Annotated in this window: 60 protein-coding genes and 2 pseudogenes; 21 read left to right on the forward strand and 41 right to left on the reverse strand. The window is 48.6% G+C overall.

What is annotated here, in order from left to right:
- On the forward strand, positions 1-338 hold a 338-nt coding region (locus NG795_RS22445), incomplete at its 5' end, for a hypothetical protein (protein WP_367290864.1).
- 56 nt (positions 339-394) lie between these two features.
- On the opposite strand, the gene NG795_RS22450 is transcribed toward NG795_RS22445, so the two are convergent.
- Together NG795_RS22450 and NG795_RS22455 are read right to left on the reverse strand one after the other, a co-directional pair.
- Entirely contained in the window at positions 395-8,401 is an 8,007-nt protein-coding gene (locus NG795_RS22450) for a CHAT domain-containing protein (protein WP_367290865.1), read from the reverse strand.
- Positions 8,402-8,793: 392 nt separating this feature from the next.
- Positions 8,794-8,925, reverse strand: a complete 132-nt coding sequence (locus tag NG795_RS22455) for a hypothetical protein (protein WP_367290866.1) — start codon at positions 8,923-8,925, stop codon at positions 8,794-8,796.
- Positions 8,926-9,083: 158 nt separating this feature from the next.
- Here NG795_RS22455 and NG795_RS22460 point away from each other — a divergent pair, with 158 nt between their 5' ends.
- Positions 9,084-9,758: a lysozyme inhibitor LprI family protein gene (locus NG795_RS22460; RefSeq protein ID WP_367290867.1), complete on the forward strand. Its 675-nt coding sequence runs from the start codon at positions 9,084-9,086 to the stop codon at positions 9,756-9,758.
- Positions 9,759-10,028: 270 nt separating this feature from the next.
- On the opposite strand, the gene NG795_RS22465 is transcribed toward NG795_RS22460, so the two are convergent.
- The 8 genes from NG795_RS22465 to NG795_RS22500 all read right to left on the reverse strand — a co-directional run bounded on the left by NG795_RS22465 (position 10,029) and on the right by NG795_RS22500 (position 23,158).
- On the reverse strand, positions 10,029-13,169 hold the full coding sequence (locus NG795_RS22465; RefSeq protein WP_367290868.1) for a transglutaminase family protein: 3,141 nt from the start codon (positions 13,167-13,169) through the stop codon (positions 10,029-10,031).
- Between the two features lie 63 nt (positions 13,170-13,232).
- Positions 13,233-13,799 (reverse strand): zinc ribbon domain-containing protein, encoded by a 567-nt coding sequence (locus NG795_RS22470; RefSeq protein ID WP_367290869.1) that lies wholly within the window; start codon positions 13,797-13,799, stop codon positions 13,233-13,235.
- 495 nt (positions 13,800-14,294) lie between these two features.
- Complete coding sequence (locus NG795_RS22475) at positions 14,295-14,507, reverse strand: hypothetical protein (RefSeq protein ID WP_367290870.1); 213 nt, start codon at positions 14,505-14,507, stop codon at positions 14,295-14,297.
- A gap of 460 nt (positions 14,508-14,967) precedes the next feature.
- Positions 14,968-15,744: a DUF2267 domain-containing protein gene (locus NG795_RS22480; RefSeq protein WP_367290871.1), complete on the reverse strand. Its 777-nt coding sequence runs from the start codon at positions 15,742-15,744 to the stop codon at positions 14,968-14,970.
- Between the two features lie 517 nt (positions 15,745-16,261).
- On the reverse strand, positions 16,262-19,324 hold the full coding sequence (locus NG795_RS22485; protein ID WP_367290872.1) for a glycoside hydrolase family 10-like protein: 3,063 nt from the start codon (positions 19,322-19,324) through the stop codon (positions 16,262-16,264).
- 160 nt (positions 19,325-19,484) lie between these two features.
- A complete protein-coding gene (locus NG795_RS22490; RefSeq protein ID WP_367290873.1) occupies positions 19,485-19,892 on the reverse strand; it encodes a hypothetical protein in 408 nt (135 codons plus the stop codon).
- A 198-nt stretch (positions 19,893-20,090) separates the two neighbouring features.
- Complete coding sequence (locus tag NG795_RS22495) at positions 20,091-20,231, reverse strand: DUF2281 domain-containing protein (RefSeq protein WP_367290874.1); 141 nt, start codon at positions 20,229-20,231, stop codon at positions 20,091-20,093.
- A gap of 32 nt (positions 20,232-20,263) precedes the next feature.
- Positions 20,264-23,158, reverse strand: a complete 2,895-nt coding sequence (locus NG795_RS22500; protein ID WP_367290875.1) for a class I SAM-dependent DNA methyltransferase — start codon at positions 23,156-23,158, stop codon at positions 20,264-20,266.
- Positions 23,159-23,216: 58 nt separating this feature from the next.
- On the opposite strand from NG795_RS22500, the gene NG795_RS22505 reads away from it, so the two are divergent.
- The gene (locus tag NG795_RS22505; protein WP_367290876.1) at positions 23,217-23,459 is read left to right on the forward strand and encodes a hypothetical protein; all 243 of its coding nucleotides are present in this window, start codon (positions 23,217-23,219) and stop codon (positions 23,457-23,459) included.
- Here NG795_RS22505 and NG795_RS22510 read toward each other — a convergent pair.
- A complete protein-coding gene (locus NG795_RS22510) occupies positions 23,452-26,253 on the reverse strand; it encodes a class I SAM-dependent DNA methyltransferase (protein ID WP_367290877.1) in 2,802 nt (933 codons plus the stop codon). The two genes, NG795_RS22505 and NG795_RS22510, sit on opposite strands and share 8 nt — an antisense overlap.
- Positions 26,254-26,382: 129 nt before the next feature.
- Positions 26,383-27,273: an Rpn family recombination-promoting nuclease/putative transposase gene (locus NG795_RS22515; protein WP_367290878.1), complete on the reverse strand. Its 891-nt coding sequence runs from the start codon at positions 27,271-27,273 to the stop codon at positions 26,383-26,385.
- Between the two features lie 230 nt (positions 27,274-27,503).
- Here NG795_RS22515 and NG795_RS22520 point away from each other — a divergent pair, with 230 nt between their 5' ends.
- Both NG795_RS22520 and NG795_RS22525 read left to right on the forward strand, forming a co-directional pair.
- Complete coding sequence (locus NG795_RS22520; RefSeq protein WP_367290879.1) at positions 27,504-27,920, forward strand: XisH family protein; 417 nt, start codon at positions 27,504-27,506, stop codon at positions 27,918-27,920.
- On the forward strand, positions 27,908-28,255 hold the full coding sequence (locus NG795_RS22525) for a XisI protein (protein WP_367290880.1): 348 nt from the start codon (positions 27,908-27,910) through the stop codon (positions 28,253-28,255). The genes NG795_RS22520 and NG795_RS22525 overlap by 13 nt, the downstream gene beginning before the upstream one ends.
- 160 nt (positions 28,256-28,415) lie before the next feature.
- On the opposite strand, the gene NG795_RS22530 is transcribed toward NG795_RS22525, so the two are convergent.
- The 5 genes from NG795_RS22530 to NG795_RS22550 all read right to left on the reverse strand — a co-directional run bounded on the left by NG795_RS22530 (position 28,416) and on the right by NG795_RS22550 (position 34,368).
- Positions 28,416-28,871: a hypothetical protein gene (locus NG795_RS22530; RefSeq protein ID WP_367290881.1), complete on the reverse strand. Its 456-nt coding sequence runs from the start codon at positions 28,869-28,871 to the stop codon at positions 28,416-28,418.
- Positions 28,871-30,178 (reverse strand): AAA family ATPase, encoded by a 1,308-nt coding sequence (locus tag NG795_RS22535; RefSeq protein ID WP_367290882.1) that lies wholly within the window; start codon positions 30,176-30,178, stop codon positions 28,871-28,873. The genes NG795_RS22530 and NG795_RS22535 overlap by 1 nt, the downstream gene beginning before the upstream one ends.
- A 168-nt stretch (positions 30,179-30,346) precedes the next feature.
- A complete protein-coding gene (locus NG795_RS22540; RefSeq protein ID WP_367290883.1) occupies positions 30,347-31,579 on the reverse strand; it encodes a GIY-YIG nuclease family protein in 1,233 nt (410 codons plus the stop codon).
- Positions 31,572-32,291 carry a Uma2 family endonuclease gene (locus NG795_RS22545; RefSeq protein WP_367290884.1) on the reverse strand — a complete coding sequence of 240 codons (720 nt, stop codon included), beginning with the start codon at positions 32,289-32,291 and terminating at the stop codon, positions 31,572-31,574. The genes NG795_RS22540 and NG795_RS22545 overlap by 8 nt, the downstream gene beginning before the upstream one ends.
- Before the next feature lie 37 nt (positions 32,292-32,328).
- Positions 32,329-34,368 (reverse strand): DEAD/DEAH box helicase, encoded by a 2,040-nt coding sequence (locus NG795_RS22550; RefSeq protein WP_367290885.1) that lies wholly within the window; start codon positions 34,366-34,368, stop codon positions 32,329-32,331.
- Between the two features lie 254 nt (positions 34,369-34,622).
- Here NG795_RS22550 and NG795_RS22555 point away from each other — a divergent pair, with 254 nt between their 5' ends.
- On the forward strand, positions 34,623-36,032 hold the full coding sequence (locus tag NG795_RS22555; protein WP_367290886.1) for a tetratricopeptide repeat protein: 1,410 nt from the start codon (positions 34,623-34,625) through the stop codon (positions 36,030-36,032).
- Positions 36,033-36,296: 264 nt separating this feature from the next.
- Here the strand turns inward: NG795_RS22555 and NG795_RS22560 are convergent, their stop codons facing one another.
- A complete protein-coding gene (locus tag NG795_RS22560; RefSeq protein ID WP_367290887.1) occupies positions 36,297-36,659 on the reverse strand; it encodes a type II toxin-antitoxin system PemK/MazF family toxin in 363 nt (120 codons plus the stop codon).
- Positions 36,644-36,880: a hypothetical protein gene (locus NG795_RS22565; RefSeq protein WP_367290888.1), complete on the reverse strand. Its 237-nt coding sequence runs from the start codon at positions 36,878-36,880 to the stop codon at positions 36,644-36,646. The genes NG795_RS22560 and NG795_RS22565 overlap by 16 nt, the downstream gene beginning before the upstream one ends.
- 161 nt (positions 36,881-37,041) lie before the next feature.
- Here NG795_RS22565 and NG795_RS22570 point away from each other — a divergent pair, with 161 nt between their 5' ends.
- Positions 37,042-37,272 (forward strand): DUF433 domain-containing protein, encoded by a 231-nt coding sequence (locus NG795_RS22570; RefSeq protein WP_367290889.1) that lies wholly within the window; start codon positions 37,042-37,044, stop codon positions 37,270-37,272.
- Between the two features lie 222 nt (positions 37,273-37,494).
- Here the strand turns inward: NG795_RS22570 and NG795_RS22575 are convergent, their stop codons facing one another.
- The 3 genes from NG795_RS22575 to psb34 form a co-directional block, all read right to left on the reverse strand.
- The gene (locus NG795_RS22575) at positions 37,495-40,197 is read right to left on the reverse strand and encodes a DEAD/DEAH box helicase (RefSeq protein WP_367290890.1); all 2,703 of its coding nucleotides are present in this window, start codon (positions 40,195-40,197) and stop codon (positions 37,495-37,497) included.
- Positions 40,198-40,664: 467 nt separating this feature from the next.
- Positions 40,665-42,860: a tetratricopeptide repeat protein gene (locus NG795_RS22580; RefSeq protein WP_367290891.1), complete on the reverse strand. Its 2,196-nt coding sequence runs from the start codon at positions 42,858-42,860 to the stop codon at positions 40,665-40,667.
- A 262-nt stretch (positions 42,861-43,122) separates the two neighbouring features.
- On the reverse strand, positions 43,123-43,302 hold the full coding sequence (gene psb34 / locus NG795_RS22585) for a photosystem II assembly protein Psb34 (protein WP_367290892.1): 180 nt from the start codon (positions 43,300-43,302) through the stop codon (positions 43,123-43,125).
- A 1,223-nt stretch (positions 43,303-44,525) separates the two neighbouring features.
- Between psb34 and NG795_RS22590 the strand changes: the two genes are divergently transcribed.
- Entirely contained in the window at positions 44,526-45,173 is a 648-nt protein-coding gene (locus tag NG795_RS22590; RefSeq protein ID WP_367290893.1) for a PEP-CTERM sorting domain-containing protein, read from the forward strand.
- Positions 45,174-45,442: 269 nt separating this feature from the next.
- Here NG795_RS22590 and NG795_RS22595 read toward each other — a convergent pair whose 3' ends face one another.
- The 3 genes and pseudogenes from NG795_RS22595 to NG795_RS22605 all read right to left on the reverse strand — a co-directional run bounded on the left by NG795_RS22595 (position 45,443) and on the right by NG795_RS22605 (position 47,970).
- Positions 45,443-46,249 carry a thiazole synthase gene (locus NG795_RS22595; RefSeq protein WP_436836081.1) on the reverse strand — a complete coding sequence of 269 codons (807 nt, stop codon included), beginning with the start codon at positions 46,247-46,249 and terminating at the stop codon, positions 45,443-45,445.
- Positions 46,250-46,441: 192 nt separating this feature from the next.
- Positions 46,442-47,422: pseudogene (thiO, locus tag NG795_RS22600) on the reverse strand (glycine oxidase ThiO); the annotation flags it as partial.
- 209 nt (positions 47,423-47,631) lie between these two features.
- The gene (locus NG795_RS22605; protein ID WP_367290894.1) at positions 47,632-47,970 is read right to left on the reverse strand and encodes a 2Fe-2S iron-sulfur cluster-binding protein; all 339 of its coding nucleotides are present in this window, start codon (positions 47,968-47,970) and stop codon (positions 47,632-47,634) included.
- A 585-nt stretch (positions 47,971-48,555) separates the two neighbouring features.
- Between NG795_RS22605 and cimA the strand changes: the two genes are divergently transcribed.
- The 4 genes from cimA (at position 48,556) to NG795_RS22625 (ending at position 54,935) form a co-directional block, all read left to right on the forward strand.
- The gene (gene cimA / locus NG795_RS22610; protein WP_436836080.1) at positions 48,556-50,187 is read left to right on the forward strand and encodes a citramalate synthase; all 1,632 of its coding nucleotides are present in this window, start codon (positions 48,556-48,558) and stop codon (positions 50,185-50,187) included.
- A 329-nt stretch (positions 50,188-50,516) separates the two neighbouring features.
- Positions 50,517-51,602, forward strand: a complete 1,086-nt coding sequence (locus NG795_RS22615; RefSeq protein ID WP_367290895.1) for a DUF3419 family protein — start codon at positions 50,517-50,519, stop codon at positions 51,600-51,602.
- A 279-nt stretch (positions 51,603-51,881) separates the two neighbouring features.
- Entirely contained in the window at positions 51,882-53,495 is a 1,614-nt protein-coding gene (locus NG795_RS22620) for an NB-ARC domain-containing protein (protein ID WP_367290896.1), read from the forward strand.
- A gap of 1,218 nt (positions 53,496-54,713) precedes the next feature.
- The gene (locus tag NG795_RS22625; protein ID WP_015149823.1) at positions 54,714-54,935 is read left to right on the forward strand and encodes a DUF4327 family protein; all 222 of its coding nucleotides are present in this window, start codon (positions 54,714-54,716) and stop codon (positions 54,933-54,935) included.
- A gap of 117 nt (positions 54,936-55,052) precedes the next feature.
- Here NG795_RS22625 and NG795_RS22630 read toward each other — a convergent pair whose 3' ends face one another.
- The 7 genes from NG795_RS22630 to NG795_RS22660 form a co-directional block, all read right to left on the reverse strand.
- Positions 55,053-56,318, reverse strand: coding sequence for a protein kinase domain-containing protein (locus NG795_RS22630; RefSeq protein ID WP_367290897.1), 1,266 nt, complete (start codon positions 56,316-56,318; stop codon positions 55,053-55,055).
- Positions 56,319-56,400: 82 nt separating this feature from the next.
- Complete coding sequence (locus NG795_RS22635) at positions 56,401-58,680, reverse strand: serine/threonine phosphatase (RefSeq protein ID WP_367290898.1); 2,280 nt, start codon at positions 58,678-58,680, stop codon at positions 56,401-56,403.
- Between the two features lie 336 nt (positions 58,681-59,016).
- Positions 59,017-59,286, reverse strand: a complete 270-nt coding sequence (locus tag NG795_RS22640) for a YciI family protein (protein ID WP_367290899.1) — start codon at positions 59,284-59,286, stop codon at positions 59,017-59,019.
- 133 nt (positions 59,287-59,419) lie between these two features.
- Positions 59,420-61,870, reverse strand: a complete 2,451-nt coding sequence (pheT, locus tag NG795_RS22645; RefSeq protein ID WP_367290900.1) for a phenylalanine--tRNA ligase subunit beta — start codon at positions 61,868-61,870, stop codon at positions 59,420-59,422.
- A gap of 92 nt (positions 61,871-61,962) precedes the next feature.
- Positions 61,963-63,567, reverse strand: coding sequence for a serine/threonine-protein kinase (locus NG795_RS22650; RefSeq protein ID WP_367290901.1), 1,605 nt, complete (start codon positions 63,565-63,567; stop codon positions 61,963-61,965).
- Positions 63,568-64,559: 992 nt separating this feature from the next.
- The gene (locus tag NG795_RS22655) at positions 64,560-64,844 is read right to left on the reverse strand and encodes a DUF427 domain-containing protein (protein WP_367290902.1); all 285 of its coding nucleotides are present in this window, start codon (positions 64,842-64,844) and stop codon (positions 64,560-64,562) included.
- Positions 64,845-64,923: 79 nt separating this feature from the next.
- A complete protein-coding gene (locus NG795_RS22660; protein WP_367290903.1) occupies positions 64,924-65,241 on the reverse strand; it encodes a hypothetical protein in 318 nt (105 codons plus the stop codon).
- 221 nt (positions 65,242-65,462) lie between these two features.
- Between NG795_RS22660 and recQ the strand changes: the two are divergent.
- From recQ to NG795_RS22680, 4 genes and pseudogenes are all read left to right on the forward strand, one after another.
- Positions 65,463-67,580, forward strand: a pseudogene (gene recQ, locus NG795_RS22665) (DNA helicase RecQ); the annotation flags it as partial.
- Positions 67,581-67,625: 45 nt separating this feature from the next.
- Complete coding sequence (locus NG795_RS22670) at positions 67,626-68,255, forward strand: helix-turn-helix domain-containing protein (protein WP_367290920.1); 630 nt, start codon at positions 67,626-67,628, stop codon at positions 68,253-68,255.
- A 181-nt stretch (positions 68,256-68,436) separates the two neighbouring features.
- On the forward strand, positions 68,437-68,775 hold the full coding sequence (locus NG795_RS22675; RefSeq protein ID WP_367290904.1) for an antibiotic biosynthesis monooxygenase: 339 nt from the start codon (positions 68,437-68,439) through the stop codon (positions 68,773-68,775).
- Positions 68,776-69,606: 831 nt separating this feature from the next.
- A complete protein-coding gene (locus NG795_RS22680) occupies positions 69,607-70,680 on the forward strand; it encodes a DUF3616 domain-containing protein (protein WP_367290905.1) in 1,074 nt (357 codons plus the stop codon).
- A 96-nt stretch (positions 70,681-70,776) separates the two neighbouring features.
- Here the strand turns inward: NG795_RS22680 and NG795_RS22685 are convergent, their stop codons facing one another.
- Positions 70,777-71,130, reverse strand: coding sequence for a hypothetical protein (locus NG795_RS22685; RefSeq protein ID WP_367290906.1), 354 nt, complete (start codon positions 71,128-71,130; stop codon positions 70,777-70,779).
- A gap of 566 nt (positions 71,131-71,696) precedes the next feature.
- Between NG795_RS22685 and amt the strand changes: the two genes are divergently transcribed.
- Entirely contained in the window at positions 71,697-75,074 is a 3,378-nt protein-coding gene (gene amt, locus NG795_RS22690; RefSeq protein WP_367290907.1) for an ammonium transporter, read from the forward strand.
- Positions 75,075-75,121: 47 nt separating this feature from the next.
- On the opposite strand, the gene NG795_RS22695 is transcribed toward amt, so the two are convergent.
- From NG795_RS22695 to NG795_RS22715, 5 genes are all read right to left on the reverse strand, one after another.
- Positions 75,122-82,960, reverse strand: a complete 7,839-nt coding sequence (locus NG795_RS22695) for a CHAT domain-containing protein (RefSeq protein ID WP_367290908.1) — start codon at positions 82,958-82,960, stop codon at positions 75,122-75,124.
- Positions 82,961-83,409: 449 nt separating this feature from the next.
- The gene (locus tag NG795_RS22700; RefSeq protein ID WP_367290909.1) at positions 83,410-84,543 is read right to left on the reverse strand and encodes a site-2 protease family protein; all 1,134 of its coding nucleotides are present in this window, start codon (positions 84,541-84,543) and stop codon (positions 83,410-83,412) included.
- A 232-nt stretch (positions 84,544-84,775) separates the two neighbouring features.
- Positions 84,776-85,090: a Mo-dependent nitrogenase C-terminal domain-containing protein gene (locus NG795_RS22705; protein ID WP_367290910.1), complete on the reverse strand. Its 315-nt coding sequence runs from the start codon at positions 85,088-85,090 to the stop codon at positions 84,776-84,778.
- Between the two features lie 552 nt (positions 85,091-85,642).
- Positions 85,643-87,409, reverse strand: coding sequence for an SWIM zinc finger family protein (locus tag NG795_RS22710; RefSeq protein WP_367290911.1), 1,767 nt, complete (start codon positions 87,407-87,409; stop codon positions 85,643-85,645).
- 196 nt (positions 87,410-87,605) lie between these two features.
- Complete coding sequence (locus NG795_RS22715; RefSeq protein WP_367290912.1) at positions 87,606-89,390, reverse strand: hypothetical protein; 1,785 nt, start codon at positions 89,388-89,390, stop codon at positions 87,606-87,608.
- Between the two features lie 349 nt (positions 89,391-89,739).
- Between NG795_RS22715 and NG795_RS22720 the strand changes: the two genes are divergently transcribed.
- Positions 89,740-90,474: a Uma2 family endonuclease gene (locus NG795_RS22720; protein ID WP_367290921.1), complete on the forward strand. Its 735-nt coding sequence runs from the start codon at positions 89,740-89,742 to the stop codon at positions 90,472-90,474.
- A gap of 31 nt (positions 90,475-90,505) precedes the next feature.
- On the opposite strand, the gene NG795_RS22725 is transcribed toward NG795_RS22720, so the two are convergent.
- Positions 90,506-90,904: a hypothetical protein gene (locus NG795_RS22725; protein WP_367290913.1), complete on the reverse strand. Its 399-nt coding sequence runs from the start codon at positions 90,902-90,904 to the stop codon at positions 90,506-90,508.
- 171 nt (positions 90,905-91,075) lie between these two features.
- Here NG795_RS22725 and NG795_RS22730 point away from each other — a divergent pair, with 171 nt between their 5' ends.
- From NG795_RS22730 to NG795_RS22740, 3 genes are all read left to right on the forward strand, one after another.
- Positions 91,076-93,700, forward strand: a complete 2,625-nt coding sequence (locus tag NG795_RS22730; RefSeq protein ID WP_367290914.1) for a tetratricopeptide repeat protein — start codon at positions 91,076-91,078, stop codon at positions 93,698-93,700.
- Between the two features lie 493 nt (positions 93,701-94,193).
- A complete protein-coding gene (locus tag NG795_RS22735) occupies positions 94,194-94,439 on the forward strand; it encodes a type II toxin-antitoxin system RelN family antitoxin (protein ID WP_367290915.1) in 246 nt (81 codons plus the stop codon).
- Positions 94,429-94,791, forward strand: coding sequence for a type II toxin-antitoxin system RelE/ParE family toxin (locus NG795_RS22740; protein WP_367290916.1), 363 nt, complete (start codon positions 94,429-94,431; stop codon positions 94,789-94,791). The genes NG795_RS22735 and NG795_RS22740 overlap by 11 nt, the downstream gene beginning before the upstream one ends.
- A 171-nt stretch (positions 94,792-94,962) precedes the next feature.
- Here NG795_RS22740 and glmS read toward each other — a convergent pair whose 3' ends face one another.
- Both glmS and psaC read right to left on the reverse strand, forming a co-directional pair.
- Positions 94,963-96,870 carry a glutamine--fructose-6-phosphate transaminase (isomerizing) gene (gene glmS, locus NG795_RS22745; RefSeq protein ID WP_367290917.1) on the reverse strand — a complete coding sequence of 636 codons (1,908 nt, stop codon included), beginning with the start codon at positions 96,868-96,870 and terminating at the stop codon, positions 94,963-94,965.
- 335 nt (positions 96,871-97,205) lie between these two features.
- A complete protein-coding gene (gene psaC / locus NG795_RS22750) occupies positions 97,206-97,451 on the reverse strand; it encodes a photosystem I iron-sulfur center protein PsaC (protein WP_007355303.1) in 246 nt (81 codons plus the stop codon).
- Positions 97,452-98,005: the final 554 nt, after the last annotated feature.

Consider the following 98,005-nt stretch of genomic DNA (forward strand, 5'->3'; position numbering starts at 1 on the left):
TCTTTTGTTTTTTTGTCATCAAAATCCAATTTAATTGCCATCTTTTTTACTTTTTTAAAAATGAGCGAACCGTAAGTCATTATACCACTCAAACTGCTCTTTTAGGAGAAGTTGAGATTAGATTTGGGGAAATTCCCGGAGAGAGAAATACCCCCATTTCGGAACAATTAAGAACTCCCCAACCGGGATTATATAATTTCCCCGCCACCGGGCGATCGGGTCGTTCGCCTTACTATGCTGCGCGAGTGGAAGAACAGGGTTATTTGTGTGGCAGCAATACCAGTATTTCCCCTCTGGAATTCGAGCAAATTCTTCAGTCCTTGGTCTTATTAGAATAAGGGGTTAACTGGAAAAAAGGGCGATTCTCTGTAAAAAAAATCGCCATTTTTCCAGATTACCACGGACTACCAATTGTGATAAATCCGGACCAATAGTAAGGATGGGAAAGGTCCATTCCATTCAGGTGTTCTAATTCCTGGGGTAAGGCGATCGCCGCATCAGAACCCACCAATTGTCCCCCCTCAAATCGGACCTCCCCGCGCAAGAGTTGCAGTTGTGCGCGGCGTAACCCTTCCGCACGAATGGGGGCCGATCGCAACTGCTGATACAATTCGCTCATTAATCCTAATGTGGCCTCATCACTGACATACCACACCGAGGCGATCGCAGATTTCACCCCCGACTGCAATGCTAACCCGGCAAATCCTAACTCCGCCTGTTCATCTCCTACCGCAGTTCGACAAGAACTCAACACTAATAATTCAACTTGAGGGTCCGTCCATTGCAACTCCTTCATTTCCGGAAAATTAACCCGTTTATCCCACAATTGAATATAAGAATTTTCCGGTTCTCCCGGCTGAAAATCCGCATGAGTGGCCAGATGAATCATTTTGAAATCTCCCGATTTTCCCCGCTGAGTTAGGGTAGTGAATGTAAATGATTCATTTAAAAAGACTTCACCGGGCCAGCAGTTATTTCGGTGCGCCTGATTTCGGCAAATAATTGTATTTAATTCCACTGAAACCGCAGGTAATGGCGGTAAGTTATCAAATTGGGTAGAACCCATTGCCAGGACTCGCTCATTTTTTAAATTCGTATAGCGAGGTTGAGTTAAACTAAAACTCGGAACCAAGGCCATACTGTAGTCTTCAATCAGAAAATTTTCTCCATTATGGAGTGCCGCAAAGGGAATTGATCGCAATCCAGCATCAGGAATAAACACGAGATTTTGAATGCCGCGTTCTTTTAAGGCCAGTTCAATGGGTTCCATCACTAAATGATGTAATGCTTGAGCTGTTTCTAAATAATTATCCGTAAACTGTAGCTTAAAATCCGTGACTTGGGTTCGTAAGTCCCGGGCCAATTGTACCACTAATTCGCGATGCGCTTCGGGGATTTGAAAACGCAGAGGTTCTTCAACTCCTGTGACTACGAACAACTCGACGGGATCTTCGGGATGGGGGTCACAAGGCGATCCTAACTCTTTTTCCCAGGCGCGATCGCCACGGTCCTCTTCTAGGCGATCGCTGGTGGGACAAAGCAGTGCTGAATTTTCCTTAAAATCCTTTCGTCCAAACATGATATAAATCACCGCTGTTTTGACTTCGGTGATTTCCTCCGTTGCTAGAAGCACTTCCTGGATTTCATCGAGCGATAGGAGTTCAAGGGTCTCGTCAGGATAGCCAAAATAGGCCATATACTCCCGAGAAAACGCTTCTTCCAGGGTCATAATCTGGGTATCTAACTTGAGGGGGGCGATCGCCACTTCAGTCCGCTCATTAGAGCGTCCAGAGACTTGTCCCCGTGAGGGAGAAATTTCTATATTCTCTATATTTTCTATAGTATAAATCGGTAAACCTTCCCCGACTACAGCAGTCGGTTCCGGGTCAGGGGTAATTTCCGGAGGTAGAGTGGCACTGACTACTGGTTCTGGTTCAGTAGGAGGCGATAACATCGGCAGACTGAGTGGGGGAGAAACTGTGAGAATCGGTTCCGCTGTAATGCCTGGTGTCCGTGTAATTCTCGGGGGTTGGATGGGTTCCGGTTGTGGCAAATTGTCATTGACTGCCAGTTCCTGGGGAATTTCCCGCGTTCCTACAGGTTCCAGTGGGGAAATGGGTTCCTGGGGGACAATTTCCGGGGGTGTCGGTGCCGATACGGGTGGCGGTGTTGAGGCGGGTTCCTCTGGAAGTGTCTCTGGGAGGATGGGATTCTGAGATGTTGTCGGTGTCCCTGTGGTTGCCGGTTCCGGTGTCGGTTCCGGTGTCGGTTCCGGTGTAATATCATCAGTTGTAATCGTAATATTTCCCCGAGTAAAAGAATCTGGAAAGACTTCCCCCAGATTGAGGACCGATGTCCCTGTAATCACCACATCCTCAGTGCCGTTTAACGCGGGATTCCCTATTTCAAATCCTGCAATCGGATCGCCAGCTTTCCCTCCGGCGTGGTTCAGAGTGATACTCCCACCACCCGTCCCGCCAGCGGTGGAAATACTAGCAAACCCGGTGGGAGAATACTCACTGGCAAAGGACTCCATAGCGCGGAAAAATCCTCCGGTGGTTGAGATAGATACGTCACCGCCTGTACCATTTGTTCCCCCTTGTGCGTTAATCCAGGAAACTTGGATATCCCCAATCGGGTCTAGGAATACATTCCCGGCATCTCCGAGGGTGGCACTGGAGTCAATCTCTCCAGCAGTAATGGCAATTTCAGCAATTATAGTAATATCTCCCCCCTGGGTTACCCCGGATGCGGTGAGATTTCCGGTAGTAATTTCCCCTTTCTTACTGGTGAGTGTAATTGCTCCGCCAGTGGTGGCAGAAGATGTATCTAAATTCCCAGTAGTGACGCTTGCAGTTTGACTTTCCAGGTTTAGCGGTTGTCCGTTGGTTGTCATATCAGCAACAGTCAGCAGATTTTCAGACTGGATTTGGACTCCCAGTGCAGCGGTGGTGGTTAAGTTCCCTTGCAGCGTAATCGTTCCGCTACTCAAGGCGCGGAAACTTGCTGCTGATATTGTATCCAATGCCGTAATATTTCCGGCATTCAATATATCCAAATTACCCAAGGGTTGCAGACTGCCTACGACACCGTTAAAGATAATTGCCCCAGTTCCGGCACTCAGGGTCAAATTTTGCCCCTGGTTCGTCTCACTGTCCAGGGTTCCAGCAAAGGTGATATTTCCCCCACCTTCTCCGGTAGAGAGTTGTAGCGCTTCAGCGAGGGCGATCGCCCCATTAAAGGTGATATCCCCTCCATCAGTCATCACATTTCCTTGAACTATCCCCCTGTCACTCGTCACTGTTACACTCTGTAACGGCGTTATTTCACCCAGATTTCCCCTGAGATTAATCGCACCTGTTCCGGCATTTAACGTTAAATTGCGTAGCGGCATATTGCCGGAATCACTGTCAATATTTCCAACAACGGTAATATCACCCCCTTCGCTATTCGTGTCCAGAGTAATATCAGTTCCAAGAATTACATTTCCAGTTAAAGCAATATCATTATGCGCTGTGATAATATCAGCATTTAGCTTAATGGTAGTCGCATTCAAGGCAAGAGAGGCATTACCTGAACCCGTAATCGTCCCATTCACCACCAGTATCCCCGAACCTGCTTTTATCGCCACCGGGTCCAAAAATGTCAGAGGATTAACAATAGAAATCGTTCCCGATGAGTCAGGACGTCCCAAGGTAATGGCGGTAAATCCATCTTGGATATACTCCAACTCCGTGCGGGTTAGATGTAAGCTCTCTGGGTCCAAATTATTATCCCCCAGAGTCATATTCTGGGTCGTTGTTGCCGGTTGCAACGTCAGCGTATTGGTTCCAGTAACGGGTCCATTAAATTCAATTTGTCCGGCAGTTAAGGTGAGGGGATGATTAAGCGCATCCAGAGGGGAAGTAAAAACTAAACCCCCGGTTCCAGCATTTAAACTCGCCGCTCCGGTTAGGGTGACAGGTGCAGTAAACTCGATATTATGATGGTTGGTTGTAATTTCGCTGTTGAGGATGACGCTTCCCATGCCAGTTTGCTGGAAGACCCCCTCTAAATTCAAAGGTGCAGCAATTTCTAAACCTTCTGTATTGTCCAGGGTTACGCCACCGCCTCCCGTTGTCGTAATCGGAGCATTAAACCTCATCTGATTGGTGGTCAGATTAATCCCATTTGCGCCAGTTGTCACAATTTCGCCGTTAAAGATGGTGCTTCCTGTCCCCGCCAATTGAGTCAAACTTGTGGCGGTTATAGATTCAGTTGTGACATGGTTGGCATTCAAAATGGTGAGGTTACCTAACTCGGATTGACTGCCTACAGCCCCCTCTATAGCGATATTGCCGCTTCCCGAATTTAAAGTAAAATTAGAGTTTCCATCAATAGTCTGCGTAAAGGTAATATTCCCCGAATTAGTGGTAAAGGTAGCAGGATTGACAAGATTAACCCCACCATCTAGGGTCAGATTCCGGGTATTTGCAATCAGGTCTCCATTAACATAAATCCCTTGACCCGTTTTCAGAGTCAGGTCATAATTAGCATCACTAAGGTCAATGGTTTCATCTAAAGAACCGAGATAAATATTGCCGATTGTTTCCGAACCCAGGGTGAGAATGCCACGGGGAACCTCTAACATCAGCAATTCTTCGGTAGTGATATCGTACTCGGCGGTAGTATTATTGAGGGAAATATCACGACCGGGGGCGATCGGTTCTAAAGTGAGCATACCAGTGGTAAAAATGCGAGTTTCACCGATGAGGCGGATATCGTTACTGCGGAGAATGACATCGCCACTGCCGGTTCCCATCTGGTTGATAAAGCTATTCTCTAACCGAATCCCCTCCACACCATTTGCACCCATCCCTTCCAGGGTAATAGTGCCGGTTCCCGTTGATTCAATGTTAGTGACGGGAGAAACATTATCAGGTTCGGTGTTATTGAGAGTGGTTAACAGAAAAATACCTTGATTATTTTCTCCCGTACCCTTGCCGGTACCCCGGAGAGTAATATTTCCATTTCCGGACTGGATGGTTGTGTTAGTCTCTATGCCGTCTGTGTCAATGCCAACAAATATCCCGGTATTCCCATTTGTGCCAGTGCCGCCAGTGCCTGTAATCGCGATCGCCCCCCCTGTGGATTCCACCCTGCTGCCATTGAGAAGAACAACGCCTGGGTTAAATTCTTCTGCGCCGCCGCCAGTGCCGGTGAGGGTGATATTTCCGTTTCCTAATACGGTTGTGTTGGTATTAACAAATATCCCTTCGTTATCATTAGTGCCAGTACCGCCGATGCCGGTGATGGCGACTGCACCCCCTGTGGATTGCACCATGCTACCCCCTAGAAGACGAACACCTCGGTTATTTTGCCCGGTGCCGTCGCCACCAATGCCAGTGAGAATAATATTTCCGTTCCCGAATATGGTGGTTGTGTTATTAACCCCTATCCCAATGCTCTCATCGGTGCCACTGCCGCCTCTGCCTTCGATGGCGATCGCCCCACCTGTAGATACAATACTGTTACTAAGGCCAACCCCGGCGTTCTGTCCTGCCGTGCCGTCGCCACCGTTTCCAGTGAGGGTGATATCTCCCTTCCCGAATAAGGTTGTGCTATCAACAAATATCCCGAGGTTTCCAAGCGTGCCAGTGCCGCCTCTGCCTTCGATGGCGACTGCACCACCTGTGGATTCCACCCTGCTGCCACCTTGAAGCGTAACACCTTCGTTGTATCGTCCCGTGCCTTCGCCACCAGTGCCGGTGAGGGTGATATCTCCGTTCCCTAATACGGTTGTGCCGGTATCAACAATTATCCCCGTGTTGAGATTCGTGCCAGTGCCGCCAGTGCCGGTGATGGCGATCGCCCCTCCTGTGGATTGCACGCTGCTGCCATTTTGAAGAGTAACGCCTTGGTTGCTTTCTTCCATGCCGTTGCCACCAGTACCAGTGAGGGTGATATCTCCAGTTCCTGACTTAATAATAGTTCTGATAGTCTCTGGAGTGTTACTAACAAATATCCCCCTGTTCTCAGTGAGACCATTACCACCGATGCCTTCTATCGTAATCCCTCCACTGGTTGATTCTATGTTGCTCCCTTCCAAATCGATGCCACTATTGGAATTTCCAGTTCCATTCCCTCTACCAAAAAGCCTTATATTGCCTTCTTCAGATCGAACAGTAGATTGTTGAAGAAATATTCCATCATTTTCGTCCAGTCCATTACTATTAACTATGCCAATTAGCTCGATTATTCCCGTTCCCCCTGTTGAAACCGTACTATTTCTAATAATTACCCCATCGGTATATTCCCCTGTCCCGCTCTGTCCTACTATAGTGAGATTTCCAGTTTTAGAATTTATAGTGGATGTATTAAATAAAGTAATTCCAAAGTTGTTGCTCCCTGTACCTTGACTGCCCCTGCCTTCTATGAAGATTGCCCCGCCTGTGGATTCCACTCTGCTGAAATTTACAAGTGAAATACCTGCATTGAGGTTTCCTGTCCCATTACTACTGCCTAGAAAGGTTATATCTCCATTTTGCGATCGCACCGTGCTATTAGTAGTCAAAGATATCCCATTGTTGGAATCAGTGCCGTTACCACCAGTGCCTTCTAATCGGATTGTACCATTTCCGGCAGTTTCCACCCTACTGTTATTAAATAGACGAATTCCCGTATTATTGGCTAGTCCATTGAAACCGCGCCCTGTTAGGCTAATATCCCCGCCACTCGCCTCAATTGTACTATTATTGGTAATATCAATTCCACTATTGGAAGTAGCACTGCCCATACCTTCCCCAGTGAAATTCCCACCCCCAGTATTAATGATGGCATTGGTAATCGCTATTCCTCCCTCTGCACTTAAGTCAATATTTCCTTGATTCAGAGTAATATTAGCGTTGACTATAATATCGTTTCCGGCGGTAGCCCTTAGTCCTACTCCTGGAGTTTGATTATTAATAGCTGCATTAAATATAATGTCATTAGTAGCTTGTAAAATTATGTTAGCGGTGGCATTGTTAATCGCCGTTACATCCAGTCTTGTATCCCCATCTGCGCCTATATCAGGTTGATTAAAGGCAGTGACTTGATTCAAGTTCAATGTTTCCCCTGTCCCTGCGGCGACTATTTCTATATTGGTAGGGTCTAATAATAAAGTGCCGAGGTTTCCCTTGGGGGCAAAGGTATCAACTTGACCCTGGTATTCTAAAAACTCTAATCCCGAAACTTCTACAAATCCGCCATCCCCCAATTCTGGCCCTCCTTTGGCGCTAATATTGCCAAAAAATTGGGTGGTTTCATCGGCCCAAATAATGACTCGTCCCCCATTTCCGCTTTCTATGGCATCAGCATGAATGGTGGTGTTGGGACTAATAAAGGTTTGCACAGCATTGGGAATTGAGCCATTTCCTTGATAGTCACCGCCGATGAGGATAGTCCCTGCGCCATTGATTCCCGATGCGTTGATATCGGCATCAATAACAGCAATGCGATTTCCTAAGAGGGCAATTTGTCCTTGGGAGGTGGTGATAGTTCCTGCTGCAATATTATCTCCGGTTTGGGTTTGAATGGGAATTTCTGAACTGGATAATTGTACGCTGCCATCAGGGTTAACAGTGACTTGATTGGCATGAGTTACCCCCGAACCTGTTAGCAATTCGGGTAAAGATTGGGGGGTGGGAAGTTCTAGTCCTGATATGCTGGTTCTGATGTCTAAACTTAAGAGATGATTCTCTTGAGAAATCCGGACGACACTCTCTCCGGGAACTGCTGCAATGGTTATATTGCCACCCGGGGCAGATAAAGTGCCGCTGTTGAGGAGGGTTCCTCCTAATAGGGTTAAATTTTGACCCGGTTCTAGGGTTAAGTTCCCTTGGTTAATAATTGCACCGGGTTGGAGAGTCTCCAAGGCAAATTGAGCGGGGGTTCCGACTAGGTTAGACCAAGAATTATCGCCTACGGCATTAAACCAATTGCCTTCACTGAATCCGATTCCCGTGGCAGTTGTCGCGAAAAAGTCGGCGGGGACATTTAACTGAGCGTTGGGTCCAAATAATATCCCTGCCGGGTTCATGAGGTAGAGGTTAGAATTGCCGCCGGTGAGTTGAATTAATCCGTTAATAATGGAGGCATCTCCCCCAGTAATTCGTCCTAAAATGTGTTGAATTTCGGGGTTAGAGATAAAATTAGCAACCTGTCCGGTATCGAGTCCAAATTGTTCAAAACTATGGAATAAATTTGCGCCATCTTTAGAGAGTTGTCCGCCTTCAATATTAAATTGTGGTCCATCGGGATTGACAATTGTGCCGGTGCCATCGGCAGCGGGGGTGATGGGTTGGGCATGGGTGGATTTGGCGGTTCCGGTTAGATAGGAGAGGAGGAGTAGAGAGGCGATCGCCCTGAGTTGGTTGTTCATAATTTTGACTCAATTTAGCTCAATAAACAACAAAGTATTCTCTAAAATTGTGATTGAATTCAATTAATTTTTTAGAGGGTTTTGCTCCCAATAGGGTCACCCCTGCCAACGCTTCTCCAACGCGAAATCCCATGAGGGTCTGCCAAATCTCCCCTCGGTTTGGGACTTGAGTACACTGCTGTGTCTTGCCCTATCACCTATCTCCTGTTGAGGTACAACAAGACAGGGCCTCACAAGGTTTTATCTCTTGGGGTCCTGGGAGAGGGGGGAAAATAGGGTGGATTTAAAGTAGTTAAGATGCAATTATACCATACCACGCCCTCCCTGTACCTAGCCAAAAGTACAATTTTTTAAAGGATCCTCGATAAATGTTTAGGAAGGGTCAGGGAAAATCACACCGGAAGTCCTAGAGGTGGGGGCGATCGCTCTTGCCAAATCCTTGGGGGAGTGGTTGCGATTTTCAGAGGATAGAGTTCCGTTGAAAGTTGGGTGATGTTTTCTCGCTGCAACTGTAGGGAATTCAAGCAGAATTTGTGCTTGTCAATCTCAAAGAAAATGCTATAATATAGCTGTGAAATTCAAATTTAGGGTTGCTGTCGGCTGGATACCAGACGGGGGCGTGTTAAACTCTGGGACAACGCTCAGGGTGCAGTAATTGTCCGCAAAGGAGAGTTAAAGCACTATGAAAGAGATCAATCGAGATCAAGTTTGGCGCGGGTTGGGAGGATTGGGACTAGGGGGAATGACTGCGATCGCCCTCATGTGGAATCAACCGAATGTAGTTGCTCAACCCCGACTCAATTGCAACAATCCGCGCAGTCAATCTGAAATGAATGCTTGTGCGGGAGAACGGTGGCAGGCGAGCGATCGCGAACTTAATGAAATTTATCAAGCGGTGATCCCGGAACTGTCCAATACCAGACGGCAACAATTAGTCACGGCACAACGCGCTTGGATTACCTTTCGGGATTCTGAATGCACCTTTTACAGCAGTTTCGCCGAAGGGGGAACGATGCAACCGATGCTGCGATCGGGCTGTTTAGCGGATTTAACGGACATTAGAACCTTTGAGCTTTATCAGTATAGTTGGGGCGAAATTCCACCAGCGGAAGGACAAAGTTATCAAGTGGCTGATAACCGGCTCAATGAGGTCTATCAGCAGGTGATGCGACAACTTTCAGGGAAACGCAAAGAACAGTTAAGGACCGCACAATTGGATTGGATTAAATATCGCGATGCTCTCTGTGAGTTTGAGCGTAGCGGCGGCGGGAATGCCGGATTTAATATGTGTCAAATTCGGCTGACTGAGGTCCGGACGGCTCAGTTGGAAGAGCATTTAGGATACAGTGGATTGTAACCCTTAAGGGGTTTTAGTAACAGGTTTTTAAGGATTTTAGACTGGGGAAATTAGGCTATTCCCCAGTCTTTTTTATATACCTTATGAAGTGAGAGAGTTTGTTTGATAAAGGTATTAGGCGGCAGAGCCGCAACAGGGCCTTGTCACTGCGGAGCCATGAGACGAGAGGAGGTTTTTCCGGTCCCCTCTCCTCTTTCCGGTCCCCTCTCCTGATTCTTGGGGAGGGTTAGGGAGGGGTTCCCAGGCGGTTGCCTCCCCCCCCAATCCTCCCTATACCCTCCGTAAATCCAAGGTGAGAGGATATTCCCGACTGGGTAAAACCGATCGCACCTGAATCTCCCCTGGAGTATGTCCCAAGGGAACAAACCGCGTAATCAGTCGGCTATGAGCTTCCCGGGAGTTGAGGGGGAAGGTACTCCAGTCTACACCCCCTGGATGTTCGGCGTAGTAAGTGCAACCTCCGAGCGATCGCCTCTGCCAGGTATCCACGATATCAAAGACTAAAGGAACATGAGGGTCGATCGCCGGATGTAGTCCTGCTGCTACTGTGCGGGCACGATAGCGGACTCCTGCTACACATTCTCCTGCTGTATCCGTCCCTTGTAAGGGCACGGGATAGCCGTTACAGGTGACACTATGCCGTCCCGGGGTGGCATTCCTCAACAGGACCTGGATGCGCTCCATTGAGGAGTCTACATACCTTGCTGTCCCTGTGGTTGTGGCTTCTTCTCCTAACACATACCAGGGTTCGATCGCCCGTCGCAGTTCCAGTTCAACTCCCTCTCGCACGATCGCCCCATATCGAGGAAACCGGAACTCTAAAAATGGCTCAAACCACTCCCACTCAAAGGGATAACCGCTATCGGTTAACTCCCGCAGGATATCCCGAAAATCCAGGGCGATGTAATACGGCAATAAGAAGCGATCGTGTAAAATCGTCCCCCAGCGCACCAAATTTCCGCTGTAGGGTTGTTGCCAAAAGCGGGCAACCAGGGCGCGAATCAGTAATCCCAGGACCAGTGCCATGTGCGGATGAGGGGGCATTTCAAAGCCCCGTAATTCCAGCAATCCCAGTTGATTTTTCCAATTTTCCACCGGATACAGTTTATCGATGCAAAACTCACTGCGATGAGTGTTGCCGGTGACATCGATCAGGAGGTTCCGTAACAGGCGATCGATGACGTTGGGGGGAACCTCGGTTTTGGGGACTAAATGTGCCAGGGCGATTTCTAGTTCATATAAATTTTCAAACCGCCCTTCATCGACTCGCGGGGATTGGCTGGTGGCCCCGATAAATAAGCCGGAAAATAGGTAAGATAAGCTGGGATGGTGCTGCCAGTAAGTGATTAAACTCCGCAGTAAGTCGGGACGACGGAGTACAGGACTCTCCTCTAGGCTTGGGCCGCCTAGGGTGATGTGAGAACCGCCTCCAGTGCCGATGCGGATTCCATCTTTGGTGTATTTTTCCGCATCTAGGCGGCAGAGTCGGGCTTCTTCGTAGAGACAGGTTGTGGTTTCCACCAGTTCTTGCCAATTCGCGGCAGGATGCAGATTGACTTCGATTACGCCGGGATCTGGGGTGATTTGAAAGCCTTGCAGACGCCGATCGCGCGGTGGGGTAAATCCTTCAATGTGGATGGCATAGCCGGTTTCGCTGGCAGCATCTTCGATAGAGGCGATCGCATCGAGGTAGTTTTCTGCGGCACTAATCGGCGGCATGAAACAGTACAAGTTTCCCTCTCGCACTTCCACACATACCGCGACTTTAACGCTGTTAACGGTATCCACCCGGTGAGGTTTCTCACCTACTCGACTGCGGACTCGATTCAAGATATCCCCCAACGGGTGAAAACTGTCCTCGGGATTGACTTCTGCTTCGGTTTGGAGTTCTTCCTCCGCTGCCCAATTCATCGCACTCAGGGGTAAGCGAAACCCTGCGGGAGAATCTCCGGCAATTAAGGCGAGGCGATCGCCTGGGGGATGCCAAGGACCTGTTACCCAGCCCTCTGTCCCATCCCTTTTAGTCCAAATTAAGGGCAGAACATAAGCACAGAGGTCTTTGTCCGGATTTTTGTCATAAGCGGCGATGATACAGTTTGTATCCACCCCTAGCCGTTGGGCAACTGCGGTGATGAAAATTTGAGCATCTTTGGGGGTATAATTTGTATCCCCGGTTTCCGGAAGGGGACTGTGCCAAATCGGAACCCCATCCTTGCGCCAATAACAGCCTAATGCCCAGCGGGGTAAGGGTTCCCCGGGATACCACTTGCCTTGACCCTCATGCAAGAGTCCTCCGGGGGCGAAGCGTGTGCGTAATTGGCCGAGCAACCCCCAGGCTAACTGGCGTTTTTCTGTCCCTAGCGCCCCAGTGTGCCATTGAGCCGACTCGCGATCGTCCTGGGAAACAAAGGTCGGTTCTCCCCCCATTGTTAATCGCACATCTGCCGCTTGTAACTGCGCCTCGACTGTCTCACCTAACTGGGTGATGACTTGCCATTGTTCTTTTGTATAAAATTGAGTCACCCTCGGTTGTTCTTCCATCCGGGTTACAGTGACGGAATAGGTTAAATCGCTCTCACAAGGACCGATTGAGCCGGTGACAGGTTCGGCATTTTTGGGGTCAGCCGCCGCCGCGAGGGGAATATGTCCCTCAGCGGTGAGGATTCCCGAGGTGGGGTCGAGTCCAATCCATCCGGCCCCTGGGAGATATACTTCGGCCCAAGCGTGTAAATCTGCTTTATCTGCCTCCGGTCCCGGAGGACCTTCTAAGGGGGTTTCATCGGGTTTGAGCTGGATTAAATAGCCGGAGACAAATCGCGCCGCTAACCCACAATGCCGCAAAATTTGGACTAATAACCAAGCGGTATCGCGACAGGAACCGAGGCGTTTGGAGAGAGTTTCTTCACAGGTTTGAATTCCCGGTTCAAAGCGGACGGTATAGGCGATATCCTGTTGGAGTTTTTGGCTGAGGTTGCCAATAAATGTGGTGATGAAGGGGTTGGATTTTTCCAGTTGATTCACCCATTCAGTTAACCCGGGTCCGGATTCTTGAATTTGCAAACAGGGTTGCAGTTCAGCGGCGAGTTGTTCGTCGTAGGTAAAGGGGTAGGAACTGGCGTACTGTTCCACTAAGAAATCAAAGGGATTGATGGGATGAAGTTCGGCGATTAAATCTACCTGAATCTGGAGGTGACTACTCATTTCAGGGAAGTTCACTCGGGCCATAAAATCACCGAAAACTCCTTGTCGCCAATACAGGGAATGATTCTCCGGTGTAATGTTTAAGGCATAACTTTGAATCGGGGTGCGGCAGTGGGGAGAGGGACGCAAGCGGAGGACATGGGGACCCAAAACCGCAGGGCGATCAAAACGGTAGATTGTTTGATGGTTGAGGGCAACTTTAACAGACATTTAGGGTGACGCAGGGAGAGTGCAATGGAAAGAAGAGGTGGGGGGAATTAAGCGGGCGATCGCCTAGGATAAGCGCTGACCGCAATTCGCACAAAAACGGTCATTTTCTTTCACCGGCGCACCGCATTGGGGACAAAAATTTTGCCGGTAAGATTGGGTCGATTCTCCTATATTCATGGACATATTTCCCATCCGCATTTCCATCGGATTCATTCGCATTTCCATATCCCCCATTTTCATGGGTTTCATGGGTTCCATTGGTTTCATGGGTTCCATTGGTTTCATGGGTTCCATTGGTTTCATGGGTTCCATTGTCGCCGCTGGGGGGGGTTCTACGGTTTGCATGGGTAGCACTTCAGCCGTCTCCAAATTCGGGGTCGTGCCGATCGCACTCATGGAGGACCCTTGCAACTGCACATAATGCGGACCGCGATCGCTTTCTATTCGCAAAATGAAACCCCCGGCATGGCGATATAAAATCGGGAGGGCGGTCCATTTTCCCGTGTAAAATCCGCTACTTGATTGCTGCTGTTGCCCGGGAACAGTCCCACTGAGGGTCACAATCGTTTGATTGTCCTGATTGTCAACAAAAACCTGCTGGCCATTACCCAGGTTACACAAATATGCCATAACCGAACCTCAAACGTTATTAAACGAGGATCTTTTCTAGTTTAGGATAGTTTGGGACAGAAACAACCCTTGAATCGGAAACGAAACAAATTGAAATTAAACGCAGGATTATTTAATAAACCACCCCCCAAATTTTCAGATTCCGTTGGGTTCTCTAGCAGAACCTGCCCCTGCTATTGCCTCTGAACCCGGGGAAGAGTTGAGAGGGTCTGGGAAGGGTTTCTCGATATCAAGAAACGGTGACAAAATGCGGAATAGTTTCCGTGAAGAGGTGCCCAACATCAAGAATTGATGACAAACTGGGGGGCTTGATAGAGTTTGGGAATAAGTCTAATAAAAGTACAGTGAAACTGATCCGAGTCAAGAACCCGGTTATGGCAACGGGCTTGATGAGGGGTAAACAGGTAGTCTGGTAACTAACATCAACCGTCGGTTTAAATATAAAGGAAAAACCTCGTGAATTCTTGAATAACTATCAGTTTGGGGGCCGACTTTTCACTCCACCACTTTGATTAATCCCAGATGTAATCCCTGATAAATTTTATCAACTAAGTCTTGTTCTCGTTCTCCGAGATAACTGCCGCAGAGGAGGCGCATCAATTGGGATTGATCTTGACGGCTAATTCGACGAGAATTCAGAATTTTTTCCGTCAGTTCGCCTATGGTAGATTCTGATGACCGATGAGAGGCGGACATAAGTATAATCACGGTTAAATTATAGGTTCTTACTTTTCTAATTTATGTGTTTTTCCCCTTGACGGGTGTGATGTTTTTGGTGTAATGTCGCGATCGCGATCGGTAAGCGGGAGTGATAGCAGTCACTGAAAACCATTCCTATCAAGGGATTGCGCCATTATCTGTGGAGCATTCGCCTCCCCTTCTTTCCCAGGGTTTCCCCAGGTTTGTGAAGTTTCTTAAAACTTCGCCATCTGACTTCAATAAAATTGGGGCAAACCGGACTTGCCCCAGATTTAATATCAACCCTATAGATGTAGGGTTGAGGCGCAAGTCCGGGCACAGAGGTCCCTTCCCTCTCAAGTTACATGGAGAGGACAGCCAAGCTCAACTTACCTGCTGCCCATCAACGGTTTGAGGCGCAGTCTCCCTTGCCGGTTGAGGTGCGGAGACTGCGCCTCAAGAGGTTATCCTATCGTGATAACCCTCAGATTTAGGCTTGATTCCAGAGTTCCTTCACCTTACCGGGTAGCCATTGGGCAATTTCTGCAATTCGCTCACTGGAAAGTTGCTCTTTGGTGGCGGCAAATACGGCTTTAACCACTCGTTCTGCATCGGTGAATTCCGGCATCGAACCTTCCTGAGCAATCCGGAATAAAAAGCGATCGTCTTTAATAATTAAAGGCTGACGGATCCGGCTAATAAATCCCACAAAGGGATTCGTATCTTTCCATAAATCTGCCACTTCCATGTTCAGGGTTTTATCGGCAGTGGGTTGGGCTTCGGTATGGAGTTCTGCGCCAATGCGATCGGCAGCTTCAGTGGTCATCACATCTCGCATGACCCGATACACCACCACGGTCAAATCCCGGGCATCAAAGATATCATTTAGGTTCGCTTCCAGCATCACCTTTTCCAGAAATCCCACATTCTCAGTCGCAATGGGAACCCGGGGACGCCCAAACCCATCAGCGGGAGAATGAGACTCCATTTTTTTAAGAGTTTGGCGACCTTTCTCGGTTAACGTGGCTTGTTCCAAAATAATAGGAGAGGCGGAATTGCCCTCCTCTGAATTGCCACTAACCTGAGCCTTAATATAGGCTTTTTCATTCAAGTAGTCTAAATTGTCGAGCAATTCTTTCTGGGTGACTTCTTGCTCAGAAAAATCCATCAGGTTCAAGTTGACTTGAGCATCTGCCTGATTTTGGCTGCTTTCCTTAATTTTTTTCAAAACGATGTAAGCTACATCATCACGGAGTCCGATTGTCATAAAATTCTCCAAAGTTTTTTACCGGCAATCCCTAGGTGCGATCGCCCTGGTAATTCCCCTGATTTAAAAAGGTTAACTTTACTGCAAAATCCCCCCGGTCAGGTAAAATTCTGCCGCTCCCGCTAACCCCTCATTTTCAGAGAGAATCGGATTAAGTTTATTAAAAACTCATCCCCGGGCAATGAACCAAGGATTGCTGACATTTATTTAGTCTTTCCCTACCCTATCGTTGGGGCTAGAAAAAATCCTCTGCCTGTAGGATGACAACCCTTTCAGCCTACAGAAGGAAATTAGGGAACCTGGGATTTTTATTGGCCTCGGTTAAAATCCCTGGAATTTAAGAGGAAATCCCTTTTAAAATCATTAGAATTATTCAAAATCCCCCCGATTTAACCCGGTTACTCGGAATAACAGGGCATCCTATGACTTTTGCCATTTCATAGAGATACCCTATTCCCCCGTGAGTTCGGCGGAGGGTTTACGATGAATTCAAGGAGGTCCAACCCGGTGATCCCGATCATCGTTGCAACAGGAACTGCTCGCCGTAACTTAATAAATCCTCCAGGGTTTGGAGACGATTTTCCCAAGTTTCAATCTGATAGGGTTTTTGCAAAGAATAGAGATTCATCCAACCCCGAAACTGGCCGCGAAATTCCCTCAAAACCGAACGGGCTTGCTCAAGATTTGGCCTGGAAGGATCACTCGCCAACTGGTCCAAGGCTTGAGTTAATTGCAATCCCTTATCCTTAAACTGGCTCAAGTCAACCTCTCTCATGGACAACTCTTCAGTATCCCGCAGAAATTGCCATTCCCGTTGCAATCCGGTAAAGCGAGCAACAGCAGCAGCAAAGGGTTCGCGGTAGGGAATGGGAGTGCGATCGCCTAAAGCAGAAGGTCCTTGAGTCCGCTGAAAAATTCCATTCAACACCGGGTTAAGATTTTCTGCCGCAAACAGCGCATATCCTCCCACCGACTGATTCCTTAACGCCTGGATTTGGTCTACGGCAATAATCTCCGGTAAATCCAACAGCCGAATCGCCGGTAATATCAAAGCCGCACCTAGATCTTCCTGATTAATCCAAGGTTGCGCCAACTGTTCTAGGCGGTTTGTATCCATTGCATAAGTCATGGGTACAACTAAGTCAACCTCCCCGCGACGGGCCCATTCTTCCCAATTTTGTTGAATTTTGTTGCGGCGATCGTGAGGATTCAAGGGAAACACTGCCACGGACAAGATTAAGTCAGAACGCAGAGTCCGCAGCAGTTGAGAGGCATCAGCGACAAAACTATCAATTTGACGCACCCGAAAATCAGTCCATTGCTGCCACAAATCGCGATCGCTTGGACGAATCGTCATCGGGTCTACGCCGGTTAAATTCTGAAACTCCTGGCGCGCCACCTTCCCATATCCATAAGTGCGTTCCGCACTCGGGTCCTGAAAAGGATATCGAATATAATCTAACTGCACCCCATCCACTTCATACCGAGTCGCAATTTCCTCCAAGAGATTTAACAAATAACTGCGAACCTCGGGATTTGCCGGGTCCAAAAAAGGCTTCGTTTGTCCTGGGGGAATCATCTGTCCCTGGTTGGTATAACCCGCCCAATCGGGATTAGCTGCAATCACAGGACCGGGATAATTCGGGTCTAAATTGAGTAAAACATTGTGTCGCTGATTCCCGGCAGCAAAGGTCCAAACCCAGGCGTGTAACTCCATGCCGCGATCGTGAGCTAGTTTGACCGCTACAGCTAGGGGGTCCCAATTTGCAATTAAGGGATTCTGCTGCGGTGCCACCTGGGAGGGATAAATCGGATATCCGGCATTGATGGTTTCAAAAAAGACCGTATTAATCCCCGTAGCGGCGAGATTGTCAAAAATCCGGGCTAGACCCTGTTCTGAGCCCGCCCGCACAATGGAACCGCGATCTAACCAGATTGCGCGGATTTCCGGTTGAGCGAGTACGCCATTGGTGGGATAGTTTTCCCACAGGAGATCGCGAATTTCCACCCATTTAGCGCGAGCACCGGCATAGTCCTGTTGCTGAACTAATTGGGGGAATTCCAACAGCAGCGATCGCGCCGTGACGATCGCCTCATGAGTAGGAACAAACGCCTGTTCTATCTGGGCGATCGCCTCCCCAGTGTCCGTCTCTTTCTTCTCCCCCACCGAATCCAGGGATGTAGAAGCGACGGAAATTTTATCCGTCATCTCCTCATCAGTCTCAAAACGAGCTTGCTCAGGACCTTGAGCATGGACGGAAGCAGTAATCAAGGCAGTTTCCACCCGTCCTAAGAGATTTTCCAATTCTTGCCGCATCTCGATCGCCTGGAACGAGGGAATCGGCAATGGCCCTTGCTCCACCATCAGTCCCGGAGGTGCCGTTTCTTCCGCCGGATCCAACTCACCCAGTTCAATCTCTGCTACTTGTGCCGTTGTCCTCTGGGAGGGAACCGCACTCCCGGGAAAGGAGGGGAGAGTATCCCCAGGAGAGGGACGTGCCGGTGCTTGGGGGACGGGCGCGGGTGCTGGAACCGGACTACTGGCGGGGGCCGCTTCTGGCTGTTGCCTCCGTTGCATCTGCGCTTCCCGCAATTGTTCTGCCTCACTTTGGGCGGGAGATGATGGGGCCTGAGATTCAGGCGGGGGTGGGGGATTCTCCTGACCCGCTATCGTGCGATTGACTAGGGGTCCCCGTTGGAGTTCACTTCGCAGGAGGGCCGCCCGTAACCAGGCGCTATCATACTCTACATCTGCATGGTTGCCCCATTCCCAGCCGAAAAAGGTCGTGCGATCGCTAACTAGAACCGCTGGATTCCCCGGTGCAGGACCCCAGGTGGTCATCACTTCGGTGTTATAGCCACTCGGCGCTAAAATTCCCCCAGGAATGGCGATGCGGTTGACCTCTGGGGGAATCCAATTGGAGGGACAGAGCATTTCAGTCCGGCAATAGAGGGGTTCCATCGGCGTCGGTTGGGACAACGGACCTTGCCAAGTTCCCCCCAGGGTGGCAGTTAAAGCGTGACGAATCCCCGCTGCGGAATTCACTCCTAACGGTCCTGAGACGATCGCATGAACCCCTTGACTGAGTAAACTTTCCAGGGCCAGGGCCTGTTCCACGGTCCAGGTGGCAATATTGGGGATAAACAGGACGGTAATATTGGCCTCGCGGGCATCATCCAACAGGCGATCGAGTTCAATCGTCTCATAAACCAATCCTGCCGCCCGTAAGCGGGCATCGATCGCCTCCCATTGGGCTTGATTTTCCGAACTGCGGACCACTCCTAAGCGCAATGCGGAGTTTTCCGTCAGGGGTTGGGAGGGCACTCGACCCGGAGTCGTTTCGGGTGCCGTTTGACTTAGGGAGGTTTCAGGAATGTTCGTTCCCGGTGGAGTCGGCTGTGCGATCGCCCCGGGGACTGGGGCACTGAGGAGCCCTAAACTCGCCACCACAGTCCCCATAACCCATTGCCCTCGGTTGGGAATCGATGGCCCCTTGCCCCGGTGGGTGTAGATGATCGGGTCGAGCCAGAATTGCACCTTTTTCAAAGATTTTCTCAGATGATAACGGCGATCGCTCATCACACTGTTGTTCCTTATTCCTGCGTCAAGACAGTCAAGGAGCAATTCTAACAACTTTAGGAGCGAATCCGATAGAGCCCAAGATCCGTAGGGTGGGCACTGCCCACCTGCCTTGTCAGCCCTACTACGCGATGTGGGCAGTGCCCACCCTACAATGACTTCAGTTATTATCTACGGGATGCCCGGTGAAGCGAGAATACTGCACCTGTCCTGTACGATTAGGGTCTGATATGGCGGCCACTCCCTTCCGCTTTTTCTCAAAATAAATGACTCCCCCAATCTCATTCTCTACCGTAAAACTCCCATGAATAAACTCATATTCAGGAATCTTGATGAGCAACATATTCTGGGGGTCTTTTTTAAAAAGTTTTTGAGTAATTAGCGGGATGACTTCTTTCAAAAAAGGATGATCAACAGGTGCGCCAAAATCCAGAAATTCGGGATGATCAATAAATCGGTCCATATAAAAATTCCAGAACTTCCCTAAATCTTTGTCCCGATCTAATCGGATTTGAAGTTCTCTTAATTTATGAATATTAAATGAAGGGGGTGGGCTAGACTTTGACATAACTAATTTATCCTGATGATTAAGATGGACGCTTCCCCCATTCTATCAAGCCGATTGGCATTGTTAAGGGGCTGGCTATTATATTAACTTCACCTGATGCGCCCTTCCCCTCTGTCTTAGGGAGGGTTAGGGTCTTACAAGGGTAGGTTTTTCCGCTTAACTCCACCTCCGGTCCCCTCCCCTGTGTCTTGGTCCGGGTTAGGGTGGGGTCCTCTGCTGCTGGACTGTTTTATAGCGTAGGTATTCAATAAAACTGGCAAGCTCATTCAGCATTTCATCGGGCAGGGTATTGATTGAGGCAATCAAGTTTTCCCGTTGTCCTGTTGTTTTAGACCTCATTAAACTCTTAATGGATTGGGTGATTTTTTAAACTATTTAGCACCTTGGGTTTTGCCGGTTCCTAACTTTTTCCCGGAGTTTTGCTGGCGGGTCATTTTACTGTACATTTCAAACAGTTTTTCTAGCCGTTCGGTGTCATTTTTGAAGCGGCGACCGATGTAGATGCGTTCGATAATTTCATCATTGCGATCGTGCGCTTCCCGGACTCGGGGGAATTCCCTATCCAGCCGTTCTGGAGCGTACATATCGGCAATTGTAGCCGGGAAATAATGCTCTCGGGCTAATAGGATTTCTTCCGCGCAACGGGTCATATCAGTTTTGTTTTGTTCCGTTAAAGTGGGGACAGGGAAGGTATTCCAGCCGAGAGTGTTGGAGTAGCGAAAATCGGTTTTTAGCTTGCCGCAAACGGTGGCGATCCAGACTAAGTGCAGCCGTGAGGCGATTAGCGCCATGTTCCACAGGGGTGCATCGTAGAGAGCGAATAGAAGATCACTGGCGATCGCTCTACCCTCCAATAAATCAACCGGGATATAATGTCTTTTCTCCGATGATACTTTTGCAACTACCAGAGCGTGATTTCTGGCGGTGCCAGCGATTTGTACAAACCGATAAGGGCGCGAAGCAAAATCGCGTGTAGATCCTGCTTTGCTGGCTAAACGAAACTGCCTAACCTTTTCTTGTACTTTTTTTAAATAGGGATGTTCACTGGCAATGGCTGAATCAGAATTCTCAATCCAAATGCACCACCTGCGCTTACCCTGTATCATTTCTTCTGCTCCCAAATAGGGACGAATAAAGCGCTCAAGAGCAGAATAAGTTTTCAATATATTCGCTCGTTCCTCACCATCCAAAATCAAATTTCCGCCGTCTCTTGGCATATTGCCAAACAACATAGGCGATACTTCTGACAGTGGATTCCGGACTTGTTCAACCCGACAATTTGAACCGGCGACGAGATACGCATTGATGTATCCAACACTGCGCTCAAAAAGTGTTTCTTCGTCAGTGATGGAAAATAACCGTCGCATAGTGGCAGGCTCGCTTGCAATTCCAATAATAGAAACCGTCACCCCAGCATTATGACTCGCCAGATTCGCCCAGTTGAACGAGGTATGTGCGAAAGCAATCTCATGTCCGGTTTCAAAAATTAGCGGCCAAAGAATCGGCACTTGTTGCCCTTGACAAATCGAATTTGTCGATACAAATGCCGCCGCAGAATGGGTCTGAGTTCCATAATCTGCCGCCTTCATAAACCAACCCGACACATAATCCAGCGACTTCCAATGTTTTGTACGACTATCAAAAATTTGTTGTAAATCATCCTTCTGTTCCTGGGATTGCCACTTGGAACCCAAATAAGGCGGATTCCCACAAATATAAGTTTCTCCCCCCTCATTCTCAAACTCAATCTCTGCCTGCTCCCGCGTTTCCCCCCACCAATCCAAATCGTCACGCTGCACCTTCACCCCCGTTCCCGTGGGTGGACATAAACTCAACCAATCCAACCGCAACGCATTCCCACAGGTTATCCAATTATCATTTTGCAGGGGCAGAAACTCCCACAAAGCCAACTGCGGCACCCGATACAACACATCACACTGAAACTCGGAAATAATCAACGCCAACCGCGCCACCTCTGCCGCAAAATGGCGAATTTCTATCCCCCGAAAATTGGTTAAAGGAATCTCAGAACGGTGTTCCACATCTTCCCGACGACGGTTAATTTCTGCCTCAATTTTCCGCATTTCCTTATACGCAATCACCAGAAAATTCCCCGACCCACAAGCCGGGTCAAACACCCGAATTCGCGCTATCCGTTGCCGTAAATTCAACAATTTGCGGCGATTCTCCCCCGCCTCTTCCAACTGACTCCGTAAATCATCCAAAAACAACGGATTCAGCACTTTGAGAATATTCGGCACACTGGTATAGTGCATCCCCAAAGCGCCGCGTTCCTCCTCATCCGCCACCGCTTGAATCATCGACCCGAAAATATCGGGATTAATCTTTTTCCAGTCCAGATTTCCCACATGAAGCAAATAAGAACGGGCAATTTTGTTAAAACGCGGCACAAGACCCTCACCCCCGACCCCTCTCCCCGGGTGGGAGAGGGGAGATATACCTTCTTGTCCCCCTTCTCCCGTCTTGGGAGAAGGGGTTAGGGGATGAGGGCCAAACAGCCCTCCATTCACATAAGGAAACCGATCCGCCCAACTGCAAATCCCCGCTGCCTTTCGGTCCTTTAAAGGAGTATTCATCGCCCGAAACACTTCCGAGAGCACCTCATGGGTATTAGAAGCATCGGGGGCACTCATCTGGGTAATAGTCGCCGTAAACAACCCCTCACTATGGAAAATATGGGTATCCTCAGCAAAGAAACAGAAAATCAGCCGCGCCATGAAATGGTTAAACCTCTCCCGGTGTTCCGCTTTATCCCAGTCGGGATTCTGCTTGAGTAACTCCATATATAGCCGATTCAGACGACCCGTTGCCTTGATATCAACCGCATTTTCCCGGATTTGCCGCACTGTGGTAATCCCTGCCAAGGGCAAGAAAAAGCCGAAATGGTCGGAAAAATTGGGGTAGTTGCAAGCAACTGTCTCACCATCGACCAAATTTTCCGCCTCAAAACTTTTGCCATCCGTTGCCAGGATAAACTTAACCTTGTAGCGAGTTGTAGCGGAACTCTCACGCAAAGCGGTGAGGGTGGCGGTAACTTCCCCTTCTGGACAAACCTGCAAATGGATAGTATTGCGCTGAAGCACCCCACCGGGTAAATCCGATGGATTGAAGTTACTGCTTTTCAGCCGCTTGATAGTCGTCGCCTTGTTCCCAAAGGCTTCCAGGAAAGCAAAGGGGAACGCTTCCGGGTCAAAAGGGGCTTCGGCTAACTGGGAAACGGCTTCTTCGATTTCAACTGCGTTCATAATTCAGACTATCAAGCACTCAAGGGCCTTGGATCAGGGGCGGTTCTGTCGGGAATTGATGACCGTATCCTCATCTTTTTATCCTACAGTGGCGATCGCCCCACCTGGACAGATCCGTGATAGAACCGTTCACCGATACAAAGGACGATCTAAATCATCCTCACTCACCCAACATCTGCGATCGCCACTCACATCGCTATTTTATACAGTTAGGGGAGAATATAATGAAGAAAAAGTTACTGAAAGCCAAAGCCGGAGCATTATTGCCCTAAAACAAGGGAAATCTCTTCTCTTTATTTAGCCTTTTTCCCTTGAGCAGACTTTTTCCCAGGCTTTTGCTGAGTGGTCATTTTACTGTACATTTCAAACAGTTTTTCTAGACGTTCCGTGTCGTTTTTGAAGCGGCGACCGATGTAGATGCGTTCGAGGATTTCGTCATTGCGATCGTGTGCCTCCCGGACTAGGGGGAATTCGCTATCCATGCGATCGCGATCGTACATATCTGCAATAGTAGCGGGGAAATAATGCTCTCGCGCTAACAAAATCTCCTCCGCGCAACGGGTGAGGTCGATTTTGTTTTGTTCGGTGAGAGTGGGGACAGGAAAGGTATTCCAGCCGAGAGTATTGGAGTAGCGAAAATCGGTTTTGAGCTTGCCACAGACGGTGGCAATCCAGACGAGGTGAAGACGGGAGGCAATCAGCGCCATGTTCCAGAGGGGGGCATCAAATAATGCAAAAGCGAGATTGCTAACAATAGTTCCGGAAGGACAATATCCTACAGGTAAATATTCGCGGCTTTCGGATGAAACACTTGGTACAATCAGCACCGTTTCAGTTCCAATTTGACGAACTTCACCAAACCTGAATGGAATTGTGGCTAATTGCTTTGTAGTTGCTCGATTTGATTTAAAACGCTGTTGTTTAACAGATTTAAAACGTTCATTTAACCACTCATTTTGAGTTGCTTTTGATTGATCTGAATCTAGCACCCAAATACACCGCCGCTCAAGACCCCGAATAAACTCTTGAGAACCCAAAAAGGGCCGAATATATGACAAATCTACACCAAACTGATTCGTGGCTTGTTTAGCTTCCGATGCGCTGAGAATAAGGAACCCTCCATCATTTGCCATATTGCCAAAATACATTTCTCCTATGCTAGACAAAGGCTCATTTGCTTTCTTGACAACGATATTAGCTGCCGCTGCTAAATAAGCATTAATGTTGATGGCTTCCTTGATAGTCACACATCCGTAATCATCGGTAGAAAATAGTTTTCGTATTTTTACAGGAGTAGCTGTAATTCCAACAATTACTACGGTCACGCCAGCGTTGTGACTGGCCAGATTTGCCCATTTGAAGCTCGTGTGGGCAAATATAATCTCATGCTTTGTATCAAAAATAAGCGGCCAGAGAGTCTCCACCTGTCGTCCCTGGCAAATTGAATTGGTCGATACGAATGCTGCTGCGGAGTTTGTGTGAGTTCCGTAGTCCGCTGCCTTTATGAACCAACCTGAAACATAGTCGAGAGAACCCCAATTTTTAGTCCGTGCCTCGAAGATATGCTGCAAGTCTTCTTTTTGTTCCGTGGTTTGCCACTGGCTCCCTTTATAAGGCGGATTCCCACAAATATAAGTCTCCCCGCCCTCATTCTCAAACTCAATTTCCGCCTCATCTCGCATTTCCCCCCACAAATCCAAATCCTCACGCTGCACCGTGACCCCCTTACCCGTAGGCGGACAAAGACTCAACCAATCCAACCGCAAGGCATTCCCACAAGTAATCCAATTGTCAGCTTTTAGCGGCAAAAACTCCAACAAAGCCAACTGCGGCCCCCGATACAACACATCACATTGAAACTCCGCAATAATCAACGCCAACCGCGCAATCTCCGTGGCAAAATGACGAATCTCAATCCCCCGAAAATTGGTTAAAGGAATCTCAGAAGGGCGAGTTAGTTCACCCAGCAACTCATTAATTTTTGCCTCAATTTTCCGCATCTCCTTATAGGCAATCACCAAAAAATTCCCCGATCCACAAGCCGGATCAAACACCCGAATTCTGGCCATCCGTTCCCGCAAATTCTGCAACTTCCGAGGATGAGTTCCCGCTGCTTCTAATTGCTCCCGTAAATCATCCAAAAACAACGGATTCAGCACTTTGAGGATATTCGGCACACTGGTATAGTGCATCCCCAAAGCGCCGCGTTCCTCCTCATCCGCCACCGCCTGAATCATCGACCCAAAAATATCAGGATTAATCCGCTTCCAGTCCAAATTACCCACATGAAGCAGATACGATCGCGCAATCTTGCTAAAACGCGGCACCTCCAGACTCCCAGAAAACAGCCCCCCATTCACATAAGGAAACCGATCCGCCCAATTGCGAATCCCTGCCTCCTCTCGCTTCTTCAGGGGAGTGTTCATCGCCCGAAACACCTCCGAAATCACCTCATGGGTATTAGAAGCATCCGGCGCACTCATCTGGGTAATAGTCGCCGTAAACAACCCCTCACTATGGAAAATATTCGTATCCTCAGCAAAAAAACAGAAAATCAGCCGCGCCATGAAATGGTTAAACATCTCACGGTGTTCCGCCCGATCCCAGTCCGGATTCTGCTTGAGTAACTCCATATAAAGCCGATTCAGACGACCCGTTGCCTTGATATCAAAGGCATTTTCCCGGATTTGCCGCACCGTGGTAATCCCCGCCAAAGGCAAGAAAAACCCAAAATGGTCCGCAAACTCTGGGTAATCACAGGCAACGGTTTCCCCATCCGCCAAATTTTCCGCCTCAAAACTTTTGCCATCGGTTGCCAGGATAAACTTAACCTTGTAGCGAGTCGTAGCGGGACTCTCACGCAATGCTGTCAAGGTGGCAGTCACTTCCCCTTCTGGACAAACCTGCAAATGGATATTATTGCGCTGAAGCACCCCCCCGGGTAAATCCGATGGATTGAAATTACCGCTTTTCAGCCGCTTGATTGTCGTCGCCTTGTTCCCAAACGCTTCCAGGAAAGCAAACGGAAACCCTTCCGGGTCAAAAGGGGCTTCGGCTAACTGGGAAACGGCTTCTTCGATTTCAACTGCATTCATAATGACAAGTAAAAAAGACTGTGATTATATCTCAAATGGGTGAATAAACAAGAATGCTTTGATCCGGTGTCGATCGCCCCAAACCGCCTTAAAAACGCCAATCGGCTTTTGGGAATTTTGCACCCCTGTCTAATCATTCATTTCTTGGCGTAAGGCGGCAATTTCCTCGAAACTCAATCCAGTAGCTTGGGCGATCGCCTCATCATTCAGTTGACCCAATAAGTTGCGCGCCACGTCACGTTTTCCTTGTTCGAGTCCTTGTTCGAGTCCTTGTTCGAGTCCTTGCTGGAGTCCTTGTTCCAGTCCTTGTTCGAGTCCCAAAGCGATCGCACCCTGTTGGTCATAAATAAACATTTCCCGCCGTTCCACCTCTTCTAATTCTTCTAGGGTTAATCCCGCTTGATTGGCAATTTCAAAAGCTTGATTGAGTTCGGCGATATCATCCATATTGTCCGGAATCGAAGTGAGCGATCGGGCAAACTTCATAAAATAAATCCATTTGTCCGTCAGGGTTTCCAGCTCATCCAGTTCTTTGGTAAACTTCGGTAATTCAACAAAAACTAACTCCATCTCATTCTCAGGGTAATGCCAGCCTTCAGACTTCTCGCGATAGACAAAACGGGAAATCAATTGATTCTGTCCCGGAAACATCTCAAAATCCGTTAAAGTCAAAGCAATCACCGGCTTCAGGAATCGATACCCTTGTCCCCGTTGCAGTTGAAACGCATAGGTTTTAGCCGCATTAAACAACACCCGCTTCCCAAAAGATTGCACATTCAAAACCTGCATCTCAACAATCACAAATGTGCCATCATTAAGCTGGGCTTTAACATCCAAATAGGTATCTTTTAACCCTTCCAGTTGAGGAGGCAAATTAGGATTAATGATTTCCAAATCTTGAATAGTCGAATTGCCATCATAGACCAAAGCATTGAGAAAACTGATTAAGATGTTCTTGCTTTGTGCCGAACCAAAGATTTTTTTAAAAGCGTAGTCAGTTTTGGGGTTAATAAATCTCATAGACAGCCTACCCAAATTTTTTTAACTAATTTTAGCATGAGTTGGGTCTTCAGGAGTGCCACCTCGATCTAGTAGGGTGGGCATTGCCCACATAGCGGTTCGGTGGCTTCACCATCATACTATTCTATTCGGTTGTTAAAGGAGAAGGTGGGTAAGTGCCTACGGGGCGATCGCGATGATAGCTTTGTATGATAAGTTTGGATAGAATCGGGTTTAGGCGATCGTCTATTATGGCTAAGGATCGTTTTCATCAAGTGGTTAAGAAGGCTCTCGAATCAGATGGGTGGACTGTCACCCACGATCCCCTTGAGATTAAAGTCGGTGGGGTAGATATGGAGATTGACTTAGGGGCAGAACGACTACTAGCAGCAGAGCGCGGACATGATAAAATTGCGGTGGAAGTCAAAAGTTTTTTGGCGAGGGCATCGGCAATTTCAGAGTTTCATACCGCCTTGGGGCAGTTTATTAACTATCGGGCTGCTTTACGCCGTGAAGACCCCGATCGCATTCTCTATCTGGCTATCCCAAATCTAGTCTATCACACATTCTTTCAGAGGGAATTTCCAGCATCAATGCTGCAAGAAAATTCCGTAAAACTCATGGTTTACGATATTGAATTGGAGCGAATTTTGCTATGGAAGGAGTGACCGATAAATTAAAAACTTACCAACAAATTGTGCAACAATTGTTGATGAAGTATGCCAAAAGTAAGCCAGCTTATGGTGAGATTGAGGTTGAAACTATTTTTGATACCCAACGAAATCATTATCAAATAGTCCATTTCGGTTGGCACCATCAGCGCTGGATTCATCAGAGTGTCATCCATTTAGATATCCGCAATGAGAAATTTTGGATTTTTTGCAATTCAACCGAGCATGATGTTGCGGAAGATTTAGTCAATTTGGGTGTCCCCAAACAAGATATTGTGCTGGGATTTTATCCGCCTTTTATGCGAAAAATGAGCGATTATGCGGTAGACTAAAATAGAGCAACCAGGGAGGCATAATAATATTCCCAAAAACCGAAGGAGTAGGGTGGGCATTGCCCACATAGCGGTTCGGTGGCTTCACCATCATACAATTGCGGGCAAAAACTTTCGCGATCGCATTGTCGGTTCTATTGCTGCCTTCCTCTTAAACCGCTTAAGGATGGGAATCATATCCCTGAAGGTGAGTATCTAAAGACCAAATAAACACCCGACGATTGGGAAATAAGCGCCTCGATTTTTCCCATTCCTGGACAATGGATAGATCTGCCATTCCCTTCCCTTCGGTTGCTGAATCTGGAAAACCCGTCAACCAGAGTTTCACTTCATCCAATGTGGGAACCTGCATCACCGTCCAAGGGGTTTCCCCGGCGATCGCCTGTTCAACTTGCTCGACAAAAAACTGGGCACATTGTCGGCGCAAATTACCCTTACTGATATGAGCGATATGATTTCCAGTTTCATAAACCACAGCCATAGGTAACAGCAAATTAGTTCCTTTTTCCAAAAATTGCCTGAGTTCTTCTATGATTTTCTCTCGCTCATCATTCAATTTAGGAATATTCAGGACATTACAGAAAACCGACGTATCGACAATCGCAACATCCGCCATCACTGAACCTCTACCCTCGAATTCAGGGAAGTCAACCAGTCTAAAGCCTGCTGTTTTTTTATCTCAGCGCCTGGATGCTGCTTTACAAACCGTTCTAACAGCCCGCGAGTCATTAAATGACCCACTGAACCTTGAGCAATGAGTTCCGGGTAATCCGGAATATCTTGCAACCGAATTAACTGACTTGACCCATCATCCGGACTGCGATAACACAATTCAGTTTCAGGAATTGCTTCATCAGGAAGAGCATCTAATAAAGCTGGATTATGACTACTAATAAGAATACGGAGGTTACGTTGTCGCGCAAGTTCAGCCATCCGAGACATTAAAGCACTCGCCCGACTGGGGTGTACACCATTATCGATTTCTTCAATGACCACCAAACTTTCTTCCGGTGCAGAAAGTAATACCGCTGCAATGGATAAAACTCGCAGAGTTCCATCAGAAAGTCGTGCTGCATCATAAGGAGTCGCCACGCCTCCAAAGGTTTCAGTGAGTTCTAACATCACCTCATCCCGAGGTGTTTCCAGGAAACTAATATCCTCAATATTCTGTTCGGGGAGACTCCGAACAAAATCCAACACCACCTGCTTAGAAGTTGGAGATTGGCATAAATTATAAATAACTCCAGATAAATTTTGCCCTTTCTCTCGCAAAACCTGATCCGTTTTGTGCCCATATTCTCTCATCAAACTCGGTTCCGGCTCTAAAAACACAATTCCACTCAACCAACGGACATAAGTTTCGCAAACCTCGGGGATAATTTCTCGACTTTTGATATTTTCCGGTCGAAATCGAATCGCACTTAAAAGTTGGGTAAAAACCGCTAGATGACTACTACAAACCAGACTCGGTTTTTTACCGCCTCTCGCAAAATTATTATAAGTCACAAAAATATCACTACCTGCCCCTTGCGGTTCACTGGTAATTTCATACAAGGGAACCTTAGAATCTGAACTAATAATCCGTTCTTGAGTGACCTGCAAATGGGTGTCTGAACTAAGTCCAAGTTGAATCTCAAACCGTTCCCAATCGGGATGATTGGTCAAGCAAGCCAGTTGAAATGTATGTTTCCCTCGGTATCCCAAATGTTCGACATTGCCGCGAAAGAAAGTCTCTCCTTTTTGTTGAGGATTTCTGAGCAATCCCAGCCGTTCCCCCGTAGCAAGTCGAGATAAAAGCCGTAAGGCTTCAATGACATTACTTTTTCCCGAAGCATTGGCCCCAATCAAGACCGTGAGCCGCCCTAAGTGCAATGTCGCCGATTTATAACTTTTAAAATCTTTTAACTCTATTTCTGTAATCATTGAAGTTCACTCGGTGGGTGAGTTAAAATATTAAACTTGACCTGTTCACAAAACCCCTTGAGAAATGTCCGTGGGGGAACCTATGAGAGGCCACTTATTCGAGAGAAGAATACTCGTGAATTGTGCCATCTGGTCATTCTTATTGCTCCTTCTGGCTCAAGTTGATGATCAGACTCTCGTCAAACTGGCGGTTTCCCGATCATAGCGGAATTGCTCAATGGTACCGTCCTGGATTTTGTTAATCGCCTCCTCAATGGCTGCCAAAGGCACGATAAACCACTCCCTAGGCTTGACTGGCGTATCAAAGCGATCGCGCAATTCCAAATCCAATCGAGCGCTGGCGAAAAACTTCTGAAGGAGCGCCTCCAGTTTTTTCCGGTTAATATTTTCTAATTTAAAAGTAGCCACAATTTCTACATCAGCTAACAAATAGGTTGGGTCAGTCTTCGCGTTAGCAACTCGCTTTTTAACATCCCCTCCCGTCACGCCAATTTTATGAATCACAGAGCGATTCTGAGCAATGAAAGGATGATCCGCCTGACTCCGCAACACATAAATATAGCCCGTGGCTAATTCCTGTTCTGCCTCAACTTCGGGTTCAGATTGAAACGAAAATAACGGACCTAAATCCAGCTTAGTGATGCGACGGCTCGTTTTATCTTTATTTAAAGCGCGCTGGAAGGAGCGAAACAGAGGATTGCTCTCAGTGCCATTGTCATAAATCACCCGCATCCGGCAATTTTTAAGCCCATACTCACTGATAAACATCTCTCCCATCTCAGCCACTAAAACTTTTTGTCCATCCAAAATGAACAAATCCCCGGGATTAATCGTGGCATTATCCTGATATTTCACCGTTTGCCGTTCCCCAGTCTTTAACTGACGGGCAACTTCTGCAAACATGGCTTTAAATTCATCAAAATCCTCGCAAGGAAACCGCTGGGCAACTTCCTCTGCTGCTTTGATTTCTTGACGCGATCGCACATGAGTAAGCTGAGTAATCTCATTCCCAGACTCAGCATCAACCCCCAATTCAGCCAGCAGCGCCGCATCAATCTGGTCCGGTTCTAGATCAGGTTCTAGGGTAAAACCGGCATCATTTTCCGCCTTTAAAAGCCCTCGGGAGTCCAGAGTTTCCAAGAGGGCGCGACATTCTGCCGATTCCCGCAGGCGATCAAGTCGCACCGCATAGAGACGCTCAAAAATATCGCCATCTTCTCCATGTTGAGGCAATCGGCCTTTTTCCGCGACAAACCGCTCAATTTCCTCAAAACCTGCAATAATCCGCTCTTCTCTAGGAGAATGTTGGCTGGGTGCTTCCGGGGTGATATCCAACCCCAATTCAGCCAGCAGTGCTAAATCTTCATCAGTGGTAGATTTGTTCGGTGTAGACTTAGGCATTTCTGTTCTCCTCCTGTTCAGACTCACCCATCCCCTCCTGTGGTTGTGGCGGATTTTGTAACTGTTGGATTAACCAACTGGCGGCAGCGGTGTTGGTTTCGGTGGTGAGTCGTTCTAGGGTTTGTTCTAGGAGGGCGATCGCTAAACCCGTCAACACCTGAGACTGCTCAATCCTTTCATAATGCCCCAATTCCGTCAACCCAAAGGCAAAAATCCGCTGTCCTTTCACATCAACGACCCAATATTCAGGAATCCCTAAGCTGGCGTAGAGTTGCTTTTGTTCATCCAGATCCAGACTGAGAGTGGTATCCGCAATTTCCCCCACCAAATCGGGCAAACGGTGGCGACTCAACTCAATCCAAGGCGGTTCACCGGGTTGCCACTTCGGAATATTATCGCCCTTGTACAGCACTAAATCTGGCGCACAGGCGTGGGTATCGGGGCGTTCAATGACACAACGTCCATAAGATTGCAAGACAAACTCAGGGTGCAGGAATACCCAAACAAAGAAAATCATGGTCATCAAATCACTGAAAGAAGCGTGATTTGGTCCTTCTGTACCCCTATCTACCCACAACCATCCTTGATAAAATGAGATTTTTCGCCAGTCTATAGCCTCGTCATCCCGGATGGCTACATAGTCTTGCCAGGTGGCGTTATGGCGCTGGAGGATGGAGTTGGCTGGGGTGGATTTTTCTAGGGAGAGAGTCATCTGTCACCTCCTGATGATATTTGCGGACAACTGAATATTAGCCATTGTTTTCTTCTTTCGCTTTCCGTTGTAGGAAGGCAACCCCTTCCGCCATCCGTTTTTCCCAAACATCGACGGCAGTGAGGGACGGCAACCGGCCTTTTTCCTGTTTGAACCGCACCGCCCGTTTTGCTAACTCTCGTGCTTCTTCCAGGGTGAGATTGATTCGCTTGGCGGCGATCGCCTCTGCTACCAGTTTTAACCGTTCTTCACTCATGGATTTAGCCAGAATCGCATAAGCTTCCCCAAACGGATTAATCCGGTCAATCAAATCAATATCTAAATCGGTTACCGATAGGGCAAACTGGCGCACCCCATCAATCAGGGCGGTGTTTTTCGCCGCTATCCCGTCCCCTTCGTTGCTCGTTTTCTTAGCTTGTTGAACCAAATTGAGAGCGGCGATCGCGTGTTGCCGGACCGCTTCGCGATCGCCTTCATCCAGGTTGGGGAATTTCTCTTTAATAATTTTTCCCATCCGCACTTGAGTCAGTTCCTCGGGCACCAACTCCTCATCAAACAAACCCCGCTCAATCGTCTGTTTATCTTGCACAAAAGCCGTCACCAGTTCGGTTAAATCCTCCCGACAGATGCGATCGGCTTCCGGGCTTTTCGGCACAGTTAACCCCTTAATTTCGAGCTGAATTTCCCCGGTTTCAGGATTCACGCCCAGATTGCAGCGATTCGGATCGTAGCCATTATCCCCATAGTCAAAGCCGGGAGTGGGTTGATTCTCCGGGCGCTTGGGTTTGAACTCAAAGCGCGGCGCGAGGACCTGTTCCATCAGCAGACTAGCGGCGATCGCCTTAATCGTATCATTCACCGCCTCAGTCACCATCATTTCGCTGGCATCCGGTTCCGCAATCAGGTTCGTAAACCGGGCGCGGGTTTTACCCGGTGCATCCCGAGTCGCCCGCCCAATAATCTGCACAATTTCGGTCAAACTAGAGCGATACCCGATGGTTAAAGCGTGTTCGCACCAAATCCAATCAAAACCTTCTTTAGCCATCCCCAGGGCAATAATAATATCCACCCAATCGCGGTTATTTTTCTGAGTAGGGTCTTTGAGAGCAGCAGCGACTTTATCCCGCTTGCTGGGGTCATCATCCACCAAATCGGCAACCTTCAGAATCTTGCCCTCGGCGGTTTTTACCCGTTGAAATCCGGTTTTTGGATCAGTGCCCTGCCATTCCCCCAGGGCCTCAATGATATGTTCCACTTCGCGGATTTTGTCCTTGGTACTCTCCCGGGAATTAACATTTGGAATATGCAGGATAGTTTTCTCGTTGGGATTAAGTACCTCCATGATTTCATCAGTATAGTTCCCCGAGTAAAAATAGTAACCAATATCCAGTTGCTTCAGATATTGATAGCCGTTAAGTTGTTGATAATAGGTATAGGTAACGGTTTGAAACTTGGATTCATCTTCAGGATGTAGGACCGCTTCCGCATCGCCCCTAAAATAAGAACCCGTCATCGCGACAATATGAGTTTTATCGCGAGTCATAAGTTGGCGGATATGGTCCCCCAGCTTGTTGTCTGGGTTCGAGGAAACGTGGTGAAATTCATCTACAGCAATCAGGCGATCGTCCAACATTTCCACCCCAAATTTATCCACCGCAAATCGGAACGTAGCATGGGTGCAAACCAGCACTTTAGACTCACTTTCGAGAAAGGTTTTCACCGCCTCCACTTTACCGCCATCGGTCCCCGGTGCATTGCAGAGGTTCCACCGGGGTTCAACGTGCCAATCCGCCCAAAAGCCAAACTGCCTCAAGGGTTCATCTTGAAAACTAGCCCCGATCGCCTTCTCTGGAACCACAATAATCGCTTGTTTGAGCTTCTGGTTTTCCAGCTTATCCAAAGCAATAAACATCAGCGCCCGACTTTTCCCAGAGGCAGGAGGAGATTTAATCAGCAAATATTGTTCACCCCGTTTCTGGTAAGCGCTTTCTTGCATGGGGCGCATCCCCAGTTCACTGAGGCGGGTGGAACTGCCATTCTGGGCATAAGCAACGGAAACGGAGGGGATTGCAAGCATTAGGCGAATAGGGTAACGGGATAGTTTAGGGTTAGGGAATTAGGCAGTGACGAACTTGCCAAGGTTTGAACGCAATGAGCGAGGCATCCGACTCCCTCGAAATGGGAGTTAATACCAAATCCGGTTGTTAAAGACCTACTTTAACTCCCTCAAGTCAAAAACTGATGCATTTTGTCAGTCCCAACCACAGTAAAATCAGGATATCCCAAATTCGGGTAGGCGTTCCATAGACCAACGAGCAGGCGGTAGGAAAAATGGATCAACAGGGTAAGGATTTTGAGATTGAGTTAGAGTTGCAGCAGTTGCGTCAGGCGATGGAGATGGATTTAAAGTTAGCGCAGTTGCCGGAGGCGATCGCACCGCCACCGGCAGTAGAATCGGCGCACACTGAGGCAGACGAGCGCCCGCAAGTGGTACCAAATCCAGCCGCCTCGCCCTCTTCGAGGAAACCCAAAGCATTCATCGCCGCGATCGCCTTGTTGGGATTGGCGCTGGCAGGAAGTGCGATCGCCGCATTCAAGGTCCAGCAATGGGCGCTCACTACCTCAACCACGATTGGCACTGACATAGAAACAGCGCAAAAAACCGTAGATATTGACCTCCTGAAACAGCATCGCCAAACCCTGCAAACCGCAACGGCTATCCTAGAAAAAACTCCTAATTTACCGGGATTCAACTATCAACAAGCCCAGGCTAATTTACCCCAAATGCGATCGCTCCAAACGACGGTACAATTGGACCTAACCGCAACAGAACGCCTCAAACTAGCCGAAACTCTAGCAATGGAAGCGGCAGTGCTGGTTCAAAATCCGCCGCATCCGGTGCAAACTTGGGCAAAAGCACGGGAGAAATGGCAACAGGCGATCGGGCAATTAGAAAGCATTTCACCGGATACCATCGTTAGTTCAACCGCAGAACAAAAGTTATCGAGCTATCGGACTAATCTTGCCAACATCAACAACCGAATGGCAACTGCTCAAAAATCTGTAGACTTCAATAATCGAGGCGCTGCGGAAATCAGTAAACGAGACTACCAGCGAGCGATTCAATATTATAAGCAGGCGATCGCCCTCAATGCCAGCCAGCCGGAAGCCTATATCGGACAGGGAATCGCTTACTCAGAACTTGGAAATAATCTCCAAGCCATTCAACAGTACGACAAAGCCATCCAACTCAATTCTAACTTAGCCGAAGCCTACTACAACCGAGGTTTATCTCATTATGAACTCGGGAATGAGGAAAAAGCCCTAGAAGACTACAATCTCGCCATTCAAAACCAGCCCAATTATGCTCAAGCCTATCTGGAACGAGGTGGCGCTCACTATGCGCTACAAAACTCCTCCGCAGCGATGGCAGACTTCCAGCAAGCCGCTCAACTGTTTTCGCAGCAAGGGGATACCCAAAATCATCAATTAGCGCAAAAAATCATCGATTATTTGCAAGCAACAACGGCATCAAATCTCGATGAAAGCGAGCAGGAAGACTATCAAGAATGCTGGGACGCTTGGGGAAATCCCTGCAATGAAATTCATTACTATGTCCCCCCAAGAAGATCCAGGAATTCCGGTGCAGTGAACGTCCCCACCCCGCAACGGAACTCCACCTCCATTCGCACCCCCTCTCGCACGGGTGGAGGAAGATCCCGCAGTCGTCGCAGGCGGTAATTGATATTAATGTTTTATACGGAATACGGTAGTGATAAATCTATAAAAACGAGCGGCGTAAAGCTGTATTTGTAGGGGCGCAATGCTTGCGCCCTTACGGGCGCAAGCATTGCGCCCCTACAATCTGTACTTCACAGATGCATCGCAATCATTAGGTTAATAGGGGAACGAAATAGTTTTAGATTAGGCAATTTGGCAGTCACAAACTTGCCAAATTTTGAACGAAATGAGCGAGCGATGTTGTTACATCTTTATTCCTATTTTTTACAAAGCAAACACAATTCTCAGAGCATTATCAATTTGTAGTAAAACTTCAGGTTCAAGTTCACCTCGAATGGCAACCAAGCGAGAGCGATAATCAATCGGGCGGGTTTGCAAGCAATCTGCAATAGATTGTTTAATCAATCCATTCCCTGCCGAGGGCAAAATCTCAACATTTGTTATAATCCGAGCTTTTTTGTCGCTCCATGCCGTAATCGGGACAACTTGAATAACGGGTACTCGCTCATTGTAGGTGTTATTTGTAACTACAATCCAAGGTCTAATTTTTCCAGTTTCTGAACCTTGGGTGGGGTTAAGATTAACATCAATAATTATACCCCGATGGAGTTTTATTCTTTCGGCCATTCTTCTAACCCAGCTTCAGCTAGTGCTTGTAACTCGGGTTCTTCTTCATAGATTTCCGCATAAAGGGCGGCTGATTCCTGTAATTTAGCGGATTCTAAAGCCGATTGGAATCGTTGCAGGGCTGCCATAACAAGCGCCCTCGAATCTTGAAACCCATAGTCTTGGAATTGTTCAACAAATTGGCTGATTGAATCATCCAGTTTAAATGTATATTCTTTCACCTTCTCTATCCTCTCGAACGAAACGGCTCATCAACAACGTCGATTTTCTCTCGACGCCCGCGTAGGCAGGCTATAGCCCTTCGGCTCCCGGCTATGCTAACATCTGTTTCGGGGAAACGCTTTAAGCTAGACTAAACAAAACCCCTAAACTTGACTTAGCTATGAGCTACCGAAATATTATTACCCTCGAACCCGGTAAACGAGGGGGCAAGCCGGGGATTCGCCGAATGCGAATTACCGTGTATGATGTATTGGGTTGGTTGGCAGCAGGAATGTCCCATGCAGAAATCTTAGATGATTTTCCAGAGTTAACTGAGGAAGACATCAAAGCTTGTGTGGAGTTTGCGGCAGACCGAGAGCGCCGCCTAATTGCTGTGGTAAGTGGTCTCTGAAGCTTCTATTCGACCCACTAAGGTTGAACGAATCTGGCAGGCTGGAGTCCAAACTATTCAACAGTTTATCGATCGCACTTTGCTCGATCGCCTGGAATTGTACTAATTCATATCTCCCGATGATTTAGCCTCATCTGGGTGGGCTCTGCCCATCTGCCCACCCTACAATTGCTTCAAGGGATTAAACCCACTTAAAACAGGCACGACTCACCGGACGATTGCTTAATCCACCGTCTCATTCACTGGGAAGCGATTAATCAGTTGAATCGCCCGATAGGCATTCACCTTTAACCCTTCAGAAATGTGGGGAACATAAGGAATCTGCGACAAGAAATCCAAAGTCCGGCGCAACATTCGCACAATATCCCCCTCATCCAAACTCGTATTCGCACAGAGTTCGGTCCATTCCACTCCCAGCGCCCATTCTTCAACGATCGCAATTAATTGTCGTTCTAACCAAATCGGTAGGGTCACCCGATGCCGGTGTTGCAGTTGAAACAGTTTCCGTCGTTCTCCTTGCAGTTGCGACAACGCCCCATCCACCTCTCGGGACAGATTATAATTCGTCCAGTTATCCGGACGGGAAACCTCTGTCACCAAAGCGGCACAAGCACAAGCAAACTGATGGGGTTCTAACCATTCTAAACAGCCGGACATCAGGGCCAATCCCAACCATAACTCGTTATCTCCCCGAATCGCTGCCGCACTTTCCCCTAAGGAAGTCACCTCAAAGGTCAGATTTTCAATCGCATCTTCATCCCCATCGGTTTGGGTTTCCAACTGTCGTAAACATCCCACCTGTTGGAGAATATTAATCAAATCCAGAAACTCTTCCCAGTGCGCCGTGAGATGGCTATCCAGCTTGTTTTTAACCTTAGATAGGTCGCTTTCTAGCTTTTTATAGCGTTTGAAATGTTTAACCAGGGTGCCCGGATGTCCATATTGATTGAGAGGATGGTCCTTGAGTTGACCATCCAGGGCCGCAATTCGCCGTTCCTGTTCCGCCACTTCTGGCGCATAAAAGGTGGGCACTGAACTGGGAATCAACTGAGCGATCGCCGCTGTATCTTCATTCCCCTTGCGCGATTGTCCCGGTTTCAGGACCAATTCTCCCGGGGGTAACGGGGATTCAAATTGATTCCACTTCGGTAGCGGTTCATGCAATTCCACCACATCCAGTCCGGTCCCCACATACCAGCGATTGCTTTGACTCAGACAGACCAAAATCGGCGATTTCCCCGGTCCCGGCGCTTTTGCCACCAAAACTGCCAAAATAGGCTCTTTCGTAACAATATGACGGCCTTTGAGACTGAGCAGTTGTCCCGGTTCAGCCATCGGCAGCGCTTGAGCGGCGATCGTCCGAGTGGATTCTAAAGCTTGCTCCTCCAGGGTTTTGAGCAGTTGCCGTTCCACCTTCATCCGCTCTCGTAATTTCTGATATCCCTTGCACAGGTCCTCATCCACCCCTTGTAGCTGCTTTTTGAGGGTTGCCAGTTCCTGGGTTTGTTTGGAAATATCTTGCAGTTTCGGTTGCAGATGCAGGGTTGCCAAATACTGCCCAAAACTCGATTCCACCAGTTCTTTGGTTTCTTCTAAGGTGTGGGTTTGCAGCAGATTTAAGACCATCCCGTAAGTGGGAGTAAACTGACTCACCAACGGGTCCGGTCCCACAGTGGCTAAGTAAGACGCTTCTTTTGCCCCTTCAAACCGGGTCTGAACCGTGACCACATACCCCCGTTCATCCATCCCTCGACGACCGGCGCGACCGGACATTTGCAGGAATTCAGAGGCTTTTAAGAGTCGATGTCCATCATCGGTGCGCTTGGACAGACTGGAAATCACTGTGGTTCTAGCAGGCATATTAATCCCCGCCGCCAGAGTTTCTGTAGCAAACACGACTTTAATTAAACCCGCCTGAAAGAGTTCTTCGACTAATCCTTTCCAAGCGGGCAGAATTCCGGCATGATGGGCCGCAATTCCCCGCAGCAGGGGTTGCAGTTGTCCCGTGCGTTCCGCTTCTGGGTTTTTGGCTAAAAATTCATGGACTCGTTTGTGCAGTTGGGCCGCTTCTTTCGGCGTCACCAGACTCAGGTCAGACACTTGGGTTACTGCATCATCACACCGCCGACGACTGAAGATGAAGTAAATCGCCGGAAGCATATCCTTTTCGTGCAAATGGGTCAATAACTCAATTAACCCCGGTTCGTCTCGACTGGACCCTCTACCTTTGCCTGGGGTTTTAATCAGGCGCTGGTTAATCTTTGTCTGGTCTTTACTCAGCAGGGGAAATAATCCCTTGGCGCTGCAAAAGTAATATTCCAGAGGAACGGGTCGATAGTCGGAGTAAATTAACTGGGTGGGCCCATGTACCTGGGAGATCCACTCGGTTAACTGTCCCGCATTGGCAACAGTGGCCGAGAGGGCCACAAGCTGAATCTCTGGAGGACAGTAGATAATCGATTCTTCCCAGACGGTTCCCCGTTGGCGATCGTTCATGTAGTGGCATTCGTCCAGAACCACCGCCTCAACCCCATGCAAGGAAGTCCCCACGGCCCCAATGGAGGTGCCATAGAGCATATTTCTAAAAATTTCCGTGGTCATCACCAAGACTGCTGCATCCCGGTTGATGGAGATATCCCCGGTGAGTAGTCCCACGTTGTTTTCCCCAAACTGTTGCCGAAAGTCGCGCAGTTTTTGGTTGGAGAGGGCTTTGAGTGGGGTGGTGTAAAAGACTCGTCCACCCCGTTTTAAGGCGCGGTGGATGGTGTATTCTCCAATTAAGGTTTTCCCTGAACCCGTGGGCGCACAAACCACCACGGACCGGCCTGCTTCTAAGGCGGCGATCGCCTCATGCTGAAATCGATCTAACGCAAAGGGAAACAGGTTGTTTGACTCAAATTTTTTCAAGATAGGGGTACTGTTCACGCCCAAAAATTCCTAGTGCTTTTGTTTACTGTTTTTTCAAATCGGTTTGCCTGGGTCGCTCATCTGAATCTAGCGGTTGCTTTCGTTAGCAGTCGGATCCGTTTTTTTTAGCGTTCTCCTCCGCTGCCCTTAGAATTTGCTCGCTTCCCAATTGCTTGACCGATTTTGGCGGGGGTTTGCCCGTTGGCTGGCTCTGACCCCCTCTTCTTTATTAAAATCCCATTATTCTTTGGTGATTATTATAGCAATCTTCTGGGTCATCCTTCGAGTTGAGTTTATACCTGTTCTGTTTTCCAAAAATCGCCGGGTCATCTCCCCAATTCTTGGCTTTAATTGTTCACTTCTTGAATTATGACCTTGGGGGTTTTCCTTGTACAGGTATCCCCTCGGTTCCGGTCTCTCCCGTCTGTTAAACCTGTTAGCTATTAACAATTGTCAACCTTCAAAGAGAGATAAGCCAAACTGGGTTACAAGCGGCGCATGAGTTCGCTTAACAGGGGACCGGGGACTCGCGATAATGCCCGAGTTTGGCCCTCAATGCCAAATTCTGCATAAATGGTGCGGACAATTTGGACAATATAGGCCCAGGCATTTTGATGGCGTTCCGGTTGGTCTTGAGTCGCAGTCGCCCCTTGGATATAATGATCCAGGGCGGCATGGAGATGTTGAGCGCGGCAGGTGGCATCAGGAATGGCGTTAGTTTGGGTCACCAGTTGATAATGAGCCAATCCCACGTTAGTATGAGCGGCAATCAAGTCAAAGGCTAGTATTTTTTGGGGAGAAGACTGACTCCCGGCCTGGTGACAGAGGGTTTGTCCCAAGGTAATGGCTGCATCGTAGGCGGCGATCGCCTCAGTTAAAAATTCCACCCGCAGTTCCGGTTCCGATTGCGAGTGATTGGCTAGATGCCAATAGGCGGTTCCCAAATTATTTTGAGTCGCAGCATGAGCCGCCGGAACGGTCTGTTTTGTCCGATACATTAACGCAATTTGATAAGCGGCGATCGCCAGCATCAGATAATCTTTGGGTTTTTCATATTGCGCTAAATTCCAATAGGCTGTCCCCAAATTATTTTGAATCATCCCATATTCTAAGGGTTGTTCCGATCGCGAGTGATGACGCAACGCTTCACTATAGGCCGAAACCGCTTGTTTTAAATTCTGCACCGCATCCCGATGTTGGGCCAAGTTCCAATAGGCGGTTCCCAAATTATTCTGAGTCGCGGCATAAGGCCGCATATCCCCACCGGCTTCCCCTTTGCGATAGTCTAAGGCTTGTTGGTAGGCCAGGATGGAACGCTGTAAATTTTCCTGACGGTCTTGATACCGGGCCAATTCGCTATAGACTGCCCCTAAATTATTCTGAATCCGCGCCCAGACGGAGGGTTGGGCCTGGACATCCAGATGTTGCAACCCCTGGTGATAGAGTTCAACGGCCTTGAATAAGTCCGGTAGTTTCTCCTGCGGTTGCGATCGATAGCGCGATCGCATCCAGTGACAATTTCCCAAGTCATTGGCCAAATCCCCCCACTCCGGCGCATCCTTCTCCATCAAAGCGATCGCCTCTTCGTAGGCCAGAATCGCTAGGGTCAGATATTGCGGCAACAACTCCGGGGCGACAGTCGCCCCATTTTGACTCCCACTACTTCCCTGGGATAACCCATCCCGATAAAACGACCCCAATTTTACATAAGCATGGGCCAGTTCCCCCCGAGAGGTCCCGCTACAGTGCAGATGTTCCACCTGTTCCAACAGTTGGAGGGGGAGGGCATTGGACCCAGAAGGCACTACTTCTGCCTTGACATCGGCGCTGATTCGTGCATTAACTGTGGCCCAGACTAATTCCACCAGCTTTGCTGGAGGTTTGGGGGGAGAAGGGGGAGATGGGGCGGTGAGTAGGGGGGTGGGGGTTTTTAGGGGGCGGTAGTCGCCTTCTGTCTCTCGGTGGGATTGTTCTAATGGGAGTAATGGTCGCGGTGGGGGATTTTCCTGGGGTAATCGGGGGATGACGGGGGATGCTTCAATGGTGGTTTGACTGTACTCTGGAGACTGGGCCACGGGGGTGGGTTCGCCCTCAAACTCAAAGAGTCCCGTGCGACAATGCCAAAATTGGGGTGCAGATTGGGCAATGGTTCGACCCCAGGGACGGGAGACCCAGAGTAAAATACTACAAGAAAACAGGCGATCGCCGGGATCACTCAAGCGGCCCTCACTCGCCTCTAAATCCGCCAAAAACGACCATTGCACCGTAGGAGTCGCCTTGGTTAATTTTTCTAATCCTAGGACCTGAAACACCGGCAAAGGCGATCGCGGATCCGGTAGAGGATGACGAGTGATCCATGCCTCAATTTGGGCGACTGGATTGGGGTCCTGAAGATTTAACTCCAAACTGACCAATCGAGGATATTCCGATTGGCGAGTTTTCCCCCCGCCATTCTCCGGGACTTCCCCGCTTTCACAATCTGCTTTCAAATCCGCAGCTAAACCTTTGGCCAAGCGGTTTCGCAGAGGCAAGTCATCACAGACCGCCACAAAGATTTGACGGCGTAAATTCAGACTCAGCGCCAGTTTAAGCTGCTTGTAGGTTTGCCGATTAACGTCCAAAACTGTTAGGGGAAGAATATCCGTTACGATCATCGTATCAGGATCACGAGTGCAGGGCATAAGGATACAAACTCTGCCGAGGGTAGACTGAACACTTAACTCCAGAGGCAAAGTCGGCGTGAACAGATACTCTTTCCAGGAGTTCCTCAAAGGTTCAGGAGGGATAACACCTGGGCGATCGTCCGGACAAATTCCCAGAAGAAACGACTGAAGTCGTTACTACAAACATTCAGAAACAACTGAAGTCGTTTCCCTTTGTTCGTAGTGACGACTTCAGTCGTCTCCCCCAGTTCATAAAAGAGGTTTAAAAAGGCTGTTCTAATTAGCTGAGGTTAGAAATCAAGGCCGTTAAGACCAATAAACCGCTGACTAATAAAAGGCCCAAAACCGCCTGGACCGCGTAGTTCCGTTTTTCCGTGGTCGTTGGGGGGGTGGCGGTGTACATTTTCGGCTCTTTTGCAAAATTATTGAGCAATCCGCCTTCATCTTCACTATAGGGCATTTGTTAAAACCTCAGTCTTTCTACCTACCTAGTTTTACTCTATCAGATGGCGGCAAAGATTGATCCCGAGATCATCATCAATTTTATGAACGACCAAATCTTGGAGGGAGGATGGGGAGGATGGGGAGGATAGGGGAAATTGTTCGTAGTAACGACTTCAGTCGTTGCGCTCGTGTCATGGATTAAGCCATCACACGAGCAATTGGAGAGTCTACCACCTACCTGCTTGGGGACTGGAGGTAGAGCCTCAGTTGAGGGCGTTACATGGCCTAAAAGCCATGTAACGCGGAAACGACTGAAGTCGTTACTACGAACACAAGAGAACGACTGAAGTCGTTACTACGAACACAAGAGAACGACTGAAGTCGTTACTACGAACAATTTCCCCCATCCTCCCCATCCTCCCCATCCTCCCCATCCTCCCCATCCTCCCCATCTCCCCCATCCTCCCCATCTCCCCCAGACCTCTGGGAACACTGCCCGGTCCTTATCGTTATAGATAGAGAGAGCGTAGGTATTGCCATTCCCGAAGCCAAATTTAAGAACCCTCTCTACTTAACCATTGGCTTAGTGTCCCATCAAGGGTTGGAAATTGCCTCGCCGTTCATATCGGAGTAGAGAATCCCCTCACACCCCTTGACAAAATACCCCGAATATGTATAAAAGGTAGGCTCTTGATTTCCGTCGGCTCATCAGGCAAAGTTATCTAAAAAAAAGCTATAGGTAGCCTTATTTAATATTCAGAACCCCAGGAAAAAGCGGGGACCTTTAGCCAAGAACACTGAATGGAAAATCTTCCGCCTCGGCTGCCGTTAAAAAAAGTTAGATACCCGGGATAGGGTGTGATTCCTATAGGGATAAGGTATGATTCCGGTAATTGGGATACCTGTAGACCGAAAGTTTAAGGCTGCTTTAGTCCTTTGAGTATCAGGAAGGAATGCCAGAGCGACCCTGGGCTATGGAGACTCAGCTCTGATTGTGGGTCTTCTTGAAACAATGGGGGCAGTCTGAACCCAAACCCATTTGAAGAGTGCTTCAACGCAACTTTACACCGGGTATCATCTTTATAAAGCCTTGGTAAAGTTAGGCTAGTGAGTATAGACAAGTCCTCAAGGGGTTGTTAATCTAAAAAGCATAAGGGGAACAGGCAATAACAAACGAACTTCCCCCCCCATCTCACGCCGGATTCAGATACATAAGGACCACTAGGAGGGTTTGCTCAGATGAAACTTAATTTTTCTACAGTATTGGGTTCTGCTTTAGTCACCACAGGGTTCGTTTCCATGATTGCTGTGGCCCCAGCATCTGCCGGATTGACACTCACAGGGTTAAGCTGTACAGAGACAGATGAGGTGTCATTGGGAGGTGTCCCATATACCGCTTGTGAAGGAGCCTTTGCCGGTAATGACACGAACAGCAGCTTCCTCGATGACTTGAATAGTGGTGTTCTGTTCAACGACCATTATAACCCCACTCAAACTTGGTCATTCGCTGCAAAAAATGAGGGTGATTCCTGGTTGAGTGCACCCGAAACAACGGACGGCGAGTGGAGTTTTACCCTACCCGAAGTTCTCAACAAGGCTACATTTATCTTGAACCTCAAGAGCAGCACTGCTTTTAGCTCCTATCTGTTCAAAGACTTTGATTTCGGTGGAGTCACTAGCTGGTCAGGTGTATTCGATACCTTGGGTGTTTCTCTTAACCCTCGAAACGGCAACCCCCAAGATTTATCTCATGCTTCCTTGTACTTCGCGAGTGGCGGTGGCACAGTTGACCCCGAGCCAGTTCCCGAACCCGCTACTCTGCTCGGTTTGGCTGTAGTCGGTGGTGGACTCTCCCTGTCTCGTCGTCGCAAATCGACCTCCTGCTAAAGATTGATCGGCTAGGGTGATCGTGAACTAGCTTTTAACAGGTCAATCGCTATGGGTTAGAGCCTCTAGCGATTTGCTTGTTTTAGGGTAATCATCCGTTAAGGGATTTTTCCCCAGTTCCCCGTCTTCTATCCAAAAACCTGGGTACAGGAACGGGAAGACAACCGGGTTTCTTGACAACATTTCTGATGGTTTGGCAAGCAAGGTCCAGAAACCCGATGTCTATGTCTTGAGTAACGCTACAGATAGAGGGTGGGAAATTCAATCTATCAAGGGGCGATCGTGCCGGTCAGGGGTGAACTAGCACTAGCGGCAGATTTGATGGGAATACGACCGGCGAGATAGGCCAGACGACCGGCTTCTACTCCTTGGGCCATAGCTCTGGCCATTGCTGCGGGATTTTGGGCGAGGGCGATCGCACTATTAATCAAGACCAAATCCGCCCCCATCTCCATCGCCAGGGCGGCCTCGGAAGGGACCCCAATCCCAGCATCCACTACCACCGGCACTTGAGCATTCTCAATAATAATCGCAATATTCGCAGCGGTACTAATTCCCTGTCCGGACCCAATCGGTGACCCCAAAGGCATCACTGTAGCACAACCCACCTCTTCTAAGCGTTTGGCTAACATTGGGTCAGCATTAATATAAGGCAACACCGCAAAGCCTTCTTTGACTAATTGTTCTGCCGCTTGCAACGTCCCGATCGGGTCCGGTAACAGATATTTCGGGTCGGGAATCACCTCTAATTTGACAAAATTATTCTCCTCTTGGCCCAAAAGTTTAGCCATTTCTCGACCCAATCGGGCCACGCGAATCGCTTCCTCAGCGGTTTGACATCCGGCAGTATTCGGCAACATCCAGATTTTACTCCAGTCGATCGCCTCGGCTAATCCCTGATGTCCCGGTGCATTGGTTTGTACCCGACGCACCGCCACAGTCACGATTTCACAACCACTGGCGATAATACTTTGCTGCATTTCCTCCATTGACCGATATCTACCCGTCCCCGTCATCAAGCGCGACTGGAACGATCGCCCCGCAATGGTTACAGGTTGATCTAACTGCTGTAACAAAGATTCCGGAGAAGGGACAGAGGGTTTGGCAGTGGCGTAGGTGAGAGAATTAGTCATGGTAGATGGGTTCGGTTGAGCATAAGAGGTCAAAAATCGCTGACTATTAAAGTGTGGCAGCAGGGGATCGGTATTTTCCTGGAGAATACAATCGGCAATCAGGGAAGCGGTAATCGGTGCGAGTAAAATCCCGTTGCGATAGTGACCTGTGGCTAAGGTTAAATGGGCGATCGCACTCGGACCCAGAACCGGCCATTCATCCGGGGTCGCCGGTCGATATCCCCACCAACATTCACTAATCGGATAATCCGCTAAAACCGGATAGAGGCGCATCGCTCGTTCTAACAAGAGTTGGATTCCCCCAGGAGTGTTACCCGGAGTAAACCCCACATCCTCACTGGTGGCACCGATAATAATCCGGCCATCCCGTCGCGGAACAATGTAGGTTTCCGGTCCAAATAAGACCCGCGTTAGAGGGGGCACCGGGGAATTCTGCGGGACTTGCACCGACAGCATCTGCCCTTTTTTAGGATGAACCGGAATCGGCAGGAGTTGATGACTCCAGGCCCCCGTTGCCAGGACATAATGGGAGGCGTGTAATTCTCCCTGATTTGTCCGCAAGGCGACTGCCTGCTGTTGTCGCTGGATTATCCCCTCAAGGATGACCCCCTCACGAATCTCCACTCCCAATTCTCGGGCAGCCTTTAATAACGCATTGGCAAGGGCGCGATTATCCACTTGTCCATCTTCGGGATACCACCACCCGCCCAGGACTGCCTCACCTAAACCCGGTTGGTACAGGTCCAGGTGACATTTGTCAACCCAAGTGGCGGGAAATTCTGAATCCGTGGGGGCGGGGGTCCCTGGTGGGACGGGTTCATAAACTGGGGCGAGGATACCCCCGGGCCAATAGCCGGTGGAGACGCCGCTGAGGTCCTCTATTTTGCTAATCCAGTCCGGATAGAGCGATCGCGATCGCAAGCACAAATCCAGCATGGGTCCCGGGGGAATCGCCTCCGCTTGCGGGGCCAGCATTCCCGCTGCGGCATAGGTTGCCCCCTCCTGCAGCGATCGCGCACAAACCGTCACCGATGCCCCGCGCAGTTTCAGGTCAATGGCAATGGATAGACCGATAATGCCACCGCCAATAATAATGATGTCGCTTGATGTCTTCATTAAAAAATTAGGGTAATTTTTTTTATAAAAATCGGATTTTTGTCAAGTTGCAATCGGTGAAGATTAGGTTAAATTTTTACCAGATATGGCACTCCGTGGTGTTTAATGAATCCGAAGAAAGCAGGATATAATTTAGACGAATGCTTTGCCAATCTGAGAAAAAGCTGCGCTGAAATTATTAATTCTTAATAATCAATGCCCTTCCAGCCTTAACCTTCTGCTGTCCAGACCGGATTTTCCCCTTGTCCCCAGAAGCCGTCATATTTTGTCAACTTTACATCACCTAAAACTTGAGTTTGACAAGCTAATCGGAGATTTTTTGCGGGAGAATGAGGAGGGAGCGATCGCCGAGTTCGGTCTCGCCAATTGGGAGCCGAGATTTCTCCTTCAATCTCCACCGCACAAGTGCCACAACTACCCAGGCCCCGACAATTAATCAATTTGGCCTTGCCATTGTACAGGTCAATCCCATTGTCTAACAAAACCTGCCGGAGATTAGCCCCGCGATCGCACTGTAAGGTCTTTCCCGCCACTTGTACTTTTGGCATCTCAACTCACTCAAAGCATTTCACTCTCTATTTTTACACTTTTTGGGGAGAAGGGGAGAGTGGGGAGGATGGGGAGGATCGGGAGGATGTTCGTAGTAACGACTTCAGTCGTTACCTCGTTACTTGGCGGACGCCAAGTAACGCACCCCTGTCCGGATCCTCCAGTTCCCAAACAGGCGCTTAAGCCCCTCCTGGTGAGGCAACACCCGGCGGGAGTTAAAACGATTGGCGGCCTAACCGCTAAAGTCGGTTGAAACTGACATCTTGCAGCAGTGGCGACACCCGGCGGGGGATAAATCCCCCGCCTAACAGCTAAAGTCGGATAAATCCGACTGAAAACACCACTGTATCAGGCTTGCAGTCGTCTTTAGACGACTTGAGCTATTAGGCGGGGGATTTATCCCCCGCCGGTGTTGAGAATGGCGCAAGATGTCGTTACTACGAAATGAAGAGAACGACTGAAGTCGTTACTACGAACACCGGAAACGACTGAAGTCGTTACTACGAACACCGGATCACGACTGAAGTCGTTACTACAAACATCCTCCCCATCTCCCCTGTCCAATGACTAACGACAAATGACAAATGACCAAAACTATGAACGCAGATAGCACCAACCGGATTTGGATCTACGACACCACCTTAAGAGATGGCTCTCAGCGCGAGGGGATGTCTCTGTCTATCGAGGATAAATTGCGAATTGCTCACCGCCTCGATCGCCTGGGAGTCCCATTTATCGAAGGCGGATGGCCTGGGGCCAATCCCAAGGATGTGCAGTTTTTCTGGAGACTCAAAGAAGAACCTCTACAAAACGCCGAACCTGTGGCTTTTTGTTCCACCCGTCGTCCGGGAAAAACGGCAGCAGAGGACCCCATGTTACAGCCGATTCTCTCTGCCGGGACCCGTTGGGTGACCATTTTTGGCAAATCCTGGGATCTTCATGTGATTGAAGGACTCAATACCACCCTGGAAGAAAACCTGGAGATGATCCGCGATACCATCGAGTTTTTGCGGAGTCAGGGACGACAGGTGATTTATGATGCCGAACACTGGTTTGATGGTTACAAACACAATCCCGCTTATGCGCTAAAAACCCTAGAAACAGCGATCGCCGCCGGTGCGGAATGGATTGTTTTCTGCGATACCAATGGCGGCACCCTACCCCATGAAATCAGCCAAATCACCAGCACCGTGATTCAAACCCTCCGCCAAAATACCGATATCCCCATCAATTTTGGCATTCATACCCACAATGACGCAGAAACTGCCGTTGCCAACGCCCTAACTGCGGTTCTCGAAGGAGTTCGCATGGTTCAAGGCACAATTAATGGCTATGGTGAACGCTGCGGCAATGCCAACCTTTGCTCTTTAATTCCTAATCTCCAGCTTAAATTGGGCTATGATTGCATCGACCCGAGTCACTTGGTGAAACTCACAGAAACCAGTCGATATATCAGCGAAGTCGCCAATCTCGCCCCGGATGATCATGCCGCTTTTGTTGGACTTTCAGCCTTTGCTCATAAGGGGGGAATTCATGTTTCTGCGGTCCAGCGCAATCCCTTGACTTATGAACATCTACAACCGGAATTAATTGGCAATAAGCGCAGAATTGTGGTGTCGGACCAAGCGGGAATGAGTAATATTTTGGCAAAGGCGGCGACTTTTGGGATTGACCTGAATAAAAAAGATCCAAAATGTCGGCAGATTTTGGAGAAGTTGAAAGAGTTGGAAAATCAGGGCTATCAATTTGAGGCGGCGGAAGCGAGTTTTGAATTGTTAATGCATGAAGCAGTAGGCGATCGCCAGACGTTTTTTGAAATTAAAGGCTTTCACGTCCATTGCGAACAACTCGAAGGAATGACGAATGTTCTGGCAACGGTTAAGGTCGGAGTGAATGGCAAAAATATTTTAGAAGCGGCTGAAGGCAATGGTCCAGTTTCAGCCTTAGATGCCGCCCTGCGGAAAGCGCTAGTTAATTTTTATCCGGCTTTAGCTGACTTCCAACTCACGGATTATAAGGTGAGAATTCTGGATGGGGGAGCGGGAACTTCGGCCAAAACTCGGGTTTTAGTGGAATCGAGCAATGGTCATCAACGCTGGACGACGGTTGGGGTTTCTACCAATATTATTGAAGCCTCTTATCAAGCGGTGGTGGAAGGATTGGAATATGGGTTAATTCTGCAAACCCAAGGTAAGGAAGTGGTAGCGGTTTCTTAGAATGATATTCAATTAAGGGGATTGAACAACATCAATCATCCAAACGTTCGTAGTAACCCCTTCAGGGGTTTCTTGAAGAGGTCTCAATCAAGGAGTCACTACGAACGTTTTGGGGATTTTATTTTGTGAAGTTCCCTAATCGCATTTAAGGGTCATTTTTTCACGGTATGACGGTGGGCATATTTTGGATCTATCTCTGGATAGAGAATAAATTAAGGGGGAGAATCACGGGGTCAGTCACTTGTCAAACTGTCACAAACGGTCCCGTAGCTGCCTGGGACTGGAATAATAATTAAAGTGATTCTTGATCGTCTAGGATTTTAGCCCTCATGCAGCGCTTAGAAAATTCCACTGCCTCTGAAATCAGTTTTTCTCAGGTTCCCGAAGATCCTCGCATTGAACTTTCGGTTGCGGAAAGGTTGGGAGAATGCCAGGAAAATTTATTACGAGTTTTAGTGGTTGCCTCTGGGGGTTGCACGGCGTTGAGTTTGTTGGCGTCGCCAATGGTGGGACAAATTGAAGCGGTGGATAGTAATCCGGCGCAGTTGCATTTAGTGGAGTTACGCCGTCAGGCATTGTTGCACTTACCATTATTGGACCAGATGGCGCTGATTGGGGGCGATCGCACCACTCACAGTCGGGAACGACTGGACCTCTACAAAGAATTGCGGCCCTATCTGCCGGAAGCGACGTTATCCTTCTGGGATGCGCGACTCGAACAGATTGCCCAGGGAATCAATCAGGTAGGCCGATTTGAGACCCTGACGACTCAGTTAGCGGCCCAATTTTCGGCTTTAGGGTTGGATCCGCTACAAAATCCAACCCAAAGTCTTGCTCATCCCGGGTGGCAAGATTGGGTTGAGTCGATTTTCACTCCCGAGGAGTTGGTGAAGGTTTTTGGAGAAATTCCGGTGAAGGGGTGGCAGGGACTTTCGTTTGGGGAGCATTTTGCTCAGAGGTTGGCCGTGGCCCTCAATAAGATGCCTCCCCAAGAAAATTATTTTATGACCCAACTGTTTGCCAACTCTTACGCTGAGGGGTTAAAAGGGGTGCCGGTTTATTTACAAAATCTTGCTCAAGGGACGATTTTGGCCCTGGGTACCCAGCGTCTGAAATTGCATGGCGGTCAGTTTTTAGAAAAAGTTGTGGAACTGGGTCAATCGGGCGGATTTGACTTGATTTCTATGTCAAATTTTGGGGATGGGATGGCCCCTGATGAGTTAGGGGGTGCGATCGCCAAGATGACGCACTACTTAAATCCCGGTGGCGCTTTAATCGGACGCCGACTCCAGGGCCATTATGATTTAGGGGCGCTGATGGGCCAGTCTTTGCAGGTGGATCGGGAATGGAGCGCTAGATTACTAGAAATGGAACGCTCTTATCTCTATGAAGAGGTGGTGGTTGGGTTTGCCTGATGATGTGGCGATCGCTGCTGGGTGATGGGGACCCAAAATCGCCTGCCCCGGGGAACCCTAGACCCGGACTTCACCCTGAATTAATCCCCACTTCACCCCCTCTGGACGGCTGTGTAGTCGAAGGCCCTGGGTCCTTAACTCATTTTAGTGAGGCAAATTCTCCACAACTCTATTGTTTTCTCACTGAAGCGAGATAAAATTGGGAGTGAACAAAAGCTCACTTATTTGCATCTAAGACCAAGGCAACAGTCGTCGTTACATAAGGGTGAGAGAACTGCTGTGATTCCGCAAGACTTTTTAAAAGTGGTAACCGTCGAACGGGGCGTTTCGGACTCAGAAATTCAGGTCTTATCTTATGCGCTGCATGGTGAATCCATAGCCGCGATCGCCATTAACCTGGGCATTCGACCCGAAGCGGTCCGCAAACGACTCGGTGAAGTGTACAAAAAATTTAAAATCGGGGGCGCTGGACCCGGTAAAATGGCCAAATTACAACAGATTCTGGTCAGCGAGTATCAGGTCCATCAGACCGGGACAACCTTGAACAGTCATGGACTCCAGAATGGGTCCGCCTGTTGTGTTAAATCCATCTATGATTGGGGAGAGGCACCGGATAGTTCGATTTTTTATGGGCGAAAACTCGAACTCGCTACCTTGGAAGAGTGGATTTTAGAGCAAGAGTGCCGGGTGGTGTCCATTTTGGGGATGGCAGGGATGGGCAAAACTGCACTCTCCGTCAAACTGGCTCACCAACTCCAAGATCAATTTGATGCGGTGTTCTGGCGAAATTTGCATCAGGGTCCACCGCTGAGAGACCTCCTGGACAATCTACTCAAATTGATCTACCCTCATCAGGGGCCTAATTCCGTCCCGGAACTCCATGATAAAATCTCCCTACTCCTGGAATATTGTCGCCGTCATCGCTGTTTATTAATCCTGGATGGGGTGGAAACCCTGTTACAAGGGGGTGAACTCTCGGGACAGTATCGCGACGGTTATGAAGAGTATGGAGACTTTTTTAAACGGCTCGCCTGCCAACCCCACAAGAGCTGTGTGCTGATGACCAGTTGGGAAAATCCCAAGGAAATCACGTTACAAGAAGGGGATTATTTGCCCGTTCGCTCTCTACAATTGACGGGGTTAAATGTAGAGGCATCTACTCAAATTTTAAAAGATAAAGGATTGATTCCCGAACCGGCCTGGGCCAATTTATGTGATTTATATCGAGGGAATCCTTTAGAACTGAAAATTGCGGCGCGGACAATTCAAGAATTATTTGGGGGCCAAGTTGCAGCCTTTCTGAAACATGGCACGTTAGTGTTTGGGGAAATCGGTGAATTGCTCGCCCAACAGTGCGAGCGCTTGTCCACCTTAGAAAAAGAAATTCTCTATTGGCTGGCGATCGAGCGTCAACCTTTATCCCTGGAGCATCTGCGTCGGACTCTGTTATTGCCGGTGCCGTTGCAGGAATTATTAGAAGCGGTGGCTTCTCTAGGACGGCGATCGCTGCTTGAAAAAATAGCCGACCCTGACCGGGCCTTATTTTCCCTGCCGCCGGTTTTGTTGGAATATGTAACCACCGCTTTGATGAGTCAAATTTTTGATGAATTACACGAGGTTTTTAACACCAAAAAGCCGGAAAAATTTTTGCTGTTCCGCAGCCATGCTCTGGTGCAATCGTCGGCCAAGCCCCAGGTTCAACAGGAACAACTCTCTCAGATGATTACGCCCCTAGGCGATCGCCTCCGACGCACGATTCGCAGTGAAAGTCGGATCGTCGATTATTTAACCCAAATTGACACCCTCTTGCAAGGAGAACCGACCCTAGAAGTGGGTTATAGCCGGGAAAATGTCAAGAGTCTCCTGAAATCCCTCCAACCGGAGAAAAAATAAGCGATCGCCCTCGACCGCTCAAGAGACAAGCCCCCAACCCATTTCCCGGGAAGGGGGAAGCCGAAAGCCTTGTTCTGCCTAATTTTTGATGCATCTACTTCCAGTCCCCTCCCGCCCTCAAAAAACGTGGAGGATTCTCCCTCTCCTCTGAGGCCCTACCCTCAGAGGAGAGAAAAAGGGCGAATGCTTGAGTCCCCCATCCTCCCCATCTCCCCATCTCCCCAATAAAGCCAAACAATTGGGAAAATTTGTGATAAACTACTTTAGTAGAGAAAAAACTCTCCACTAAAAATCAAACCCAATTCCGTACCCATAGCAAGCGCCAAAGCGAACTCACGGATCAAGAAGTTCGACTTCGCTCCGCTGCGATCGCCCTGGAGATTGATTGGTTATCCGGGAGGAAGCCGATCTCGCTGCTGACGGTGGTAGGTAGCCCCAACAAGTTTAATCTTTTCCAAAATGTGGAGACTTGCGGAGTGTGAAGCAAGGGCCTCCCGCCTGACTCGGCTCGATGCGATCGCCATCCTGGGCAAGCGGAACCGATAGGGTTAGGGGTTTGCTCATAGCCCGGACCACTGGAATCGGGAATTAGGTTAAAGGCCCACAGGAATCTGAAATTAGGCGATTCGGAAAAAAAAATAAAAAATAGACTTGCCAAAAGCCGCGTGCTACGATAAAAGATATAAAGTAGCTTTCCCACCGATTACCGAATCTAGGATTTTTCCGAACCGGCACTCAACTGCTTGAAGTTGGGAACTGCCGCTCAGTCCAGATAGCGAAGATAGCGTGGATCGACATTTTTGATAGTCGAGAACCGATGATCATTCCTCCCAATTCACCTAGAATATCGGCCAGAGCAAAAAGAAAGGACTTTCCAATGGTTCAAAACGTTTCCTTAGCTTCAGGTGGTTTACACAAACCGTGCAAATCTCCGGATTATATACCCTGTTCGGCTGGAAGTGTGTCAAGGCCGATGCCAAACCGACTCAACGGTCTAACGAACTTGACTAGCTGAAACTGATGGTAAAAAATGCAGGCACTTTTTTAAAGAGGTCTGGAAGCGGAAACCCCAAACTTCGCGCTGGAACGGCAGAGCCGTCTAGCAAAAATCCACCGTCAACTCTACGAGGATGGCGAATAAAACCTTGCGAAGTATGGTAAAAAGATTGGAAAGCAATTGTATGTTGTTAGAAGTTTTTGGAAAATTAAAGAGGTATTATGACCCAGCAGGTTTGTCACTCGATGGATAAATTACAGCGTCAGGTGCGATCGTTAGTAGAATCAAAAATCCTCAAGCCCACAGATAGCCTCTGGAAAATCGCCTTTCTCTATGGAGATGAATGGGCGTACTGGAAAAAAGAATTACTTGAATTTGGCTTTTCAATGAAAGATCCGGTGGTTCACCTCCTAGCGGTAGAAACCTGGGAAGAAGACGAGTAGAAGCTTAAGAATCAGGATAACCGGGAAAAAAACAGAGGAGCGATCGCCTAATCTGTGATCGTTTAGCCCATCTAGATCTGAGGGTTTTCGCTCATCTGTTCTCCCGAATATCCCTATTTATAAACACTGGGATAAAGCCCGGGCGAGTTGTGCAGCGGTTTGATAGCGATCGCTGGGTTTGGATTCGGTAGCCTTTTCAATCGTCTCTCGGACTTGCGAAGTAATGCGCGGATCACCTTTGAGGTTAAACCCATAGCCCGAACCGCGAAGCTCAAAAAACTTCTGAGGACTCTCCCCAGTGAGTAAAAAAATCAACGTAGCACCGATCGCATAAAGATCCGACTGAGTTAATGGCTCACCTCGGTTCTGTTCCGGTGCCGTATAATCCGGTGCGCCAATACAAGTACCCAAGGGCGTACCAATTTCCTTAACCGCGCCAAAATCCAGCACGATAATTCGATTATCCACCGTCCGCACCATCAAATTAGCCGGTTTGATATCCCGGTGAACGATGGGCGGACTTTGGGCATGAATATACTCCAATACCTCACAAGTTTGAATCATCCACTCGATCGCCTGAGATAACACAACCGGACCGCGCTGATAAACCCGCTGTTCCAAATCCTGACCGTGGATCATCGCCATTGCCAGATATTTTTTGCCCTCATCCACAAAAAAATCATAAAACTGCGGTACCCCAGGATGATTCAACCCCTTAAGGATCCGTGCTTCCCGCTCAAATAATTCCCGAGCTTTAGGAATCCGGGTCATATCCGCATTCATTTCCTTTAACACCAACATTTTGGGACGGGGGTTATTTTCCTCGGGAGGAACGAATGCCAGATAAGTTGTACCCATTCCCCCTTGACCCAAAGTTTTCAAAACTTGATACTCTCGGATCTGCCGTTCCACCAGAATCGGCGCGCCGCAGTGAATGCAGAACAGGGTATTGGGAGGATTATTGGCATGAGTGCAAACCGGGGAAACCGGGGAAACCGGGGAAACCGGGGAAGCCGGGGGAGAGGGGGAAGAGGGGGAAGCCTGGGCTTCCAGGATAAACTTTAACAGTGGACCTCCTCGGGCTAACTGAATCAGCGCCCCATTACTGAGGCGCGACTGCTGGACCGGGTGACCATTGACAAACGAGCCATTGGTCCCGTAATTGATCAACTGCCAGACTTTGCCGTGAGTGCTATCCTGGGTCAGATGTAACTCCAAATGCAGGCGAGACACGACCGGATCATCAAGCACTAGATCATTCTGTTCAGGCGATCGGCCAATGCGAATCACATCAGCATTGTCAAACCGCCACTGTTTAATCGGAGAATTCGTGTCGTCTACCAAAACCAGAGTAACCACTTCGGCAACTCCTTGAAACATCATTGAAACTTAGCCTTAAACCTGATCGAAGCACAATCTAAAGGCGCACCGAAAGCCCAAACCCCGGCTTTCGGTACGCGGGGATTTATCGTTCACGGACTAGAGCACGAACGGCGATCGCCGTAATATTATCGTGACCGTTATATTGATTCGCTAACTCAATTAACGCCTTAACCCCAGGCTCTAACGGCATTTCTGCATTTAGGAGGGGTTCGAGATGAGTCAAATAGTGAGTCTCTAACAAATCATTATCCGTCAGACCATCAGAAGCCAGAATCAATAAAGTATCTTCCTCTATCTTAAAAAACTGCACCTCGGGGCTAACAAAATCCTCATTGCGAGGACCCAGCGCCTGGGTGAGTTGGTAGGCATCGGGACGCAAGTAGGCCGTTTCGGGATCCACACCGCGCTGAATTTCCCGTTGCCCCACTTCATGATCCACCGTAACTTGCTGCAATCCCCGAGTGCGAGTAAAGCGATACAGCCGACTATCTCCCACATGAGCAACGGCTACATTCTGATCTTCAACCAACACCATCACCAGGGTGGTCCCCATGCGCCCACTGCCCCCGCGTTGTTCGGCTTGGTTCAGGTCATAAATCCCCTGATTGGCAAACAGAACCCCGGTGGAGATGACCTCTTTATTCGGTAAGCTATCCTGCCAATATTGATGGAAATATTCCCGCAACTTTTCCACCGCTAAAGCACTAGCGATTTCCCCGCCTTCATGTCCTCCCATGCCATCACAAAGAATGTAAAGCCCCTTGTGGTGGGTAGAAAACGCTCTAGCACCCTGACGCTGCTTGACTAGGGTTTCAATGCCAAAATCGTCTTCGTTATGGGTACGTTGCCGTCCAATATCCGTCTGTCCCGATGCTTCGAGGTTTTCTAACAGAATCGGCATGACCATCGTGGGACTGTCATCCATATCGAGGTTATCGGTGATTGCTCCGAGGTAAATCGGGTCAGATTGGGGGGAACTGATGGGAGTTGCCGGTTGGAGTTGAGATTGGAGGGTTTGCAGGCGCGATCGCAGTCCTTCTACACTGTCCCACTCGACTTCAAGTAATTCTGCCACCACCTGTTGTAATTCAGAACTCTCATCCTCTTCTGTCTCCGGTGTCAGTTGTGCCGAATTCAAGAGAGTTTGCCAAAACTGCCCCACTGCGGTGAACCTGGGGGTGGCATCGGGCAGATCAGGATATAACCGTTGTAGACACAGAATTTGGTCTTCTACATCAAGACGGAGATTTTGCGGTTCTAGTAAACTTTGCTGACAGTGCCAGGGTTCTAATCCGATCCAGAGTTCCGTCACTTCCTGCAACCAGTGCAGGATTTGGGAGGGAAGGATGGGGTTAGTTTGAACATATTCCATTAGGAATGGTTGGGTGGAACGGTCTTCTAAGAGGATGACCCGGCGATCGCCCCAGTGCCATGCATCATGGATCGCCGGAACGATCGCATAAAATTGGGAGTGGAGGGCCAGATATGCTTTGGCGATTGCCGGAATTGCCAGGGCCAAAGCGGGAGTGGGATGATCCATGCGATCGGGGATTTCTACAGGGTGAGAACTCAAAGCCAAGAGGGGCGATTGTTGCAGGGGAACGCAATCTAGTACCTTCACCTCAATTTCCCCCTGGGTGAGTTGATTTAAGGCCAAATCCTCCAACAGTTGATAGCGTTTCTCTTGGTCTAAAAAGGACCAGGCAGGCAGAATCTCGTCGGGTTCCTCGGGGATTTCTAATGCTGCTGCCGCCGATGCCACCCTGGAGGATTGTTCTTCAGATAGGTCAGTCTCAGGACTATCCAGGTCCGTCTGTTCTATTGCCGGTTCTGTCTCCAGGGAGGATTCCTCCAGGGTGGCGACTGCGGAGGTTTCTACATCCGCCTCAACTCCCAGGGTTTCCGAGGGTTCTGTACTTTCCCGGACTTGTTCCACCACTTCCGACAGACTGGCGATGGTATCAACCTCGGAAGTCTCAGAGGCGATCTCCTCGGGGAGTTCTTCCTCTGTCCCTGCCTCGGATTCTATTTCCGGTTCTTGTGGGATATCGGGTTCCAGAGGTGCCGAGACGGACGCCACAGCCATTTCCGCCGTCTGCCCGGTTGCCACAGATACGGATTCCTCAACCACTGGAGTCTCAACCGCGTCTGCAACCTCGGCATTCTCAGGTACTCGTTGGCGATCGACGATCGCCAGCCAAATTTGCCCCGTGATGGCACCGCAATTATGGCAGTTTAAATCACTGGCAAGCACCGGGGTTCCACATTGCCCACAGGATTTATGGGTGAGGGACATCCCACATTTTTGACAAAACTTGTTAGAGTTTGGGTTCTCGAAATGGCATTTAGAGCAGACAAGCATAGTAATATTCCAGTTCAGAAATTTAAGAGTTTTAATCAACCTGGATTTTTAACGATCGCATCTTAATTTAGGATACTACTTGGATTTTAGCGTTCCTATCCTATTGAGTTAACCCCCGCTAGACTTACTCGATTTCCCCCTCCTTGTTCCCAAACCCCTCGCGTCCCCTTCCCTGTGACTTGCCCAGGGAGGGCGTTAACCCGCACCTTGAAGGCAGGACTTACGCAAATTTTGAGAATCCACCCCTGATGTAGAGGCGATTCCCTTGCTCGCCTCTACATCATGGGGTATCACTTTTCCAAGGGTTTTGCCACCGTAACGACCCAGGGAGTCCCTTTAAAATGCTTGGATCCATTCCTTGACCTCGTATTCGGTCCAAATCCCATTTTTCCAATAAGGGTCACCCTCGATCGCCTCCCGGACGGTTTGTTCATCTGGGGCTTCATAAATCCCAAACACTTTGGTGACATCTTGCGTAGGACCCAGGGTAATCACTAAACCCGCTGCTTTTTGGGCGCTGATTCCATCTAGGTGCGCTTGTCGATAAGGGGCGCGTTTTTCCAGAACATCTTCGCAGTAGCTGCCCCACATTACATACTTCGGCATCGTTTTATTTTTTAGACTAGAGGTTGACAAGTGAACCGTTATATCCCCAGGCATAGGGAAGTCTAACCGCAGGTCGGGAGTATGAACCCCCGACCGTTGGTTGTGGGGAATATTTCCCCGGGAAGAGAGGGGGTTAGCTTCGCAAACTCACCGCAAACTGACTGACTAAGGCATCCCGAACCTTTTGATGGGCCGGTTCTATCTCTTCATCAGTGAGGGTGCGATCGCTGGCCCGATAGACCAGTCGAAAGGCTAAACTCCGTTGTCCTTCCGGCACATTCTGTCCCCGATAATCATCGAACAGTTCCACGGACTCTAACAAAGACCCCGCAGACTGACTCATCACCCCGGTGAGCTCACTTACCGCTACCTCAACCGGCGCATAGAAAGCCAAATCCCGGTCTGATGAGGGATAGGAGGAGTAAGCGCTAAACTTGCGTCCAAATGTATCTTGCGTGAGAACATCTAAAATGGGTTGTAACTCCATCTGGAAGATATACACCTCATCAGGCAGTCCTCGGTCTTGTCGGAGTTGGGGATGGAGTTGGCCAAAAACCCCAATATTCCGGTCCTGCAACCACAAAGAAGCCGTTCGTCCCGGATGTAACAGAGTGGGATAGGCATTGGATTCCGGACGATAAGTGATTTCCAGTCCGAGGCGATCGCAGACACTTTCCAGAATCCCTTTCGCCTCATACCAGGACATTGGTTGTTCCCGACCACTGCGGACCCAGCGGCCTAGGGTCGGATCACCGCCTACAATTCCGGCGATCGCCTCTTGTTCCTTCAGTCCTTCGCTATCTTTCCAGAATGTGCGACCCAACTCAAACCCATTCAGCGGACCATTGCCTTGGGCTAAATTATACTCAAACGCATCAATTGCCCCAGAGAGCATTTCCGTCCGTAAGGCAGAATATTCCACAAACAGGGGATTAGCTAACGCAATTTGATTCTCCTGTTCAGCCTTAACTAACGAATAATGCATCAGTTCCGTCAAACCCGCACTGCGGAAGGCCGATCGCAAATCTCGCCTTGCCTGTTGTTCGGGTCCAAGTTGACCGGCAGCACTTTGGGTTGGTAAGGTTTCGCAGAACTTGTCATACCCATAAAGACGGGCAATTTCTTCGATTAAATCGATTTCCCGTTCCAAGTCCCGAGCCCGATAGGGTGGTACTTGCACCGACCAGACTTGACCGGGGGTAATCCCTGTGAGGGTACATCCCAAGGCAGTGAGAATCGGTTCGATATCCGTTGCTTGTAATTCTCCCGTGCCTTCCCCTTGGTTGATGGGTCCGAGAACCTGATTAACGCGATCGCGGCGCAGTTCGATGGATTGGACCGAACCCCCGACGCGCAGTTCTTCCGGACGTGCATCGGCAATTTGTTGATGGACGGGAGTACCGCCTGCGAGTTCTAGGAACAGGGCGATCGCGCGATCGCAAGCGGTTTCTAATCCCGCATAATTCACCCCCCGTTCATAGCGCGCCGAGGACTCCGTGCGTAACCCCACCGCGCGAGACGATCGCCGCACTGCCGGAGGGTCAAACAATGCCGCCTCTAAAATTAAATTCTGCGTCCCTTCATAGACTTCAGTTTCCTCCCCACCCATCACCCCAGCGATCGCCACCGGCTGATTATTCGCCGTAATCAAGAGATTTTGAGCTTGCAGAGTGCGGGTTTGACCGTCGAGGGTTTTGAAGGTTTCCCCAGATTGAGCAAACCGGACGCCGAGAGTGAGGGAATCTCCTCCGGCGAGGGTTTGGAGGCGATCGCGATCGAAAGCGTGTAACGGCTGTCCCCATTCCAACAGAATGTAATTCGTGACATCCACCACATTATTAATCGGACGCACCCCTGCCGCTTGGAGACGCTGCTGCAACCACAGAGGAGAAGGAGCAATTTTCACCCCGGTGATTTCGGTGCCAATATAGGCAGGACAGGCTTTGGATTCGTCAATTTTTAAGGACAGACCCTTGCCACCGGATGTAATATCTGTGCCCGAGGCAGTCGGTAATCGTAACGAGGCCCCAGTCAGGGCCGCCACTTCCCGGGCTACCCCCACCATACTCAAGGCATCAGCCCGATTTGCCGTGGATGTTAAGTCTAAAATTACATCATCCAGACCTAACAACGGAGAAACTGCCGTCCCTAATTGAGGGTTTTCCAGGTGAAAGTGATGAATCCCTTCGGATTCCTTCGCCAAACCTAATTCGGCTAACGAGCAAATCATCCCCTCAGAGGGGACGCCGCGCAGTTTAGCCTTTTTAATTTTTAAGTCAATTTTGGGCAGATACGTCCCAATCGGGGCCACGGCGACATAAATATCAGCCCTGGCGTTGGGTGCGCCACAGACAATATTTAAAGGGGAATCCCCGCCAATATTGACCTTGCAGACGCTTAGTTTATCGGCATTGGGATGTTGTTCACGCTCGATAATTTTTCCCAACACGACGCCGTTGGCCCAACTGCGCCGATCTTCGATGTCTTCTACTTCAAATCCAGCCATCGTCAGCGTATGGGCTAACTCTTCTGGAGACATCGTGATGTCTATCAGTTCCCGCAACCAGTTTAGAGAAATCCGCATTGATATGGACGCCTAAAATAAGTCAGCCTGACTCATTTTACAAGAGCATGGGTCGGCTCATGGGTGGAAACTGGGTTTGGGGGAGAAATCGGCTAAAAGATTCCCCGTTTGCCATTGGGTTTAATGGTTAACCAGTTGGTGCGGGCCATCGCCAGTTGGGTTTCGCTGATTCTGGCCCCGGTGAGGTTGGCCCCGCAGAGGTTGGCCCCGCGTAGATTGGCTTGGGTAAAGGAGGCTTCCATCAAGTCCGCCCCTCGGAGGTCCGCGCCTTCTAAATTGGCATTGACAAAATAGGCTTTGGTTAAATTGCTATCCCGTAGACAAGCTTTGACTAAACTGGCACGTCCGAAGTTGGCACTTACGAGGTCCGACCCTTGGAAGTTGACGCGATTGAGCTTGGCGTCATAAAAATTAGCGCCGGATAGGGTAGAGGACCGCAAGTCTAAGCCTGTGAGATTGCAGTCGCCAAAGTCTCGTTTGCCCTTGCCATAAGCAAGGCGAACTGCCTTGGCATCTAAGATGCCATCACTGGCAACACTGGAAGGGGCTAAGGTTTGGGTACGAAAGCTCGTGGCAAAACTGGGATTAGAATTCATCGCTGAATTTAAGGCAGTGGCCCCGCGACTGGCGGCTTTGGCCTTTTTATTGGCGCGGCGCGTTCGCAGTAATTCCACTTCTCGGGCGGCAGGGGATAATGCGTGGTGATTTTTTTCTTCGAGTCGGGTTTCTTCTTCTTGCTGGGATACGTCTTTGCGTCGCGTCGAGAGTCCTTCGGAAAGGGTTTGACGGTGGGATTCTACATCGAGGGCGCGGAGGGCTTCTTCTGGGCTTTGGTAGCGATCGCGCACGGAAGCTGCCAGCATTTTTTCCAGGACCGCTGCAAAACTATCACTGACATAAACGAAGGGACGCCAGATCAGTTCGGTTGTCATCGGGTCATAGTCGAAATGCTTGGGGGATTTGCCGGTGAGCAGATACAGGCAAGTGGCTCCCACGGCATAGATATCACTGGCATACACCGGGCGCAATGCCATTTGTTCTTGGGGGGCAAAACCCGGGGTCCCGATCGCAAAAGAGGTAAAGGCGGTTTCTCCGGTGGAATTGGCGTTGAGCAATGCAGTTTGACTCACTTGGTCCTTGACTGCCCCAAAGTCAATCAAAACTAACTGATTATCCACGTCCCGGCGAATGATATTGGCGGGTTTGATATCCCGATGGATGACTTCATTATCATGCAGATATTTGACCAAGGGCAGGATTTCCCGCAGAAATTGTTTGACCGCAAATTCGCTAAAAGGTCCATTGCGCTTGGCTTCTTGTTTGAGGGTTTGACCCCCAACATATTCCTGAACTAAATAAAATTGGCGATCGCTTTCAAAGTAATCTAGGAGTCTAGGGACTTGGGGATGATTGCCAATTTTCCCCAAGGTTTTCGCCTCGCGCTCAAATAGTTGCCTTGCCATGTCCAGCACCCGAGGCGAGGTTGAGGCGGGGCGCAGTTGCTTAATCACGCAGACAGGCTTTCCAGGCAATAGGTCGTCTACGGCTACAAACGTAGCTCCAAAACCACCTTGACCCAATGCTTTAAGTACGCGATAGCGATCGCGCAGGAGTAAATTTGAGCCACAGGCTTGACACTGGAGGGCTTCGTCGGCATTTTTAGGTTCCGGACAGGCGGGATTGACGCAGTAGCTCATGAAACTTCACCTGATTGTTAAAACGGATGTTTTTTGACCCCTTGAGCGAGTCGTTATAGATGCAAGACCCCTTTTGCTTCAAGCATAGCAAGTCATTTGAGTGAATCTATCCTTACCTTAGACCATTGGTTGAGAAGTCTCAAAGACAAGGGAGCCAATCTGGTAAAGGAATATCAAATTTATAAGGCGATTGTGTAAAGTCTTCGTAAATGCCACGGCGATCGAGATGGGACAAGCGCTCCTGATAGCGATCGCTCTATGCATGAGAGTTCCCTCAATTCCCCCTGAACAAACAAGGCCGCTCCGGTTTTTTCCGGAAATCTTCGACTTTAGTCGAGTTGGATCCTCCCTCGGCGCGATCGGTTATCTCAAAGGATCCTGTTTGGGATAATTTTCTCATTTAAGTGATTTTTGCAAAAAAACCCCCTATAGTGGCAATTTCATAGTAGGGGCCATTCATGAATCACCCCAACCCCAGTCATTCTCTTGAATTGTTCGTAGTAACGACTTCAGTCGTTCTCTTCAATTGTTCGTAGTAACGACTTCAGTCGTTCTCTTGAATTGTTCGTAGTAACGACTTCAGTCGTTCTCTTGAATTGTTCGTAGTAACGACTTCAGTCGTTCTCTTCAATTGTTCGTAGTAACGACTTCAGTCGTTCTCCATGTTCACTAAAATTTGGCAACCGTTGCAACAACCTGAAAGTCTTATAAAATTGTGTTTGCAGTCGGTTTTTAACCGACTTTAGCTATTAGGCGGGGGTTTTAACCCCCGCCGGTTGTTGCCACTATGAACGAAGACAAGAGAACGACTGAAGTCGTTACTACGAACGAAGACAAGAGAACGACTGAAGTCGTTACTACGAACGAAGACAAGAGAACGACTGAAGTCGTTACTACGAACTAAGAGAACGACTGAAGTCGTTACTACGAACTAAGAAAAAAAGAAAGAGGTAAAATAAAGGCGGGTTCATAGAACCCGCCTTTAGAACAGCTTAGAGTTCTACCTTGACTCCACGCCAGAAGGCGACATATCCTTTAATTTGCTTGGCAGCATCTTTAACATTGGGATAGTACCAGGCGGCATCTTTATTCACCTCACCCTCAACCACGATATCGTAATAACTGGCTTGACCCTTCCAAGGGCAATTGGTGTGGGTATTACTCTCTTGGAAATATTCCGACTTGATGGAGTCAGGGGGAAAATATTGGTTTCCTTCCACAACTTCACAGCGATCGCTCTCGGCTAAGATGGCTCCATTCCATAAGGCTTTGGGCATGATAGGTTACTCCTGATGTAAGGGTCTGTTCACCATTATGAGCCGATCGCGGGGCAAGTGGTGTAGATTCTGGGGAAAACTAACCCTCCATTTCCACGGCGATCGTCCTCACCAAGCAGCGCAGTTTCGCTGCGGGACACCAGGCACAGCTATCGTGAAGTTTGGTGGAAGAACGAGCACAAACCGAGTTCAGCCAAAGTTCTCCCGTGATTGGACAGACGAAGGTGTTGGGGTCGATCGCCCGTTGTCGGTATGCCGCTAAACAAATCACAGGACCCCCTTCCGATAACGGTTGCCCAACCGTTGAGGGGGTTCCGTCAGGGGGGGCGGGTGGGAGCATTCTCATCCGACTCCACCGATGCTGGGTGGTTGGATGCCTTAATAAAGGCGTTCCCATGTTTCTCCTCACATCACTTAAGTTATAAAAAAGCATCAGGCTGGCAAGTCTCATCTCAATCCTTGTCAGCAAAGGCTACATCGAAACTTCTAGCGAACAGACCCGGTGACCGGATAAAATCAACGATCAGGACCTTAACCCCAAATACCCACTCAATTTAAGCATGATGAGGGTCGGTGACCCGATAAAATAAGGTGAAACTCAACGACAAACAGCGAGCCATGTCAGGCATCAGCCCCTTAAACGCCACTGCCCCGAATCAGTTAGAGCGATCGCTCAAGCATTTTTTTGGGCATGATAGCTTTCGTCCGGGACAGCGAGAAATTGTCGAAGCCGCCCTCCAAAATCGGGACCTGCTGATCGTCATGCCCACTGGGGGCGGTAAGTCTTTGTGCTTTCAACTCCCGGCCCTCCTGCGAAAAGGGATAACCGTGGTGGTTTCCCCCCTGATTGCCTTGATGCAGGATCAAGTCGAATCCCTCAAAAATAACGGCATTGCCTGCACCTTTCTCAATAGCACCCTGAGTTGGGAAGAGTCGCGATCGCGGGAAACCGCCATTCTCCAAGGTGAAATCAAACTCCTCTATGTCGCCCCAGAACGTCTGCTGAGTGAACGATTTCTGCCCTTCATGGACATGGTACGCGCTCAAGTTGGCATCTGTGGGTTTGCGATCGATGAAGCCCATTGCGTCTCGGAATGGGGCCATGACTTCCGCCCGGAATATCGGCAAATGCAACTGTTGCGCCAGCGCTATCCAGAAATTCCCATGATGGCCCTGACTGCTACGGCAACCGATCGCGTCCGTCAAGACATTACCCAACAACTGGCCCTGCGTGACCCCAAAATTCACATCGCCAGTTTTAACCGCCCTAACCTCTATTACGAAGTTCGTCAAAAAACCAAGCAATCTTATCGAGAATTAGTCAAGCTGATTCTCGAAAGCAAGGGTTCAGGAATTATCTACTGTCTCAGTCGTCGCCGCGTAGATGAAATCGCCTATAAATTACAGCGCGAAGGTATTGATGCCATCCCCTATCATGCCGGAATGAACGATGAGGATCGCAGTAACAATCAAACCCGCTTTATTCGGGATGATGCTCAGGTGATTGTCGCGACCATTGCCTTTGGCATGGGCATCAATAAACCCGATGTCCGTTTTGTAGTGCATTATGATTTACCCCGGAATATTGAAGGCTATTACCAAGAATCGGGACGGGCAGGACGGGATGGAGAACCGGCGAATTGTACGATGTTTTTTGGCTATGGTGATATTAAAACCATTGAGTATATTATAGACCAAAAAACCGATGTTGATGAACAACGAATTGCTCGTCAGCAGTTGCGACAAATTATTAATTATTCAGAAAGTACGGTTTGTCGGCGCACCATTCAACTGGGATATTTTGGGGAACGGTTTCCGGGAAATTGTGAAAACTGTGATAATTGTAGACATCCCAACCCCACAGAAGATTGGACCATTGAAGCGATGAAGTTCCTCTCCTGCGTGGCCCGTTGCAAGGAACGATTTGGGATGAATTATATTATCGATGTGTTGCGGGGTTCTAAAAATCAGAAGGTTTTAAAATATGGGCATGAAACGCTCTCGACTTATGGGATTGGATTAGATAAAACCGCTGATGAGTGGAAAATGCTGGGCCGATCGCTGATTCATCAAGGGTTAGTGGAAGAAACCACCGATGGGTATTCGGTTCTCAAGTTAAATGAGGGCAGTTGGGAGGTGATGCGAAAGCAACGGCAGGTATTCATTGCGGTTCCGAAAGCGCCGGTGAATACAGACATGACCGATCGCGATCGCAAAAAGGCCGAGGTGGAAATGTTGCTTGATCGTCTGAGATCGCTGCGGAAGGAAATCGCCGATGAGCAATCTGTCGCCCCTTATATGGTGTTTGCAGATTCGACCCTGCGATTAATGGCGCAGCAACGTCCCCAAACCTTAGATGAATTTGGCAATCTCTCGGGAGTGGTGGGATATAAAGTTGACCAATATGGCGATCGCTTTGTGACAGAAATTTGCGAGTATTGTCGAACTTATGGACTCTCTTCTGTCGGGATGAATCGCGGCAGCAATGGCGGTGGGGAGTTGGATGCGACTGGGGACGAGTTATTTGAGCAGTTGCGCGTCCTACGCCAAGAAATTGCTAATGAGCGAGGGGTTCCGCCCTTTCTGGTTTTTCAAGATAGTACCTTGAAAGCGATCGCCCAGGAACGTCCCCAATCTTTGGCGGCATTGAAACAAATCTACGGGGTGGGAGAGTATAAACTGGCGGAATATGGCGATCGTTTTATTACAGAAATTCACAACTATTGTCAACAACGAGGACTCCAAGAAAACGCACTCACTGTCATTTCTAAATCAGGGGAGTTGGATGCAGCGGGGGAAGAGTTATTTGAGCAGTTGCGCGTCCTGCGCCAGGAAATTGCCAATGAGCGAGGAGTTCCGCCCTTTGTGGTTTTTCAAGATATTACCTTGAAAGCGATGGCCCAAGAACGTCCCCAATCTTTGGCGGCATTGAAACAAATCTACGGGGTGGGAAAGCATAAACTGGCGGAATATGGCGAGCGGTTTATTACCGCAATTCAAGCCTACTGTCAACCCAGAGGACTGGAGGAAAGCGCGCCGCCGGACATTCTTGAATCAGAGGTGAAGTCCGACCCTTCTTTTACTCAGTTACTCACCCTAGAATACCATCAAAAGGGGATGAGTATTGCGGAAATTGCGGCGAAGCGAAATCTGAAAGAGACCCGGGTGGAATATCATTTAATTGAACTGCTGGAAATGGAGCAGCCGGTGGATATTCACCGCTTGGTTCCAGTGCAACGGCAGCAGGTGATTATCCAAGCATTGGAATTATTGGGTTCTAATCTGCTGAGGCCAGTTTATGAACATTTGGAGGAAAAATATAGCTACAATGAGCTGAGGTTAGTTCGGGCGGCTTGGCAACGGAATCTCTGTGGGAATCTTCAGTCTGTAGAGGATGAATTGGAGTTTTAAACGGGTGATGGATTGACGGGGTTGCTCTCGGTTAAGGGTGCTAATAATGGTAAGGTGGAAACAGACAAGGCAGGATGAGGAAGGAGAGATTCGAGTTAGGGCAATGCACCGTCCGAACTTGCCTCCTCCCGACTCTACTTGGCATTAAATTAGCAAGTTTTGTGACCCAGAGGAGGCAGTCATGACCGAGTTTATGGATTTTCTCAGACATAAATATGCTTATGTGGCGATCGGGGAATTCAAACCGGGTAAATTTGAAGAAGCCAAGCAATTGTACGCCAAAGCCGTCTCTACTTACACCCAAGGGTTTAAGGGAGCCTATTTACTGCAACAGCCAAATACCGATAAAGGGATTGCGGTGATTTTTTGGGATGATATCGACGCGATGGAGTCTAACCACAGTGAGGCTTATGCGGCAATTTTAAACGAAATTTCCCATCTATTTGCCAAACCCCCGAGCACAGGGTTCTATGACGTTTGTACCGAATTTCCGGCACCGGAGTCTGTGGCAGTGGAGTAAATCAAAAGTCAGTTAAACCCGACATCTTGCACCATTCTCAACAACCGGCGGGGGTTAAAACGATTGGCGGCCTCATAGCTTGCATTCGGTTAAAAACCGACTGCAAGTCTTATCCAGTGGTGTTTTCAGTCGGTTTCAACTGACATCTTGCACCCTTCACAACACCCGGCGGGGGATAAATCCCCCGCCTCATAGCTAAAGTCGGTTAAAAACCGACTGTAAGTCTTATCCAGTTGTGTTTTCAGTCGGTTTCAACCGACTTTAGCTGTTAGGCGGGGGTTTTAACCCCCGCCGGGTGTCGCCTGCTGCAAGATGTCAGTTAAACCCGACTGAAAGCCTCATCCAGCTAATGTTCTTAGTCGGTTTCTAACCGAATGCAAGCTATGAGGCCGCCAATCATTTTAACCCCCGCCGGTTGTTGTGAAGGGTGCAAGATGTCAAGAGGAAACGACTGGGACTGGGAGTAAACGGTGGGATGGGTGTCATCACGTCCAGGAGATCGCCACTGGTTAAAGAAATGTAGATTTTTCCTCCCCTTTGAGCCAATTTCACCCTAAATTTCTACCTTTTGAGAGAGCCCATCCCGGCCTACGACTGTGCTACAACTTAGGATAGAAACCAAATTTTGGTAAAAAATCTCTGCTTCCTTTGCAACTAATTTGATGCAGAAACCCGGGTTTTTCTCCTTCTTATCGAATACTATCCCCCTGTCTTAGGAATCGCTACTCAACTGTTTTATCTCCAACTATAGTAACCCTCCATGAATTGTGTAGACGGGGCAATTCCTAGCACAGGGGCCTATATAAAATACCCAACTCTGGTTAACTTCTTATGTCTCACTCTTTTTTACTCAGTCGAATTCTGCTTAAATTTGACCCTGAAACCCAGGAACGGGTGGGAGATTTATCCGCCGTTACCTTTACTCCCGATGGTTCCTTATGGGTCGGTTCCGATGAATTGCTAACCCTCGAACGGCTTTCTCTGATTGAACCTTATGTGTATGGAAATCATCAAACCTTTGAAATCGGCGAATTTATTGAGTTATTTAATAACGAAGATGAAATCGATATCGAAGGAATGGATTACTCGGAGGGCTACCTTTGGTTTACCGGATCTCATAGTACAAAACGCAAAAAGCCGAAAGGGAAGAGTCCGGAAAAAGATATCAGCAGGCTGGCCCAAGTCAAAACCGAGGCCAATCGCTATTTAGTGGCAAGAATTCCCATTCAAGGGGGAATTCCCGTTCAAGGCTGTCCCGACCCATTCAATAGCGATCGCCAACTGACTGCGGCTTCCTTGGAAAAAACTGAAACCGGCAATATTCTAATAGACGCCCTAGAAAAAGATGTTCATTTTGGTTCCATTATCGCCTCGGAGCTTCCCAGCAAAGAAAATGGATTAGATATCGAAGGATTGGCCGTTCGCGGGTCTAAAATTTTGATGGGGTTTCGCGGTCCTGTGCTCCGAGGTTGGGCGGTGATTATTCAACTCGAAGTCGAAGAAAGCGAACCGGGAATTTTAACCCTCAAAGAAATTGGCCCAGAAGGACGACTGTATAAAAAGCATTTTTTGGATCTCAGTGGGTTAGGAATTCGAGAAATATGTTTAGACGGCGATGATTTAATTGTTTTAGCCGGTCCAACTTTAGATTTAGACGGGGGAATGAAAATGTTCCGGTTGACCGGGGTATTTGAGCGGGAAGGAGATACCCTCATCGCCCAGGATGAGACGGAATTAAAAGTTTTATTTGATTTACCGTTTAAGTTAGGAACCGATCGCGGGGAAGGGTTGGCCCTGATGCCTTGTTTGGGACAACCCAATTCTTTGTTAGTAGTTTATGATTCCCCGGACCCGGCGAGAATCGTTAATAATGATTCAGTCTTTGGAGATGTGTTTCGCCTGTGATCCTTCCTTGATGAAAAGATGAAAGGATTAAAACTGAAGTAATCGCAAGCAAAAGCAGGCTTCACCCCGGTGTCAGTGGGTGAAGTCTGTTTTTGCTTATAAGGCTTGCAATTGGGAAAAGCGCTCGGGACAGAAGAGGGCGACTCCCACAGCAATCACCTTACCGCTATAGAGTCCCCGCGCTTCTAATTGCGCTTGGGGGAGGTTTTCTTGGGCAATGGATTCGGCGACTTCTGTGGCAAAGTCCTGGACGGAAGACCCGGCAGCCAGGGCGTTACAGGCATTTTGACCCAACTGTTCCGCCTGTTGACTTCCCACCTGTTGATGGATTTGGAGTTCCTCTGGGGTCAATAGTCCTTGTAAAACGGCATCAAATTCTTGAGCATAAGCCGGAGTGAGAGAGCATAAAACCAGGGAAGTGCTTAGACAAGCCAGGGATGTTTTCAGCATAATTTTATGTTAAGAAAGCGGTGATATTGTTTCCCGTTCAACGAGTGAGCGAGACTGGGGAAAGCTAGATGCTTTAAATTACCCCTGCATTATAGGGGGAATTGGGGAAAGTCCGCTTAGGGGCGATCGCCCCCCCACCGGGTGAATTTAACTGGGTCAACTCCAAAACCCTTTACCCTCGGCTAAATCGAGAATGACGCCAGGGAAAGACGGGTCTGAAACAGGGGGATTTTTTCCCCTGGACAAGTTGGGTCCGTAGGCTATAGTAGCGATACCGGCCCTAAATAGCGCGAGTCTCAATCATTAGGTGTGGGTACCGTTGATGAATCGCCCAAGGAGCGAGAGGCGTGCTCAAAACAATCAGCCGTGAATTGGAGGCCTTTTCTGAAGTTTAATGACGGAAAGAATGGGAGTTTGGAAAATGAACACAAGAGAGTCCGGACAGTATAAACCTTGGCTCTGTTTATTAGAATAGCCCGGTGCTATCCGGGTAAAATTTTCATAAAATTCCGCTGACACCCTATCCTCTGTACCTGGAATCTATGCACCGAAAGTCCTTGATTAGGATGCTTTTATTTCTGTTGACCCTGGGATTGGTAATTACCCTCCAACCCCGGTTATCAGCAACCCCCTCTAGGGATGGCGATCGCCTCCTCAACCCACCCTTAATCGCTCAGACTGGCTCATCCAGCGCCCTGGTCCAGCGATCGCGATCGGAACCCTTGAACTTTCAGATTCCCCCTGGAGGGGGAACCCCGGAACCCATCACTGCGATTACCCGCAGCGATGAACCTCGGTTTGAGGAGGGAGAGAACGGATCCCAGGCTCAACCCACTTATCTAACCATTGACATTCTCTGGGTTTTATTATGCTCCGGCTTGGTCTTCTTGATGCAAGCGGGATTTATGTGTCTGGAATCGGGACTGACTCGTTCTAAAAATAGTATTAATGTTGCGGTTAAAAACTTTACCGACTTTGGCTGTTCCGTGGCATTATATTGGGCCTTTGGATTTGCCTTAATGTTTGGAACGTCCTTCCTAGGCTGGATTGGCGGGAGCGGATTCTTTTTAAAAACCGATTTACCGGCCTTTGATTTGGCCTTCTTTTTGTTCCAAGCGATGTTTTGTGGCACTGCCACCACCATTGTCTCCGGTGCCGTCGCTGAACGGATGAAATTTGGGTCTTACCTGTTAATTGCTTGCCTAATTTCTGGCCTCATTTATCCAATTTTTGGACATTGGGCCTGGAATGGGGTCAATCACGGCGCGCTAATGGGATGGTTGGGAAAACTGGGGTTTGTGGATTTCGCCGGTTCTACGGTGGTGCACAGTCTGGGGGGTTGGGTTTCTCTAGCCAGTTTACCCATTGTCGGGGCGCGGGCGGGTCGGTTTCCCAAGTTCGGAAAGGCGGAAAAAATCCACGGTTCTAACCTGCCGATTTCGGTGCTGGGGGCGTTAATTTTGTGGTTGGGTTGGTTTGGGTTTAATGGCGGCAGTACCCTCGCCTTAAATGAAGATGTGGCCCGGATTATTGTGAATACGGTCCTGGCGGGGGTCGCGGGAATGATGACTGCGTTGATTACGGGGTGGTGGTCCCGGGAGATTCCCGAGGTAGACCGGCTGATTAATGGGTCCCTGGCGGGGTTGGTGGCGATTACCGCCTGTTGTCATGGGGTGACGGCCATTTCAGCGGTGACGATTGGGGCGATCGCGGGGTTGGTGGCGATCGCGGTCGAGTCCCTGTTAATTCGATTCCAGTTGGATGATGCCGTGGGTGCGGTCCCCGTCCATCTTGGCGGCGGAATTTGGGGAACCTTAGCGGTGGCCTTATTTGGAGACCCTGAACTGTTGGGGACGGGGTTGAATCGCCTCGAACAGTTGGGAGTCCAGGTTTTAGGGATTGTGAGTTGTTTTATTCTCGCCTTTGGGATTGCTTACTCGTTCCTCTCGGTGGTGAATCGATTTTCCCCGTTGCGAGTGTCGGCAGCGGATGAGTATATTGGGTTGAATGTTTCGGAACATCGTGCGAAAACAGAGATTTTGGATCTGTTTCGGGTGATGGATTCCCAGGCGAAAACCCAGGACCTGACGTTACGAGTGCCGGTGGAACCGTTTACGGAGGTGGGTCAAATTGCCGATCGCTATAATCAGGTGATGAATGCCCTAGAGGAGGCGGTGACGCGGACGGATGCGATCGTCAGAACCGCTACCGATGCGATCGCCACCTTTAACGCCTTGAATTTTCAAATTATGAGCGTTAATCCTCGGGCGGAAGTGATTTTTGGCTATCAAAAATCCGTCTTATTGGGAATGTCCCTCCCTCAATTGATTGAATTTGGCCTAGATATTTTATATTGGCAACCGGACAAACACCTCAAAATCGAACAACTTTTATCGGAAATTGTCGCCTCGGGACATCCTCATGAACTCGTGGGGATTCGTGCCGATGGCTCTAAATTTCCCGTGGAGGTTTCCATTACAGAAGCCAAGTTCCGAGACACTGCCTTTTATACCGGAACCTTTCGAGATATTACCCATCGCAAACAAGCTCAAAAAGCGTTAGAAGAAAGTGAGGAACGGTTCCGCCGGTTATCCGGGGCCACCTTAGAAGCTATTATTGTTCATGAGCAGGGAAAGATTATCGATGTCAACCAAACCTGTGTCAAGATGTTTGGCTATCCCCTCTCTGATTTAATCGATCGCAATGGGTTAAGTTTGATTGTCCCCGAACATCGGGATTTGGTTCTCAAGCATATTGCAACTGGGTATGAAAAACCCTACGAAGTGACGGGATTAAAACAAGATGGCACTCGCTTTCCCATTGAAATAGAAGGACGAATTCTCCCCTCTGAAGGGCGGGAATTGCGAGTGGCAGCGATTCGAGATATTACGGAACGCAAACAAGCACAAGCGGCACTCCGAGACAGTGAAGAACGATTTCGATCGGTGATGGAACAGGCGGCAGATGGGTTTATTATCCATGATTTAGAGGGGCAGATTATTGAGGTCAATCATACCGTTTGTGACAGTTTAGGATATAGTCGTCAGGAGTTGCTCGATCGCTCGATGGCGGATATCGAACAAAAATTACCCTTTGAAACCCTTAAACAACGCTGGCGGGAGATGATTCGCGGGGTTCCCATTGCCTTAGAAGGGGTGCATCGTCGCCAGGATGGGAGTACGTTTCCCGTGGATGTGCGGGTAGGATTATTGGAGGCAGGAAACCGACAATTGTTGTTAGCCCTTTGCCGAGATATTACAGAACGCAAACAAGCGGAAATTGCGTTAAGGAATGAACAAGAAAAGTCGGAACGGTTGTTATTAAATATTTTACCCGAGGCAATTGCTACTCGACTGAAACAGGAACAAGGCACGATTGCCGATGGATTTTCCGAAGCAACGGTATTATTTGCCGATATTGTGGGGTTTACAAAATTAGCATCTCGGGTTTCGCCGAGGGAGTTAGTTCATTTACTCAATGATATTTTTTCAACCTTTGACTTACTTGCGGAACGACATGGGTTAGAAAAAATTAAGACAATTGGCGATGCTTATATGGTGGTGGGGGGATTGCCATTACCCCGGGAAGATCATGCGGAAGCCATTGCCAGAATGGCCCTGGATATGCAGCAAGAAGTAATTGAGTTTAGCACAAAAATTCGCGAACCGTTTACGATTCGCATTGGCATTAATAGCGGTCCCGTCATCGCTGGGGTGATTGGATTGAAAAAGTTTATCTATGATTTATGGGGGGATACGGTCAATATTGCCTCCCGGATGGAATCTCATGGGATTCCCGGTGCAATTCAAGTTACGGAATCGACTTACTTGCGCTTAGAAGGTAAGTTTGTATTAGAAAAACGCGGTCCAATTCAGGTGAAGGGGAAAGGTCAAATGATCACTTATTTACTCAAAAATGAAGTGAGGGTTAAGGGTTTGACATGATCTTTGTAGTTGCGATGAATGGGGGAAATCTGAACTCCCGATGGGGTTTACCAGGGACTGCCGATCGCGGTAAATCCGGACCAATAGTAGGGATGGGACAAGGGGTAAGATCCCTCGTCTGACAGTTCCGGTGGCAGATCGATCGCCCCTTGGGAGTGAATCAGGCGATCGGATTCAATTCTCACTTCCTGGCGTAGCATGGCAAGTTGTGCTTGCCTCAGGGCATCGGCTTTTAGGGGAACTAAGTTAAGATGATGGTATAATTCGGTCATGAGTCCCAAGGTTGCTTCATCGTTGACATACCACAGGGAGGCGATCGCCGTTTTTACGCCACTTTGAACCGCTAATCCGGCAAACCCTAATTCCGCCTCGCGATCGCCGAGGGCCGTTCGGCAAGCGGATAGCACTAACAACTCCACTTTCGGCATATCTAACTCTAATGTTGTCATTTCATCTAAATTCAGCCGACGGTCCCAGAGTTGAATATAAGAATTGGTGCGATCGCCCGTTTGAAATTCCGCATGAGTCGCCAGATGAATAATTTTAAAGTTATCTTCTTGATGAGATCTCACCAAATTTTCTAGGGTAAATTCTTCGTTTAAAAATGAGTGTTGGGACCCGGTTTGTTCCCCAATATGGGTCAACTCTAAGGGGACTGCCGGTAAAGGAGAATGTTGGGTAAATTTTGAGGCTCCCATTGCCAAAACTGGAGCGTTTTGAATGGGCATATAACTATGGGCAGTTAGGCTAAAACTGGGAATTAAACTCAAACTATATCGTTCAACTAAAAATTGCTCTCCATCAAACAATGCGGCAACGGGTAAACTGCGTAATCCCGGATCCAAAGAAAACATCAGGGTGTCAATTTCCAAGTTTTTTAATTCTTCAGCAACGGGTCCAATTATCCAATCATACAATTGTTTTCCCGATGCAAAATAGTTGTTCATATTTTTTCGCCTCGGGTCGGTAATTTCCCATCTAAATTCATTGACAACGGGAAATAAGACTTCCGGAGTCGCTTCAAAAATGGTCTTGTGAATGGGAGTACCAACCGGGGGGACTAAGATGATTTCTAAGCGATCGCCCCGGGAAATGACATAAAGAATGGCGGCCTGTTTTCCGGTTTGCGCCTTTAAGTTTTTCAAGGTTGCTTGGAAACTACCCAGGGTTAAATGTTGGGAGGGTAAATTGGCAGTAATACCAAGATAGTCTTGGAATTCTTGATTCCGAGACTCTTCGAGCGCCCAGATCAGTTCTTCGGGATTCTGGTTGGCAAAGGCCAGTTCTAGGCGCGAGATTATCTGTTCGGATTTTTCCCCCTCCAGGAAGGGTTGAGCAGGGGGATACGCCCCCATTACCCTTGAACTGATCGAGTGGTTTTCCTGTTGATGAGAAATCAAAAATAACTCCCTGAGATTAGCATTAGGAATGAGGTTTCCCACGGTAGATTTCATTTGTTTGAGGGATTCCAGCATTTTCTTCCCTTGGGCAATTTCGGTATCCGATAAGTTTGAATTTTCGCGGACTGCCCAGTGATACCAAATTGAACTATCAATGCTCAAAATTTCATTAAAAATCCATCCCGGATCGCCGAGGGGTTCTAAGGGTTGTCCACCGGAGTAGTTGAGGGGAGTGACAGAAACCCGATCGCCCGGTGTACCGGAAGTGAGGGGTTCGGATAAGGGGGCGATCTCCCCTTGTCCCGATTCGGACACAGTCTCCCCGGTGGGTTGGGATAAGGGTTCAGGCAAAGTCTCGGTGACTTCCGCTGGCAATTCCAATAATGGTAGGTTGTTGGTATCCGGTGCGATCGCAGGCAGTTCTCCCCCCGGATGGGCGACGACTTCCCCCTCACTTGGAGATATCCGGGGCAATTTTATGGACTCACCGAGTTCCGGAGTGACCCAAATGGGCGATCGCTCACTTTCAGGACCGATGACTTGATGCGGTCCCGGGTCTAGGGATTGCGCACTGGGCGGTAATTCCATCGGCGATATCGGGGCGATCGAGACCCGGGGAATATTTCCTGCTGGTTTTGGTGTAGGCAGGGGTCGGGATGCCTCCGGTGGTGATTGAATCGGGACCGGGGTAGAGGATGCTACCGGCGCTGGAGTTGGCGCGGGTGTGGGTGCAGAGGATTCTACCGGCGCTGGAGTTGGCGCGGGTGTGGGTGCAGAGGATTCTACCGGCGCTGGAGTTGGCGCGGGTGCTGGCAAAGAGGATTCTACCGGCGCTGGAGTTGGCGCGGGTGCTGGCAAAGAGGATTCTACCGGCGCGGGTGTCGGTTCTGGAGTGGGCGCGGGTGCTGGCAAAGAGGATTCTACCGGCGCGGGTGTCGGTTCTGGAACCGAGTAAATCCCGATATTACCTTGGGTAAAGGTATATAAAAACGAGTCATTCCTGATCTCACCGGTCCCCGTCGTCAAGGCCCCGGCAGTCCCATTGATGCTGGCATCTCCGACGATAAACGGAACAATCCCATCGCCGCCATGACGAATAATAATCGCACCGCTACCTGTACCCCCGATGGTGGAAATACTCGCCCCTTGTCCATTGGCAGCAGTAAATGTCCCCGTAGCGCGGAAATTGGTGCCGGTGGTGATATCAACGGTGCCGCCGATTGTGCCCCCTTGCGTATTAATCCAACTCACTTGAATATCTCCTTCCGGGTCGAGGGTGACATTCCCCCCGGCCCCTACTGTTCCTGTGGCGGCGATCGCCCCGGCAAAGATGGCGGTTTCAGCAAGGACTTGAATGCTGCCTCCATTCAATGCACCGGATGCGTTCAAGTCTCCCGAGGTAATGATTCCCGGTGCCAGAGTGCCATTGCTTCCGGTTAAGGCAATGTTCCCCCCATTTCCTGCTGTGGCGCGACTATTCACGGACCCAATTGTGATATTATTCCCGGTTTCAATGCTCACCACACCTCCGGCAGTAACCCCGGATGTGTTGATATTTCCCAGGACAATATTCCCGGTAGTGGTATTAACAGTGAGAGTTCCCCCCGTTCCCAGGTTGGCGCTACTATTGATATTTCCTGCGGTAATGCCGGTATTGGCACTCAGGACGATCGCCCCGCCATTGTCTGCCTGGGTCGTTAAGGGTCCGACAGCGACAGTTCCGGATGTACTCTCTAGGGTAATGTTGCCCGCCGTGAGATCCCGGGTGGTGATATTCCCCACAGCGGTGACTTGGGTATTGCCCTCGGTGGCGATCGGGCGGTTCAGATGAACGGTTCCCGTGGCATCAAGGGTCATCCCGCCCAATTCTACGGCGACTGGGGCATCTACCGTAATATCCCCGGCCTGAATTTCTAATCCTATCAAGGGAATTATATTCCCGATCGCCTTCATAATTTCTAGGTTACCTGTACCGCTATTTAAGGTCAACTCTTGGGAACCATTCACCGTTCCCCCAAGCTTAATCGGTCCATTTGCTGCGGAGGTATCCAGGGTAATATCTCGATTCAGTTGAATATTGCTGCTTTGAAGGGTAATCCCATTACTCTGGGTGGTAACAATATCCCCATCCAGAATTGTTTCAACTGCTGTGGCATTCAGTTCCGCTAAATTAGCAGTTTGTAAGCGAACTGTGCCATTTTCGGCCTTCAGGGTTAAGGCGCGATCGCCATGCAAGGTCCCGGCAAAAGTAATATCTCCCTGGCCCGTTTCCACTGCTGTATTATCCTCCAGGATAATGCTGTTGCCTTCAAAGGTAATTGAGGAATCATTTTCACCCCGAATTTCACCGGCGAGTTCTACGGTATTCCCTCGCAAAATCAGCGAATCTCTAAATTCTACCTTGGCCCGACCTGCTTCTAAGGTTGTAGTTCCGGTCCCGTCTGTCCGTCCGATGGTGATGGAATTAAACCCGGTTTGTAATAAATCCAGTTCCGTTGTACTCAGGGTTAATGCGGAATTATGGTCAATATTAATTCCCCCCAATTTGATATCTAAACTGGGAGTAAAAGGTTGTAAAACCAAATTCCCTTGACCCCGAATTGTCCCTCTAAAATTAATGTCATCAGCGGTTAATGTAATATCATTTAAAGAAGTAACTGCCCCGATGCTGGAATTAAAATTAATGCTGCTATTCCCGGCAGTTACGGTTAAATTTTGATTGCCGTTGACAGTCCCATCGAAGGTAATCTCTCCGTTCGTTGTTTCTACGGTGGCAGGATTGAGAAGTTGAATTTTTCTGGTGGTACTCAAGGTCACCGAAGCGTTATCCGTGCCTCGGACGGTATTATGCAGATTAATCATTCCCGTCTGCGATCGCACGGTCAGAGGGTCGCTGATTGCCACTTGATTCAAATCAATTGGTCCAGTCCCATCAGTCCGGCCAATGGTAATCGAATTAAATCCATTTTGAAATTGATTTAATTCAGTTAGAGTCAAGTCTAAAGCAGGGGTATTATTCTCTGCATACCCCGAGGCGATGGGTTGATTCGCGGTGAAGGGTTCTAAGGTGAGGTCACCTGTCCCGGAGACAGGACCGCCCAAGTCAATTTCCTCTCCTCGTAACCGGAGATTGCCCGTTAAGACTAAACTATCCCCGAAGTCCAGGAGAGTGGCGGTGGCATTTCCCGATAAGGTGGTGGGGGTATCGGTGGTTAAGCGAGTTAAGGGGGTGGTTTCTCCAATATTCCCCTCTAGGTTGATTGTACCCGTGGCGGTTTGCAGGGTTAAATTATACCCGCCATCAATCTCACCGATGATATCAATGATACCGCCTCCGGCATCAACGGTCGTATCTCTATCCAGGATAACGGTTCCCTCGATTTGAATGGCATTGCTATTGGTGATGATTTCATCTTCCGGGGTGATGATTCCTCCAGCAGTGAGGGCGATCGCACCTCCGGTCCCGGAACTGCCCAGTGCGGTGATATTTCCTGGGGTAATATCGTCCCCGGCGACAATTGTAATATCCCCGCCATCCCCAGCAGATGAGGCATTCAAGATTCCGGTGGTAATATGTTTCCCGGCATTGAGTCCAATTCCTCCCGGGGCGATGATATCCCCGGTGATAATATGGGTCCCGGCATCCAGGGCGATCGAGGCATTTCCCACAATCCCATCGGGGGCGGAAATTGAACCCGCACCCTGGGGCGTTCTAATCAGCAAGGGATCGTTAAAGGTGAGAGAATTGGTAACCGTGGCAATCCCGCTACTGTTATTCCGGCCAATCGTGAGGGAAGCAAACCCCGGTTGTAACCACCCCAAATCGGTATCCGTGAGTTGGAAAAGGTGGGGATTTCCTATACCCGGTCCCCCGATCGCCATGTCTTGGGTGGGGTTAAAGGGTTGTAAGGTGAGGTGAGTGGTTCCCGAAACGACATCGGTAAAATGAATCCGATTGGCCGTGAGTTCCACATCCCCGGTGACGGTAATCGGGGTATTATAGGTTTGAGTCTGGGTAGTGGTGATATTCTTGCCGATCGCCGTCTGACCAGCATTCACTGTTAAAGCAACTAAAGGTCTCTCTTCCCCCACCACAGAATTAATCGTAACGGTTCCCCCTTCCGTCTGGAGGAACAAACTCGCATCCCCATTCACAGACCCTTCTAGGTTAATCTCTCCCTGGTTCTGGTACTGTTCAATGGTCAAGTCCTGATTAACCTGCAAATCGCCTTCAATGTTAATCGGATTAATATATCCTTGAATCGACTGCACCGAGATAGTCCCCGTCGGCGCAAATAAATCGATACTGCCGCCACTGGTCCCATTCGTGGTAGACCGAGACCCGATGCTATCGGTCCTAATGTTCCCCTGAGTGGCCGTGATCCGAATGTTACCCCCATCCCCGGCACTATAGGACCGAGAATCGATATTTCCTGTCAAAATCGAACGGGTGGCACTCTCTAAGGTAACGGCCCCACCGGATGCGCCACTACTGCGAGTGCTGATATCCCCGGTTTGTATATCCGTTCCAGCAGCGATCGCAATGACACCCCCATCCCCTTTCACCAACCCATCCATATAGGCAGCGGTACTGAGAATCCCGGTTTCTACTTGTCCCAAAGGGGCAGATAGGGTAATATTCCCACCCCCTTGCTGAATCAAATCCCCCAGCAAATTATCATTCGCCTCAGCGATAATATTTCCCGTGACAATATCTCCCCCGGTAGCGGTGAGGGTGACACTCCCGGCATTTCGGGCCACCAGTCCCACTACGAGGATGTTCGTACTAATATCACTCACATCTACATTTCCCAGGGTAATATTCACCCCGGAAATGTCTAAACTCCGACCCTTAGCGATAATGGATTGAGTCGGGTCCATTCTAAAATCGCCACTGCCGTTATTATTGGCATCCGCAATAATGGTCAGTTGTAAGGGATTTTCCCCCACGAGGGTTCCTCCGGGATTGGCAAAGTTCAGAGAGACTCCCGGGGCGATGATAATATCGTTACTCGCCTCCAGACGGATATCTGCAACAATCCCCTCTAACGTTCCCGCACTAATTGTATAGGTTATGCCTGGATCATTTGTCCCTAAAATTGTGCTGTTAAACAGCAGTTTATTGTTGTGAGTCCCGCCATTCGCCACAATTTCGATATTTTCTGGGTCCAGCAGCAAGTTCCCCACAGTTCCCCGGACTGCACTCAAGTCCACATCGCCGCGAAACAGGAGGGTTTCTTTCCCAGACACTTCCACAAAACCCCCATCCGATGGGGTTTCCTGACTGCCTCGGGCGGTGATACTTCCAGCAAACTCGGTGGTATCATCGGCCCATAAAATCACCCTACCGCCATCCCCTGCATGAATCGCATCTGCCGCAATTTCTGACCCTTCACTCACCACCGTTTGGGTGGCATTGGGAATATTTCCTCGTCCCTGAAAGTCTCCGCCAATTCTAATTGTCCCGCCACCACTCCCCGAGGCATCCAGAGTTCCTTCAACTACCGCTACCCGGTTGCCGAGGAGGGCGATTTGTCCTCCGGTGGTTTCCTCTGCCGAGACATCCACAGTCCCGGAAGTCATGACATCTTCTGGTTGTGCAGCAACGGTGACTCCTGAACCCGTGAGGGCGATGGTACCATCTGCCTGAACCGCAACGCCGGTGGCATGGGTGAGACTCCCTCCGACGAGCAACTCGGGTAACGACAAGGGGGCGATCGCCTCCAATAGTTGCGTCTCCTGGGGTCTCACCTCTAAACTCAGCAGATGATTTTCTTGGGAAATTCTCACGACACTTTCACCGGGAACCGCTGCGATCGTAATCCTTCCACCGGGAGAGGCAACGGTTCCCGTATTCAAAATGCTTCCGCCTAACAAGGTTAAATGATTCCCCGGTTGCAGGACTAACTCCCCAAAATTGGCAATACTTCCTGGTTGTTCTAACCCAAACGCAAACTGAGATGGGGTTCCCACTAAACTTGCCCAGTAATTTTCCCCGATCGCATTAAACCACCCGTCACCCAACCCGATTGCTGTGGCAGTCGTTGCTAAAAAGTCTCCGGGAACGTTAAGTTGCGCGTTCGACCCGAAGACAATTCCTGCGGGATTCATTAAATAGAGATTAGACGGACCCCCAGTGATTTGAATTAATCCATTAATATAAGAGGCATCGCCTCCCGTGATTCGTCCCAAAATGTTAGCGATCGCCGGGTTGGACAGAAAATTCGCAATTTGTCCCGCCTCTAAATTGAAGCGGTCAAAACTGTGGAACAAATTGGCCCCATCTGCCGACTGCTGTCCCCCCTGAATATTAAATTGTGTTCCCTCCGTAGTAATTTGGGTCCCGGTCCCATCGGTTGCCGGATCAATACCTTGGGCCAACAAGGGATGTTGATGCGCCCCAATCACGGTGGCAACTAATCCAGTGATAATCCACTGAATCTGCTTGCCTGTAGATTGTTTGACTGGAGTCACCTCATCACCCATGATTCCCTTAACCTCCTAATCTGTGAAATTTTATCCCCTTAAGCACCCTTATTTTCCAAACTGATTAGCTGATTCTGGCAAACTTCACCCCATTTTTATCCGTTGCAGGGCGGTTTCTCTAGGCAGTGGAACTCAACAATAAGTTTATTTTGAGGTTTCTATTACTTTACTTGATTGTGTCCCCCTTTGACAACTTCAGTATTTCTACTCAATCCTTGTTTTAAATTCTGATAAAACGCATACTTAAAATTCCCTAAGTTAGGGACGGATTGACACAAATTCTTGAGAGGGAGAGATTCCCTGGGTTCAGGGGTCCGTTGCGTTAAAATTCCGCTTAACATTCTGCGGAAGTGGGTCCGGGGTGAGGCAGAGAGTTCAGGGACACCAAAAAACCCGGTTTCTCAGGGAAACCGGGTCAGAGTTAGATTAAACTAAGAGCCGATGAAGGATTAGGCCGGATTAGTTTGGGTAGATTTTTGTTTTTGCAACTTTCGGACAATCTCACCTTTTTCCAGGAGTCCGACTAACACGCCATTGTCATTAATCACAGGTAACTCAGAGAGTTCTCGGTCTTCGAGAATGGCGATCGCTTCAAGTAAGGTGACATTAGATTTGATGGTAGTCGTAGATTCCACAGTTTTCATCAAGTCTTTCACCTGGGTGTTCGGCCATTCCGAGGTAGAAATCAGTTTCAAATCATCCACGGCGATCGAACCGATTAAATATCCCGCCTCATCCGTGACTAAAAACTTGCGCCACTGGGTTTTGCTACCGATAATATACTCGTTGGCAAACTCACGCAAGGAGAGTTCCGCAGAGACAATCGGACTGTTGGGGTTAACCGCATCCGCAGCAGTATAGTGAGAAAGGGTATCTTGAATTGAGGCCGATTGTGCCGCAGTGCCAGCATTTTGAATCAGGAAGAACCCAATTAACAAGGTCCAGAAGCTGCCAATGTTGCTGATACCCAGGATGGACAACCCACCGAGAAGGACGGCAATCCAACCGAGTGCTTGTCCGACTCGTCCGGCAAAGATTACACCTTTATAGGGGTTGCCGGTAATTTTCCAGACGAGGGATTTGAGGATGTTCCCGCCATCGAGGGGTAAACCGGGAATGAGGTTAAATAGGGCTAACATTAAGTTGATCGAGGCCAACAGTCCCAGAATTGCAGCGACTGGGCCCGTGACTGGTGTTGTTAAGGCCACTGCATTAAAGAGTGCAAACAACAGTAAGCTCACTGCCGGACCTGCGATCGCCACCCAAAATGCCTCACCGGGGGTTTTGGACTCCCGTTCTAAACTCGCCAATCCCCCAAACAGGAACAAGGTGATAGATTTAACTTCAATTCCCTGACGAATGGCTACAAAGCTATGTCCCAGTTCATGGGCTAAGACTGAAGCAAACAGCAACAACGCCGCAACCAATCCTAATATCCAGGGGAAGATTAACCCCATTGCCGGAAATTGAGAGGCCAGGGCTCCGCCATAACTAAAAGTCACTAAAGCCAGCACTAAAAACCACGAAGGGTTTACATAAAAAGGAATTCCGAATAAGTTGCCGATGCGAATGTTGCCGTTCATATTGGCTCCGTCATTTATTAACAATTGAGATGCAGTGTTTTGCTTCTCATTACATCTACTGTAACAAAATGTAACGAATCGGTCAATCTAGCTTGAGTGGTAGTAACCGTCCCTAGGGGTTCGGCTTAGAGAAACCGGATTTTAAACTGAGTAAATATACGGATTTCCTGGAGGAACGGTCTGAAGCAGAAGGCGCAGAAGCCTTATAAATCAACCTGTGATGCCCGGAGGATTAACAATAGGCCGTGACATCTTCCCCACATTCGTCGGCGAGGAAACATAATGCCCGAAACCGCAGAAATACCAGTTGCTCATAAAAGGGATTGAGCTTACATAGCGGGGGAATATGAAATAAAGTCCGTCCAAATAGCTGGATATCCCGTTCAAATGGACATTGTGCCGGAATCAGCCTACACAACTGTTTCGCCTGTTCAGGATTTTTAATTTCAATGCCCTCGATCCAGTTGCGGATGGGGAACAGAACATCATCCATCCGAAATTTATAAAGAGTTTTCGACTCAGTTAATAAGCTTGAGAAAATAAACATCACGATTCTTCCTTGACCTAAATTCCTGAAGGTTGTTGTCTCTTATAGGTTCCATTATTACTCCGGCATTCCGGCTTTGTCCCATTCCCAAAGTAGTAAAATCCCCCCTCGTAAGATAGAGTTTTCGGGTCTAATTATATGAACAAAGGGAGATTCAAGAGCCTGTCGGTGCATTCGAGGCCACAGGAAAACGCCAGAACCCTGTCTAGGTGCAGGATTTACTCTCTCTATCTCGGGGAAGAGAGGTAAATCCGATGAAAATGCTGGCTTCCGGAGTAAATCACCTGGGTATAGTGGTTCGGTGGATTCATAAGGTACAGATATTGAGAGGAGTGCGTTGCATCTTGCTCGCACTCCTCTAAATGTACCTCATAACGGTCGGAAACGCCTACAATTACAGGAGGTTTCTGGGAACAAAGATTTTATTAAACCTATAACTTGTGCAAATCTTGTGGTTGTGGGGGTTTTGTGGGAACGCGCGTTTTATCAACCCTATAACTTTTGCAAATCTTCTTGTAGGCAGGTTTTGTGGGAACGCGCGTTTTATCAACCCTATAACTTTTGCAAATCTTCTTGTAAAGCCCGGTAGCGTTGATACTGCTGCCGGAGGTCGTAGAGATAATCATCCCACTGGAAGGGAGAATTCAGAATGGATAGATAAACCTCTCGGATCAGCTTCACATACTTGGTCGCAGTTTGATAGTTGGGGCGGGTTTTCTTTTGAATATAGTGATGTGCCAGTTGGTTATACAGGCGGATCGCCGCTTCTGGATGAGAGGATTTCACCTTAGCGGCGACTGCCTGTTTGACGGGGATCGGACAACCTGGTTCCTCGGCCAAGGAAATGGCCGCATCCCAATTTTTCTGCTTTAAGTATATTTTCCAGAGAACTTCAGCATCATCTCGGGCGAACAAATGCATCTGGCGTTGGCAGTCTTCCCAACAATTTAACTCGATTGCCACTGACTTCATTTTGTCATATAATTCTATGCAAAGACCATCAATCCGCAGCCACAGCCGAAACATTCGATACAGATTCGGGCGATCGCCTTGCTCATAATAATACTGGGTCAAGTCCGTTAATAGCTGATTAGTATAGGGGCAATCCTCAGCATATAAATCAGCCCAGTCCTCTAGGTTATCTCCCATTGTGGGTGTATGTTCAGTAATCCACCGTTCTAAAATCGCAATCGACTTCGGGATATCTCTCTGCATATCCCGCCAATAATTCGCCAGGATTAAATATTCTTCAATACTGTCCAGATTTTCTTCATATAATCGGATAAAGTTCTGCTCATCTCCCAATCGGCGATAGGCATCCATCACCCACTCCCGGCTATTCCGTTCCAAACCAATGGTTTCTAAGGTGGCGATCGCATAGCGTAACTCCTCCTCCGTGGAACATAGAGTAGCCATCGCGTCCTTCAGCGCCAAATCCAGTTCCTCGTTCTGAAACATCGGCCAATCGAACACCGCAATCACAGAATTCAGATAAACCTCTTTCTGCGGCATCTCCAGATCTAACGCCATCACGCGATCGGCAAATAACTCCAACCCTTGAGCAATCTCACTCTCCGCAAAAACCTTCCCCGTCTGACTAAACAGTAAGTTTCCAGAAGTCACCACATACCACAGCACATCAATCTGTTCTGCCAAAGTCAGATGATGCAACTGTTCAAACACCTCAGTTAAATGAGAAAATTCATATTCCCCCCCGTCAAAAAAGCTATAATTCTCATTCAAAAAAACCTCCAGTTCCTCTTCCTCCGCTTGGACCCCCTCAAAAAACTCCTGAATCTCCTTCTTCAACTCCGCCACCGTCTTCTTCTTGGAGTTAGGAAAAGGAATCACATTGTTTTTTTGTCCAACCCCTGGCTGAGGCAGCACCTTCAATCCTTGTGGACCTTGTGCCAGGATTTGAAGCACCTCCTGCTCACTCAATTGTCCAGTTAATAAGCGCCGCAAAATATCCTCAATCATCGGAGTAATCTCCTGAGCCAAACTCATCGGGGCTTCATACTCATACTCCTCCTCATCCTCTGGATTGCCCAACATTGCATACAGCAACACCGCCACAATATGCTCACAAACCTCTCCCCGATAAGCACAGGTACAATCTGTCGTGAGCTTGCTCTTACCTGTGCGAATTTCTACAGAATATTGGCCGGTTTCTCCCTCAACCTTAGCCTTAATCCCCTTTCCTGACATAAAAAACTGCTCGACTGTCCCCTGATCATAACAGTCTTGACCTTGTTCAAAAATAGCCGGACTATCGGCAAATTCTCTAATTTCTTCTAGGGTTAGATCGGTTAAATTCATAAATAGCTACCTCCAGTATTTGCTGTTTCACCCCATGCACTCATCCGATCGTACCTTAGAAACTCCCAAGGCGATCGCCAGCCTCCAGAAAAGGCCCCGGAATAACCATTCCAGTAGTAGGGTGTTCCGGATCACCCTGATGAGGTATCAGCAGAAACGAATGCGCTTAACCGTAACAACCGATTGTGATTTTCCCCTACAACGCCTTAAATTCATCCTGCAACGCCCGATAATTGCGATAAGTCTGCCGGAGCTTATCAATATAACCCTGCCACCCGGAGGCATCTTTTATGATATCCAGATAAATCGATTTAAGCGTCTGTGCGTACCTTGCAGCAATCTGGTAATCCGATCGCGTCTTGCCATTGATATACTTGATCACCACCCTCTCATAAATGGCGATCGCTGCTTGAGGCCGATGTTCTTTGACACCCTCAGCAATTTTCAGGTTCGTGGACTGTCCACAAGGAGAATTTTCCGATAGAGCGATCGCCTTGTCCCACTCTTGCTCATATAAATAAATTTCCGCTAACGACGCCAGATTAGTTGCCGCACGTTCTAGCAACTCCGGCTGTGCCAGGGACCACCGCTTTAACCCCGTAGCCACTTCCTTAATCTGCTGATACAAATCAAGAGAATAGCCATTTTCCTCCAACCTCAGCATCAAGAGCCGATAAAGGTTCTCCGAGTCCCCTTTTTCTTGATAAAAATCACTTAATTCAGACAAAATAAGCTGGTGATGGTTGCGGTCTGTATAATAATCTTGCAGGCTTCCATAATCATCCCGATCAAGTTTGTCCAGGTTGTAAAGAGAAACCCATCGTTCTAACGTTTTCCTATATTTTTCCAGCTTCCCTTGTTCCTGCCAATAACTGGCTAACTCCAAATACTGATAGGGCCGGATTAAATTTGACTCACGCCACCATAAATAATTTTCCTCATCCCCTAACCTGCGGTAACAGTCCGCAATCCAATCTACAGCATCCTCATCAGGGCTAGATTCTAGCTGCTTAATCAGATAGTGATAATCTTCCACCGTCGTGCAAAGGATATCCAACGTATCTTTAACCACCCCATCCAGTTCAGCGCTCTGGAACATCTCCCAATCGAGCAGAGCCACCACCGAATTAATATAAATCTGCTTCTGGGTTCCACTCTCTTCTAAAGCCAACACCACCTGAGCAAATCGCTCTAATGCTTTAGGAATTTCCTCCTCTCCAATTAAATATTCTTCCTCTAAAAAGTAGTGATTGGCCCAAGTCCCTACTGACCAAAACACATCAAGCTGGTCTCGTAAATCAAGGGTTTCTGCTAACTCGAAAACCTCATCTAAGTCTAATTCATCCTCCTCATCATCTTCTTCATAATAGTCATCATAATAATAGTCATCATAATCTTCGTCTTCCTCCTCCATCAACTTCTCATAAGTCTCCTCAAAAAAGTTCTTAATCTCTGTTTTGAGTTCTTTCACCGTTACCTGAGTGGTTGATGTCTTTTCGCTAATCTCCGACGGCAGGTTAACTTGAGACAGGAGCAAATGACGCACCTCGGGAAACTCCTCCACAAATTGCAACACCATCTTCACTAATTCATCAACCCCCATCCCTCGCAATGCCACTTCCAAAGCATCGGGCGTGTTTGCCGGGGATGAGATGGAGGCGATCGCCTCCATCTCATCCTCATCAGCCCCCAACGGATCATCCGGGTCACCGTAAAGCGCATACAACAACACCGCCACCTTATGCTCACAAACCCCATCCTCATAAGCACAAGTACAATGGGTCGTGAGAGTCCCCCCACCCGGACGAACTTCTACACTGTAATTCCCTTGTCTAGTCTGGACCTTCGCCGTAATCCCTTTTCCAGACATATAAAACTGATCCACCGACTTCCTGTTATAGCACAACTGACCTTTCTCAAAAATAGTCGGATTATCGGCCAATTCTTGAATATCTTCGACGGTCAACTGGGTTAAATTCATAAGAACCTGCTGTGTTTTCAGGGAATGGACAATTCAGATATTACCTGAAAAAAACCCCAATGCGATCGCCCAATTAACCTCCCCAGAAAGCAGTGATTCTTTTTCCGGTCCCCTCCCCTTGGCAAGGGGAGGGCTAGGGTGGGGTTCTTCTTAGGCGATTCCCTACGGGATAGCTGCATTCCCAGACCCGAATCCGAGAGATTCGGTTTATCATAGAGGCATCATTGTTCCAGAACTGACACCCATGCCGGGATACCCGAACGGATGGGGCGATAGAAACAGCGCCTCTCCTGGACGGGCTAAAGATAAAATGAGTATAATTTGTATTGCACTGATGGAGAGTAATGCGATGACATCCACCCAACCGCAAGCGATCGCCTCTCGGTTGAATCCCCCTCACTCCTTACCCCCCTTAGAAAACGGCGATCGCTTAATTCGTCCCGAATTCGAGCGCCGCTATCACGCCATGCCGGATATCAAAAAAGCTGAACTCATCGAAGGAGTCGTTTATATGGCATCCCCCTTACGCTTTCGGTCCCATGCCAAACCTCATGGATATCTGATTACTGTATTAGGGTTGTATGAATCTGCCACCCCTCAAGTGGAAATGGGAATTGAACCCACCGTGCGCCTAGATGTAGACAACGAACCCCAACCCGATGGCGTCTTATTAATCAGTCCCGAAAACGGGGGACAATCCACCCTTGATGAACAGGGATATATCCAAGGCGCACCGGAACTCGTCGCCGAAATTGCCGCCAGTAGTGCCACCATTGACCTCGGAGATAAAAAACGAGCCTATCGCCGCAATGGAGTTAAAGAATATATCATTTGGCAAGTATTTGATGAAAAAATTGATTGGTTTCGGTTAGAAGAGGGGGATTATGTATCCGTAACGCCTGATGAGCAAGGAATCATTCGCTCACAAGTCTTCCCCGGATTGTGGCTAGATATTCCCAATCTGCTGCAAGGGAATATGCAGCAAGTTTTGACCGTTTTGCAACAAGGAATCAGTTCCCCGGAACATCAAGGGTTTGTGCAACCACTAGGAGAAGATTCGGCGGAATCCTCTCCTGATGCTTGATGCGGGGATGAAGATTGGAGGGCGATCGCCTCTATTCCCCATTGTCCGATTCCTGTTGTTTCTGCGCTACCTTTTGGGCGATCGGCACCGTATGGGGAACTCGTTGCTCAACCCGCGCTGGCTGCACCGGCATCTCCTTGTCATAGAGAATACGGCAGAAGGCTAGGACCCAGGTGAGCACAACTCCTGCACCCGGATGAATTAACCCCACCGCCTTTGCCGTTGCTTCACCGATAATAAACAGATGGCGCTTAGAAAGGGGAACTCGTTGCTCAACCCGATCCTGCTGCACCAGTATCTCTTTGTCATAGAGAATACGGCAGAATGCTAGGACCCAGGTGAGAACAACTTCTGCACCCGGATGAATTAACCCCACAGCCTTTGCCGTTGCTTTGGCAATAATTAACACATTGCGTTTAGAAATTCGCATTACCTTATTTTCCAATTCGATAATGCAGTTGTAAAATTTCGGGTATTCCCGAAAGCAAGGAAGCGCCGAAAGCACTATACTATAAACATTCGGGTAGATTCAGGGAGGGGTTTCGGTATCGGGTTCCCGAAACTTTCCCGAAACTTTTGCTCAACTTTGATGCCACTTGCCATGTCCAAGTTCAGTTATGGTTTGGAAAAAACGCAACCTCGGGTACAGCAACTGCTAGAGCTTTTGATCGACTGTGCCAACGACGACTTAGACGAAACCCTCACCACCGTGAACCTTGATGCCAGGTGGGAAGACGGGGAGGAACTGCATTTAGCAGTAGAAACCACCCTGGAAGATTTGCGCGTCCTGATTTATGGCAAGGGGAAAGTATCTAAAAAGGTAAAAAAGAACAAGCGCAAGGAAATCGGGGCATCCTTGACCAACTATTTGGGCGAATTTCTGGAAATTTGGTGCGATCGCCGCGTCAAAAAGAGGGGTTCCCCGCGATGGATTTTTAGCCTTAAACTCTGGAGTAAGGATAAGGACGAGAACCTGCGACAGTTTCAGCAGCTATGGCGTACCCGACAACCGGGAAACTCCTCCACAGAAGGCGCACCCTCAGTCACAAATGAAATTAGCGGTTCCCCTCCACCACCCCCAAGCAAGGGGATCCAAACCGTGGGACTGGAAACCATCGCTGAAATCCCTGTCTGGGTGGGGCGCGATGCGCTGTTACAGGAGTTAAAAACCAAATTACTCGCTCCCGAAGCTCCCCCGAAAGTGCTGACGATTATCGGACAAGGGGGCATCGGCAAAACCAGTTTAGCGGTGAAACTCCTGGAAACCTTGGGAGTGCAGGTGCAACCGCCTACCCTCACCGAAACCTGTCCCTACCAGAAAGCATTGTATTTAAAAACCTACCAAGGGACCAGTTTTGATGCCGTGGCAGAGTTTCTCCTGCGGGGATTAGACATGGAAACCCCGGAACCCCTGAAAACCGCAGCGGAAAAAATCACCAAAATTCTGGACGGGTTGACAAAACAGCGCAGCGTCGTCGTGCTGGATAACCTGGAGGATATTTTACACCCCGCTCACCATCCCGACTGCGGGAAAGCGCTGTCACCTGAATGGGGCCAGTTGCTTCATGCCTTTGCTTACGGCAATCATTGCTCGACAGTGATTCTCACCAGTCGGGAATTCCCTGTTGATTTGACTGATCGCCGCTGCGAAGGTACGGAGCCCGACCCCGATTTGGTGTTTGTGTACTCGCTGGAAGGGATTGAGATTGACGCCGGGGTAGAACTGTTGAGGCAGCGTCAGCTAAAAGATAAGGAAGAAGATTTGCGGTGGGTATCCCAGCGAGTCGAGGGCCATGTCTTTTTGCTGACTCAATTAGCAGCAGTTGCCAGAGGTAAACCGGGGTATCTGCGGAAACATCCGGAACTGGTCACTAAAAAAGCAGAACCCATCCTGCAAGTCCAACTAGAAAGACAAAGTGAGGCAGGTTTAGCCGTATTGCGGCGAATGTGCGTGTTGCGCGTGGCAGCAGATCTGCGAGGATTGACATTTTTGCGCTTGTATGAAGATGAATGGGAAACCGATAACCGTTTAACCAGTGCTGCGTCATCTAATCAACCGATTCAGTTTACAGATGAAGAAATTAGCGAAACCGAGTTGATAGTCAAGGGGTTAGTAGATAGCAGTCTGGTCCAGATGCGTTATGACGAGCAAAAGTGTGAGCTATTTTATGACTTGCATCAAGTGATTGCAGATTTTATGGGGCGTGAATCCGACGGACTGCCTCAAATATTTCACCGAGTAAAGTCGTTATTTTGCTCTACCGCCAGCCTTGAAAATTTTGATGATTTACAACAGCAGGGTAGTACAAAGGGAAAGGGGGATTTAGTTTCTTTTGTATTTCACCTTGGAGATGAAAGCAAGATGTATAACTTGATAACGATTGCATTTAAAAATGCTAACCCCTCGCAGCGTGAGGAATTTGTAAAAAATGTTTTATTACAATTATCAAATGAAAATAAAGATATTTATGAAGCAGCATTAATGTTTTTTGTGGGTATCTATTTGGATATGGAAAATTGTAATGAAGTAGAAGAATTACTTCTGGAAAACTTAAAAATTTCCCGAACAAAAAATAAAATAGAAAGCATTGCTTTTGCACTTAGAGGTTTGGGAGATATCCAGCGAAATCGGGGCAACTGGGATGAGGCGGAGCGTCTGTATCAGCAATCTTTGGATTTGAGAACCGAATTGGGCGATCGCTCCGGGATGGCAGCAACTTGGGAAAGTTTGGGATATATCGAGCAATGTCGCGGCAACTGGGATGAGGCGGAGCTTCTGTATCGGCAATCTTTGGAAGTGATGACCGAATTGGGCGATCGCTCCGGCATAGCAGAGGTTTGGGGAGTCTTGGGAGATATCGAGCGAAAACGCGGCAACTGGGATGAGGCGGAGCGTCTGTTTCGGCAATGCTTAGAAATTGAAACCGAATTGGGCGATAGAGAAGGCATAGCCACCTCTTGGGGAAGTTTGGGAGAAAACGAACTGGGTAAAGGCAATCTTGATGCAGCGGAACAATATTTAACCGAAGCATTACAACAGATGAAAGAATTAGGAATGACTTGGCATATTGCTGAAACGAATTTTCGCCTCGCGCAACTCTGGCGCAAGCGGGGGAATGAAGGAATTGCCCAACAGCATTACCAGGAAGCCCATCAAATCTATCAACAATTAGGTGCAATGAAGGAGTTAGAACGGATTGAACGGGAGTGGAATCAGGAAGTTTAGGGTTGTAGTAAAATAGGGGTGAGCGCCGGATAGGATTACAGGAGAATTTAACAGATGAACGAACAAGCGTCAAAATCCATCTCGGAAATCTTTGAGGAGAGAACCCTCATCGATCGCGCTTTAAAAGTTGCCGCCAATCGTGCCTTTTTGCGTCACAAACAATAGGGACATCCGATTATAGTCTGGCAGGATGGAAAAATTGTTGAAATTCCACCGGAAGAGATTCAGGTAGATGAAGAATATTTGTAACCCCATTGGTCCCACCCGGAGTTATCGATAGGGGGCAATTTCAAGGGTGAGAAACCGGCTTTCTTAATCAGATGTTGGCAAGTGGCAGGAGATGCGGTGAGAAACCCGGTTTCTGGTCTAGTTTTAAGGGTTATAAACTGGGTGTTCTCGTGAGGAAAAAAAGGGTAAATTTGCTAAACTGAAACCATGAACCTATAAAAAGGCAGTTTGAGCAACAGCCTAACACATAATTTGAGGTCAAGCAATGAAAGCAGTTGAAGTCATGGGCAAAGTCGATGATAAGGGCCAACTTTTGTTAGATGAACCTTTAGACATTAAATCCGAGAGCCGAGTCAAAGTGATTCTCTTGATATCCGATGAAGATGACTTGGATCCGGATGATACTCCCGGGGAGGAAATTAAAGCTAGTTTAATCCGAGCCTTGCAAGATGCTAAAGCCGGAAGAAGAATTCCCTTAGAACAAATGTGGGAGGGAATTGATGCCGAATAATCCTGAAGTCGTCAATATTGATTTAACGCCTGAATATCGCAATAACCTCAAAAAACTAGCGAAGAAATATCGCAATATTCGTTCTGATACTCAGGTAGTCATTGAGGCATTACAACAAGGCTATCGATTAGGCGATCGGCTTTCTGGTTTTGGATCTAACCTTTATGTTTACAAGGTTAGAGCCAAAAATAGTAATATCCAGAAAGGAAAAAGTGGCGGCTATCGCATTATTTATTTGCTCGAATCAGAAACCAGTATTTTGTTGTTGACGATTTATAGCAAATCTGAGCAAGAAGATATGACAACGGAGCAAATTCAAACGATTTTAGAGGAGCTGTATGAATCAGAATGAATAGGGAGCATCTGAATCACGAACAGTTCTCCCCCCTCCCCGATGTCTTGGGGAGGGGGCCGGGGGGGTCTTTCTCGTGACGCGGCTGAAGCCCCCTCACGAGGAAAAACATCATCCCATTTGCCACAAAAAAGCAGCCTCGGAAAAGGCTGCTTTTTCTCACTTAAGGCTTTACTCCACTGTCACTGACTTGGCTAAATTACGCGGTTGATCCACGTCTAAACCGCGTCGCGCTGCAATGTGATAGGCGAGTAACTGTAACGGGATGACGGCTAAAATCGGTGAGAGTAACTCATCTACAACGGGCACTTGTAAGACATTGTTAAAAATCTCCGCTGCATCAAACCCATTTTGCGGGGTGACCCCAATCAGTCGGGCATCCCGCGCTTTTGCTTCTTGGGCGTTGGAAATCACTTTCTCGTACACGGTTCCCGGCATGGCGATCGCCACTACCGGGACTTTCGCATCCAACAGGGCGATCGGTCCATGTTTCATCTCCCCTGCTGGATATCCTTCCGCATGGATATAGCTGATTTCCTTCAGTTTCAACGCCCCCTCTAAGGCGATCGGGAAATTAATCCCCCGTCCTAAGAAGATAAAATCCTGAGTCTCGGCAAATTCATGGGCCAACTCCTCAATACTACCCTCTTGAGAACTCAGCACCTGTTCGATTTGTGCCGGAAGTTGGCGCAACCCCTGGATAATCTCCTCGATTCGCGCTTCCGGGAGGGTTTTGCGTTGATAGGCCAAGTCTAAGGCTAAACTATAAAATGCCATCAACTGAGCGACAAACGTCTTCGTTGCCGCCACCCCGATTTCAATTCCAGCATGGGTATTAATAATGTCCGGGACGAGATTCCCCAAGGAAGACTCAGGACGATTCGTAATCCCCAACAGGCGCGCTTTATAAGCAGCAGACAGTCCCGTTCGGCGCTGGTTTTCCATGGCTAGGGCCGCCAGAGTATCCGCCGTTTCCCCGGACTGACTGATGCCGACTGCCAGGGTATAGGGTCGCAATGGTGCCGGTGCGTAGCGATATTCTGAGGCATAGTTGACCGAGGTGGGAATTCCCGCCAACTGTTCTAGGAGGTATTTCCCGACTAACCCGGCGTGCCAACTGGTGCCACAGGCGAGGATTTCAATCTGTTGCAAATCCTGGTACAGTTCCGGATTAATCCCCAAATTGATTGGCGCAACTTGATTATCCCCCGGTTGCCACTCCCGGTTAAAATAGGCTTCCAAACAGGTGCGGACTACTGCCGGTTGTTCGTAGATCTCCTTATGCATGAAGTGGCGGAATCCTTGTTTTTCCACCAAGACTGGGTTGAGGTTGAGGAGGCGGGGGGTTTTTTTGAGCCGATCGCCTGCAAAGTTATAAACCTCGACCCCTAACGGCGTCAACCGGGCCATTTCTTCATTTTCCAAGGACAAAACCGCCCGGGTATAGGGCACGATCGCCGGAGTATCCGAGGCACAGAAAAATTCCCCCTGGCCAAATCCCACCACTAAAGGGGCCTGCTGTCGGGCGACAATCAGTTCATCGGGGTAGTCCGCACAAATCACGGCGATCGCAAATGCCCCCTCTAACTTATTCACCGCCTTGCGTACCGCCTCGAAAAACTGGGAGATTAACGGCATAAACCCCGGTGCATCCACCATCGGTTCCGCCATCAACTCGGCAATTAAATGGGGGATGACCTCTGTATCCGTATCGGACCGAAATTCATGACCTCTACCCTTGAGTTCCTCGCGCAACTCCCGATAATTTTCAATAATCCCATTTTGAACCACCGCAACTTTTCCGTGGTTGTCTGTATGGGGATGGGCGTTGTATTCCTCCGGTTTACCGTGAGTCGCCCAACGGGTATGTCCGATACCGATTTGAGCGGGATTGTCAATGCCTTGGATTTTTTCTCGCAGGTTGTGGAGTTTGCCTTTTGCCCGGACACAATTGAGTTTACCGTCCCAAATCGTGGCCACCCCTGCTGAATCGTAACCGCGATATTCTAGTTTTTCCAATCCGGCGAGTAAAACTTCGTTCGCCGCTTGAGTGCCAATATAGCCAACAATTCCGCACATTTATCCGTTAACTCCTCTCGATACGGTGCAATGGATAGAATTTTAGTTTTTCCGTGCTGTTTCTGCTATAATTGCATCCCTTTATAGTTTCCTAACGTCTCAAGTGGCGATCGCCCGGTATGAGCAGAAATCGACAGCGCGATCGTGGATGCAAATAACCCCTACAGCAAGTTGATAGTCTCTTCCCCTGCCTAGTCTCTGATTCCGGAAATGAGTTCCCCAGGGCCGAAGACCCTCACGCGAAAAAAGAGGGGCGCAAGGCTCCCTCTTTCTATTCAAATTCTAAATGTTTTAAAAGCACTGTTGAATCAAAAGTGCCTTCAAATCATCCAACTCTAGTAAGCCAGACCCATACTGCGAGTCGTTTCAGCGCCGAGATAAACTCGGATGCTCAAAAAGTCGGTCGGACAGGCAGTTTCACAACGCTTGCAACCTACACAGTCTTCAGTCCGGGGAGAAGAGGCAATCTGGCCAGCTTTACAGCCATCCCAGGGCACCATCTCCAGAACGTCTAAGGGACAAGCCCGAACGCATTGTGTACAACCGATGCAGGTGTCATAGATTTTTACAGCATGAGACATGGATAATAAGCTCCCAACGTGTTCTCAACAAATTTTTGGATCTGGTAATAGCCGCTTTAACCGCTAGAGTAAGCGTTAAAGCTGTCGAAATCTTGGCTTAGTTTATCGTAGTCCTACCTACTCCTCTCAGAAAAGGAGCGAGAACTTAAAAGATCGTAATATATTGCCCGGTCCTTTTACTAGAGGGGTGCGGTGGCGATCGGGCTTAACTCGTTTGTAGCAAGCCTCTGTTCATTCTTTTGTAATAAATCTTTACCAATTCCAAGGGACTCCCCGTTAAGGACCCTCAATCAAGTCCCCCGTTCGTAGTAACGACTTCAGTCGTTCCGGATGTTTGTAGTAACGACTTCAGTCGTTCTCTTCTGTTCGTAGTAACGACTTCAGTCGTTCTCTTAGTTTGTAGTAACGACTTCAGTCGTTCTCTTGGTTAAGAACGCATGGAGGAAGGGTGACCCTGTTTAAACTCAAAACGGGTATAACGACTGAAGTCGTTACTACGAACTAAGAGAACGACTGAAGTCGTTACTACGAACTAAGAGAACGACTGAAGTCGT

It is taken from the genome of Laspinema palackyanum D2c, from assembly GCF_025370875.1.
Classification (GTDB): domain Bacteria; phylum Cyanobacteriota; class Cyanobacteriia; order Cyanobacteriales; family Laspinemataceae; genus Laspinema; species Laspinema palackyanum.

Bases quoted from the DNA above. Each gene is read 5' to 3' on its own strand.
- NG795_RS22650 (WP_367290901.1), bottom strand. From the start codon at position 63,567: ATGAGCTACTGCGTCAATCCCGCCTGTCCGGAACCTAAAAATGCCGAC.
- NG795_RS22725 (WP_367290913.1), bottom strand. From the start codon at position 90,904: ATGCGAATTTCTAAACGCAATGTGTTAATTATTGCCAAAGCAACGGCA.
- NG795_RS22550 (WP_367290885.1), bottom strand. From the start codon at position 34,368: ATGCTTGCAATCCCCTCCGTTTCCGTTGCTTATGCCCAGAATGGCAGT.
- NG795_RS22460 (WP_367290867.1), top strand. From the start codon at position 9,084: ATGAAAGAGATCAATCGAGATCAAGTTTGGCGCGGGTTGGGAGGATTG.
- NG795_RS22720 (WP_367290921.1), top strand. From the start codon at position 89,740: ATGACATCCACCCAACCGCAAGCGATCGCCTCTCGGTTGAATCCCCCT.
- NG795_RS22535 (WP_367290882.1), bottom strand. From the start codon at position 30,178: ATGATTACAGAAATAGAGTTAAAAGATTTTAAAAGTTATAAATCGGCG.
- NG795_RS22490 (WP_367290873.1), bottom strand. From the start codon at position 19,892: ATGTCAAAGTCTAGCCCACCCCCTTCATTTAATATTCATAAATTAAGA.
- cimA (WP_436836080.1), top strand. From the start codon at position 48,556: ATGACCAAAACTATGAACGCAGATAGCACCAACCGGATTTGGATCTAC.
- NG795_RS22685 (WP_367290906.1), bottom strand. From the start codon at position 71,130: ATGCTGAAAACATCCCTGGCTTGTCTAAGCACTTCCCTGGTTTTATGC.
- NG795_RS22470 (WP_367290869.1), bottom strand. From the start codon at position 13,799: ATGGCATATTTGTGTAACCTGGGTAATGGCCAGCAGGTTTTTGTTGAC.
- NG795_RS22675 (WP_367290904.1), top strand. From the start codon at position 68,437: ATGACCGAGTTTATGGATTTTCTCAGACATAAATATGCTTATGTGGCG.
- NG795_RS22660 (WP_367290903.1), bottom strand. From the start codon at position 65,241: ATGGGAACGCCTTTATTAAGGCATCCAACCACCCAGCATCGGTGGAGT.
- NG795_RS22450 (WP_367290865.1), bottom strand. From the start codon at position 8,401: ATGAACAACCAACTCAGGGCGATCGCCTCTCTACTCCTCCTCTCCTAT.
- NG795_RS22715 (WP_367290912.1), bottom strand. From the start codon at position 89,390: ATGAATTTAACCCAGTTGACCGTCGAAGATATTCAAGAATTGGCCGAT.
- pheT (WP_367290900.1), bottom strand. From the start codon at position 61,870: ATGCGGATTTCTCTAAACTGGTTGCGGGAACTGATAGACATCACGATG.
- glmS (WP_367290917.1), bottom strand. From the start codon at position 96,870: ATGTGCGGAATTGTTGGCTATATTGGCACTCAAGCGGCGAACGAAGTT.
- NG795_RS22545 (WP_367290884.1), bottom strand. From the start codon at position 32,291: ATGACTCTCTCCCTAGAAAAATCCACCCCAGCCAACTCCATCCTCCAG.
- psaC (WP_007355303.1), bottom strand. From the start codon at position 97,451: ATGTCTCATGCTGTAAAAATCTATGACACCTGCATCGGTTGTACACAA.
- NG795_RS22625 (WP_015149823.1), top strand. From the start codon at position 54,714: ATGACCCAGCAGGTTTGTCACTCGATGGATAAATTACAGCGTCAGGTG.
- NG795_RS22700 (WP_367290909.1), bottom strand. From the start codon at position 84,543: ATGAACGGCAACATTCGCATCGGCAACTTATTCGGAATTCCTTTTTAT.
- NG795_RS22530 (WP_367290881.1), bottom strand. From the start codon at position 28,871: ATGGCGGATGTTGCGATTGTCGATACGTCGGTTTTCTGTAATGTCCTG.
- NG795_RS22730 (WP_367290914.1), top strand. From the start codon at position 91,076: ATGTCCAAGTTCAGTTATGGTTTGGAAAAAACGCAACCTCGGGTACAG.
- NG795_RS22580 (WP_367290891.1), bottom strand. From the start codon at position 42,860: ATGCCCTGCACTCGTGATCCTGATACGATGATCGTAACGGATATTCTT.
- NG795_RS22500 (WP_367290875.1), bottom strand. From the start codon at position 23,158: ATGAACGCAGTTGAAATCGAAGAAGCCGTTTCCCAGTTAGCCGAAGCC.
- NG795_RS22510 (WP_367290877.1), bottom strand. From the start codon at position 26,253: ATGAATGCAGTTGAAATCGAAGAAGCCGTTTCCCAGTTAGCCGAAGCC.
- NG795_RS22655 (WP_367290902.1), bottom strand. From the start codon at position 64,844: ATGCCCAAAGCCTTATGGAATGGAGCCATCTTAGCCGAGAGCGATCGC.
- NG795_RS22635 (WP_367290898.1), bottom strand. From the start codon at position 58,680: ATGCTTGTCTGCTCTAAATGCCATTTCGAGAACCCAAACTCTAACAAG.
- NG795_RS22570 (WP_367290889.1), top strand. From the start codon at position 37,042: ATGAGCTACCGAAATATTATTACCCTCGAACCCGGTAAACGAGGGGGC.
- NG795_RS22605 (WP_367290894.1), bottom strand. From the start codon at position 47,970: ATGCCAAAAGTACAAGTGGCGGGAAAGACCTTACAGTGCGATCGCGGG.
- NG795_RS22525 (WP_367290880.1), top strand. From the start codon at position 27,908: ATGGAAGGAGTGACCGATAAATTAAAAACTTACCAACAAATTGTGCAA.
- NG795_RS22555 (WP_367290886.1), top strand. From the start codon at position 34,623: ATGGATCAACAGGGTAAGGATTTTGAGATTGAGTTAGAGTTGCAGCAG.
- NG795_RS22520 (WP_367290879.1), top strand. From the start codon at position 27,504: ATGGCTAAGGATCGTTTTCATCAAGTGGTTAAGAAGGCTCTCGAATCA.
- NG795_RS22560 (WP_367290887.1), bottom strand. From the start codon at position 36,659: ATGGCCGAAAGAATAAAACTCCATCGGGGTATAATTATTGATGTTAAT.
- NG795_RS22630 (WP_367290897.1), bottom strand. From the start codon at position 56,318: ATGATGTTTCAAGGAGTTGCCGAAGTGGTTACTCTGGTTTTGGTAGAC.
- NG795_RS22735 (WP_367290915.1), top strand. From the start codon at position 94,194: ATGAAAGCAGTTGAAGTCATGGGCAAAGTCGATGATAAGGGCCAACTT.
- NG795_RS22640 (WP_367290899.1), bottom strand. From the start codon at position 59,286: ATGCCGAAGTATGTAATGTGGGGCAGCTACTGCGAAGATGTTCTGGAA.
- NG795_RS22465 (WP_367290868.1), bottom strand. From the start codon at position 13,169: ATGTCTGTTAAAGTTGCCCTCAACCATCAAACAATCTACCGTTTTGAT.
- NG795_RS22505 (WP_367290876.1), top strand. From the start codon at position 23,217: ATGACCGTATCCTCATCTTTTTATCCTACAGTGGCGATCGCCCCACCT.
- NG795_RS22480 (WP_367290871.1), bottom strand. From the start codon at position 15,744: ATGACAATCGGACTCCGTGATGATGTAGCTTACATCGTTTTGAAAAAA.
- NG795_RS22540 (WP_367290883.1), bottom strand. From the start codon at position 31,579: ATGCCTAAGTCTACACCGAACAAATCTACCACTGATGAAGATTTAGCA.
- amt (WP_367290907.1), top strand. From the start codon at position 71,697: ATGCTTTTATTTCTGTTGACCCTGGGATTGGTAATTACCCTCCAACCC.
- NG795_RS22740 (WP_367290916.1), top strand. From the start codon at position 94,429: ATGCCGAATAATCCTGAAGTCGTCAATATTGATTTAACGCCTGAATAT.
- NG795_RS22515 (WP_367290878.1), bottom strand. From the start codon at position 27,273: ATGAGATTTATTAACCCCAAAACTGACTACGCTTTTAAAAAAATCTTT.
- NG795_RS22710 (WP_367290911.1), bottom strand. From the start codon at position 87,409: ATGAATTTAACCGATCTAACCCTAGAAGAAATTAGAGAATTTGCCGAT.
- NG795_RS22695 (WP_367290908.1), bottom strand. From the start codon at position 82,960: ATGGGTGATGAGGTGACTCCAGTCAAACAATCTACAGGCAAGCAGATT.
- NG795_RS22680 (WP_367290905.1), top strand. From the start codon at position 69,607: ATGTCTCACTCTTTTTTACTCAGTCGAATTCTGCTTAAATTTGACCCT.
- NG795_RS22615 (WP_367290895.1), top strand. From the start codon at position 50,517: ATGCAGCGCTTAGAAAATTCCACTGCCTCTGAAATCAGTTTTTCTCAG.
- NG795_RS22590 (WP_367290893.1), top strand. From the start codon at position 44,526: ATGAAACTTAATTTTTCTACAGTATTGGGTTCTGCTTTAGTCACCACA.
- NG795_RS22705 (WP_367290910.1), bottom strand. From the start codon at position 85,090: ATGTTTATTTTCTCAAGCTTATTAACTGAGTCGAAAACTCTTTATAAA.
- NG795_RS22485 (WP_367290872.1), bottom strand. From the start codon at position 19,324: ATGAGCGATCGCCGTTATCATCTGAGAAAATCTTTGAAAAAGGTGCAA.
- psb34 (WP_367290892.1), bottom strand. From the start codon at position 43,302: ATGCCCTATAGTGAAGATGAAGGCGGATTGCTCAATAATTTTGCAAAA.
- NG795_RS22495 (WP_367290874.1), bottom strand. From the start codon at position 20,231: ATGAGGTCTAAAACAACAGGACAACGGGAAAACTTGATTGCCTCAATC.